At 69.4% G+C, this 115,343-nt stretch carries 85 protein-coding genes and 1 riboswitch (2 of these 86 running past the window's edge); of the genes, 45 read left to right on the top strand and 40 right to left on the bottom strand.

Annotated features, from left to right (window positions below; genetic code table 11):
* The 4 genes from Q7W82_RS19175 to Q7W82_RS19160 all read right to left on the bottom strand — a co-directional run.
* Positions 1-83, bottom strand: partial view of a hypothetical protein gene (locus Q7W82_RS19175; protein WP_242160944.1) — the 5' portion only. The gene continues 256 nt to the left of window position 1, outside the view; 83 of the gene's 339 nt are visible here — the first part of the coding sequence; its start codon is at positions 81-83; its stop codon lies beyond the left edge, outside the window.
* A 67-nt stretch (positions 84-150) separates the two neighbouring features.
* On the bottom strand, positions 151-822 hold the full coding sequence (locus Q7W82_RS19170) for a methyltransferase domain-containing protein (protein ID WP_242160963.1): 672 nt from the start codon (positions 820-822) through the stop codon (positions 151-153).
* Positions 823-879: 57 nt separating this feature from the next.
* Positions 880-1,521 (bottom strand): SGNH/GDSL hydrolase family protein, encoded by a 642-nt coding sequence (locus tag Q7W82_RS19165; protein ID WP_242160945.1) that lies wholly within the window; start codon positions 1,519-1,521, stop codon positions 880-882.
* Positions 1,522-1,616: 95 nt separating this feature from the next.
* Positions 1,617-2,894, bottom strand: coding sequence for a pyridoxal phosphate-dependent aminotransferase (locus Q7W82_RS19160; RefSeq protein ID WP_242160946.1), 1,278 nt, complete (start codon positions 2,892-2,894; stop codon positions 1,617-1,619).
* 226 nt (positions 2,895-3,120) lie between these two features.
* On the opposite strand from Q7W82_RS19160, the gene rsgA reads away from it, so the two are divergent.
* From rsgA to Q7W82_RS19120, 8 genes are all read left to right on the top strand, one after another.
* Entirely contained in the window at positions 3,121-4,233 is a 1,113-nt protein-coding gene (rsgA, locus tag Q7W82_RS19155; RefSeq protein WP_242160947.1) for a ribosome small subunit-dependent GTPase A, read from the top strand.
* Positions 4,234-4,241: 8 nt separating this feature from the next.
* Entirely contained in the window at positions 4,242-5,486 is a 1,245-nt protein-coding gene (locus tag Q7W82_RS19150) for a flavohemoglobin expression-modulating QEGLA motif protein (protein WP_242160948.1), read from the top strand.
* Positions 5,487-5,962: 476 nt separating this feature from the next.
* Positions 5,963-6,163 carry a hypothetical protein gene (locus Q7W82_RS19145; protein WP_242160949.1) on the top strand — a complete coding sequence of 67 codons (201 nt, stop codon included), beginning with the start codon at positions 5,963-5,965 and terminating at the stop codon, positions 6,161-6,163.
* 135 nt (positions 6,164-6,298) lie between these two features.
* Positions 6,299-8,980: a class III lanthionine synthetase LanKC gene (gene lanKC / locus Q7W82_RS19140; RefSeq protein ID WP_242160950.1), complete on the top strand. Its 2,682-nt coding sequence runs from the start codon at positions 6,299-6,301 to the stop codon at positions 8,978-8,980.
* 9 nt (positions 8,981-8,989) lie between these two features.
* Complete coding sequence (locus tag Q7W82_RS19135) at positions 8,990-9,772, top strand: hypothetical protein (RefSeq protein WP_242160951.1); 783 nt, start codon at positions 8,990-8,992, stop codon at positions 9,770-9,772.
* Positions 9,773-9,793: 21 nt separating this feature from the next.
* Positions 9,794-11,089: an HlyD family efflux transporter periplasmic adaptor subunit gene (locus tag Q7W82_RS19130; RefSeq protein WP_242160952.1), complete on the top strand. Its 1,296-nt coding sequence runs from the start codon at positions 9,794-9,796 to the stop codon at positions 11,087-11,089.
* A 16-nt stretch (positions 11,090-11,105) separates the two neighbouring features.
* Positions 11,106-13,238: a peptidase domain-containing ABC transporter gene (locus Q7W82_RS19125; protein ID WP_242160953.1), complete on the top strand. Its 2,133-nt coding sequence runs from the start codon at positions 11,106-11,108 to the stop codon at positions 13,236-13,238.
* A 141-nt stretch (positions 13,239-13,379) separates the two neighbouring features.
* Positions 13,380-14,063 carry a type 1 glutamine amidotransferase domain-containing protein gene (locus Q7W82_RS19120; RefSeq protein WP_242160954.1) on the top strand — a complete coding sequence of 228 codons (684 nt, stop codon included), beginning with the start codon at positions 13,380-13,382 and terminating at the stop codon, positions 14,061-14,063.
* Positions 14,064-14,406: 343 nt separating this feature from the next.
* On the opposite strand, the gene Q7W82_RS19115 is transcribed toward Q7W82_RS19120, so the two are convergent.
* Together Q7W82_RS19115 and Q7W82_RS19110 are read right to left on the bottom strand one after the other, a co-directional pair.
* A complete protein-coding gene (locus tag Q7W82_RS19115) occupies positions 14,407-16,326 on the bottom strand; it encodes an alpha-amylase family glycosyl hydrolase (protein ID WP_242160955.1) in 1,920 nt (639 codons plus the stop codon).
* A 47-nt stretch (positions 16,327-16,373) separates the two neighbouring features.
* Complete coding sequence (locus tag Q7W82_RS19110) at positions 16,374-18,833, bottom strand: TonB-dependent receptor (protein WP_242160956.1); 2,460 nt, start codon at positions 18,831-18,833, stop codon at positions 16,374-16,376.
* A 302-nt stretch (positions 18,834-19,135) separates the two neighbouring features.
* Between Q7W82_RS19110 and Q7W82_RS19105 the strand changes: the two genes are divergently transcribed.
* Entirely contained in the window at positions 19,136-20,482 is a 1,347-nt protein-coding gene (locus Q7W82_RS19105) for an MFS transporter (protein ID WP_242160964.1), read from the top strand.
* A gap of 159 nt (positions 20,483-20,641) precedes the next feature.
* Here the strand turns inward: Q7W82_RS19105 and Q7W82_RS19100 are convergent, their stop codons facing one another.
* From Q7W82_RS19100 to Q7W82_RS19085, 4 genes are all read right to left on the bottom strand, one after another.
* Positions 20,642-21,673 carry a LacI family DNA-binding transcriptional regulator gene (locus Q7W82_RS19100; protein WP_242160957.1) on the bottom strand — a complete coding sequence of 344 codons (1,032 nt, stop codon included), beginning with the start codon at positions 21,671-21,673 and terminating at the stop codon, positions 20,642-20,644.
* 272 nt (positions 21,674-21,945) lie between these two features.
* Positions 21,946-22,686: an acetoacetyl-CoA reductase gene (phbB, locus tag Q7W82_RS19095; RefSeq protein WP_010344527.1), complete on the bottom strand. Its 741-nt coding sequence runs from the start codon at positions 22,684-22,686 to the stop codon at positions 21,946-21,948.
* 107 nt (positions 22,687-22,793) lie between these two features.
* Positions 22,794-24,119 carry a CitMHS family transporter gene (locus tag Q7W82_RS19090; RefSeq protein WP_242160958.1) on the bottom strand — a complete coding sequence of 442 codons (1,326 nt, stop codon included), beginning with the start codon at positions 24,117-24,119 and terminating at the stop codon, positions 22,794-22,796.
* 134 nt (positions 24,120-24,253) lie between these two features.
* Positions 24,254-25,444, bottom strand: coding sequence for a porin (locus Q7W82_RS19085; protein ID WP_242160959.1), 1,191 nt, complete (start codon positions 25,442-25,444; stop codon positions 24,254-24,256).
* Between the two features lie 223 nt (positions 25,445-25,667).
* On the opposite strand from Q7W82_RS19085, the gene Q7W82_RS19080 reads away from it, so the two are divergent.
* From Q7W82_RS19080 to Q7W82_RS19070, 3 genes are read left to right on the top strand one after another with little or no spacing between them, the layout of a single operon-like run.
* Positions 25,668-26,372 carry a response regulator transcription factor gene (locus Q7W82_RS19080; RefSeq protein ID WP_242160960.1) on the top strand — a complete coding sequence of 235 codons (705 nt, stop codon included), beginning with the start codon at positions 25,668-25,670 and terminating at the stop codon, positions 26,370-26,372.
* Complete coding sequence (locus Q7W82_RS19075) at positions 26,365-27,753, top strand: sensor histidine kinase (protein WP_160945365.1); 1,389 nt, start codon at positions 26,365-26,367, stop codon at positions 27,751-27,753. Before Q7W82_RS19080 ends, Q7W82_RS19075 begins: the two co-directional genes overlap by 8 nt.
* Positions 27,754-27,761: 8 nt before the next feature.
* Entirely contained in the window at positions 27,762-28,832 is a 1,071-nt protein-coding gene (locus tag Q7W82_RS19070) for an ABC transporter substrate-binding protein (protein WP_242160965.1), read from the top strand.
* A gap of 16 nt (positions 28,833-28,848) precedes the next feature.
* Here the strand turns inward: Q7W82_RS19070 and Q7W82_RS19065 are convergent, their stop codons facing one another.
* Positions 28,849-31,983, bottom strand: coding sequence for a ligand-binding sensor domain-containing diguanylate cyclase (locus Q7W82_RS19065; RefSeq protein WP_242160961.1), 3,135 nt, complete (start codon positions 31,981-31,983; stop codon positions 28,849-28,851).
* A gap of 303 nt (positions 31,984-32,286) precedes the next feature.
* Here Q7W82_RS19065 and Q7W82_RS19060 point away from each other — a divergent pair, with 303 nt between their 5' ends.
* Both Q7W82_RS19060 and Q7W82_RS19055 read left to right on the top strand, forming a co-directional pair.
* Positions 32,287-32,925 (top strand): response regulator transcription factor, encoded by a 639-nt coding sequence (locus Q7W82_RS19060; protein ID WP_048490880.1) that lies wholly within the window; start codon positions 32,287-32,289, stop codon positions 32,923-32,925.
* A 94-nt stretch (positions 32,926-33,019) separates the two neighbouring features.
* Positions 33,020-33,370, top strand: coding sequence for a DUF5713 family protein (locus Q7W82_RS19055; RefSeq protein WP_019796691.1), 351 nt, complete (start codon positions 33,020-33,022; stop codon positions 33,368-33,370).
* Positions 33,371-34,329: 959 nt separating this feature from the next.
* On the opposite strand, the gene Q7W82_RS19050 is transcribed toward Q7W82_RS19055, so the two are convergent.
* Both Q7W82_RS19050 and Q7W82_RS19045 read right to left on the bottom strand, forming a co-directional pair.
* Positions 34,330-36,975 carry a PAS-domain containing protein gene (locus tag Q7W82_RS19050; RefSeq protein WP_242160505.1) on the bottom strand — a complete coding sequence of 882 codons (2,646 nt, stop codon included), beginning with the start codon at positions 36,973-36,975 and terminating at the stop codon, positions 34,330-34,332.
* 321 nt (positions 36,976-37,296) lie between these two features.
* Complete coding sequence (locus Q7W82_RS19045) at positions 37,297-38,469, bottom strand: porin (RefSeq protein WP_242160506.1); 1,173 nt, start codon at positions 38,467-38,469, stop codon at positions 37,297-37,299.
* 445 nt (positions 38,470-38,914) lie between these two features.
* Between Q7W82_RS19045 and Q7W82_RS19040 the strand changes: the two genes are divergently transcribed.
* Together Q7W82_RS19040 and Q7W82_RS19035 are read left to right on the top strand one after the other, a co-directional pair.
* Positions 38,915-40,255, top strand: a complete 1,341-nt coding sequence (locus tag Q7W82_RS19040; RefSeq protein WP_160945360.1) for a dicarboxylate/amino acid:cation symporter — start codon at positions 38,915-38,917, stop codon at positions 40,253-40,255.
* Between the two features lie 149 nt (positions 40,256-40,404).
* Positions 40,405-42,690: an NADP-dependent malic enzyme gene (locus tag Q7W82_RS19035; RefSeq protein WP_242160507.1), complete on the top strand. Its 2,286-nt coding sequence runs from the start codon at positions 40,405-40,407 to the stop codon at positions 42,688-42,690.
* A gap of 463 nt (positions 42,691-43,153) precedes the next feature.
* On the opposite strand, the gene Q7W82_RS19030 is transcribed toward Q7W82_RS19035, so the two are convergent.
* Positions 43,154-43,393: a helix-turn-helix transcriptional regulator gene (locus tag Q7W82_RS19030; RefSeq protein ID WP_040902394.1), complete on the bottom strand. Its 240-nt coding sequence runs from the start codon at positions 43,391-43,393 to the stop codon at positions 43,154-43,156.
* 202 nt (positions 43,394-43,595) lie between these two features.
* Here Q7W82_RS19030 and Q7W82_RS19025 point away from each other — a divergent pair, with 202 nt between their 5' ends.
* From Q7W82_RS19025 to Q7W82_RS19015, 3 genes are read left to right on the top strand one after another with little or no spacing between them, the layout of a single operon-like run.
* Positions 43,596-43,793 carry a zinc-finger domain-containing protein gene (locus Q7W82_RS19025; RefSeq protein ID WP_010344507.1) on the top strand — a complete coding sequence of 66 codons (198 nt, stop codon included), beginning with the start codon at positions 43,596-43,598 and terminating at the stop codon, positions 43,791-43,793.
* 10 nt (positions 43,794-43,803) lie between these two features.
* The gene (locus Q7W82_RS19020) at positions 43,804-44,916 is read left to right on the top strand and encodes a glycosyltransferase (protein WP_242160508.1); all 1,113 of its coding nucleotides are present in this window, start codon (positions 43,804-43,806) and stop codon (positions 44,914-44,916) included.
* A complete protein-coding gene (locus tag Q7W82_RS19015; RefSeq protein WP_242160509.1) occupies positions 44,897-46,252 on the top strand; it encodes an O-antigen ligase in 1,356 nt (451 codons plus the stop codon). The genes Q7W82_RS19020 and Q7W82_RS19015 overlap by 20 nt, the downstream gene beginning before the upstream one ends.
* Before the next feature lie 4 nt (positions 46,253-46,256).
* Here the strand turns inward: Q7W82_RS19015 and Q7W82_RS19010 are convergent, their stop codons facing one another.
* Positions 46,257-47,198 (bottom strand): LpxL/LpxP family Kdo(2)-lipid IV(A) lauroyl/palmitoleoyl acyltransferase, encoded by a 942-nt coding sequence (locus Q7W82_RS19010; RefSeq protein WP_242160510.1) that lies wholly within the window; start codon positions 47,196-47,198, stop codon positions 46,257-46,259.
* A gap of 91 nt (positions 47,199-47,289) precedes the next feature.
* On the opposite strand from Q7W82_RS19010, the gene waaA reads away from it, so the two are divergent.
* Positions 47,290-48,609 carry a lipid IV(A) 3-deoxy-D-manno-octulosonic acid transferase gene (gene waaA / locus Q7W82_RS19005; protein WP_242160511.1) on the top strand — a complete coding sequence of 440 codons (1,320 nt, stop codon included), beginning with the start codon at positions 47,290-47,292 and terminating at the stop codon, positions 48,607-48,609.
* Positions 48,610-49,015: 406 nt separating this feature from the next.
* Here waaA and Q7W82_RS19000 read toward each other — a convergent pair whose 3' ends face one another.
* The 3 genes from Q7W82_RS19000 to Q7W82_RS18990 all read right to left on the bottom strand — a co-directional run bounded on the left by Q7W82_RS19000 (position 49,016) and on the right by Q7W82_RS18990 (position 51,858).
* Positions 49,016-50,383, bottom strand: coding sequence for a TolC family outer membrane protein (locus tag Q7W82_RS19000; protein WP_242160512.1), 1,368 nt, complete (start codon positions 50,381-50,383; stop codon positions 49,016-49,018).
* An 18-nt stretch (positions 50,384-50,401) separates the two neighbouring features.
* Positions 50,402-51,061, bottom strand: a complete 660-nt coding sequence (locus Q7W82_RS18995; RefSeq protein ID WP_242160513.1) for a protein-L-isoaspartate O-methyltransferase — start codon at positions 51,059-51,061, stop codon at positions 50,402-50,404.
* Between the two features lie 134 nt (positions 51,062-51,195).
* The gene (locus tag Q7W82_RS18990; protein ID WP_242160514.1) at positions 51,196-51,858 is read right to left on the bottom strand and encodes a TetR/AcrR family transcriptional regulator; all 663 of its coding nucleotides are present in this window, start codon (positions 51,856-51,858) and stop codon (positions 51,196-51,198) included.
* 303 nt (positions 51,859-52,161) lie between these two features.
* On the opposite strand from Q7W82_RS18990, the gene Q7W82_RS18985 reads away from it, so the two are divergent.
* Entirely contained in the window at positions 52,162-55,101 is a 2,940-nt protein-coding gene (locus Q7W82_RS18985; RefSeq protein WP_242160515.1) for a ligand-binding sensor domain-containing diguanylate cyclase, read from the top strand.
* 171 nt (positions 55,102-55,272) lie between these two features.
* Here Q7W82_RS18985 and leuB read toward each other — a convergent pair whose 3' ends face one another.
* The 9 genes from leuB to ilvC all read right to left on the bottom strand — a co-directional run bounded on the left by leuB (position 55,273) and on the right by ilvC (position 64,434).
* The gene (gene leuB / locus Q7W82_RS18980) at positions 55,273-56,334 is read right to left on the bottom strand and encodes a 3-isopropylmalate dehydrogenase (RefSeq protein ID WP_242160516.1); all 1,062 of its coding nucleotides are present in this window, start codon (positions 56,332-56,334) and stop codon (positions 55,273-55,275) included.
* On the bottom strand, positions 56,324-56,902 hold the full coding sequence (leuD, locus tag Q7W82_RS18975) for a 3-isopropylmalate dehydratase small subunit (RefSeq protein WP_148828555.1): 579 nt from the start codon (positions 56,900-56,902) through the stop codon (positions 56,324-56,326). The genes leuB and leuD overlap by 11 nt, the downstream gene beginning before the upstream one ends.
* Positions 56,902-57,081 (bottom strand): hypothetical protein, encoded by a 180-nt coding sequence (locus tag Q7W82_RS18970; protein ID WP_242160517.1) that lies wholly within the window; start codon positions 57,079-57,081, stop codon positions 56,902-56,904. Before Q7W82_RS18970 ends, leuD begins: the two co-directional genes overlap by 1 nt.
* Positions 57,081-58,496 (bottom strand): 3-isopropylmalate dehydratase large subunit, encoded by a 1,416-nt coding sequence (gene leuC, locus Q7W82_RS18965; RefSeq protein ID WP_242160518.1) that lies wholly within the window; start codon positions 58,494-58,496, stop codon positions 57,081-57,083. The genes Q7W82_RS18970 and leuC overlap by 1 nt, the downstream gene beginning before the upstream one ends.
* A gap of 84 nt (positions 58,497-58,580) precedes the next feature.
* Positions 58,581-60,140: a 2-isopropylmalate synthase gene (locus Q7W82_RS18960; RefSeq protein ID WP_242160519.1), complete on the bottom strand. Its 1,560-nt coding sequence runs from the start codon at positions 60,138-60,140 to the stop codon at positions 58,581-58,583.
* Positions 60,137-61,240 carry a threonine dehydratase gene (locus Q7W82_RS18955; RefSeq protein WP_242160520.1) on the bottom strand — a complete coding sequence of 368 codons (1,104 nt, stop codon included), beginning with the start codon at positions 61,238-61,240 and terminating at the stop codon, positions 60,137-60,139. The genes Q7W82_RS18960 and Q7W82_RS18955 overlap by 4 nt, the downstream gene beginning before the upstream one ends.
* A gap of 189 nt (positions 61,241-61,429) precedes the next feature.
* Positions 61,430-61,678 carry an ACT domain-containing protein gene (locus tag Q7W82_RS18950; protein ID WP_010343388.1) on the bottom strand — a complete coding sequence of 83 codons (249 nt, stop codon included), beginning with the start codon at positions 61,676-61,678 and terminating at the stop codon, positions 61,430-61,432.
* Positions 61,662-63,383 carry an acetolactate synthase 2 catalytic subunit gene (gene ilvG, locus Q7W82_RS18945; protein ID WP_160945345.1) on the bottom strand — a complete coding sequence of 574 codons (1,722 nt, stop codon included), beginning with the start codon at positions 63,381-63,383 and terminating at the stop codon, positions 61,662-61,664. Before ilvG ends, Q7W82_RS18950 begins: the two co-directional genes overlap by 17 nt.
* 43 nt (positions 63,384-63,426) lie before the next feature.
* Positions 63,427-64,434, bottom strand: coding sequence for a ketol-acid reductoisomerase (gene ilvC, locus Q7W82_RS18940; RefSeq protein ID WP_242160521.1), 1,008 nt, complete (start codon positions 64,432-64,434; stop codon positions 63,427-63,429).
* 491 nt (positions 64,435-64,925) lie between these two features.
* Here ilvC and ggt point away from each other — a divergent pair, with 491 nt between their 5' ends.
* A complete protein-coding gene (gene ggt / locus Q7W82_RS18935) occupies positions 64,926-66,647 on the top strand; it encodes a gamma-glutamyltransferase (RefSeq protein WP_242160522.1) in 1,722 nt (573 codons plus the stop codon).
* 22 nt (positions 66,648-66,669) lie between these two features.
* Here ggt and Q7W82_RS18930 read toward each other — a convergent pair whose 3' ends face one another.
* Entirely contained in the window at positions 66,670-68,250 is a 1,581-nt protein-coding gene (locus Q7W82_RS18930) for a BCCT family transporter (RefSeq protein WP_242160523.1), read from the bottom strand.
* Between the two features lie 333 nt (positions 68,251-68,583).
* On the opposite strand from Q7W82_RS18930, the gene Q7W82_RS18925 reads away from it, so the two are divergent.
* The 6 genes from Q7W82_RS18925 to Q7W82_RS18900 all read left to right on the top strand — a co-directional run bounded on the left by Q7W82_RS18925 (position 68,584) and on the right by Q7W82_RS18900 (position 80,117).
* Entirely contained in the window at positions 68,584-70,440 is a 1,857-nt protein-coding gene (locus Q7W82_RS18925; RefSeq protein ID WP_242160524.1) for a methyl-accepting chemotaxis protein, read from the top strand.
* A gap of 220 nt (positions 70,441-70,660) precedes the next feature.
* Positions 70,661-70,761: riboswitch (TPP riboswitch) on the top strand.
* A gap of 111 nt (positions 70,762-70,872) precedes the next feature.
* The gene (gene thiC, locus Q7W82_RS18920; protein ID WP_242160525.1) at positions 70,873-72,750 is read left to right on the top strand and encodes a phosphomethylpyrimidine synthase ThiC; all 1,878 of its coding nucleotides are present in this window, start codon (positions 70,873-70,875) and stop codon (positions 72,748-72,750) included.
* Between the two features lie 197 nt (positions 72,751-72,947).
* Positions 72,948-73,613, top strand: a complete 666-nt coding sequence (locus Q7W82_RS18915; RefSeq protein WP_242160526.1) for an ion channel — start codon at positions 72,948-72,950, stop codon at positions 73,611-73,613.
* Between the two features lie 263 nt (positions 73,614-73,876).
* Entirely contained in the window at positions 73,877-76,195 is a 2,319-nt protein-coding gene (locus Q7W82_RS18910) for a winged helix-turn-helix domain-containing protein (protein WP_242160527.1), read from the top strand.
* A gap of 120 nt (positions 76,196-76,315) precedes the next feature.
* On the top strand, positions 76,316-77,212 hold the full coding sequence (locus Q7W82_RS18905; RefSeq protein ID WP_242160528.1) for a helix-turn-helix transcriptional regulator: 897 nt from the start codon (positions 76,316-76,318) through the stop codon (positions 77,210-77,212).
* Positions 77,213-77,261: 49 nt separating this feature from the next.
* The gene (locus Q7W82_RS18900) at positions 77,262-80,117 is read left to right on the top strand and encodes a TonB-dependent receptor (RefSeq protein ID WP_242160529.1); all 2,856 of its coding nucleotides are present in this window, start codon (positions 77,262-77,264) and stop codon (positions 80,115-80,117) included.
* A 245-nt stretch (positions 80,118-80,362) separates the two neighbouring features.
* Here Q7W82_RS18900 and Q7W82_RS18895 read toward each other — a convergent pair whose 3' ends face one another.
* The 3 genes from Q7W82_RS18895 to ppa form a co-directional block, all read right to left on the bottom strand.
* Positions 80,363-81,157: an isocitrate lyase/phosphoenolpyruvate mutase family protein gene (locus tag Q7W82_RS18895; RefSeq protein ID WP_242160530.1), complete on the bottom strand. Its 795-nt coding sequence runs from the start codon at positions 81,155-81,157 to the stop codon at positions 80,363-80,365.
* Between the two features lie 500 nt (positions 81,158-81,657).
* Complete coding sequence (locus Q7W82_RS18890) at positions 81,658-82,773, bottom strand: HDOD domain-containing protein (protein WP_242160531.1); 1,116 nt, start codon at positions 82,771-82,773, stop codon at positions 81,658-81,660.
* 156 nt (positions 82,774-82,929) lie between these two features.
* Entirely contained in the window at positions 82,930-83,463 is a 534-nt protein-coding gene (ppa, locus tag Q7W82_RS18885) for an inorganic diphosphatase (protein ID WP_017917485.1), read from the bottom strand.
* 198 nt (positions 83,464-83,661) lie between these two features.
* Between ppa and Q7W82_RS18880 the strand changes: the two genes are divergently transcribed.
* A complete protein-coding gene (locus Q7W82_RS18880) occupies positions 83,662-84,150 on the top strand; it encodes a hypothetical protein (protein WP_242160532.1) in 489 nt (162 codons plus the stop codon).
* A 56-nt stretch (positions 84,151-84,206) separates the two neighbouring features.
* On the opposite strand, the gene Q7W82_RS18875 is transcribed toward Q7W82_RS18880, so the two are convergent.
* The gene (locus Q7W82_RS18875) at positions 84,207-86,234 is read right to left on the bottom strand and encodes a sodium-translocating pyrophosphatase (protein WP_242160533.1); all 2,028 of its coding nucleotides are present in this window, start codon (positions 86,232-86,234) and stop codon (positions 84,207-84,209) included.
* 257 nt (positions 86,235-86,491) lie between these two features.
* Between Q7W82_RS18875 and Q7W82_RS18870 the strand changes: the two genes are divergently transcribed.
* Positions 86,492-87,031 carry a hypothetical protein gene (locus Q7W82_RS18870; protein WP_242160534.1) on the top strand — a complete coding sequence of 180 codons (540 nt, stop codon included), beginning with the start codon at positions 86,492-86,494 and terminating at the stop codon, positions 87,029-87,031.
* A 140-nt stretch (positions 87,032-87,171) separates the two neighbouring features.
* Here Q7W82_RS18870 and Q7W82_RS18865 read toward each other — a convergent pair whose 3' ends face one another.
* Together Q7W82_RS18865 and Q7W82_RS18860 are read right to left on the bottom strand one after the other, a co-directional pair.
* Positions 87,172-87,537: a DUF6434 domain-containing protein gene (locus tag Q7W82_RS18865; RefSeq protein WP_242160535.1), complete on the bottom strand. Its 366-nt coding sequence runs from the start codon at positions 87,535-87,537 to the stop codon at positions 87,172-87,174.
* A 167-nt stretch (positions 87,538-87,704) separates the two neighbouring features.
* Complete coding sequence (locus Q7W82_RS18860) at positions 87,705-88,961, bottom strand: 6-phosphofructokinase (protein ID WP_242160536.1); 1,257 nt, start codon at positions 88,959-88,961, stop codon at positions 87,705-87,707.
* A gap of 145 nt (positions 88,962-89,106) precedes the next feature.
* On the opposite strand from Q7W82_RS18860, the gene Q7W82_RS18855 reads away from it, so the two are divergent.
* The 4 genes from Q7W82_RS18855 to Q7W82_RS18840 all read left to right on the top strand — a co-directional run bounded on the left by Q7W82_RS18855 (position 89,107) and on the right by Q7W82_RS18840 (position 93,001).
* On the top strand, positions 89,107-89,670 hold the full coding sequence (locus Q7W82_RS18855) for an adenylate kinase (RefSeq protein WP_010343370.1): 564 nt from the start codon (positions 89,107-89,109) through the stop codon (positions 89,668-89,670).
* A 529-nt stretch (positions 89,671-90,199) separates the two neighbouring features.
* On the top strand, positions 90,200-91,639 hold the full coding sequence (mpl, locus tag Q7W82_RS18850) for a UDP-N-acetylmuramate:L-alanyl-gamma-D-glutamyl-meso-diaminopimelate ligase (RefSeq protein ID WP_242160537.1): 1,440 nt from the start codon (positions 90,200-90,202) through the stop codon (positions 91,637-91,639).
* A gap of 28 nt (positions 91,640-91,667) precedes the next feature.
* Positions 91,668-92,249 (top strand): LON peptidase substrate-binding domain-containing protein, encoded by a 582-nt coding sequence (locus tag Q7W82_RS18845; protein WP_010343368.1) that lies wholly within the window; start codon positions 91,668-91,670, stop codon positions 92,247-92,249.
* Positions 92,250-92,530: 281 nt separating this feature from the next.
* A complete protein-coding gene (locus Q7W82_RS18840; protein WP_242160538.1) occupies positions 92,531-93,001 on the top strand; it encodes a protease inhibitor I42 family protein in 471 nt (156 codons plus the stop codon).
* Positions 93,002-93,084: 83 nt separating this feature from the next.
* On the opposite strand, the gene Q7W82_RS18835 is transcribed toward Q7W82_RS18840, so the two are convergent.
* Both Q7W82_RS18835 and Q7W82_RS18830 read right to left on the bottom strand, forming a co-directional pair.
* Entirely contained in the window at positions 93,085-95,097 is a 2,013-nt protein-coding gene (locus tag Q7W82_RS18835) for a bifunctional DedA family/phosphatase PAP2 family protein (protein WP_242160539.1), read from the bottom strand.
* A 126-nt stretch (positions 95,098-95,223) separates the two neighbouring features.
* Entirely contained in the window at positions 95,224-96,603 is a 1,380-nt protein-coding gene (locus tag Q7W82_RS18830; protein ID WP_242160540.1) for a gluconate:H+ symporter, read from the bottom strand.
* 177 nt (positions 96,604-96,780) lie between these two features.
* On the opposite strand from Q7W82_RS18830, the gene Q7W82_RS18825 reads away from it, so the two are divergent.
* The 4 genes from Q7W82_RS18825 to Q7W82_RS18810 all read left to right on the top strand — a co-directional run bounded on the left by Q7W82_RS18825 (position 96,781) and on the right by Q7W82_RS18810 (position 100,284).
* Complete coding sequence (locus tag Q7W82_RS18825; protein WP_242160541.1) at positions 96,781-97,443, top strand: serine/threonine-protein kinase; 663 nt, start codon at positions 96,781-96,783, stop codon at positions 97,441-97,443.
* A 134-nt stretch (positions 97,444-97,577) separates the two neighbouring features.
* Entirely contained in the window at positions 97,578-98,393 is an 816-nt protein-coding gene (locus tag Q7W82_RS18820) for an NAD(P)-dependent oxidoreductase (RefSeq protein ID WP_242160542.1), read from the top strand.
* 190 nt (positions 98,394-98,583) lie between these two features.
* Positions 98,584-99,744: an ROK family transcriptional regulator gene (locus tag Q7W82_RS18815; protein WP_242160543.1), complete on the top strand. Its 1,161-nt coding sequence runs from the start codon at positions 98,584-98,586 to the stop codon at positions 99,742-99,744.
* A 117-nt stretch (positions 99,745-99,861) separates the two neighbouring features.
* Positions 99,862-100,284, top strand: a complete 423-nt coding sequence (locus Q7W82_RS18810; RefSeq protein ID WP_242160544.1) for a VOC family protein — start codon at positions 99,862-99,864, stop codon at positions 100,282-100,284.
* Between the two features lie 4 nt (positions 100,285-100,288).
* Here the strand turns inward: Q7W82_RS18810 and Q7W82_RS18805 are convergent, their stop codons facing one another.
* Positions 100,289-101,158: an ion transporter gene (locus Q7W82_RS18805; protein ID WP_242160545.1), complete on the bottom strand. Its 870-nt coding sequence runs from the start codon at positions 101,156-101,158 to the stop codon at positions 100,289-100,291.
* Between the two features lie 187 nt (positions 101,159-101,345).
* Between Q7W82_RS18805 and Q7W82_RS18800 the strand changes: the two genes are divergently transcribed.
* On the top strand, positions 101,346-102,578 hold the full coding sequence (locus Q7W82_RS18800) for an acetylornithine transaminase (RefSeq protein ID WP_242160546.1): 1,233 nt from the start codon (positions 101,346-101,348) through the stop codon (positions 102,576-102,578).
* A gap of 549 nt (positions 102,579-103,127) precedes the next feature.
* Here Q7W82_RS18800 and Q7W82_RS18795 read toward each other — a convergent pair.
* Positions 103,128-103,745 carry an HAD-IA family hydrolase gene (locus Q7W82_RS18795; protein WP_242160619.1) on the bottom strand — a complete coding sequence of 206 codons (618 nt, stop codon included), beginning with the start codon at positions 103,743-103,745 and terminating at the stop codon, positions 103,128-103,130.
* Positions 103,746-104,045: 300 nt separating this feature from the next.
* Between Q7W82_RS18795 and Q7W82_RS18790 the strand changes: the two genes are divergently transcribed.
* The 6 genes from Q7W82_RS18790 to azu all read left to right on the top strand — a co-directional run bounded on the left by Q7W82_RS18790 (position 104,046) and on the right by azu (position 111,306).
* Entirely contained in the window at positions 104,046-106,730 is a 2,685-nt protein-coding gene (locus Q7W82_RS18790) for a TonB-dependent receptor (protein ID WP_242160547.1), read from the top strand.
* Between the two features lie 210 nt (positions 106,731-106,940).
* Positions 106,941-108,512 carry an NAD(P)/FAD-dependent oxidoreductase gene (locus tag Q7W82_RS18785; RefSeq protein WP_242160548.1) on the top strand — a complete coding sequence of 524 codons (1,572 nt, stop codon included), beginning with the start codon at positions 106,941-106,943 and terminating at the stop codon, positions 108,510-108,512.
* Positions 108,509-108,937 carry a cytochrome c gene (locus Q7W82_RS18780; protein ID WP_242160549.1) on the top strand — a complete coding sequence of 143 codons (429 nt, stop codon included), beginning with the start codon at positions 108,509-108,511 and terminating at the stop codon, positions 108,935-108,937. Before Q7W82_RS18785 ends, Q7W82_RS18780 begins: the two co-directional genes overlap by 4 nt.
* Positions 108,938-108,982: 45 nt before the next feature.
* Positions 108,983-109,489 (top strand): RidA family protein, encoded by a 507-nt coding sequence (locus Q7W82_RS18775; RefSeq protein WP_242160550.1) that lies wholly within the window; start codon positions 108,983-108,985, stop codon positions 109,487-109,489.
* A 33-nt stretch (positions 109,490-109,522) separates the two neighbouring features.
* Positions 109,523-110,710: a pyridoxal phosphate-dependent aminotransferase gene (locus Q7W82_RS18770; protein WP_242160551.1), complete on the top strand. Its 1,188-nt coding sequence runs from the start codon at positions 109,523-109,525 to the stop codon at positions 110,708-110,710.
* A 155-nt stretch (positions 110,711-110,865) separates the two neighbouring features.
* Positions 110,866-111,306 carry an azurin gene (azu, locus tag Q7W82_RS18765; protein ID WP_260115030.1) on the top strand — a complete coding sequence of 147 codons (441 nt, stop codon included), beginning with the start codon at positions 110,866-110,868 and terminating at the stop codon, positions 111,304-111,306.
* A gap of 122 nt (positions 111,307-111,428) precedes the next feature.
* Here azu and Q7W82_RS18760 read toward each other — a convergent pair whose 3' ends face one another.
* Both Q7W82_RS18760 and hemL read right to left on the bottom strand, forming a co-directional pair.
* Positions 111,429-114,203: a LuxR C-terminal-related transcriptional regulator gene (locus Q7W82_RS18760; protein WP_242160552.1), complete on the bottom strand. Its 2,775-nt coding sequence runs from the start codon at positions 114,201-114,203 to the stop codon at positions 111,429-111,431.
* 223 nt (positions 114,204-114,426) lie between these two features.
* Positions 114,427-115,343 carry the 3' portion of a glutamate-1-semialdehyde 2,1-aminomutase gene (hemL, locus tag Q7W82_RS18755; protein WP_242160553.1) on the bottom strand. 376 nt of this gene lie beyond the right edge of the window, so 917 of the gene's 1,293 nt are visible here — the last part of the coding sequence; its start codon lies beyond the right edge, outside the window; it ends in the stop codon at positions 114,427-114,429.

The raw sequence follows: 115,343 nt of genomic DNA, 5'->3' as shown, positions 1-115,343 counted from the left end.
AGCAGCACCAACGCGCTGAGCAGGCTGGTCGCCAGGGACGCGATGCCCAGGCCGGAGCGTGGGCGTGGCATGGGTGCGGTCATGCGGGGCAATCCGGGTGTGAACCGGCGCAGCCGCTGCGGCCGCTGCCGGCGCGGTGCAGCGCCAGCCTCAACGCGGCTCCGCCACGATCAGCCAGTTGTTGAACGGCGTGTTGCCGTACAGCGGCGCGAAGCTGGCGTGCAGGCCGGCGGCGTCGAGCTGGGCCTGCAGGCTGTCGCGGGTGGGGTAGGCCTTGGGCAGCTCCTGCATCCAGCCGGCCAGGTGCGCCAGCACGTCGGTGATGCGGCTGGTGCGGCCGCGGCCGCTGGCATCGCCCAGGCCGCTGCGGATCACCAGCTTGGCACCGGGGGTGAGCATGCGCGCCACGCTGCGGATCAGGTTGGACTGCATGTCGCGGTCCAGGTACTGCAGTACGTCCAGGATCGCGACGCTGCCGTGGTGCTCGGGCCAGGACTGGCCCAGGTCGACCACCGCGAAATGCGTGTCCTGCAGCCCGTTGCGCGCAGCGATGGCGCCGGCGCGGCGGATCTTGGCCGCATCGATGTCCACGCCGTGGTAGCGCTGGCGCTGGCCGTCGGCGCGCAGCGCGTGCGCCAGCAGGCCTAGCCCGCAGCCCAGGTCCAGCACCGGCGCCTCGGTGCCGCGCAGCGCGGCGAGCACGCCGGGATACAGCGGATCGGTGCGCAGCTTGGTGCGCGTGTAGTAGTAGTCGTAGCGATTGCCCAGCGGATGCGTGGGCAGGAAGGCGCGGGCGATGGCCAGGGCCTGCGGGCGGGTCATCGGCTGGGTGGTGCTGGCGTCGCGCAATGTCGGTCCTTGGCAGCGGGCGTACGCCAGCTAGGCTAACGCATCGCGGGCCGCCGGCAACAGCAGCGCGGTCCAGCGCGCATACATCGCTGCCGACGGATGCAGCCCGTCGGCAGCCAGCATCGCCGCGTCGCCGCCGCCATCGCGGCTGCAGGCAGTGATATCGACGAAGCGCACCGCGCGCGCGGCGCAGCAGGCCTGCGCCGCGGCGTTGAAGGCGTCGATCTGCACGGCGATGCGCGCCGGATCGTGCGCGGGCGGCTGTGCGAAGGCGGTCACGCCCCAGTCCGGGATCGACACCGCCAGCACCCGCTGCGGCCGCGTGTCGGCGAAGCCGATCGCGCGCTGCAGCAGCGCGTCGAACTGCGCGCGGTAATTCTCCAGCGGATAGCCGCGGTACTGGTTGTTGACGCCGATCAGCAGCGTCACCAGGTCGAAGGGACCCTGTGGGGCTGCCGCATCGATGCCGGCGTCCAGTTCGTCGGTGGTCCAGCCGGTGGTGGCGACGATCTGCGGATCGTCCAGCGCGATGCCGTCGCGGCGCAGCGCTGCGGCCAGTTGCATCGGCCAGCGTCCGTCGGCGTCCACGCCTTCGCCGATCGTGTAGGAATCGCCCAGCGCCAGATAGCGCAGCGGTGTGTGCTCAGGCGTGGCGAAACGGCCTTTGCTCATCTACGCAGAACCCGCAGCAGCCATGTCACCGGGATACGCGATCCAGCAACGGCGCACGCTTAGCCATTCCCGATTCCCGATTCTCCAGTCCCCACTCACCGCCCCACAGCCGCCCGCGGCTTCAGCGGCACCACCTTGGTGGCGTCCTCGGCGCGGCGCGCCAGCACCCGGTCGATGCGCGCGAACACCTCGCGCATCGTCGCCGCTTCCGGCAGCAGGGTGACGCGGAAATGGTGCCGGTAGGGCACGTTGAAGCTGGAGCCGGGCACCACCAGCACGCCTTCCTGTTCCATCAGTTCCAGGGCGAAGGCGTGATCGTCGAAGCCGCGCGCGGCGGCGCCGACCACGGCCGGGAACGCGTACAGCGCGCCGGCCGGCTGCACCAGCGACAGGTGCTCGCTGGCCGCACAGGCCTCGATCACCGCGCGGCGGGTCTCGTACAGGCGCCCGCCCGGCGCGCACAGCGGCGAGATCGTGTCCGGGCCATTGACCGCGGCATCGATCGCGAACTGGCCGGGGACGTTGGCGCACAGGCGCAGCGCACCGAGCAGGTCCATGGCGTTGCGGAAATCGCCGACGCGCTCGGTGTCGCCGGACAGCAGCGCCCAGCCCACGCGCCAGCCGCAGGCGCGGTGCACCTTGCTCAGGCCGCCGAAGCTGATGCACGGATGCGCGCCGGCCAGCGGCGCCACCGAAACGAAGTCCGCGGCGTCGTACAGCACCTGGTCGTAGATCTCGTCGACCATCAGCAGCAGGTTGTGCTTGACCGCGATGGCGACGATCTTCTCCAGCAGTGCGCGCGAGTAGCTGGCGCCGCTGGGGTTGTTCGGGTTGATCAGCACGATCGCGCGGGTGCGCGAGGACACCAGCGTCTCGATCTCCACCGGGTCGGGCTGGAAGCCGTTCTCCGGCGCGCAGCGGTAGTACACCGGGCGGCCGTCGTTGAGGATGGTGGCGGCCGACCACAGCGGATAGTCCGGCGAGGGCACCAGCACTTCGTCGCCCGGGTTGAGCAGCGCGCGCAGCGACAGGTCGATCAGCTCGCTGACGCCGTTGCCGACGAAGATGCGGTCCGGGTGCGCGTCCGGATGCTGGCGCCGGGCGTAGGCCGCGGCGATCGCCTCGCGCGCCTCCGGCAGGCCCTGCTGATGGGTGTAGGGATCGGTTCGGCCCATGTCGTCGGCGATCGCGCGCTGCAGGTGCTCGGGCGCACGGAAGCCGAACGCGCCGGGATTGCCGATGTTGAGCTTGATCAGCTTGCGCCCCTGGGCCTCCAGCTCGCGGGCTCGCCGTGCCAGTTCGCCGCGGATCTCGTAGCGGACTTCGGACAGGCGTTCGCGGATCGCGAGCGGCTTGATCGGCAGGGTGGGCATCGCATTGGCCGGTGGGGCGTGGGACCTGCATGGTAGCGGAAATGTGACACCACGGCGGGGCAGGGGCGCCTCGGCAGCCGGTCGTCTACGGCGGCCGGCCGCTGCCGCGGGCGCCGCATCGGGCGAGGCGCCGGGATGGCCCGCGTGGCTGCCGCAGACGCATGCGTGGCCATGGCTGCGGCCTGGCGCTCACCGCGCGGCGTGGCACACCCTCTAGAATCCGCGCATGACCACCTCCCCGATCGACTTCGACGCGTTGCGCCCCATCGGCTGGCCCTGGCCCGGAATGCCCGAGGAGCCGGCCTGGCGCGCGCTGTTCGACACACATCCGCAGGCACGGCCGGCACGGGTGGTGGAGCAGCACCGCACCGGCTACGTGGTCGCCGATGCGGTGGACACCGGGTTCAAGGTCGAATCGCTGCCGGACTGGCAGCGGCCACGCTTTCCCAGCCACGAGCGCGCCGCGGTCGGCGACTGGGTGCTGCTGGAGGACACGCGCATCGTCGCGCTGCTGCCGCGGCGCACCGCGATCAAGCGCGGCGCCGCCGGCGAGCACTATCACCAGCAGGTGATCGCGGCCAACATCGACACGGTGTTCATCGTCTGCGGCCTCGATGCGGACTTCAATCCGCGGCGGATCGAGCGCTATCTGCTGCTGGTGGGCGGCGGCGGTGCGGCGCCGGTGGTGGTGCTGACCAAGGCCGATCTCACCGAGTACGCCGACGATGCGTTGGCGGTGCTGGAGGAACTGGCGGCGCAGGCCATCCCGCTGCTCACGGTCAACGCGCGCGAAGCCGACAGCGTCGCCGCGCTGCAGCCGTGGCTGGGGCCGGGGCAGACCGCGGTGCTGGTCGGCTCGTCCGGTGCCGGCAAGTCCACCCTCACCAACACCTTGCTGGGCGTGCAGAAGATGCGCACCGCGGCGGTGCGCGCCACCGACTCGCGCGGCCGCCACACCACCACCCATCGCGCGCTGCTGCCGCTGCCGTCCGGCGCCTGCCTGATCGACACCCCCGGCATGCGCGAACTCAAGCCCACCGGCGAGGAAGACCTGGCCGAAGGCGCCTTCGCCGACATCGAGGCGCTGGCCGCGCAGTGCCGCTTCAACGACTGCGCGCACCTGGCCGAGCCGGGCTGTGCGGTGCAGGCGGCGATCGAGCGCGGCGAGATCGATGCCGCGCGCCTGGCCAACTACCTGAAGTTGCGCGAAGAAGTGGCCGGCGCGGCCGGCAAGCTGGCGCAGCGCCAGGCGCAGAACGCGGCCGCCGGCCGCAGCGGCAAGCCCAGTGGCGGCAAGTCGGGCGGCAAGCGCCCGCCGCCGCGCAACCTGCGCCGCTGACGCCGGCCGTGGCCAAGCGCGCGCTGCCGGTCGAGATCCGCCACCACGCCGCGCTCGATGCGCGGCTGGTCAAGGCGGTGCGCGGCATCCGCCTGCTGGCGCTGGCCAGTTGGCCGGTGGCGCTGCAGGCACCGTTCCTGGAGAGCGTGGCGCGCGGGCAGCCGCAGCTGCCGCAGGTGCAATATCCCAGGCTGGATTTTGCCGATACCCGCCGCGAGCTGGCCGCGATCGCCCAGGCCGCCGATCCGGCGCACCCGCTCGGCGCCTACCTGCAGGCCTCGGTGAATAGTTGGGATCTGGCCGCGGCCCTGCTGGAAGCGCTGGGCACGCCGGCGGTGGCTCGCTATTCGGCGCAGTTGTTCGGGGTGCCGGACGACCCGATGCCCGGCCACGGCCCGACGACCCGCGAGGCGGCCGGCCATTTCATCCGCATCGCCCAGGAACTGGACCGCGAACTGTTCTCGGCCGAAGAACAGGTGCCGGTGTCGGCCACCGCCTTGCGCCTGCTGCTGCAGCGCGACCTGGACGAATTCTTCGGCACGCGGGTGATCACGGTGGAACTGGATCCGGACCTGCTGGCCAAGGCCGCCGCCGGCGCGCAGCGCATCCGCCTGCGCTCCGGCGCGCACTTCAGCGACTACGACCGCGCGCAACTGTTCCACCACGAGGCGCTGGTGCATTCGCTGACCGCGCTCAATGGCCGGCAACAGGCGCAGTTGCCGAGCCTGGCGCTGTCCTCGCCGCGCACCACCGCCACCCAGGAAGGCCTGGCGACCTTCGCCGAGCAGATCACCGGCAGCATCGACATCGCGCGGATGAAGCGGATCAGCCTGCGCATCGAGGCGATCGCGCTGGCCCGCGACGGCGCCGACTTCATCGAGGTGTTCCGCTACTTCGACGCGGCCGGGCAGGCGCCGGCGGAGAGTTTCTCCTCGGCGCAGCGCGTGTTCCGCGGCGTGCCGACCACCGGCGGCGCCGCGTTCACCAAGGACACCGTGTACCTGCGCGGCCTGGTGTCGGTGCACACCTTCTTCCGCCAGGCGCTGCAGCGCGACCGGCTGCCGCTGTGCCGCTGGTTGTTCGCCGGCAAGATGGCGCTGGAGGACGTGGCCGCGTTCGCGCCGCTGTTCGAGTCCGGCGTGCTGGCGCCGCCGCGCTGGTTGCCGACATGGGTGGCGCGCGCCAGCGGCCTGGCCGGGATGCTGGCGTTCTCGCTGTTCGCCAACCGCATCCGCATGGACCAGGTGGAGTGAGTCCGGGAAGATGCGTTCAAAGGCATAAAAGCGCATCTGGCTGTCAGTAGGCGCAGTTCGATCGTGGCGCAGGTGGTGTCGTGCTGTGCTGCTGACCGACGCTGCGTGCGTGCGGAAACCGTCGGACGCCGGTTCTGTATGAAGTGCCGCGTTGCGGTGCACGGCAACATGAACCCTTGGAGGCGTCACCGATCCTGGCCGGAATGCCCGACTCGCATTGACACGAAGATGGTCGGTGAAAGGGAGTCCCGTAGCCCGCTGAGACCTGGGGCTGGGTAGGGAGTGGAGCATTCTGTAGCCAAGTTCTGGTGAGTAGGAGAATCCAGTCATTTATCCTTTTCATCACCTTGACACGGCATGTCTGCCTCGGGATTCTTGAGGTCGAGTTGCAGCCGGTTTTCTGTAACTCAAGGACGCGGATTATCTGTGTCTGCGGATAATTCGCATATGGATAACTCAGCTAAAGGATGGTCAGGATGAATAGTGATTCCAAACTGCGCAACAAGTCCTCGGCGAAGATGAAGGTGCTGGCACTGCAGGAATTGGAGGGTGTTAGCGGAGGCTTGGCTGCGTGGAGCACCGACAGCATCAACTGTGGCGGCGTTACCAAGGACGAGTGGAGCACCGCGAGTCGGGGTTGTCCGAAGGAAACTGTCGATGCACAGATCGGCTCCTGATCATCAGGTGCCGCGTTTCGCATTGATGTAGCAAAGTAGGCCGTGCGATCCGCTGGGTCGCACGGTTCTACTGCGTCTCATTAGATTGTAGAAGCGGCTGCCGAAATTTTTTTCCTGCGATGCGCGAACACATCCGTGCGCGGCATCGTGATTGATTTTTGTGAGGTTCACTTGAATCATCAGAATGCTGGGGATCTTAACGCGCATCCCGAGTTCTTCGTTCCTTTCAATAAATACAAGCCGAAGTCAACGTACTGTGATTTCGTCGATCCTCTTTTGCCCGCGCTGTGGCGACTAAGGCGCGACTACTTCTGGACCCAGGCTGTGGCGCCGGTTTCGCCGCACCTCACCCAGGGCTGGAAGATCCATATCAGTTGTACTTTGAAAGAAGCCAGAGTCGTGCTTGAGCGGGTGACGCGCGTCTGTACCAATGACGGAACGGAGTTCAAGTTCGCGAGCGACGAGTTCATACACCGAAAGCTGCTTTCCAAGTCGGCGGCAAGGCAGTCGGGTGGGAAGTTCATGACGATCTATCCGGCCGGTATCGAAAAGTTCGAGAGTCTGATCGAGTTGCTGTACCAGGAGCTTCGGGATATTCAAGGTCCTTACATCCTGTCCGACAGGCAATACAAGGACTCTGGTGCGGTATTCTATCGATATGGCGGGTTCCGCGCCTTCACCGTTCGCGATCTGCGCGGGCGAGAAAAGAGCATGATCCTCGATGGTGGATTCCGTTTGGTGGAGGACCTGCGTACTCCTCACTTCCGTGTCCCCGAGTTCGCAGTCGACGCGCGCTGGGGACAAAGCGAGCCGCCTGCCGATGACGCGGGCGCCGACGAGCTATTTGGGGAGAAGTATGCCATTGAGTCCGTGCTCAAGTTTTCCAATGCCGGTGGCGTATACGCGGCGCGGCGAGTAACCGATGATCTTCCGGTAGTAATAAAAGAGGCGCGTCCGCATGTCGATGCGGAGGTGAACGGACTCGATCCGTTGAGTCGCCTCAAGAAAGAGCAGAGAATTCTGCATGTCCTGGAAGGTAGCGGAATCGCGCCGCGACCATTGGGCTGGTTTGTCGAATGGGAGCATACATTTCTCGTCCAGGAGAGGGTGGCGGGGAAAACACTCAGAGAGTACTGCCTGGACGCAACAAAGTCGTTATACCCAGGTTCTTCTCAGGCCGAGGTCAGAACGTGGCTGGAGCAGTCGGCAGCTATCGGCGCCGATCTGATAGAGAAGGTGCGGCTCTTGCACGCTAACGGGATCGTATTCGGTGATATTTCCACCAATAACATCATGATCGATCCGGAGTCGATGCAACTCCGCTTCATTGACTTCGAGGGAGCGCTGCAGGTCGGGGTTGACGAGAACATCAATATCTACACTCCTGGATTCTGCGCTCCCGATCGCCGGGGTCGAGACGTCGCTCAGATGTCTGATGATTGCTATGCGCTAGGTTGCGTGTTGCTCGCGCTGCTGGCGCCGAGCTCCGTATCGCTGGACATCATTGAAGAGTATCCCGAGCGGATACTCGCAGAACTGATGGTTGACGTCGGCCTGCCGCGTGAATTCAATGCCTGCATCAAGTCGCTGCTGCGAGACTCCGATCCTGACCTGCAGCAGTGTCGGCGACTGCTTGAGCTGATCGATCTGGATCGCGTGACGGCGTTCTCGGCCGAATCAGCGGACATGCGCCGTCCCGATGTCGCACAGGTGGTCGTGAAAGCCATGGACTACATGCGAAGCGTGATGCGGGTTGATCATCCATGGCGTCCGTTCCCGCTGGGCCCGCAGAGTGCAGACCTCATTGCAATCGATCATGGCGTGGCCGGTGTCGCGCTTGTCTGGCAACAGGTTGATAAAAGCGTTCCTGCGGATTTAAAGGGGTGGATGGCGCGCTCGGGGGGCAAGGGCAATCACCTGCCTGGGCTGCTCAATGGATTGTGCGGCCTGGCGTGGGTTCAGTCCGCGATCGGTTTGATCTCGGAATCGGAGCGCACGTTGACGCGAGCGGCCGAGCACCAATTGCTCCATGAAAGCATGTCGTTGGGTTATGGCTATGCCGGCTATGGCATGGCCTGCCTCAAAGTTTGGCTCGCCAGCAATGACGCTAGACACCTGGACGCGGCGGTAAAAGTCGGCAAGGCGCTGCGGGCGACAGGCGTTGCTCAGGACACGGGGATCGCCTGGAGTCTTGACGCCAACGGCTACACCGGACTTGGTCTTCACTCTGGAGGCTCCGGTATCGCGTTGTTTCTGCTGTACCTAGGCGTAGCAACCGGTGAAGACGTTTATATCGAACTCGCCATGCAAGGGCTGGACCACGATATCTCCCATGGGCGCACCGTCAACGGCGCCGTGGGATTTCCCAGTGACACCGTGCAGGAGAATCGAATCCTCTATCCTTATCTGGGAGCTGGCACTGCAGGCGTGGCGTCCGTGGCGGTGCGCATGTATGCGATTACCCGGTCGGAAAAGTACAAGGTGTTTGTCGATCAGGTCAAGGCGTCGGTTTCTCAGAAGTACACGGTGAGCGGCGATCTGTTCCTTGGACTTTCCGGGATCGGGCATTATCTGCTAGACGCTGCGCAGTTCCTGGAGGACGACAGCTATCGTGCTTTGGCATGGCGGGTCGCATGCGGTCTGGACCTTTTCAGGATAGATAAGGAATCTGGGGTATGCTTCCCGGGCGGAAACTCGCCGAAGATAAGTTGCTCACTGGCGGGTGGAGGCGCGGGCATTATTTCTTATCTGGATCGGCTGGCCGGCGATAAGCGGAATGAAGTGATCATGCTGGACGAGCTGCTGGCAGCAAACTAGGGGATTGGTATGCCGATGGTAGATATGAAGCGTGCTGGTGGCGATGCGGCGGATGTCGTTGCCCAGCTACGCACGCAGAATCGGATTCTGAAGGCGTTCTTGGCTGTGGCGCTGGCGCTGCCCTTCATGTTGATGATGATGGGCGCGCGTAGTCCGGTTCGCAGGGAGGTCTTCTCCGAAATCGACGTCAATCGTATCAATATCGTCAACGACGATGGGTCGAAATCCATGGTCTTGGCGGCGCGCGGCTTTCTGCCTGACCCCGTGACGGACGGAGAGGTCGGGAAAAGCGATCGCGGCAAGATGCCCGGGATGTTGTTCTACAATGGCGTAGGCGACGAGGTCGGCGGGCTGATCTATGACGGTTATATCGATAAGGATGGCAAGCCAAATGGCGGCGTGCACCTCTCCATGGATCGGTATGGCGGAGATCAGCAAATGGCCCTGCATCATTACGAGCAGGGTGGGTTCATGGAGACGGGTCTTTCCGTATTCGATCGCGGTCTCTACGGGCAATACAAGGGGTTGTATGAGAAATACTTGGCTGCCCCGAAAGGGGTGGAGAAGGATGCGCTGTTGAAGCAATGGAAGGAGGCGGGCGGTCAGCAGACCCAGAGGCTCTTTGTTGGGCGTACGCGCGGAAAGTCGTCTGCCGTCATCCTCGCGGACGACGCGGGACGGCCCAGGATCATCATGTCCGTCGCGCCTGGCGGCAAGGCGTCGTTGGACTTCATCGATGACAAGGGCGATGTCATCCAGAGTTTCCCGGGGAACTCTGCAGCGAGTAGATAGTCGTTAGGGAAGAGACAGATCATGGATCAAGATGCGCCTGGTGGAGCGGATAAGAGTTCCCGCGGGATGTTTCGCCATCAAGCGCTCGCCGCATCGGCTGAGCCAAAGTCCTACGGCACGGTGCTTCTGCTTGGAGATCGGCTCGTTGGAGGGATGGCGCTGGCAGGCGTGCTGATCGTCGCGCTGATCTTGCTGTTTCTTGCCACGTTCAGCACGTCACGGAAGGTGCAGTGGCAGGGCGTGGTGATCCCCGCAGGCGGAACCGTGTCGGTCATAGCACCTTCCGCAGGGAGCGTGTCCAGGGTCTTGGTGAGGGAAGGCGAGCAAGTGCACGCCGGGCAAGCCATGTTCGTGTTGTCGGAGTCGCTAGGCAATGCGCGCCTGGCAGGTGGCGATGGTGCGATTCCCGAACTCCTCGATGAGCGCCGTCAGAGTCTGAAAAGAGAGACAGCAGAGCGCCAACGAAAAGCTGAGCTGCTGAAGACCTCGATGTTGGAGCGGCTTGGCGATTACGACGAAGAGATTCGCGCGGCTTCCCAGCAGGAGCAGTTGCAGGTGCAGGTTATCGCGCTGGCGGAGCAGACTTCGAGGACCTATTCGGACCTGGAAAGTTCCAGGTATGTGTCAGGCATTGCCGTTCGCGAGAAGCGCCTGGATCTTCTGAGCAAAAAACAACAGTTGGTGGACATCCGTCGGCAAATCCAGCGATTGCGCAGGGAGCGCAGTTCCCTGGCGTCCGACATGCAAAACCAAACGGCACAGTTCAAGCTCGACGCGCTCGATCTGCAGCGAAAGACGTTTGAACTGGATCAGCAACTGACCGAAAGCACAGGCACGCGCACTGTCGTGGTTCGCGCGCTGGGGAATGGGGTTGTCGGAACGGTCAATGTTGCTGCGGGCCAGGGGGTGGGTGCGCTACTGCCATTGGCTGTGCTGATACCCGAAGACCGCCCGCTTGAGGTCGAGATGTATGCACCGTCGCAGGCGGTGGGGCTGATGCGCGAGGGGATGGATGTGTCGCTGCGGTATTCTGCGTTCCCATACCAAAAGTTCGGCCAGCAGACAGGTCGGGTCAAGGCGATTTCGCGATCCACGATGCGAGTCGAGGAGGTCAGGCTTCCGGCAAGCCTAATGAAGTCGGGTGCGGAGCCCCTCTATCGGGTTCGCATCGATATCGGGTCTCCCACCGTCAGGGTGTATGGCAGAGAGGTGCCTTTGAGGCCGGGAATGCTTGTCGAAGGAAGCGTCAACCTGGAGCAGCGAAAGTTATATGAGTGGATTCTCGATCCGCTGTTTACCGTGACTGGACGACTCTGAAGAGGCTGGAATCGAGATGATGGATCGCCTGAGGGTTGGTCTTTGGAAGGGCCGGGTGCTGCCGGTGACCCTGCAAGCGGAGGCCAGCGAGTGCGGGATCGCCTGCATGGCGATGATCGCGTGCTACTGGGGACATCAGTTGGACCTGCATAGCCTGCGCAAGAGGTTCCCTACGTCCATCCGAGGGGTCACCATGCTCGGTCTCGTCGATATGGCCGAATCTTGCTCGTTGAGAGCGCGCGCGTTAAGTCTGGATTTGGACGATCTTTCGGATCTGGAAACGCCTTGCATATTGCACTGGAACTTCAACCACTTTGTCGTATTGAAGCGCGTGCTGCGCGATGGAATCGTCATCCACGATCCCTCCACTGGGCGCCGCCATGTGCCGATGCGCGAGGTGAGCAAGGCGTTTACCGGCGTTGCGCTTGAGCTGACTCCCAGTAGCGATTTTGTGCCGGTCAAGGAGGTGCGGACCTATCGCATTCGCGACCTGATGGGGCGAGTTATCGGGCTCCGGCGGGGTTTGGCGAAAGTGGTGTGCCTTGGCTTGGCGATCCAGGCATGCATGCTCGTCTTGCCGTTCTACCTGCAATGGACCGTCGATGAGGCGCTGGTCAATGGCGACCTTGGCCTTATATCGGTTTTAGGCATCGGATTCATTCTTTTGGTGATGATGCAGGCGGTCTTCACCATGGCGCGGACCTGGGCGACAACGGCACTGTCCACCAGCTTCAATTTTCAGTGGCTGGGAAATGCTTTCTCGCACCTGATGAAGTTGCCGCTACCTTACTTTGAGAAGAGAAGTACGGCCGATATCGTATCCAGATTCAATTCGATTCTGGCGATGCAGCGAATCGTGACGACGCAGTTCGTTGAGGTGGTACTTGATGGATTGATGGCCATTGGCACTTTGGTGATGATGTTCATCTACAGCGGACGCCTTGCACTGGTGACGCTGGGTGCGGTGACGCTGTACCTGTTACTCCGCCTGGTGTTCTTCGGGCGTCTGCGAAACGCCACGTCGGAGCAGATCATTCATGCTGCCCGTCAGGAGCAGAATTTCATGGAGTCAGTCCGGGGTATTCAGAGTATTCGGATCTTCGGTCGCGGTGAAGTGAGGCGCAACATCTGGGCGAATGCGCTAGCTGATCAATTCAATGCGGATCTCAATATATCGCGCATCTCGATCCTGCATCAGTCGGCTAATAGTCTGGTTTTCAATGTGGAAAGGATTGTCGTTATTTGGTTGGGTGCGTTGGCTGTTATTGAAAAGAATTTCTCTGTCGGAATGTTGTTTGCGTACATCAGTTATAAGGATCAGTTCAGTCAGCGGATGGCGAGTCTTGTCGACAAGCTTTTTGAGGCCAGGATGCTTTCATTGCACGGCTCCCGGGTAGCGGACATCGTGATGACGCCAGCCGAGGAATCGAGAAGCCAGCTTGACCGGTCCGCGGCCTTGGGCAATGTCGAACTTGAGCTGCGCAACGTCAGCTTTCGCTACTCGCAGGGCGAGAGGGACGTATTGCGCGATTTGAATCTAAAGGTAACTTACGGGGAATCTGTCGCCATTACGGGCCCGTCTGGCTCGGGCAAGACCACTCTGGTCAAACTATTGCTCGGACTGTTAGAGCCGACCAGTGGTGAGATAATAATAAATGGCATCCCAATAAATCGCTTTGGTCTGTTGCGGTACCGTAAACTCTTGGGGACGGTGATGCAGAACGACACGCTGTTCGCCGGCTCCCTGGCGGACAATATCGCGTTCTTCCATCCTGAGCCAGATATGGAGCGCGTGTACGAGTGCGCGCGACTTGCTTCCATCAGCAAGGAGATTGAAGAAATGCCCATGCAGTACCACACTGTCGTGGGGGATATCGGTGCAGGTCTTTCCGGTGGGCAAATCCAGAGGATTCTTTTGGCTAGGGCGCTTTATGGGAGGCCATCTATCTTGGTACTCGACGAGGCTACGAGCCACCTGGATATTGTCAATGAATCCGCTGTCAATGACGCGATAAAACACCTGGAGTTGACCAGGATCATCATTGCACATCGCCCAGAGACCATCGCGAGTGCGGGTCGTGTAGTGAAACTCGTCAATGGAGCCCTGTGGTCGTCGCCAGCGCCAGCGACTGTAGCGGCAAGCGCCTGAGTTGTCCCGGCGGTTGGGGGACGCCGGGCGTCGGCACACAGCGCAAGCGTGTGGCGCTCACCCGCCGCGAATGTGCGGCTGCCGATACTGCGGCGCCCGGCCTGCCCCCGCATGGCCGCGTCCCCTCACGAGGAGAACCGCATGAAGATCCTGATGGTGCTGACGTCGCACGACCGTCTCGGCGACACCGGCCACAAGACCGGCTTCTGGCTGGAAGAATTCGCCGCGCCGTACTACACGTTCAAGGACGCCGGTGCCGAACTGGCCCTGGCCTCGCCCAAGGGCGGGCAGCCGCCGCTGGACCCGAAGAGCGATGCGCCGGACGCGCAGACCGAGGCCACGCGGCGCTTCAAGGACGACCCGGCCGCGCAGCAGCAACTGGCGAGCACGCAAACGCTGGCGTCGGTGCGCATGGACGACTACGACGCGCTGTTCTACCCGGGCGGCCACGGCCCGCTGTGGGATCTGGCCGAAGACCGCGACTCCATCGCCCTGATCGAGGCGTTCGCGCGCGCCGGCAAGCCGATCGGCTTCGTCTGCCATGCGCCGGGCGTGCTGCGCCGGGTCGCCGCGGCCGACGGCACGCCCTTGGTGAAGGGACGCCGCGTCACCGGCTTCACCAACGGCGAGGAAGCCGCGGTGGGCCTGACCGACGTGGTGCCGTTCCTGGTCGAGGACGAACTGCGGCGCCTGGGTGGCGACTACAGCAAGGGCGCCGACTGGGGCGTGCACGTGGTCGAGGACGGCCGCCTGGTCACCGGGCAGAACCCGGCCTCGTCCGAGGCGGCGGCCGAGGCGTTACTGGGACTGCTGCGCGGGAAGTGAGCGCTATCGATCGCGAGGTTGGCAAGGCGACCGCCATCTCGGTGTGAGAGGACATCGCTTCCTGGCGGGGTGCCGGCGCAGCGGTTGAAGCGCACCTCTGGCCGCCGCGGTTGCAGCGCCTCGCTGGATCCACCTACGCGCTGCCTTCCGTAGGAGCGGCTTCAGCCGCGACAGGCGTTCCCATTAAAGCCGGTCGCGGCTGAAGCCGCTCCTACGACGCACATGTGCCACCGCGTACCAGGCAGGGTGCACGCCTGTGGGAGGGACGTCAGTCCCGACTGCACGCACCCGCACGCGCAGATGTACAGCAGCGGCGCGTACAGGCGCCGCTGCTGTTTTCGGCTCAGCCGCGCCGCCACCAACGCAGGCCGTAGGCGGGCAGGACGCCGTCCCAGTTCGACAGTGCCGAGGGATCGCTGCCGCCATCGGCGATGGCCTGCCAGTCGCCTTCGCCCAGCGTGGTGGCGACATCCACTGCGATCGGTTGTGCGCTGAAGTTGTAGACCGCCACGAACGCCTCGCCGCGGGCCAGGCCAAGCAGCGCGGGATTGCCCAGTGGCACTGCGCGCAGTGGCTGGTCGGCGGCCAGTGCAACGGTTTCGGTACGCGCGGCGATCAACCCGCGCAGGCGGGTGTAAACCTGCCCGGGCAGGCTGGCGGTGTCGTGGCGTTGCGCCGCGCGCGTCCAGTCCATCGCTGGCCGATGTAGCCAGCGACCTTCGTGGCGGCGCAGCGGGTCGTCGCGGTAGGTCTCGTCGTTGCCCAGGGCCAGTTCGTCGCCCATGTACAGCAGCGGGATGCCCGGCATCGCCAGCGCCACCGCGTACAGCAGCAGCAGGCGGCGCACACCCAGTTCCAGCGCGTCGCTGTCGCCGGCGGCCAGCGCCGCGGCGATGCCAACCAGCGCAGCGCTCATGCCGTTGCTGCCGTGCACACCGTCGCCGCTGCTCTGGAACGCTTCGCCGCGCGCGTAGCTGTCGGCGGTGCGGCCGGCGTAGAACTGGGCGATGCGCGCCAGCGCGAACGGGGCCACGCCTTCGCCACCGGCGGCTTCGCGCTGCAACACGTTCCAGCCGATGTCGTCGTGGCAGCGCACGTAGCTGAGCCAGCCGCAGGCCGGCGGCAGCGCGGGCGTGTGCGCGATCGCCGCCTGCACGATGTCGCCGCGCTGCTCGGCCAGCGCCACCCAGCCGGCCGCCATCAGCGTGCTGTGGTAGGCCAGGTGGCATTCGTGGCCGCGCGCGGCGCCGGTGCCGAAGTAGGGCGGCAACTGCGCCATCGGCACGATCGCCTCGGCCTTCAGCAGCACCGCCGGCGCCAGGATGTCGGTGAGCGCGCGCAGCGCCTGCAGGATGGTATGCGCCTCCGGCTGGTTCATGCAGTCGGTGCTCAGGCGCTTCCACAGATAGGCGGTGGAATCCAGGCGGAACACCTCCACGCCCAAGTTGGCCAGGTGCAGCAGCGCCAGCGCCATCTCGCCGAACACCGCCGGATTGCTCCAGTCCAGATCCCACTGGTAGGGATAGAACGTGGTCCACACCCAGGCGTCGGCGCCCTCCACCCAGGTGAAGTTGCCCGGCGCGGTGTGCGGGAACACCTGGCCCAGGGTGCGCTCGTAGGCGTCTGGCACGCTGCGGTCGGGGAAGTGGTGGTAGTAGTCCAGATGCCGCGCATCGCCACGCTTGGCCGCCAGCGCCCAGGGGTGGTCGTCGGCGGTGTGGTTGAGCACGAAATCGGCGCACAGGCTGATGCCCGCAGCGCGCAGGCGCGCGGTCAGCGCCGCGAGGTCGTCGGTGTCGCCGAGCCGCGGCTCGACCTGGCCGTAGTCGCTGACCGCAAAGCCGCCGTCGTTGTCGCCGTCGCGCGCGCGCAGGAACGGCAGCAGGTGCAGATAGCGCACACCCAGTTCCTGCAGGTAGGGCACGCGTTCGTCAACGCCGTTCAAGGTGCCAGCGAAACGGTCCACATAGGCGCTGTAGCCAAGCATCGTCGGGGTGGCGAACCAGTCGGGCGCGCGTTCGGCGTCCAGCTGGCGCAGCGCCGGAGGCCGCGCAGTGGCGGCGGCCGCCAGTTGCGTCAGCCACTGCGGCAGCCACTGCGCGAAGGCCGGATGCGCGCCGTACAGCGCGTGCAATGGGGCGAGCAAACGTTCGCCGTGGCGCTGCAGGCGCGGTAACAGCGCGGCGGCGGCATCCGGAGGCAGATGCGCCTGCCACAGGGTGTGGGCGAGTGCGGACAATGCGGAAGGAGCGGGTGCGGTCATGGGGGGCTTGGCCGCGCCCCGGGCGGGGCGCGGATGTGCGGTCCTCGTCAGAAGTCGTAGCGCAGGCTGATGCTGGAGGTGCGGCCCGGGATCGAGCGCGCGCGGATCACGCCGGAAGACGCATCGGCGATCGACGCTTCCTCCGCTTCGGTCAGGCCGAAGGTGTTGAACAGGTTGTTGACGTTGAGCGAGACGGTCAGCGCATCGGTGATGCGGTAGTCGCCGAACAGGTTGACCTGGGTGTAGCCGGGCATCTTCAGCTGGTTGCTGTCCTGGGTGTAGGCCGAACTGGTGCCGATCGCGTTGATGCCGACCTGGTAGCGCTCGCCGCGGTAGCTCGGCGTCAGCTGCCAGACGAAGCGCGCCTGCCGACGCGGCGTGTTGCCGGCGTTGGCCGGCGTGATCTGGTCCTTGTCGATGGTGGCGTCGGTCCAGGTCAGGCCGCCGTTGAGGTTGAAGCCACCGGCGCGGTACGCCGCTTCCAGTTCCAGGCCATGCGCCTTGTAGGTGCGGTCGAAGAAGCGCTGGGTGGTCGCTTCGTAGTTCTGCTCCTGGGTGCGCGCGGCGAAGGCGGTGGCGAACAGGCTCAGCCCGCCGCTGCGCCACTTCAGCCCGCCCTCAAGCTGCTTGACCACGTTGACCGCCTCGTTGGAGGACACCGAGCCGTCGTCGCGGACCACGCCGAACAGCAGGCGGTCGGCATTGGCGCGCGCACCGCGGCTGTAGCGCGCGAACGCGGCCAGGTCGTCGTTGAGCATGTAATTGCCGCCGAACGAGTACGACAGGTAGTTCCAGTCGTAGCGCACCGGCTTGCGGTTGCCGTAGTCGATGGTCGCCACGCGTTGCTCCGGCGCCTCGATCACGCCGTCGCCGTTCACGTCGACGTTGCTGGCCAGCAGGCCGCCGGCGGTGTTGCCGCGCGCGCGGCCCATGTCGTAGCGCAGGCTGCCGTCCAGGCTCAGCGGACCCTGGTCCCAGCTCAGCGCCAGGTACGGTGCGTTGATGTCGTAGCGCACGTCGTAGTGACGGGTGACGTCCAGGCCCCAGTACGGCACACCGTAGGCGTACAGGCCGTCCTGCGAGCGCAGGCTGCCGTCGGCGGCGACCACGTCCAGCAGCCGCGGCCGGTGCGCCAGCGACTGCACGTAGGAATTCCAGGTCCAGTCCACGTCGATGGTCTGCCGCGAGGTATACCAGCCGGCCTTGAGGTTGAGGTTGCCGCCGTCGCCGCTGCCGAAGTCGCGCGCCAGGCTGAGGTCGTTGACCGCGTTGCCCAGGTCGTTGAGATGCACGTTGAACAGGTGCGTGCGCAGCGCCAGCCCGGTGTAGGCCTGGCCGGCGTTCGGGCCGTCGACGTAGCGCAGGCCGGCGCCGGCGCCGCCGATGCTGGCGGCCAGCGCGCTTGCATCGGCGACCTGCGCCGGGAACGGCGAGACGAAGCGCCCGGAGGTGTCGGCGATGCGGAACTTGTCGGTCAGGGTCCAGCCGCCGCCGACATCGAACTGCGCCTCGGCGCCGAACGCGCGCGACAGCGGATGCATGCCATCGCCCAGTTCAACGCGCGAGGGTTTGTTGCCGCCGTCGAGGGTGGCGCTGCTGCGGAAGTACGGGCTGTACAGCGTGTCGGTGCCGGGGTCGAAACCGTCGATGCTGCCGAAGTGCGGCGACCCGTCGCGGCCGCTGACCCGCGTGGGTACCGGCAGGTAACCGGCGGCGCGGTCGTTGAGGTACTTGGCGTAGACGCGTACGTAGCCGTTGTCGAACAGCCGGGTCAGGTTGGCCTTGAGCTGGCCGCCCTTGTCGGTGGTGTAGCCGGCGTCGCGCACGCCGTCGCCACGCCGGTAGAAGCCGCCGACGTTGAACTGCCAGTGTTCGGCGAACGGCGCGCCGTAGTCGAAGTCCAGGCGGGTGTTGTCGTAGCCGCCCAGCCCGCGGGTGAGGCCGACGCTGCCGCCGGCGGTGTCGCCGGTCTTGCTGATGAAGTTGATGATGCCGCCGGGCGAGTTGCTGGCGAAGGTGGAAGCCGAGCCGCCGCGGATGGCCTCGATGCGCTCCAGGCTGTAGTCGGCGCGCAGGAAGATGTCGGCGTTGCCGAAGGCGATGTCGCCGAACTCCAGCACCGGCAGCCCGTCTTCCTGCAACTGCAGGAACTTGGCGCCGCCGGAGGCGACCGGCAGGCCACGTACGGCGATGTTGGCGTTGCCTTCGCCGCCGCTGGATTCGGAACGGATGCCGGGGATATTGCGGAAGATCTCGGCGGTGCTGCGCGGTGCCGACTGTTCGATCGCCTCGGCGCCGACGGTGCTGACCGAGACGCTGGACTTGAGCTTGCTCTTGGGTGTGGCAGTGCCGGTAACGAACACCGAGTCCAGGCTGACCACGTCGCCCTGCGCCGCCGGGGCGTCGGCAGCGGCGGGCGTGGCCTGTTGCGCGAGCGCAGCCGGCGCGGACAGCGCCGCGGCGACGGCCAGGGCCAGGGTCTGCAGGCGGATCGAAGGGTGGTGCATCGCTGTCTCTCCCGAAGCGAAGTGGTGCAGTAGGTGGCGGCGCGCCACCGCCGGAAACGGGCAGGGCGCGGCACGGACGGTGGGTGCGGCGGGCTACAGATACGGCTGCTTGCAATCGTTTGCAATTTGCAGTGCAGCAAAGCCGGCAGCGGTGTCGATGGATCCCGATCAGGAAGAGACAGGGCATATCTTGCATGGTGCAGCGCAGCGTTACAAACGATTGCAGGCGCGGCGACACTCCGCTCCGCCGCTGCGGTACGCCTCCCGCGTGCCCGACCCGCCCCAGGCCGATGCCGATGCTGATGCGTACCGATCGTCCCCTGCTTCCGCTCTCGCGCGTGCTGGCGCTCAACGCCGGTTTCTTCGGCGTGCAGTACAGCTTCGGGCTGCAGCAGAGCAACATGAGCCCGATCTACAACTACCTGGGCGCCGACCACGCCAATCTGCCGTATCTGTGGCTGGCCGGCCCGATCACCGGGCTGGTGCTGCAACCGGTGGTCGGCGTGCTCAGCGACCGTACCGTGACCCGCTGGGGCCGGCGCATGCCGTACATGGTGGTGGGCGCGCTGGTCTGCAGCCTGTGCCTGCTGACCATGCCCTTCAGCGTGGCGCTGTGGATGGCGGTGGCGCTGCTGTGGATGCTGGATGCGGCCAACAACGTGGCGATGGAGCCGTACCGTGCGCTGGTGAGCGACGTGCTGGCGCCGCCGCAGCGGCCGCTCGGTTACCTGACCCAGAGCGCGTTCACCGGCCTCGGCCAGACCCTGGCCTACGTCACTCCGCCGTTGCTGGTGTGGCTGGGCATGAACCAGGACGCGGCCAACGCCCACCATATTCCCTACGTCACCATCGCCGCGTTCGCGATCGGTGCGGGGTTCTCCGCCGCGTCGATCCTGCTCACCGCGCGCAGCGTGCGCGAGCCGGTGTTGACGGCGGCGGAACTGCAGCGCTTGCGCCGCGCCGCGGTCGGGCCGCTGGCGACGCTGCGCGAGATCGTCGACGCGGTGCGGCAGATGCCGCCGACGATGCGGCAGATGGCGCCGGTGATGCTGTTCCAGTGGTATGCGATGTTCTGCTACTGGCAGTACATCGTGCTGTCGCTGTCCACCACCCTGTTCGGCACCACCGCGGCCGATTCGCACGGCTTCCGCGAGGCCGGCCTGGTCAATGGGCAGATCGGCGGCTTCTACAACTTCGTCGCGTTCCTGGCCGCGTTCGCGATGGTGCCGGTGGCGCGCCGGTTCGGTCCCAAGGCCACCCACGCCGCCTGCCTGGTCGCCGCCGGCCTCGGCATGTGCCTGCTGCCGTCGATCCACGACCGCTGGCTGTTGCTGCTGCCGATGATCGGCATCGGCCTGGCCTGGGCCAGCATGATGGGCAATCCCTACCTGATGCTGGCCAACAGCATCCCGCCCGAACGCACCGGCGTGTACATGGGCCTGTTCAACCTGTTCATCGTGCTGCCGATGCTGATCCAGATCGTGACCCTGCCGCTGTACTACGACAGCCTGCTGCAGGGCGACCCGCGCAACGTGATCCGCCTGGCCGGCGTGTTGATGCTGTTGGCGGCGGTGGCGATGTTGTTGGTGAAGCGTCGGGAATGGGGAACCGGGAATGGGGAATCGGGAAAGCGCGGCATCGTGCGCTGAAACTCCGCGTGGTAACCGATTTTCAACTTCGCTATCTGCGTGCAATCCATTGCCAGGAAGCGCGCAATTCGAATGTAGAGCCCTAGGCCAGCTGATGCAGCGTCAGCGCGCGACCAGCGCTTTTCCGATTCCCCATTCCCGATTCCCCATTCCCAGCCTTCAAGCCGACTCCCGCACCACCAGGCTCACCGGCAGCTCCACCGAGTCGACCGGTGTGCCGGCGATCAGGTGCAGCACGCCGTCCACCAGCAGGGTGGCGGCCTGCGCCAGGTCCTGGCGCACGGTGGTCAGCGGCGGCTGGCTGTAGGCGGCGAGCGGAATGTCGTCGAAGCCGACCAGGGCGATGTCCTGCGGCACGCGATGGCCGGCTTCGATCAGGGCGCGGATCGCGCCCAGGGCGATCACGTCGGAGGCGGCAAAGACCGCATCCGGTGGATCGGTCTTCTTCAGCATCGCGCGGGTCAGGCGGTAGGCGTCCTCGCTGAGGAAATGGCTGCGCGCGTGCAGCCGCGGGTCGAACACCAGGCCGTGCGCGTCGAGCATGCGCCGGTAGCCGGCGAAGCGCGGCGCCACTTCCGGTAGTTGCTCGTCGCCGAGGAAGGCGATGCGCTGGCGGCCGTGCTCGATCAGGTGCGCGGTGGCCAGTTCGCCGCCGCGCAGGTTGTCGCTGCCGACGCTGGCATAGGCCTGGCCATCGATGCGGCTGCCCCACACCAGCATCGGCAGGCCGCCGCGCGCGGCCGCGTCCAGCGAGGCGTGCTCGTGGCTCTGGCCCAGCATGATGACGCCGTCGGCCCGGCTGCTGCGCGCCAGGTCCTCGACCCAGTGGTCCTGGTGCTGGTCCAGCTTGGACAGCAGCATGCTGTAGCCGCGCGCGGTCAGTGCGTCGGCGAGCAGCGCCAGCATGGTCATCATGAACGGGTCCGACAACGGCTGCTCGTGCGCGTGCATCAACGGCACCGCGACGCAGACGATGTTGGAGCGGCGCGAACGCAGGCTGCGCGCCACCGGGTCGACCCGGTAGCCGGCGTCGCGGGCGAGCTGCTTGATGTAGGCGCGGGTGCGTTCGGCGACCACCGGATTGTCGGCCAGCGCGCGCGACACCGTGGATTCGGACACGCCGGCCATGCGCGCGATGTCGGCCATCTGCAGGCGCGCGGCGGGCGCGCCGGGTTCGGGTTTGTCGGACATGCGGAGCGGGGCGCGACGAACGAAGCGGAAGTTGCAGTGTATGCCAGGCAGGCGGCGCGCCGCTTTGCGCGTCGCGGCCGCATCGCCGCCGCAGTGGTGGGCGCGTCGTGCCCGTGGGCGGCGCCACGCCGCGCCGGCCAGGTTCAAGCAGGGGGCGTGTCTGTGCGGCCCGTTGCCGTGTCACTGAGCCTGGCGCACGGCCACGTCATGGCGCCTGCCTGCCACGCGCACGCACAACCGCGGCGCGCACAGCGCGGGAGGCGAAGCATGTCTCAGGCCATGTGCAGGCCGCCGTTGACCGCGTAGTCGGCGCCGGTGACGTAGGCGGCCTCGTCCGAGGCCAGCCAGGCGCACAGCGCGGCCACTTCCTCGGGCTTGCCGAGCCGACGCAGCGGCACCGAACTGGCCAGGCGATCGAGCACGTCCGGCGGGAAGCCGCTGATCGCCGCGCTGGCGATGTAGCCGGGCGAGACGGTGTTGACGGTGACCCCACGCGAGGCCACTTCCTGCGCCAGCGCGCGGCTGAAGCCCTGCATCGCCGCCTTGGCGGTGGCGTAGTTGATCTGGCCGATCTGGCCCTTCTGCGCGCTGACTGCGCCGATGTTGACGATGCGGCCCCAGCCGCGCGCGGTCATGCCGTCCACCACCTGCTTGGTGATGTTGAACAGCGCATGCAGATTGCTGGCGATCACCGCCTGCCAGTCCTCGCGGCCCATCTGCCGGAACAGCATGTCGCGGCTGCCGCCGGCGTTGTTGACCAGCACGTCGATCTCGCCGACCTCGGCCTTGACCTTGGCGAACGCGGCCACCGTGGAATCCCAGTCGGTGGCGTTGCCTTCGGAGGCGATGAAGTCGAAACCGAGCTCGCGCTGCTCGCGCAGCCACGCCGACTTGCGCGGCGAGTCCGGGCCGCAGCCGGCGACCACGGTGTGGCCGTTGCGCGCCAGCTTCTGGCAGATCGCGGTACCGATGCTGCCCATGCCGCTGGTGACGTAGGCGATGCGGAGGGTCATGGCTTAACTCCTTCGGAGTTGGGAATGGGGAGTGGGGAATCGGGAATGGTGGGAAGCGGGGCCGCTCTTGCGATTCCCGATTCTCGATTCCCCATTCCCGGCAGCGCTCAAGCGGCCAACGGATACAGTGCGAATAACAAGCTGCCACCCATCAACACCAGCGAGATCAGCACCGCCCATTTCAGAGTGAAGCGCTGGTGGTCGGCGAAGTCGACCTTGGCCAGGCCGACCAGCAGGTAGGTGGACGGCACCAGCGGGCTGAGCAGGTGCACCGGTTGCCCGGCCAGCGAGGCGCGGGCCATTTCCACCGGGGTGATGCCGTAGTGGCTGGCGGCGTCGGACAGGATCGGCAGCACGCCGAAGTAGAAGGCGTCGTTGGACATGAAGAAGGTGAAGGGCATGCTGGCCAGCGCGGTGATCACCGCCAGGTAAGGCCCCCAGGCGTCGGGGATCACCGCCAGGAAGCTGCGCGACATCGCCTCGACCATGCCGGTGTTGGAGAGGATGCCGGTGAAAACGCCGGCGGCGAAGATCAGCGACACCACCGACAGCACGTTGCCGGCATGGTTGACCAGGCGCCGGCGCTGTTCGGCCAGGTTCGGGTAGTTGATCAGCAGCGCCAGCGCGAAGCCGATCATGAACAGCACCGGCATCGGCAGCACGCCGATCACCAGCGCGGCCATCAACGCCAGGGTCAGCAGCAGGTTCACCCACAGCAGCCGCGGCCGCTTGATGTCCTCGGCGTCCTCCACCGTGGGCAGCGCCTCGCCGTCGTCGGCCACGCTGCTGTCCATCCATGCATCGCCGGGCAGCGTCACCACGCCGAGGCGGCGCCGCTCCTTCATGCCCAGGTACCAGGCCAGCGCCAGGATGCCGGCGATCGCCAGCGCCATCGCCGGCACCAGCGGCACGAACACGTCGGCCGGGTCCACGTGCAGCGCGGTGGCCGCGCGCGCGGTGGGGCCGCCCCACGGCGTCAGGTTCATCACGCCACCGGCCAGGATGGTCACGCAGGTCATGTTCAGCGCGTTCATGCCCAGCCGCCGGTACAGCGGCAACATCGCCGAAACCGTGATCATGTAGGTGGTGGACCCGTCGCCGTCGAGCGAGATCAGCAGCGCCAGCACCGCGGTGCCGACCACGATCTTCATCGGGTCGCCCTTGACCAGGCGCAGGATGCGCCGCACCAGCGGGTCGAACAGGCCGGCGTCGATCATCACGCCGAAGTACAGGATCGCGAACATCAGCATGACGCCGGTGGGTGCGATCTTCTTGATCCCTTCCAGCATCATCTCGTTGATGCCGGTGCCGAAGCCGCCGGCCAGCGCGAACACGATCGGGACGATGATCAACGCGACCAGCGGCGACAGCCGCTTGCTCATGATCAGGTACATGAAGGTAATGACCATTCCGAAACCGAGCGCGGTCAGCATGGAAGTTCCTCAAGGTGGTGCATGAAAGAAGGCGGATCCCGCAGCGGAGATCCGAAAATCGAAAGCCGACCAGATGTCACATCGCGAAATGCCGCCGTTGCGAATCCCAAATCCCCACTCCCGAATCCCGGCACTCAGAAGTCATACTGAAAGCGCCCGGTAATCGCCCGCGTATGGTCCAGCGTCACGCCGGCCAGGTGATCGCGGTTGCGGCTGTCGATCAGGTTGAGCATCAGCCGCAGGTTCGGCTTGATGTACCAGTTGCCGGCCAGCGTCCACGAGGCGGTGGAGGCGTCGAGCAGATCCGGCTGGCCGTCGCGGTGCTGCTCGCCCCACATACGGTCGTAGCGCAGCGCCAATTCGAAGGCGCCGTACTTGTGGTTGACCTGCTTGATGCGGGTGAAACGTCCGGTCTTGCCGTCGTAGCGGCGCGATTCGCCGGTGGCGAACCAGCTGACGAAGCCGTAGGCCGCCATCACGTCGGCACGCTGCGCACCATCGTCGAACACGCCGCCACTGAACTCGCCCTGCCACGACAGCGGGCCGCGCACCTGCGCGTATTCCAGCGACCACTTGTCCACGTCGGTGTCGCGGCCGTCGGCGAAGCGCGCCAGGGTGATGCGGCTGTCGTCGGACAGATGCCCGGCCGGGCGCGGGCGGATGCTCAGCGCCGGCGCGCCGCCGGCGCCGGGATGATCGTAGTGCTCGTGCGCCAGCGACAGGCCGAGGTGCAGCACGTCGCCGTCGCGCGCGCCCGGCGCCCAGGTGCCGCGGCCGCCGAACGCATGGCCGCGGACGTTGGAGACGTCGATGCTCTGCAGGCTGTAGACGCTGGCGGCCCAGGTGTAGTCGGTGCCTGCGGCCTGCCACGACACCGCCTTGCGGTACAGCGGCGCCAGCGTACTGGCCGCGCCGCTGCGCTCCAGGAACTGGCCGAAGTTGGAGCCGGTGCGGTCGTCGAGGGTGAAGTACTGCTTGAACTGGCCCACGGTCAGCGTGCCGGCGCCGAATTTGCGGGTGATGTAGACGTCCTTGGCCTCGATGCCCTTGCCGTTGAAATCGTCCTGCAGCCCGGCGAAATCGCCTTCGACCTTGTAGCCGAACCCGAACGCCTTGCCGGACACGTCCAGCCACAGGCGGCGGATCTCGGTGTCGTCGGGATTGGGCGTGCCGCGATGGTCGTTGTCGAAATGGGCGAAATCCCAGTGCAGGCGGCCACCGAGTTCGGCGGTCACCGGGCTGTCGTCGTCGGTGGCGGCGCGCGCCGAGCCGGCCAGGCACAGCAGCGCGCAGGCGCTGCCCCATGTCAGAGTCTTCAGTTCCACGTCCCCTCCCAGGTGCGTGTCGCAGCGATTGGATCGGTCCGCCTGCGCATGCCGCGGACCGGCATGGACGCAGCCTAGTCGGGCGTAGCTGTCATCGACCTGTCGGCGGTGGGGAATCGGGAATCGAGAATGGGGAATCGAAAAAGCACGCTCCCGGATGCGCTAGGCTTCTGCCGTTGCTGTTTTCCATTCCCTATTCCCGATTCACCATTCCTGGCCCCGAATGCGCCTGCTCCTGGTAGAAGACAACGCCGATCTCGCCGATGCGATCGTGCGGCGCATGCGCCGCAGCGGGCATGCGGTGGATTGGCAGCGCGATGGCTTGAGTGCGGCCGGGGTGCTGCGCTACCAGCGCTTCGATCTGGTGGTGCTGGACATCGGCCTGCCGGGGCTGGACGGGCTGCGCGTGCTGGCCGGGCTGCGCGAGCGCGGCGATACCACGCCGGTGCTGATGCTGACCGCGCGCGACGGCATCGAGGACCGGGTGCAGGCGCTGGACGTGGGTGCCGACGATTACCTGGGCAAGCCATTCGATTTCCGCGAGTTCGAGGCGCGCTGCCGGGTGTTGCTGCGGCGCAACCGCGGCCAGGCCAGCGAGGTGGTGCAGCTTGGCGGTTTCGCCTTCGACAACGCCGCGCACAGTGTCAGCCTGGACGGCACGCCGATCGACTTGCCCAACCGCGAGTACCGCCTGCTGGAGATCCTGATCGGCCGGCTCGGCCAGGTGGTGGGCAAGGACGAGATCGGCAACGGCCTGTTCGGCTTCGACGACGAGGCCGGGCCGAACGCGATCGAGCTCTACGTCGGGCGCCTGCGCAAGAAGCTGGCCGCCGCGCCGCTGCGCATCGTCACCGTGCGCGGCGTCGGCTACAAGCTGGAGGCGGACGCGGCGCCGCCGGATCCGGCGGCAGCGGACGCCGATGGCTGAGGCCGCGCCGCCGGCGCCTTCGATCCGGCGCACGCTGCTGCGCTACCTGGGCGCGTTGTCGCTGCTCGGCGCGGTGGCGCTGTTCTTCGTGGCGCGCGATTACGGCCAGCGCGCCGCCAACCGCTCCTACGACCACCTGCTGGTGTCCTCGGCGCTGTCCATCGTCGATTCGGTGGCGCTGGCCGGCGGCCAATGGCAGGTGGACCTGCCGTACGCGGCGCTGGACCTGCTGGCGATGGCGCCGGAGGACCGGGTGTTCTACCGCGTGTTCGATGCGCGCGGGCGCACCATCACCGGCTACGACGACCTGCCGGCGGCGCCGTCGCTGCCGCGCGCCAGCGCACCGCCGCGCTTGTTCGACGCGGTCTACAGCGGCGAGCCGGTGCGCTTTGCGGTGGTGTCGCGGCGGGTGTCCTCGGCGGCGGCGCAGGACCAGGTGTGGGTGCAGGTGGGGCAGACCCGCCGCGCACGCGAGGCGCTGGCGCAGGACGTGGTGCTGCACGCACTGGTGGCGATCGCATTGCTGTCGCTGCTGGCGTTGGCGCTGGTCTGGCTGGGCGTATCGCGTGCCTTGCGTCCGCTGCGCACGCTGGAGCGCGAGCTGTCGCGGCGCGAACCGTCCGAGCTCAAGCCGGTGGCCGCGACCGCGCCGCAGGAGATGCAGCAGATGGTGGCGGCGCTGAACCGCTTCATGGCGCGCCTGGCCGGCAGCAACGAAACCTTGCGTGCGTTCATGGCCGAAGCCGCGCACCAGATGCGCACGCCGCTGGCGGCGCTGCGCGCGCAGGCGCAACTGGCGCTGGACGAGGACGACCCGCACGAGATGCGCCGCAGCCTGGAGGCGATCGAGCGCAATGCCACGCACATGAGCCGCCTGCTCAACCAGTTGCTCAGCGATGCCAGCGTGATCCACCGTTCGAACCTGCAACGCTATGCCAGCGTCGACCTGGCCGAGGTGCTGCACCAGGCGCTGCACGAGGCCGTGCCGCAGGCCGCGCCGCGGCCGCGCGTGCAACTGGCCGTCGCCAGCGAACCGGCGCTGGTGCGCGGCGATGCGCTGCTGTTGCGCGAGGCGATCAAGAACCTGATCGACAACGCCTGCAAGTACGGCGGCGATGGCCCGCTGCAGGTCGCGCTGACCTGCAATGCGCGCGACTGCGTGGTGACCGTGGCCGACCACGGTCCCGGCATCGCCGCGGCCGAGGCCGAGCGCGTGTTCGAGCGCTTCGTGCGCGGCGAGGGTGCGGCCGCTGGCGGCGCCGGACTGGGCCTGGCGATCGTCAAGCGCGTGGTCGAGGCCCATGGCGGCCGCATCGACCTGTCCAATCGCGTGGGCGGCGGCCTGATCGCCAGCCTGCACCTGCCGAGGTTGCATCCATGAGCCTGCCCATGCTGCTGTGCCGACTGCCGCTGCTGTTGACCGTGCTGCTCGCAGGCGCCGCGCTGGCCGCGCCCGGCGACGTGCGCCGCTTCCCGGCACAGGGCGCGGCCAGCGCGCAGCTGTGCATCCAGGGCTCGACCGACATCGAGGTGTTCGCCGCGGTGATCGGCGATTACCAGCGTCTGCATCCACAGACCGAGGTGGTGTACCAGGACGCGATCGCCTGGGACATCTACCAGCGCTATCTACGGCCGGGCCCGGGCCCGCGCTGCGCCGATCTGCTGATCAGCGCCAGCATGGACCTGCAGACCAAGCTGGTGAACGACGGCCACGCGCTGGCGCACCGTTCGCCGCAGACCGAGGCGCTACCGGCGTGGGCGCAATGGCGGCACGAACTGTTCGGCATCAGCTACGAGCCGGTGGCGATCGTCTACAACACCGCGCGGCTACCGGCCGCGCAGGTGCCGCGCACCCGCCGTCGCCTGCTGGAACTGCTGCGCGCACCGGGCCAGCCGCTGCGCGGACGCATCGGCACCTACGACGTGGAGCGCAGCGGCGTGGGCTACCTGTTCGCGACCCAGGACAGCCAACTCGGCAGCATGGCCGGGGCGCTGCTGGCGGCGATGGGCGACAACCAGGTGGTGCTGGAGGAGCGCACCGGCGTGCTCCTGGACAAGGTCGCGCGCGGCGAGCTGCTGCTGGCCTACAACGTGCTGGGCTCGTATGCACAGGCGCGCATCGATGCCGGCGCGCCGCTGGCGATCGTGCAGCCGGAGGACTACACCCTGGTGGCGCTGCGTACCGCGGTGATCCCGCGCGACAGCCCGCATGCGGCCGAGGCGCGATGTTTCCTGGACTACCTGCTGTCGCCACGCGGACAGCAGGTGCTGTCGCGCGAGGCGCGGTTGCAGCCGATCCTGCCGCGGCCGGGCAGGGTGGCCCAGGGGGGACCGGCCGCCGCCGCGGCGTTCCGCCCGATCGCGCTGGGCCCGGGGTTGCTGGTGTACCTGGATGCGCTGAAGCGGCGCCAGTTCCTGGACGCCTGGCGCAGCAGCATGCAGCAGGCACCGCCGCGCTGAGCGGCGGTGGCGGCGTTCAGCGCGCGAAGCGCGGCTGGCGCCCGGGCGAACACAGCACGCGCACGCTGTCGCCCAGTGCTTCCGGCGCGCCGCCGGCCAGCAGCGCATGCAGGCGCGGCCGGTCCGGCGCCGCGCCCGGTGCCAGCCCCACCCAGGCGTCCTTGCCGGCGCCCTTGGCGGCGTAGAGGCAGCGGTCGGCCAGGCCCACGCTCTGTTCCCAGTCGCCCAGCGCCGGCCACGCGGCAACGAACGGCCACGGTGCGAAACCGATCGAGCAGGTCAGGGTCAGTTCGCGCTCGGCCAGGGCGAAGCCCTGCGTCGCCACCGCCGCGCGCAGGCGTTCGGCCAGGTCGCTGGCGGCGTCCTCGCGCGGCAGGCGCGTGACCAGCAGGAACTCCTCGCCGCCCCAGCGCACCAGCAGGTCGTGCTCGCCGCACAGTCCGCGCAGGCGATCGGCGCAGTGCACCAGCGCGGCGTCGCCGGCCTGGTGGCCGTAGTCGTCGTTGATGCGCTTGAAGTTGTCCACGTCGATCATGAAGAAGTACAGCGCATCGGCGCTGCTGCCGTCGTCCAGCGCCGCCAGCAGGGCCGGGCATTCGCGGGCCAGCCAGTCCTGCAGTTCGCGGCGGTTGGCGACCTGGGTCAGCGGATCCAGGCGCGTGGCCGCCTGCAGGCGCGCGTTGCTCTGCAGCAGTTGCTGGTTGGCGCGTTCGAGCTGGCGGGTACGCTCGGCCACGGTCAGGTTCAGCAGTTCCACCATGTCGCGCTCGCGGTTGACCGTGCGTCGCACGCGATGCAAGACCAGCCCGAGCAGCGCCAGCCCCAGCAGCACGTAGCCGGCGTAGGCCAGCGGATGCCGCCAGGGCGGTGGCAGCACCTCGATCTGCAGCCGCCGCGCGGCGCCGAACTGGCCGTCGCGTCCGGCCGCTTCCACCACCAGGGTGTAGCGGTCCGGCGGCAGATGGCTGACCGAGAAATCGCTGTGCGCGGTCTGCGGATACACCCAGCCCTTCTGCAACCCGTCGACGCGGTAGCGCAGGCGCGCGGTGCCCGGCGCGGCGAAGTCGATCGCGGTCATGCCGAGGGTGAACACGTTGTCGCGGTGGTCCAGGGCGATGCGCTGCGCGTAGACCACATCGCTCTCGGCCTGGTTCTGGCTGCCGTTGCGGTCCTCGCCGGCATTGAGGATGCGCAGGTCGGTGAGCACCGCGCGTGCCTGCGGGCTGCGCAGCGGCAGACGCGTGGGATCGATCACGTCCACGCCCTGGGTGCCGCCGAAGTACAGCAGGCCGTGTGCGTCGCGATAGCCGCGGCCGCTGTTGTATTCCTGGTTCTGCAGGCCGTCGCGGCGGCCCAGGCTCTGCACGATGCGGGTGCGCGGGTCGAGCACGCTCAGGCCGTTGTTGGTGCTCAGCCACAGCCGCCCCTGCGGGTCCGGCAGGATGGTGTAGATGACGTTGCTGCTGAGGCCCTCGCGGTCGCTGTAGCGCAGTGCCACGTCGCGCTTGAGGTCGATGCGGTACAGCCCGCCGGAGAAGGTGCCCACCCACAGCACGCCGTCGTGTTCGTACAGCGACCACACCGAGGGATACAGGGTGCTGCCGCGCGGGCGGTAGGGCTCGGCGGGACGGCCGCTGCGCATGCGCCACACGCCGCAGTCGTTGCAGCCGATCCACAGCGTGCCTTCGCTGTCGCGGTAGACCCGGGTCAGGGTGTGTCCGTTCAGCGGTGCCCAGCGCGGATCGTTGCGCACCTGGCCGCCGACCACGCGGCTCAGGCCGCGGCGGGTGGCCACCCACAGCGTGTCCCCTTCCAGCAGCAGGTCGTTGATGTGCTCGTCGGCCAGCCCGCCCAGGCGCCGCAGTGCGCCGCTGCGGTCCAGGCGCCACAGCCCCTGGCGCGTGCCCAGCCACCAGCCGTCGCGGTCGGCGGCGATGCTGCGGATCGCCTGGCTGGCCAGTCCCGGCACCACGCGCCAGGCGGCGCGGCTGCCGTCGCGCAGCAGCAGCCCCTGGTCGGTGCCGATCAGCATGCGCTCGCCGTCGCGCCAGATGCTGCGCACGCTGCTGCTGGGCCAGTCGTGGGTGTCGCTGACGCGCTCCTCGTCGTTGCGGATCACCGCCGACAACGGCCGCACCCGGTACAGCCCGGCGGTGTAGGTGCCGATCCACCAGGTGCCGTCGGGGGCCTGGTAGAAGCGGATGATGGCGCTGTTCGGCGCTACGTCGAAGCTGAGCCGCTGCGGCGCATGCCGCGCGCTGTCCAGTTGCGTCACCGTGGCATTGGTGGTGCCGACCAGCACACGGCCATCGTGCAGCCGGATCAGCGCGCTGAGGTCGCTGCCGCCGGTCAGCAATTGCGCCGGCGTCCAGTGCGCCAGCACCGCGCCACGCGGATCGAGCTGGAACAGCCCGCCGCGCGCCGAGGCCAGCCACAGCCCTTCCGGGCCGGACTGCAGGCCCACGCATTCGTCGATGCCGGGCGGCGCCGGCAGTGCCTCGCGCGCGTCGCGGCTCAGCCGCCACAGCCGGCATTGCCGGTCCAGCGCCACCGGTTGCTTGCCGTCCGGCATCCAGGTCAGGCCCACCACCGGCGCATCGCCGCCCAGCGGACGCGCCCGCTGCAGGTCGGTCTCGACCCGGTCCGCACCGCGTTCGGTGCCCAGCCACGCGCCGCCCTGCGGATCGATGAGGATCTGGGTGATGCGGTTGTGCGACAGGCCCTGCTTCGCGCCGAGGCGGTGGTGTTGCCAGGTGGCCAGCTCGATCACTTCCAGGCCGGCATCGTTGGTGCCCAGCCACAGGCGGGTGCCTTTCGGCTCAAAGCCGAGGCTGTCGATGCTGCTGCTCAGCAGGCTCTGCCGGCTGTCGCTGCCGAGTTCGCGTCGGTAGGCGCGGAACAGATGTCCGTCGAAGCGGTTCAGGCCCTCCTGCGTGCCCACCCACAGGAAGCCCTGGTCGTCGCTCTGCAAGGCGTTGATCGACAGCTGCGACAGGCCCTCGTCCAGGCCGAAATGCTCCAGGCTGCTGGGCAGGTCGTCGTCGTTGGCCGTCACCGCGGCGGCCGCGGTCGGCGCCAGCGCCAGGCACAGGGGAAGGCAGCGCGCGGCCAGCGGCAGGCGGCCCAGCAGGTTGGAGAGCGAGACGATCACGCCGTCTTATCGGCCATTGTGGTGCCGGTCTTGAATACGCGGCCGTCGGCGTCTTGCCGTTGGCGGTGGCGGGTGGGCGCTTGCGATGCGTGTGTCCAGTGCGCAACGCGCCGAGCTGCGCCGGGTGACGCGCCAGCGTTGACATCCCGCAGCTCGACCATGGCCGCCACCGGCTGCGTCGCTGACCGATAGGCTGCACGCACGCTCGGCATCCATCCGCGCCGCACGTACACTGCATGTCCTGCGCGCTGTCCGCGCCCACCCGACGCCGCGTTGCGGCGTCTTGCCAGCCGCCTCACGCCCATGGATGCCCCGACGATCCTGGTCGCCGACGACCACCCGCTGTTCCGCGCCGCCGTGCTGCACGCGCTGCGCCAGGCCTTGCCGCGCGCCCTGGTGGTGGAGGCGGCCAGCGCCGCCACCCTGGACGCCGCACTGGCCGCGCAGGCCGATGCCGACCTGATCCTGCTGGACCTGGCCATGCCCGGCGCGCGCGGCTTCTCGGCCCTGCTGCACGTGCGCGGCGAGCGTCCGGACGTGCCGGTGGTGGTGATTTCCTCCAACGACCACCCGCGGGTGATCCGCCGCGCGCAGCAGTTCGGCGCGGCCGGCTTCATCCCCAAGTCCTCGCCGGCCGAGACCATCGGCATCGCGGTGGCGGCGGTGCTCGACGGCGGCACCTGGTTCCCGCCGCTGACCGCGGCGCGCTCGGAGGCCGACGCGCAGCTGGCCGCGCGCCTGGCGCAGCTGACCCCGCAGCAGTTCCGGGTACTGCTGTGCCTGGCCGACGGCCTGCTCAACAAGCAGATCGCCTACGAGCTGGGCCTGGCCGAGAACACCGTCAAGGTCCACGTCACCGCGATCCTGAAGAAGCTCGAATGCCACAGCCGCACCCAGGCGGCGGTGCTGGTGAAGGCGCTGGAGCCGGAAGGCGAGGCCTGAACCGGGCGCCGGCGGGGGGCGTTTTCCGCGGCGCCCGGATACGCGATGCTATGCGCCGATGCCCGCGCCCCCTGCGGGCGGAGACCACTGGACCATGCCCACCACGACCATCCGCAACGAGCAGACCGCCCACTATCCGTTCCTGCAGGAGATGCTGGACGACGACTACTTCCCCCCGTCGCTGGTCGGCAAGGGGCAGAAGATCCTGCTGCGGTTGTGCGAGGCGATCGAGGCGCAGGAACCGGCGGACCTGGCGGCGCTGTACCGGCTGACCCATGCCGCCACCGAGGAGTTCAACAAGCTGGCGCTGGAGTTCGAGGCCCACGACAGCGAGATCGAGACTTCCGCGCGCGAGAACATCGGCGTGGATTTCCTGCACATCGCCAAGGCCTACGGTTTCGAGGACGCCGACGTCGAAGAGCTGATCGCCCCGCGCGAGTGGTAGACGCCTCGCTGCGTAGCCGACCCTCACCCCAACCCCTCTCCCGGCGGGAGAGGGGCTAAAGCGCGACGCTCCGGCTCTTCCTTCTCCCCTCGGGAGAAGGTGCCCCGCAGGGGCGGGTGAGGGTACGGCAGCCAGGGGCCCCTCCCTCAAGGGCAATGGTGAGGATGGCTCGCCAACTCGTGAGGTCTTGCGTGGCGCTGCGCGCCCCGACCCTCACCCCAACCCCTGTCCCGGCGGGAGAGGGGCTAAAGCGCGACGCTCCGGCTCTTCCTTCTCCCCTCGGGAGAAGGTGCCCCGCAGGGGCGGATGAGGGTGCGGCAGCCAGGGGCCCTCCCCTCAAGGGCAATGGCGGGGATGGCTCGCCAACTCGTGAGGTCTTGCGTGGCGCTGCGCGCCCCGGACCCTCACCCCAACCCCTCTCCCGGCGGGAGAGGGGCTAAAGCGCGACGCTCCGGCTTTTCCTTCTCCCCTCGGGAGAGGGTACCCTGCAGGGGCGGATGGGGGTGCGGCGGGCAGGGGCTGCTTCACCGCCAGGGCAGCGGCGAGGCTGAAGCGCCAACTGCGGTGAGGTCTAGCGTGGCGCTGCGCGCCCCGGACCCTCACCCCAACCCCTCTCCCGGCGGGAGAGGGGCTAAAGCGCGACGCTCCGGCTCTTCCTTCTCCCCTCGGGAGAAGGTGCCCCGCAGGGGCGGGTGAGGGTGCGGCGGCCAGGGGCTGCTTCACCGCCAGGTCAGCGGTGAGGCTGGCTCGCCAACTGCGATGAGGTCTTGCGTGGCGCTGCGCGCCCGGGCCCTCACCCCAACCCCTCTCCCGGCGGGAGAGGGGCTAAAGCGCGACGCTCCGGCTTTTCCTTCTCCCCTCGGGAGAAGGTGCCCCGCAGGGGCGGATGAGGGTACGGGCGCCAGGTTTCCCCAGCCGCCAAAGTACCGCGGCCAGACATCCAGCCTCCACAACACGCCTCACCCACGCCGCAGCAGCATCTGCGTCATCAGCGCGCGCAGGGCCGGGGCCCGGACCGGTTTGGCCAGGAAGCCCCAGCCGCGTTCCTGCGCCAGGGCGCGCAACGCCGGATCGGCTTCGGCGGTGATCAGGATCACCCGTGGCTCGGCCTGCCAGCGTGCGCACAGCTGCGCGAACAGGCTCGGGCCGTCGCGGTCGCCCATGCGCACGTCCAGCAGCACCAGTTCGGGCGCCTGCGCCGGCTGCGCCGTGGCCAGGGCCTGCTCCGGGCCGGCGGCCAGTTCCACCTGGCAGGCCCAGCGCGTCAGCAGGGTGCGGCTGGCCTCGCAGACCCGCGGGTCGTCGTCGATGCACCACACGCGGCAGCCGTGCAGGATCGGGTCGTCGCCGTTGTCGCTGGCCATCGCCGCCGGCGCCTGGCGTTGCGCCGCAGCGGCATCGCCCAGCGGCACGGTCACCGAGAACACGCTGCCGCGGCCCAAGTGCGAGCGCAAGCCGATGCGATGGCCGAGCAGGCGGCCGATGCGCTCCACGATCGCCAGGCCGAGGCCGGCGCCGCGGTCGTTGGCGACGCCGTCGCCGAGCCGGCGGAATTCCTCGAAGATCTCCTGCTGCAGGGCGTCGGGAATGCCCGGCCCCTGGTCGTGGACCTCGATGCGCAGTTGCGCGCCCTCGCGCCGGCAGCCCAGCAGCACGCGCCCGCGCGGGGTGTAGCGCACTGCGTTGGACAGGAAGTTCTGCAGGATGCGCCGCAGCAGGGTCGCATCGCTGCGCACCGTGGCGCGGGTCGGCACATAGTCCAGGCGCAGGCCGCGACCTTCGGCGACGATGCCGAACTCGCGCGCCAGGGTCTGCAGCAGCGGATCCAGCGCCAGGTCCTGCACCTGCGTCTTCAGCGTGCCGGCCTCCAGCCGCGAGATGTCCAGCAGGCTGTTGAGGATCGCATCCTGCGCGGCCAGCGCATTGTCGACATGGTCGGCGATCTGCCGCGCATCGGCGTCGTGCAGCTTGCCGCGCAGCGCCGAGACGAACATGCGCGCGGCGTTCAGCGGCTGCAGCAGGTCGTGCACCGCCGAGGCGACGAAGCGGGTCTTGTAGCGGTTGGCGTTCTCTGCCTCGCGCTTGGCCTCGGCCAGGTCGTGGGTGCGTTCGGCGACGCGGTGCTCCAGCGCGTCGGCCAGCGAGCGCAGTTCGCGCGCGGCGTTCTTGTAGCTGGTGATGTCGGCGTAGCTGGTGACGAAGCCGCCGTCGGGCAGCGGATTGCCGCGGATTTCCAGCACCGTGCCGTCGTCCTTCTCGCTCTCGCGCATGTGCGGGCGGCCGCTGCGCAGGTGGTCCAGGCGGCGCTGGATGGCCGCCTCCACCGGGCCGGGGCCGAGCAGGCCGCGGCGCGCGTTGTAGCGGAACACGTCCTCGATCGGCCGGCCGACGCGGATCAGTTCCGGCGGAAAGCGAAAGATCTCCAGATAGCGCGAATTCCACGCCACCAGGCGCAGTTGCGCGTCGATGATCACCACGCCCTGCGGCAGGTGCTCCAGGCTGCGGCTGAGGCCGGTGTCGGCCTGCTGCGCGGCCTGCACGATGCCGTCCTGGGCGGTACGCAACTCCTGCGCATGCTGTTGCAGCAGCGACTCCAGTTCGCGCCGGCTGCGCTGGCGCAGCCGCGCCAGGCGCTGGCGCTGCTGGAACAGCAGGCCCAGGAACGACAACGCCAGCCAGATCCCGGCCGCGGCCAGCGCGGCGGCGCGGCCGGCCGCGCGGCTGCCGCCGATGTCGTGCAGCAGGTGCAGGCGCCAGCCGCTCTCCGGCAGCGCCATGCTCTGCCACAGCAGCGGCGCCGGTTGCGCCGGCGTGTCGATGCGCATCACCTGGCCACCGTCGTCCAGCGTCTCCAGCACCCGCCGTTGCGCCGGCAGCAGGGTCTGCTGCGCGTACTGGCGGGTGGCCAGCAGTTCGTCGCGCTCGTGCGCGCTGAGCGGCTGCAGCTGGCGGTAGCGCCAGACGTCGCGGCTGGACAGGAACACCACGCCATGGCGGTCGCTGACCAGCACCACGTCGGGCACGCGCAGCCATTCGTGCTCCAGCGCGGCCAGCTCGATCTTGATCACGATCACCCCGAGCGGACGCCCGCGTGCATCGAGGATCGCCTGCGAGAGGAAGTAGCCGGGCACGCCGGTGGTCATGCCGATGCCGTAGAAGCGGCCCTTGCCCTGCGCCAAGGCCTGCTTCACGTACGGGCGGAAGCTGTAGTCGGCGCCGACGTTGCTGCTGGCGAGGCGCCAGTTGCTGGCGGCCAGGGCCACGCCGTTGGCGTCGATCAGGGTCAGGGTCGAGGAGCGGGTGACGTCGTTGGCACGTTCCAGTTTCAGGTTCAGTTGCCGCTGCGTGGCCGCGTCCAGCGGGTGGGTCAGGGCGTCGCGCAGTTCCGGATCCAGCGCCAGCACCTGCGGCAGGGTGCGGTAGCGATCGATGCGCTGCTGCAGGGTCTGCGCATACAGCTCCAGTTGCTGGCGCAACTGCACGCTCTCGGCGCGCAGGGCGCGCTGCTCGGCGACGTGCTGCGCCGACAGCATCGCCAAGGCCATACCGCCGACTATGACGACCAGCAGCAGGACGAGGCGGCGATGGCGCAGGAGCGAGGGCATGCGGAAGAATGCGGCGACCGGGGCCGCATCAGCTTAGAGGGTGCGATGCCGTTTGCGGCATGCGCTGGCGCTGGCCGGTGTCGCGGATCGCCTGACGAGAGGACCCGGCCCGGTCAGGCCTGGACGGCAATCGCGTCAGCGAGTGTTGCCGGTGGCGACCCGCGGATACGCCGCGGACACGCCGTGGACGGCGAGGCCGGCGTGCACGCGGGCCGTCGGCATCGCCGGCGACCCGCGCTGCGGTTCCTTGCACGGTCGCTGCGGCTGGCGCCGCAGTACGCACGCCGGCCGATCGCGTCGGATCGGCCAGCGTGCGACGGCTCAGAACTGGACCTGGGCGCGGACGTCCAGCGAGTTCGGCTTCAGGTGCACGCCGGCGCGTTCGGCATCGGCGCGCACGTAGTTGACCTGGAACTTGAAGTGGCTGGTCAGGTACCAGTTGGCGCCGAAGGTCCAGTCGTGCTGGCGGCCGCCGAGCACGGTGCCGTCGTCCAGGTCCAGGCGGCTGTAGCGCGCCAGCAGCTCGACCGCGCCGTAGGCGTTGGCCGGCTTGATGTTGCCGACGTTGCCGGCGCTGTACGGCCGCGATTCGCCGGTCAGCACGTAGCTGGCGAACACGTACTGGCCGTCGGCGGTGTAGTCGGGGCGGCCGTTGTCGCGGGTCACATCGGCGCGCAGCGCCTCGCCCTGCATCGAGAACGGACCCTTGATCCAGATCGCCTCCAGGCCGGTGCGGCGCACCTGGTCGACGTCGACCAGCGTGCCGGAGTCGATCAGGCGCACGTCGGTCAGGCCGGCTTCCGGACGCGCGCGGAAGCGCGCGCGCGGGCTGAAGCTCACGTCCAGGCCGTTGTGGTAGCCGCGCGGATTCTCCTGCGAATAGGCCAGGCCCAGGTGCAGCACGTCGCCCTCGGCCTTGAACGGGGTCCACACGCCGCGCACCGCCTGGGTGGTGCCGGGGTTGTCGCCCTGCAGGTCCTTGCCGCCGTAGGCGCCGGCCTGCAGCAAGTATTGCGGACGCTCGAAGGTCCACTCCACGCCGGTGCGGCGGCCCTGGTAGATCGCCTGCACCGGCAGCGCCACTTCCAGGAAGCTGTCCGCACGCGAGCTGGTCACGCCTTCCAGGCCCACCGGCACCTTGATGTAGCCCAGTCGCACCTTGCCGTAGTCGGCGCCGAACAGGGCCTTGGTCTCGAAGCGGAAGAACACGTCCAGCCACAGCTTGGACTGGAAGTCGAAGTACACCATCGCGTCGTACACGCCCTTCTTCTTCAGCGTGGCGCCGAATTCCTTGCGCCGGAACGCGTTGTCGTCCTCCAGGCGGCCATCGTCGTTGGAGAAGTTGTTCCAGTCGTAGGCGTAGTTGCCGGTCACGGCCAGTTCGGTGCCGTCGTTGAAGGCGACCTTGGTCGGCCAATTGTCGAAGTTGTTCGCGGCGACGGCGGGAGCGGCGGCGGTCAGGCCCAGCGCGGCGAAGAGAAGGGTGTGGCGCATGATGGAGTCGTCTCGGTAAGGAATGAAGGCGCGGCAGTCCCCGGCCGGGCTGGTGGTGCGATGGCGCGGGCAGTGCGGTGGCGGGTCGCACGCGAACGGCGAGGCCGCCGCGATGCGGACACGGTGCCGGACGTAATTGCCCCCTGCATGCAATAGCGGACGCGCCCGGCCGTTCTTTACGGCGATGTTGCAATTCCTGCGGCGCCGCCTCCCCTGAGGACGCGCTGCGATGGCGACGGCGCCGCCACATGCCGCGAGGGCGGCGTCCGTAGGCGGCGTTGCGTGACAGCCCTTCCGTGAGCGTACCGCGCCACTGTAACCGCGTCGACATGGCCAGGCGCCGGGCCTAGTACCAATAGGTTATCTGCTTAGACGCCGGCGACGGGTACAAAGGCAGCATTCCGCGACCCGCGTCGGGTGGGCGGACCGTCCCGGAGCGCAAGCCATGCATATTCCAACCTCGCCGGCGGGTCACGCGCCCCGGCATCTGCCGTTCTACCGGCAGCTGTACTTCCAGGTGGTGGTCGCCATCGTCCTCGGCGCCATCCTCGGCCACTTCGAGCCGGCGTTCGCCGAGAAGCTCAAGCCGCTGGGCGACGCCTTCATCAAGCTGGTGAAGATGATCATCGCGCCGGTTATCTTCCTGACCATCGTCACCGGCATCGCCGGCATGACCCACCTGAAGACGGTGGGCCGGGTGTTCGCCAAGGCGATGGTGTACTTCCTGTTCTTCTCCACCCTGGCGCTGATCGTCGGCATGATCGTCGCGCACGTGGTGCAGCCCGGCGCCGGCATGAACATCAATGCCGCCGACCTGGACCAGAGCGCGGTGCACAGCTACGTGGAGAAGTCGCACGAGCTGACCCTGGTCGGCTTCCTGATGGACATCATCCCGAAGACGCTGCTCAGCCCGTTCGTCGGCGACAACATCCTGCAGGTGCTGTTCGTGGCGGTGCTGTTCGGCGTGTCGCTGGCGATGGTGGGCGAGCGCGGCAAGCCGGTGCTGAACCTGCTGGAGGCGCTGGTGGCGCCGGTGTTCAAGCTGGTGCACATCCTGATGAAGGCCGCGCCGATCGGCGCGTTCGGCGCGATCGCCTTCACCATCGGCAAGTACGGCGTGGGATCGCTGGTCAATCTGGCCTGGCTGGTGGGTTCGTTTTACGTGACCTCGCTGCTGTTCGTGCTGGTGATCCTGGGCGCGGTGGCGCGCCTGTGCGGCTTCTCGGTCCTCAAGCTGATCCGTTACCTGAAGGCCGAGCTGCTGCTGGTGCTGGGCACGTCCTCGTCCGAATCGGCGCTGCCCTCGCTGATGGAGAAGATGGAAAAGGCCGGTTGCCAGAAGTCCGTGGTCGGCCTGGTCGTGCCCACCGGCTATTCGTTCAACCTCGACGGCACCAACATCTACATGACCCTGGCGGCGCTGTTCATCGCCCAGGCCACCAACACCGAACTGACCCTCGGCCACCAGATCGCGCTGCTGCTGGTGGCGATGCTCAGCTCCAAGGGCGCGGCCGGCGTGACCGGCGCCGGCTTCATCACCCTGGCGGCGACGCTGGCGGTGGTGCCGGAAGTGCCGGTGGCCGGCATGGCGTTGATCCTGGGCGTGGACCGCTTCATGAGCGAGTGCCGCTCGCTGACCAACTTCATCGGCAATGCGGTGGCCACCGTGGTGGTCTCGCGCTGGGAGAACGCGCTGGATCGCGACCGCCTGCGCATCGCCTTGAACGGCGGCGAAGAATCGCTGCCGGATGTGACGGTCGATCCTGTCGCCACCCCGACCCGCTGAGTTCGCTGCAACCTGGACGCGCCGGCACTGCCGGCGCGTCGCGTTTTTCCCGGTGCCCGCGGCCCTGGTGACAGCCGCCAGACAGGACCGCTCCTGCTGCTGGGGGTAGAATTCCGGGCCTCCGCGCCTTTCGACAAAAGAAGCCCTCGATGTCAAACGACGATTTCAAACAGGCCGCCCTCGACTATCACCGCCAGCAACCGCCGGGCAAGATCAAGGTCTCCGCGACCAAGCCGATGCTGACCCAGCGCGACCTCTCCCTGGCCTATTCGCCGGGCGTGGCCTTCGCCTGCGAGGCCATCGTCGCCGACCCGAAACAGGCCAGCGAACTGACCGCACGCGGCAACCTGGTGGCGGTGATCAGCAACGGCACCGCGGTGCTGGGCCTGGGCAACATCGGCCCGCTGGCGTCCAAGCCGGTGATGGAAGGCAAGGGCGTGCTGTTCCAGAAGTTCGCCGGCATCGACGTGTTCGACATCGAGATCAACGAGAACGATCCGGACAAGCTGGTCGACATCATCGCCAGCCTCGAGCCGACCTTCGGCGGCATCAACCTGGAAGACATCAAGGCGCCGGAGTGCTTCATCGTCGAGCGCAAGCTGCGCGAGCGCATGAACATCCCGGTGTTCCACGACGACCAGCACGGCACCGCGATCATCGTCGGCGCGGCCGTGCTCAACGCGCTGGTGGTCACCGGCAAGAAGATCGAAGAGGTCAAGCTGGCCACCACCGGCATGGGCGCGGCTGGCATCTCCTGCGTCAACATGCTGGTCTCGCTGGGCCTGAAGCCGGAGAACATCCTGGCGCTGGACCGCGACGGCGTGATCCACACCGGCCGCACCGACCTGGACCCGGACAAGGCGCGCTACGCCCGCGATACCGACAAGCGCACCCTGGCCGAGATCGTCGAGGGCGCGGACATCTTCCTGGGCCTGTCGGCCGCGGGCATCCTCAAGCCGGAGATGGTGGCGACGATGGCGCCGCAGCCGGTGATCTTCGCCCTGGCCAATCCCAATCCGGAAATCACCCCGGAAGCGGCCAAGGCGGTGCGCCCGGACGCGATCATCGGCACCGGCCGTTCGGACTACCCGAACCAGATCAACAACGTGCTGTGCTTCCCCTACCTGTTCCGCGGCGCCATCGACGTCGGCGCCACCGGCATCAACGAGGAGATGAAGATCGCCTGCGTCAAGGCGATCGCGGCGATGGCGCGGCGCGAGGCCTCGGACCTCGGCGCGGCCTACGGCGGCGAGACGCCGAGCTTCGGCCCGGACTACCTGATCCCGCGGCCGCTGGATCCGCGCCTGCTGGTCGAACTGTCCTCGGCGGTGGCGCAGGCGGCGATGGATTCGGGCGTGGCCACGCGGCCGATCACCGACATGGCCGCCTACCGCGACAAGCTCAGCCAGTTCGTCTACCGCACCAGCCTGATGATGAAGCCGGTGTACGACCGCGCCCGCGCCGACAAGCAGCGCGTGGTGTACGCCGAGGGCGAAGAGGAAGTGGTGCTGCGCGCGGTGCAGAGCGTGATCGACGAAGGCCTGGCGTTCCCGATCCTGATCGGCCGTCCCGACGTGATCGAGGCGCGCATCAAGCGCCTGGGCCTGCGCATCACCGCCGGCGTGGATTTCGAAGTCACCAACATCCACGACGACCCGCGCTTCAACGACTACTGGCAGTACTACCACGCGCTCACCGAGCGCCGCGGCGTCACCGTCACCGCGGCCAAGGAACTGATGCGCTCGCGGCCGACGCTGATCGCGGCGGTGATGGTCGCGCGCGGCGAAGCCGATGCGCTGCTCACCGGCGTGGTCGGCCGCTTCCACAAGAAGCTCGGCTACGCGCGCAGCGTGATCCCGCTGGAGCCGCGGGTCAGTTCGACCTCGGCGATGACCGGCGTGATCAACCAGCAGGGCGCGTTCTTCTTCGTCGACACCCACGTGCAGGAAGATCCGAGCGTGGAGCAGATCGTCGAGGCCACGCTGCAGGCCGCCTATCGCCTGAAGCTGTTCGGCATCGAGCCGAACATCGCGCTGCTGTCGCATTCCAACTTCGGCAGCCACGATTCGCGCGACGCGCTGAAGATGCGGCAGGTGCGCGAGGCGCTGCTCAAGCGCAAGCCGGAACTCAACATCGACGGCGAGATGCAGGGCGACACCGCGTGGGACGAGGCGCTGCGCAAGCAGATCATGCCCAACAGCACGCTGAAGGGCCGCGCCAACCTGTTCGTGCTGCCGAACCTGGAAGCGGCCAACATCGCCTACAACCTGGTGCGCGTGTTCACCGATGGCGTGGCGATCGGCCCGATCCTGATGGGCATCTCCAAGGCGGTGCACATCCTCACCACCAGCGCCACCTCGCGCCGGGTGATGAACATGACCGCGATCGCCGCGGTCGACGCGCAGATCCGCAAGCAGCTCGAAGCGGAGAAGTAAGCCGCCGCAGCGGCCTCCGCTGCACACCGGCCCGCGCGACAGCGGCGCCGGTGTGGTGCAGGCGCTCCGGCACTGCCGCGGGGCGCACACCTCGCCCGCTCGGCCGCCTGACTGCCTCCCGGCCGCTCCAATGAGGGGTACGTGCGTTGTGCGCGAACTCGACGCGCCAGGGGCGTGGTTGGGGGGGGCGTGCCTGGAAAAGGCGTGCGCGAGCTGGCTGGAAAAGAAGGGGGGGCGATCGCGCGCGTGGATCAGCGTCGGAGTAGCGCGGCAGCAGTCAGGGCGTCTTCGTTGTGAGCGACGCCGATTCGCAACGGGTCAAAAGGCGGGGCTGAAAACGCTTTCATACGCAGGCGACAAGCAGTGTCGCAGTGCCATTCGCGCCATCGTGCGCAGCCGGCACGCGGGCCGCGCGGGGTCAAGCCGGGGCACGGGGAGCGACGCCAGTGGCGCCGCGCCGCACTCAGGCCATGCGCTTGCCTACCGGCAACGGCAGGCTGTCGCCGTCGGTCTGGTTCAGCTTGGAAGGCTTGCCAGTCAGCAGCACATATGCGTCGACGCCAGTAAGTTCGGCGATCTTCAGCAAATGCCGGGCATTGGGGACCGAACGGTTGTTCTCCCAATGACCCAGCGTGCTATGCGCCACGCCCAACAAGGCGGCAAGCTCGCGCAGTGTGAAACCGGCATTTCGCCGCGCCTGCATCAAACGCACACCTATATCCACGAGACACCTCAAAGCGGCATGTCGGCGCCGCGTGACACCAGCATAGTGCTGCGTTCGTCCTGCATCAAGCGAATAGGAAAGGCGCGTGAAAGGACCTCGTCGCGGTGGCCCCGGGAGACCCGCGCCGGGCCCGGGGCGGGCTGCTAGAATCGCCTGTCCCCTTCGCCGTGTCCCCACCGCCATGAGCCATACCGCCACCGCGCCCGCCAACGCCCAGACGCGCTACGAGGTGCGCCGCGCCGACCTGCCGCTGAGCTGCCCGACGCCGGAGATGGCGCTGTGGAATTCGCACCCGCGGGTCTACCTGCCGATCGAGGACGAGCCCGGCCTCGAAGCCAAGTGTCCGTACTGCGGCGCGGTCTTCGTGCTGGTCGACTGACCCGGGTTCGATGCACCGCCTGACCGTGGTGCAGCTGCTGCCGGCGCTGGAGTCCGGCGGCGTCGAGCGCTCCACGCTGGAAATCGCCCAGGCCCTGGTCGATGCGGGGCACCGTGCCCTGGTGGTCTCGGCCGGCGGCCGGCTGCTGCCCGCGCTGGCCGCCACCGGCGCCGAGCACATTGCCCTGGACATCGGCCGCAAATCCTTGCTGACCCTGCGCCACGTGCCGGCGCTGCGGCGCCTGTTCGCGCGCGAGCGCGCCGACATCGTGCACGCGCGCTCGCGGCTGCCGGCCTGGCTGGGCTGGCGTGCGCTGCAGGGCATGCCGGCGGCGCAGCGCCCGCGCCTGGTCACCACCGTGCACGGGCTCAACTCGCCCAGCCGCTACAGCGCGGTGATGACCCGTGGCGAGCGGGTCATCTGCGTATCCGAGACCGTGCGCGCCTACGTGCTGCAGCACTATCCGCAGACCGATCCGGCGCGCCTGCGGGTGGTGCCGCGCGGCATCGATCCGGCGCAGTTCCCGCGCCGGGCCTGGCCCGATGCGCAGGCGCGGGCCTGGGCGGCCAGCCAGGCGCCGGCGCTGGCCGGGAACGGGCCGCTGCTGTTGCTGCCGGGGCGCGGCACCCGCCTGAAAGGCCACGCCGACGCGCTGCGCCTGCTGGCGGCGCTGCGCGGCGACGGCCGCGACGCGCGGCTGTGGCTGCCCGGCGCACGCGAGGCCGGGCGCGAGGCCTACGTGCGCGAACTGGAGGCCGAGGCGGCGACGCTCGGCGTGGCCGACGCGGTGGCGTTCACGCCGCCGACCGCGCGCATCGCCGAGGCCTATGCCGCCAGCGACCTGGTGCTGCAGCTCTCGCGCAAGCCCGAAGCGTTTGGCCGGACCGTGGTCGAGGCGCTGGCGGTCGGGCGGCCGGTGCTGGGCTGGGCGCATGGCGGGGTCGGCGAATTGCTCGCGCAGCTGCAGCCCGCCGGCGCGGTGGCGACCTTCGATGCCCAAGCCCTGCAGACCGCCGCGCGCGCGCTGCTGGCGCAACCTCCGGCGCCGCCGGCGGCGCTCCCCTACACGCTGCAGGCCATGCAGCGCAGTACCTTGGCGATCTATGACGAACTCCGGCCCTGACGGTTCCCTGTCCGCTTCTGCCTTGCCCGAGGTCCGCGAGCGCTGGGCGGCGGTCTGGGTGCTGCTCTTCGTCGCGCTGTGGCCGGCGCCGGGCCTGGCGGCCGGGGTGCTGGCGCTGGGCGCCCTGGTCACCCTGGCGCGCCTGCTGCACAGCCGCTTCCGCGGGGGCGGGCGCCTGCTCAGCGGCCCGGCCTGGGCGCTGACCACGCTGCTGTTCTTCGCCTACTGGCTGCCGCAGCCGTTGTCGGCACTGGGCGCGGTGGACGTGCCGCTGGCCCTGCGCGAATCGGCGGTGGACCTGCGCTTCCTGCCGTTCCTGTGGCTGGTGGCGATGGCGGTGGCGACGCCGCGCGGACGCCGCATCACCTTCAACGGCCTGGCGGCGATCGCCGCGCTCTGGACCGTGGACGCACTGGCGCAGGCGCTGTGCGGCACCAGCCCGCTGTTCTGGTCGATGGACCAGTTGAAGTGGGCAATCAGCCACCACGGCCTGTGCACGCCGCAGGAGATCGCCCTGGCCGATCGTCTCAGCGGCGTGTTCGGCCCGTGCAACCTGAAGTTCGGCCAGGTGCTGGCCAGCGTGTCGCCGTTCCTGTTGTGGGTGGCGGCGCGTCGCGGCGGTGCCTGGGGCTGGCTGCTCGCCGCGGCCGCGGTGGGGGTGGTGCTGGTGCTGGCGGGATCGCGCGCCTCGTGGATCACCTACGCGGTACTGCTGGTGCTGTCGGGCTGGCGCCTGCTCGGCGCGCGCAAGCTGCTGGCGCTGGGCGTGGCCGCGTTGCTGGTGGCCGGGGTGCTGGGCGTGGTGTCGCCGCAGGTGCACGACCGCTTCGAGCGCACCGCGCGCGCGCTCAGCGGGCATCCGGCCGACCTCAATGCGGCGCTGACCGGGCGTGCGCAGATCTGGACCGCGGCCTGGTGCATGATCCGCCAGCACCCGATCAACGGCGTCGGCGTGCGCGGCTTCCGCGAGGCCTACGTCGGGTGCGACCCGGATCCGACCCATGCCGGGGAATGGGGACGCGAGCCGGCGTTCCATGCCCACCAGATCGTGCTCGAAGTGCTCGCCGAGACCGGCGTGATCGGACTGCTGCTGTGGCTGGCCGGTGCCGCGCAGGCATGGCGCGCCTGGCGCTACGCGTCGGCGCAGGCGCGCGAACGTGCGCGGCCGGCGATGCAGGCGTTGCTGATCACGGTGTTCCCGTTCAACACCCACCTGGCGTTCTACTCGTCGTTCTGGGGCGGGCTGACCATGCTGTTGATCGGCCTGTACGCCGGCGCGCTGCTGGCGAACGACCCCGAACCGGGCGAGCGCGCCGACGCCGCGGCGCCGCGCTGAGCGCTCAGCCGCGCTCGTAGAAGTCGCTGCGGCCGCCGGGCTGGCGCTTGAAGCGGCGGTGGATCCACAGGTACTGCGCCGGCGCCTCGCGCACCATCGCCTCGATCGCGGCGTTGACCCGCGCGGTGTCGGCGACCATGTCTTCCGACGGAAAGTCCTCCAGCGGCGGCGCGATGCGCAGGATGTAGTCGGCGCCTTCGCGGCGGTGGAAGTACGGCACCACCGCGCAGCCGGTCAGCCGCGCCAGCTGGTGGGTGGCGGTGATGGTGGCCGCGGGCATGCCGAAGAACGGCACGAACACCGTGTCCTTGCCGCGCATGTCCTGGTCCGGGGCGTACCACAGGAAGCCGCCGCGCTTGAGATGGCGCACACTGCCGCGCAGGTCCTCGTTGGCGAACATGGCGGTGGCGTAGCGCAGGCGCCCGCGCTTGACCGCCCATTCGAACACCGGATTGCGGTGGCGCCGGTACATCCCGGCCAGCGGCACGTACTGGCACAGCAGCCGGCCGCAGATCTCCAGGGTCATGAAGTGGCCCGATACCAGCAGCACGCCGCGGCCCTGCGCCTGCAGCGCCTGCAAGTGTTCCAGGCCTTCGATGCGGGTGCGCCGGCGAATCGCGCCGATGCCGCCCCACCAGGCGCGGGCGAACTCGAACACGCCCACGCCCAGCGCGTCGAAGCTGTCGCGCAGCAGGCGTTCGCGCCAGGCCGCGCTCTGCTCCGGGAAGCACAGTTTCAGATTGACCTCGGCGGCATGCCGGCGGGTCCTGGCCAGGCGCAGCGCCAGCCAGCCGATGCCGCGGCCCAGGGCGCGCTGCAGCAGCCAGGGCAGGCGTGCGGCGATCACCGCCAGGCCGAGCAGCAGCCAGGTGGGCCAGTGGCGGGGCGAGCGCGGCGGCGGTGCGGCGTGGGTCGCGGAGGCGGGCGGAGTGGGAGCGGCAGACATGCGCCAAGTTTAGCCGGGCACGCGCACGGCCGCGTCGGCACGCGCGGCGATCGTCTGCCGCCGCCCGCGCGCAACCGGCTATGCTGTCCGGATGCGCAACGATTTCATCGAGCGGCTGCTGCGCGGCCTGTACTCGGCCGTGCTCTATCTGCTGCTGCCGGTCACCGTCTATCACCTGGTCTGGCGCGGCTTCCGCGTGCGCCAGTACTTCCAGCGCTGGGACGAGCGCTACGCCTCGTATTCGCAGGCGCGCGGGCGCCCGCGGGTCTGGCTGCACGCGGTCTCGGTGGGCGAGGTCAACGTCGCCGCGCCGGTGGTCAATGCGCTGCGCGCGCAGCGCCCGGACATCCGCTGGGTGATCACCACCATCACCCCGACCGGCTCGGAGCGCGTGCGCGCGCTGTGGGGCGATGCCCTGGACCATGTGTATCTGCCCTACGACGTGCCCGGCAGCGTCGGCCGCTTCCTGCAGCATTTCCGCCCCAGCCTGGCGCTGATCCTGGAGACCGAACTGTGGCCGAACATGTTGTTCGGCTGCCGCGACCGCGGCATCCCGGTGTACGTGCTCAATGCGCGGCTGTCGGCGCGTTCGCTGCGCGGCTACCGGGTGCTGCGGCCGTTGATCGGGCGTGCGCTGCGCACCGTCACCTGCGTGGCGGCGCAATCGCAGGAGGACGCCGAGCGCTTCGTCGCCCTGGGCGCGCGCCCCGAGCAGGTGCGTGCGCTGGGTAATCTGAAATTCGACATCGCCGCGCCTGCGCACCTGCCCGACGTCGTCGCCGCGTTCCGTACGCGCGTGCCGGCGACGCGTCCGGTGTGGATCGCCGCCAGTACCCACGATGGCGAGGAGGCGGCGGTGATCGAGATGCATCGGCAGCTGCGCCGGCAGTGGCCGGACGTGCTGCTGCTGTGGGCGCCGCGGCATCCGGAACGTTTCGCCAAGGTCGAGGCGCTGGCGCGCGACCAGGGCTGGCGAGTGGCCACGCGTCGCCAGCAGCAGTGGCCCGGCGCCGACGATGCGGTGTTCGTGATCGATACGCTGGGCGAACTGATGGGCTTCTACGCCTGCGCCCAGGTGGCCTTCGTCGGCGGCAGCCTGCAACCGATCGGTGGGCACAACCTGCTGGAGCCCGCCGCCGTCGGCACGCCGTCGGTCACCGGGCCGCACCTGCACAACTTCTCCGAGATCTCGCGGCGCATGCGCGAGGCCGGCGCGGTGGCCATCTGCGAGGATGCCGGCGCCGTGTGCGCCGCCCTGCAGACCCTGCTGGCCGATGCCGAGGCGCGCAAGCGCATGGCCGAGGCCGGCTGCGCGCTGGTCGAAAACGGCCGCGGCGCGCTGCAGCGGACCCTGCAACTGATCGCGCCGCATCTGCCGCCGCTGGCGGGCGCGGCGAGCGTGGAGGACTGACCTGCGTCGCTCGGGATGCGCGCGGCCGTAGGAGCGGTTTTTGCCGCGACGGCATCCTTTTCGGGTTCCAGGCAGCCGGTTGTGGGGGCGACTTCAGCCGCGGCGCATGACACTCTCCGTTCGCCCATCGCATCCCCTCCCATGGCACGCGTCGGGACTGAAGTCCCTCCCACAGTGCAGCGGGCTGCCGGCGTGTTGCGTCATCGGCCAGGGCGGCGTTCGCTCCGCCAGAGGGAACACCACAGGGGCCACGCTGCATGGCGCGTGTCGCATCGCGACGCGCGCCCCGTAGGAGCGGCTTCAGCCGCGACCCGCGCGCAGGCAGCGGCGCGCCTCCCGCTGCTCCCAAAACAAAAACGGCGGACCCGAAGGCCCGCCGTTTCGGTGTTCGCGCCAGCGAACGCGTTTACTGCGTGCTGTTGGCCGAGTTGAGCTTGGACTCGGCGCTCTGGGTCAGCAGCGCGTTGATCGACTGCACCTCGGCCACGTCCAGCGAGCCGAGCGCCTGGCTCAGCAGCAGGCGGTTCTGCAGGAAGTTGTAGCGCGCCTGTGCGTAGGCCAACTGTGCCTGGTACAGGGTGCGCTGGTTCTGCACCACGTCCAGCACGGTGCGGGTGCCCACTTCCAGGCCGACCTGCGAGGCATCGAACGCCGCCTGTGCCGAGACCACCGCCAGCCGCCGCGCCTCGATCTCGCTGATTCCGGCCACCACCGTCTGGTAGGCGTTGCGGGTGTTGCGGTCGAGCGCGCGCTTCTGCAGCTCGTAGGTGTCCTGGGCGATGTCGCGCTGCGCCAGGGCCTGGCGTACGGCCGACTGGGTGGCGCCGCCGGCGAAGATCGGGATGTTCAGGGTCAGGCCGATGGTGTTGCTGTCGGCACGCGGGGTGCTGCCGCTGCCGGAGACGCTGTCGCCCCAGTTCGCGTCGCGGCCGGCGCTGGCCGACAGGTTCAGCGTCGGCAGGTGCCCGGCGCGTGCCGCCGAGACGCTGGCCTCGGCCGCCTGCACCTGGTACTGGTAGGAACGCAGCGACGGGTTCTTGTCCAGCGCCGAGGCGATCAGGCTGTCGATGTCGCCGCCGGTGGCCGGCAGCTGCGGACGGAAGTCCTCCGGCAGGCCGCGCAGGTCGCGTACCGGCTGGCCGGTGATCTCGGTCAGCGCCTGGTACAGATCCTGCAGCGAGTTGCGTGCGGTGATCGTGTCGGCGCGGGCCTGGTCGTACTCGGCGCGCGCTTCGTGCACGTCGGTGATCGGCGCCAGGCCCACTTCCAGGCGCTTGTCGGCGTAGTCGAACTGCTTCTTGGCGGCGGCTTCGTTGGTCTCGGCGGCGACCAGCGACTCGATCGCCACCAGCACGTTGAAGTAGGCCGCCGAGGTGCGCACGATCAGGTCGTCGTTGGCCGAATCCAGGGTGTAGTCGGCGGCCAGGCTGCGCGCCTTCTGCGCGCGCAGGTTGGAGAACTGCGCGAAGTTGACCAGGGTCTGCTGGCCCTGCACCGCATAGCTGCGGCTCTTGCCGGTGCCGGACAGTTCGCCGCCGCCGCGCTCGACCTCGCTATGGTTGCGCTGCAGCGACGCGCTGCCGTTGATCTGCGGCAGCAACGCGGCGCGCGCCTGCACCTCGCCTTCCTTGTCGTACAGCCGGGTCGATTCCGCGGAGGCCAACTGCGGGTCGCTGTTGCGGGCCATTTCGTAGACTTGCAGCAGGTCCGTGGCGTTGGCGGCCAGCGGAAACAGCGCGGCGGCCAGCGCCAGGACGAGGGATCGGCGGATCATTGCGGCTTCCTTGATGGATCAGAATGTGAACTGGGGGACTGGCGCTGCGCCTCGCAGGTAATACGCCAGGTCGGTTTCGAACAGCGATTCCGTGCGCGGGGCGCCGGCGTCGGCATGCACCAGCACCGCTTCCATGACCGGCGCGCGGCCGCGGATCGCGAACAGGCGTCCGCCGGGGCGCAGCCAGGCCAGGAACTGGGCCGGGATCTCGGTGACCGCGGCGGTGACGCAGACCACGTCGAAACGGCGCTCGCTGTTCCAGGCGAAGGCGTCGGCGGTCTCGATGCGGACGTTGCTGCCCAGGCCGGCGGCGTCCAGGTTGGCGCGCGCGGCGGCGGCCAGGGCCGGCTCGATCTCCAGGCTGACCACCTCGCGGCCGAGTTCGCCCAGGCAGGCGCTGACGAAGCCGCTGCCGGTGCCGATCTCCAGCACGTCCTCGCCCGGCTGCACGTCCAGGGCCTGCAGCATGCGGCCCTCGATGACCGGCTTCATCATGTACTGGCCGTGGCCCAGCGGAATCTCCAGGTCGGCGTAGGCCACGGCGCAGTGCGCCGGCGGCACGAAGGTCTCGCGCGGCAGCCGCGACAGCACGTCGAGCACGCGCAGGTCGAGCACGTCCCAGGGACGGACCTGCTGTTCCACCATCTTTTCGCGGGCTTGGGAGTAGTCGATCGTCATTTCGGGCATCCAACGCGGAGGGCCGGGCATTTTAGCCGGCACGGAGGCCGGGCGTATGCCGCAGCATCGCCGCCGGACGGCCCGGCGCGCAGTGCCGGAAGTCATCGGCGCCGGGGAATGGCCTGGCGGCCGGGCTAGCGCGCCGCATAGGCACGCAGGAAGAAGTCGATGCTGGCCTCGACATGGGCGCGGATCCGGTCCTGGCCGGCGTCGCGGCACAGGCCGCACATCATCAGCGAGTACAACTCGCCCTTGACCAGGCAGAAGAACTGCGAGGCGGCCAGGTTCAGGTCGGCGATGTCCAGTTCGCCGGCGGCGACATGGGCCTGCAGCAGCCTCGCCAGGTCCTGCTGGGTGCGCTTGGGGCCGGCGTTCCAGAACATCTCGCGGACGTGGTCGTCGCCGGTGCCGGGGGTCAGCATCATGCGGTGGGTGGCCATCGCCGCCTCGCTGCTGATCATGGCGAAGAAGGCCAGGCCGATGTCCAGCAACTGGGTGCGCAGGGGCCCCTTCAGCGCGTGCCCGAACAGGTCGTCCGGCAGCAGCGCCTGGCATTGCGCGCGCACCGCCTCGGCGAACAGGGTTTCCTTGTCGCCGTAGTGGCTGTAGACGGTGAGCTTGGAGACGCCGGCGCGGGCGGCGATGCCGTCCATGCTGACCCCGCCGAAGCCCAGTTCGGTGAACATCTCCCGCGCGGCCTCCAGGATCGCGGCACGTTTGCCCATGTCCTTTGGGCGACCGGGCCCGGCGGGACGCGAGGAGGATTTGGCGGAGGCGGCGGGCGATTTGCTGACCATGGTGGCAATACTAGACCAGTCGGTTCGATATTTATACTAGACCCGTGGGTTCATTATTGTGACGCTGCGTTCGGCCGTGTTGCGCGTGAGGCCGGCGGAGGTGTGCCTCGGCCGTCCCTGGGTGGCTCCGGACGTCAGGAAGTCCCTGACATCGGCGGCGAACAGGCGGTGATAGATTAGCCATCTGCCCACAGGGGGTTGCCGCGCGCCGTTGTCGGTGTGATTCGGGAAGGGATGGAACACGGGGATCGGCGTCACGGTAGTCGCGACGGCGCGCATGCGCTGTGTCACTGCGTGGGTGTGATGTTGTGCCTGTTGCTGGCGCTGTGGTGCGCCAGCGTCGTCGCGCGCGCCGCCGAACCGGCCGCGCCGCTGACCGAGCGCGCCGTGCTCGACCGCCCGGTGGTCGCGCGCTGGACCATGGAAGAGGGGCTGCCGCACAACCTGGTGCACGCGTTGGCGCAGGATCGCGACGGCATGATCTGGGTCGGCACCTGGGAAGGCGTGGCGCGTTTCGACGGCCGCGCCTTCACCGTCTTCGATCGGCAGAACACCCCGGGCATGGAGCTGTCGGGGGTGTTCGCGCTGCTCGCCGACGCCGACGGCGGCATGCTGGTCGGCACCGCCTACGACGGCGTGTTCCGCTACGCCGCCGGGCGCTGGGAGCATCTGGGCGATGCGCGCGCGCAGCGGCTGCGGGTCACGGCGATGCTGCGCGACGCCGACGGCGGATTGTGGGTCGGCAGCGAGGACGGCCTGTTCCGGATCGAGGCCGACGGCCGCCTGGTCGACGTTGGTGCCGCCGCGGGGCTGGGCAAGATCCGCATCGCTGCCCTGCTGCGCTACCGCGACGCGGTGCTGGTGGGCACGCCGCAGGGCCTGTTCCGGATGACCGCGCACGGCACGCGGGCGCAGCGCTGGGGCGCGGCAGCGATGCGCACGGCGTCGATCCGGCGCCTGGCGCCCGACCGCCAGGGCGGCCTGCTGGTCGCCAGCGACGAAGGCGTGTTCTGGCTCGGCGCCAACGGCGGCCTGCAATGGCTGCGGCGCGGTCAGCGCGTCGATGCCGCGCTGCAGGACCACGATGGCCAGCTGTGGATGAGCCTGTCCAGCGGGCAACTGCTGCGGCGCGCCTCCAACGGCGCCAGCGAGGAAGTGCTGTCGATCTCCGGCGTGGTCAGCCCGGCGCTGATCGAGGACCACGAGGGCCTGGTGTGGGCCGGCAGTACCGACGGCCTGTTCCGCGTCGCCAAGGGCGATGCCGGCGGCCTGACCCGCCAGGACGGGCTCGGCAGCGACTACGTGCGGGTGGTGCAGCAGAACGCCGATGGCGCGATCTGGATCGGCCATGCCGCCGGCCTCGACCGCTGGCAGGGCGGCCGCATCCGTGCGCTGCGCTTGAGCGAGCGCCCGGGCCGCGATCCCTCCGTGCTGGCGCTGGCCGCCGCCCGCGACGGCGGCATGTGGGTCGGCACCTACGACCAGGGCATCCTGCTGCTGTCGGCCGACGGCAGCATCCGGCAACGCCTGGGCGTGGCCGCGGGCGTGCCGCGGACCATGGTGCGTGCGCTGCTGGCCGATGCCGACGGCGGCCTGTGGATCGGCGGCAACGAGGGACTGCTGTATCGCAAGGGCGAGCGCACGCGGGCCTACGGCACCGCCGAAGGCCTGCCCGGGCGGCAGGTGCAGGCGCTGTACCGCGACCATGCCGGGGTGCTGTGGATCGGCACCAACCAGGGCATCGCCACGCTCGCCGCGGACGGTACGCTGCAGGCGCGGCCGAGCGGCCACGGCTTCCCGGCGCAGAACGCCTTCGATTTCCTGGAAGATGCCGACGGCACCCTGTGGGTCGCCAGCGACCGCGGCCTGCTGCGCCTGCGCGGCGGGCAGTGGCGCATCTACGACCACAGTGTCGGGCTGCCGCGCGACAAGCTGTTCCGGCTGCTCGACGACGGCAACGGCACCCTGTGGGCGAACAGCAATCGCGGCGTGCTGCGCATCGCGCGTGCGCGGCTGGCGGAACTGGACGCCGGCCAGCGCAGCACCCTGGCGGTGGACGTGGTCGACCGCAGCGACGGTATGCCTGGCGGGCAGGGCAACGGTAGCAGTGCGCCGGCGGGCTGGCGCAGCCGCGACGGCATACTGCTGATCCCGACCTCGGCCGGGCTGGCGCTGATCGATCCGGCGCTGCCGAGCCGGCGCAACGTGCGTGCGCCGCCGCTGGTGATCTCCCATGTGCAGGTGGACGGCGTGGCGCAACCACTGCGCGGCGACTACCGCCTGCACGGCGGCGTCGCCCGCCTCGCGATCGGCTATGCCGGGCTGAGCTTCCGCTCGCCGGACAAGGTGCGCTATCGCTATCGCCTGCAGGGATTCGATCGGCAGTGGGTCGACGCCGGCAGCAGCGAGGAAGCGGTCTACACCAACCTGCCGTCGGGCAGCTACCGCCTGGACGTGCAGGCGATGACCAGCCCGCTGGACTGGTCGCGCAGCGAGCGCATCGGCAGTGCCTCGCTGCGCCTGCAACTGGTGCCGCCGTTCTGGGAACGCTGGCCGTTCGTGGTGCTGGTGGCGCTGGGCGCGACCGGCCTGCTCCTGTGGTGGTACCGCGGCCGCAGCCGCCGTTACCGGCGCCGCCAGCGCCGGCTCAACACCATCATCGCCGAGCGCACCCACGAACTGAAGGCGAAGAACCTGGCGTTGAAGCTGGCCAACCTCGAGCGCGAGGACCTGGTGCGCAAGCTCGCCTACCAGGCCGGACACGATGCGCTGACCGGCCTGCCCAATCGGCGCACCGGCGATCCCTACCTCAACGCGGCGCTGGAGCGGGCGCTGAACACGCGCACGCCCCTGTGCGTGGCGCTGCTGGACATCGACCATTTCAAGAAGATCAACGACGCCTACGGCCACGAGATCGGCGACGAGGTGCTGCGCCGGGTCGGCGAGGCGCTGCGCGCCAGCCTCGGCGAGCAGGCCTTCGCCGCGCGCCATGGCGGCGAGGAGTTCCTGCTGGTGCTGCCGGGCCTGGACCAGGAGCCGGCGCACGCGCGCCTGGACGCGTTGCGCCTGCACATCGCCGATCTGGTGCTGCACGACGACCACGGACGCGCGGTGCGCTTCACCGCCAGCATCGGCTTCGCCTGCCTGTCGCCGGCCCTGCGCACCCGCCGCGACCTGCTGGTGCAGGCCGACAAGCGCCTGTACCAGGCCAAGCGCGAAGGCCGCGACCGGGTGATCGGCTAGGGCGGTGAGGCGGCGCAGGCGCGGCGCGTGGTCAGCGCGGTGGCGTGGGATTGCGCAGGGGTGATGACGCAGGCGCCACGCAGGCGCACTGAAGAGAAATGGCGGCGCTCCACACCCGCCGCATCGTCGCGGCGGGCGGGAGGCGGCCGGCGCCAGTGGCGCCGGCGCGGATCAGCCCTGCAGGCGCTGCAGCACCGCCTCGGCCGCGGCCTCGGTGGAGATGCCCTGGCCCGGTGCGGCAAGGTCGGCGGTGAACGCCTGTGCGTCGAGCGCGGCATTGACGGCCTGCTCGATCGCCACGGCTTCGGCTTCCAGACCCAGCGAGTGGCGCAGCAGCAGCGCCGCGCTGAGGATGGTCGCGTAGGGATTGGCGATGCCCTTGCCGGCGATGTCCGGCGCCGAGCCGTGGATCGGCTCGTACAGGCCGATGCGGCCTTCGCCCAGCGAGGCCGACGGCAGCAGCCCCAGCGAGCCGGCCAGCATCGAGGCTTCGTCGGTGAGGATGTCGCCGAACATGTTCTCGGTGACGATCACGTCGTACTCGCGCGGCTTGGCCAGCAGGTGCATGGCCATCGAATCGACCAGTTGGTGTTCCAGGCGCACGTCGGGGAATTCCTCGCGGCCGATCCGCGCGGCGACGTCGCGCCACAGCCGCGAGGTTTCCAGCACGTTGGCCTTGTCCACCGAGACCACGTGGTTGCGGCGCTGCCGGGCCAGGCGGAACGCGCTGCGCAGCACCCGCTCGATCTCCGCGACGGTGTAGCGGCACAGGTCGCTGGCGTCGCTGGGGCTGCGGGTCTTGTCGCCGAAGTAGATGCCGCCGGTCAGTTCGCGCACCACCACGATGTCCACGCCCTGCAGCAGGTGCGGCTTGATCGGCGAGGCGTCCAGCGCCGCCGGGTGCGGCTTGACCGGGCGCAGGTTGGCGAACAGGCCCAGGCCGCGGCGGATCGCCAGCAGGCCCTGCTCGGGGCGTACCTTGGCGTTCGGGTCGGACCACTTGGGTCCGCCGACCGCGCCCAGCAGCACCGCGTCGGCGCGCTGGCAGGCGGTCAGCGTCGCCGCCGGCAACGGCTCGCCGTGGCGGTCGATGGCGATGCCGCCGATGTCGTGCTCCTGGAACTGGAAGTCGTGGCCATGGCGCGCGGCCACGGCGCGCAGCACCGCGACCGCGGCGGCGGCGACTTCCGGACCGATGCCGTCGCCGGGCAGGACGACGATGTCAGCGTGCATGGGTGGCCTCGTAGCGTTCGATGTCGGGTTGGCGCAGCAACAGGTAGCCCATCTCGTCCACGCCCTCGAGCAGACAGGTCTGCGAGAACGCGTCGAGCGGGAAGGCGTAGACGCGGCCGTCGGGCGTGCGCAATTCGCGCGCGGCCACGTCCACGGTCAGCGCGTCGTCCGGGCGCTGCATCAGCGTCTGCACGTCGTCCTCGGCCAGCACGATCGGCAGCAGGCCGTTCTTGAGGCTGTTGTTGCGGAAGATGTCGGCGATCTCGCTGCTGACGATGGCGCGCAGGCCCAGGTCGGTCAGCGCCCACGGCGCATGCTCGCGCGAGGAGCCGCAGCCGAAGTTGCGCCCGGCCAGCAGGATCTGGCGGCCGGCGTTGTGCGCCTGGTTGAAGGCGAACTCCGGGTTCGGCGTGCCGTCGGCCTGCCAGCGCCAGTCGTTGAAGGCGTGACGGCCGAGGCCGGCGCGTTCGGTGGTGGACAGGAACCGTGCCGGGATGATCTGGTCGGTGTCGATGTTGGTCTGGCGCAGCACCACGCTGCGCGAGGTGAGGGTGGCGAAGCCGGCCATCACGGGGTCTCCTGGGAAGCGACGGCGTCGGGGGCGGGCGCCGCGGCGTCGGCCGCCAGCGGCAGTGCCGCGGGCGGCACATGCGGCGGCAGCAGCGGCTGATGGCGGTGCGCGAAAGCGCGGGTGGTGGTGGCGACGAAGGTCAGCGTGGCCGCGAACGCGGCAATGTGCGATGCCATCACGCGACCTCCGCGAACAGCGCGCGCGGATCGCTGACCCGGCCGTTCACCGCGGCCCAGGCCGCGGTCAGCGGCGAGGCCAGCAGGGTGCGCGAGCCCGGGCCCTGGCGGCCTTCGAAATTGCGGTTGCTGGTGCTCACCGCCAGCTGTCCCGGCGCCACCAGGTCGCCGTTCATGGCGATGCACATGGAGCAGCCCGACTCGCGCCATTCCGCACCGGCCGCGCGCACCACCTCGTGGATGCCCTCGGCCTCGGCCTGGCGCTTGACGATCTCCGAGCCCGGCACCACCAGCATGCGCACGTGCGGCGCCACCTTGCGGCCGCGCAGCACCTGCGCCACGTCGCGCATGTCGCTGAGCCGGCCGTTGGTGCAGGAGCCGACGAACACCACGTCCACCGGCGTGCCGATCAGCGCATGTCCGGCTTCCAGGTGCATGTAGTGCAGGCCCTTTTGCGCCGCCGGATCCTGCGCGGCCGGGATCGGCACGTCCACCGCGATCGCGGTGCCGGGGTGGGTGCCCCAGGTCAGGGTCGGGCGGATGTCGCGCGCGTCGATGCGCACCTCGGCGTCGAAGCGCGCGCCGGGATCGCTTTGCAACTGCGACCAGCGCTGCACGGCGGCCTCGAAGTCGGCCCCCTTGGGGCCGCGCGGGGTCTTGGCGACCCAGTCGAAGGTGACCTGGTCCGGCGCGACCATGCCGGCGCGTGCGCCGGCCTCGATCGACATGTTGCACAGGGTCATGCGCTGTTCCATGTCCATCGCGGCGATGGTGGAACCGCGGTACTCCAGCACGTGGCCGGTGCCGCCGTTGACCCCGATCACGCCGATGATGTGCAGGATCACGTCCTTGGCGCCGACGCCCGGCGCCAGCGGTCCGTCGACGGTGATCGCCATGGTCTTGGCCTTGCGCTGCAGCAGGCACTGCGTGGCCAGCACGTGGCCGACCTCGCTGGTGCCGATGCCGAACGCCAGCGCGCCGAACGCGCCATGCGTGGAGGTGTGGCTGTCGCCGCAGACGATGGTCATGCCGGGCTGGGTGAAGCCCTGCTCCGGCGCGATCACGTGGACGATGCCGCGGTTGTCCGAGCCCATGTCGAACAGTTCGATGCCGTAGTCGGCGCAGTTGCGCGCGAGCATGTCCACCTGCGCCTCGGAGGCCGGGGTGTAGTACGGCAGCTTGCCGTCGGCGCCGCGCGGCAGGGTCGGCGTGGAGTGGTCCATGGTCGCCTTGGTGCGGTCCGGCCGGCGCGGCGTCAGGCCGCGCGCCTTGAGCTCGGTGAACGCCTGCGGCGAGGTCACTTCGTGGATCAGGTGCAGATCGATGTACAGCACTGCCGGGGCGGCGGAGCTTTCGGGGACGACGACGTGCGCGTCCCACAGTTTGTCGTACAGGGTGCGGGGAGTGGCGGACATTGCGGAACTACCTGGCAGGAAAGCTGGGCGGGAAGGACGGGCGAAGGCGAGCGTGCACCACGACGATGACCGTGCGGTGGCGGCTCAGGCCAGCGCGTCGGCGATGCCGGCCGGCGCGCCCTGGCGCTGCCGCAGCACGCGGTTGGCCACGTCCAGCCAGGCCAGCGCGCTGGCCTCGATGATGTCGCGGCTGGTGCCGGTGCCGTCGTACTCGACCTCGCCATGGCGCACGCTGAGGTTGGCCTCGCCGCGCGCGTCGGCGCCGATGCCGACGCTGTGCACCTGGTAGCTGTCCAGCACCAGCTGCACGCCGGTGGCCGCCGACAGGGCGGCGAACAGCGCGTCCACCGGGCCGTCGCCCTCGGCGCGCTCGCTGACCCGCTGGCCATCCGGATCGGACAGCTCGACCTGCGCGCTGGCGCGCTGGCCGCGGTCGCTGACGGTCATCGACGACAGGCGGTAGCCCTGGCTTTCCGGCGCGTCCTGCATCATCGCCTGCAGGTCGGCGTCGTTGACCACGCGCTGCTGTTCGCACAGCGCCTTGAACGCGTCGAAGGCGATGTTCAGTTCGGCTTCGTCCAGCACGTAGCCCAGCGCGCGCAGACGCTGCTCGACCGCGGCGCGGCCGCTGTGGCGGCCCAGCACCATCTGCGAGGACTCCCAGCCCACGTCTTCGGGGCGCATGATCTCGTAGGTGCCGCGGTGGCGCAGCATGCCGTGCTGGTGGATGCCCGACTCGTGGGCGAAGGCGTTGCCGCCGACGATCGCCTTGTTGCGCTGCACCGGCATGCCGACCAGGCGCTGCAGCAACTGCGAGGTGGCGACGATGCGCGGGGTGTGGATCGCGGTGTCCAGTTCGTAGAACGCGTTGCGCACCTTCAGCGCCATCGCGATCTCTTCCAGCGCGCAGTTGCCGGCACGCTCGCCGATGCCGTTGATGGTGCATTCCACCTGCCGCGCGCCGCCTTCCACCGCGGCCAGCGAGTTGGCCACGGCCAGGCCCAGGTCGTTGTGGCAGTGGGTGCTGAAGACCACGCGGTCGGCACCGGGGACGCTGGCGATGATCCGCGAGAACATGCCGCGGATCTCTTCCGGGGTGGTGAAGCCGACCGTGTCGGGCAGGTTGATGGTGGTGGCGCCGGCGGCGATCGCGACGCTGGCGACCTCGGCCAGGAAATCCTCCTCGGTGCGGGTGGCGTCCTCGGCCGAGAACTCCACGTCGTCCACGTACTGGCGCGCCAGCGCCACGTGCTTGCGCACCGATTCCAGCACCTGCTCGCGGCTCATCCGCAGCTTGTGCTCGCGGTGCAGCGGGCTGGTCGACAGGAACACGTGCAGGCGCGGATTGGCCGCCGCTTCCAGTGCCCGCGCCGAGGTCTCGATGTCGGCGGCCAGGCAGCGCGACAGCACCGCCAGGGTCGGCGTGCGCAGCTCGCGGCCGATCAACGCCATCGCCTCGCGGTCGGACTGCGAACTGGCCGGGAAGCCGGTCTCGATGATGTCCACGCCCAGCTCGGCCAGGGCGCGCGCCATCACCAGCTTCTGCGGCGGGGTCATGCTGCAGCCGGGGGATTGCTCGCCGTCGCGCAGGGTGGTGTCGAAAATGCGGATGCGGGGGGTCTGGGAAGAAATGGAAGTGTTCACCAGATGGGTTCCTCTACGGCGGCGGTGGCTTGCGGATGGGGATGCGGGGACGACGCGATGCGGGCAGGAGCGGGCGGGGCGGGACGTTGGCTGCGAAGTCGCTCGGCGCTGCGGCGGCGCGGCTTGCGCGGCGGGCGCGGGCGCACCTCCGACAGCAGCGTCGCCAGCACGCCGGCGTCGATGTTGCCGCCGGACACCACCGCGCACTTGCGCTTGCCGGCGACGCGGCGCCCGGCCGCCAGGGCCAGCGCGCCGGCGCCCTCGGCGATGACGTGCTCCTCCAGCGCCAGGCGGACCAGCGTTTCGCGCAGTTCCGCCTCGCGCACGATCACCACGTCGTCGAGCAGGCTGGCGCACAGCCGGCGGGTGATGAACCCGGGGATTTTAACCTTGACGCCGTCGGCCAGGGTGGGGACGGGATCCACGGCGCGGATGTCGCCGCGGATCGCCCGCGCCATCGAATCCACGCCCTCGACCTGCGCGCCGACCACGCGCACGCCCTGCGAGCGCAGCGCCAGGGCCACGCCGGAGGCCAGGCCGCCGCCGCCGATCGGCACGATCACCACGTCCGGGGCGTGCGCGGCCAGCTCGATGCCGACGGTGCCCTGGCCGGCGATCACGTCCGGGTCGTCGAAGGCGGACAGGAACCGGTAGCCGTTCTGCTCGGCCAGGTCGCGGGCGAAGGCGAAGGCCTCGTCGTAGCTGTTGCCGTGCTGGCGCACGGTGGCGCCCCAGTGCGCGACGCCGGCGATCTTGGTCTGCGGCGCGCCGTGCGGCATCACCGTGATGGCCTGCACGCCCAGGCGGTGCGCGGCCCAGGCCACGCCCTGCGCGTGGTTGCCGGCGGAGGCGCAGATCACCGCGCGCTCGTCGCCGCGTTCCAGCCCGGCCAGCAACGCATTGAGCGCGCCGCGGACCTTGTAGGAACCGGTGCGCTGCAGGTTTTCCAGCTTCAGCCAGACGCCGAAGCGCTCGGCGTAATGCACCGGCGTCGGCGGCAGGTAGCGGCGCAACCGCGCCTGCGCGGCCAGCACGTCGGCGACGCTGACGGCGACGTGGCCTACATCCGGCTCCTGCGCAGGGCGACCGGCATCAGACATGGTAGGGCCGGGAGTGGGGAGTGGGGAGTGGGGATTCGCAGCGGGAATCCTGGGCGCGAGCGCGAAGAAGTGACCTCCATGGAAGAAGGCGCCTCCGCATGGTCGGGTGGCGTTGACGCGTCATGACAGCGACGACCGTGCGGCCGCCTGCTGCGAATCCCGATTCCCCCCTCCCCGATCCCGGCCCCATCACGCCACCCCATCCAGCGCGGTCACGCGCACCGATTCGCAGTCATAGACCTTCTCCATCTGCAGGCGCAGGGTCTCGCCAGGGCGGTTGCCGTCCACCACCAGTTGCAGGTGCCAGCGGCCGGCGTCCTCGGCCACCGGCGCGCCGCTGATCGAGATCGGCGCGAAGCCGCGGCGTTCGGCCATGCCGATCGCGCGCAGCAAGGCGCCGTCGATCGGTTTCAGCACCAGGTCAAGCTGGTAACGCATGTGTCGTCTCCTGGCGCTGGGCGGCGGGATTGCTTTCCAGCATGGTGCTGTTGGCGGTGTTCGGCGGCACCAGCGGCCACACGTTGGCGCGTGCGTCGATGGCCACGTGCAGCAGCGCCGGGCCCGGCTGCGCCAACAGCTCGGCCAGCGCGTCCTCGACCTGACCACGCGCGGTGATGCGCTTGGCCGGGATGCCGAACACCTGTGCCAGCGCGGCGAAATCCGGGTTGTCGGACAGGTCGATCTCGCTGTAGCGCTCGGCGAAGAACAGTTCCTGCCACTGCCGCACCATGCCCAGCGAACTGTTGTCCAGCAGCACGATCTTCACCGGCAGCTTGCAGCGGGCGATGGTGACCAGCTCCTGCACGTTCATCATGAAGCTGCCGTCGCCGCTGACCAGCACCACGGTGCGGTCCGGGCAGGCGAACTGCGCGCCCATCGCCGCCGGCAGGCCGAAGCCCATGGTGCCCAGCGCGCCGCTGGTCAGGTGATTGCGCGGGTGGTTGAAGCGGCAATGCTGGGCGACCCACATCTGGTGCTGGCCGACATCGCAGGCGATCACGGTGTCGGCCGGGGCCAGTTCGCTCAGCCGCTTCAGCAGGCCGGGCGCGTAGATGTCCTGCCCGGGCGCGTCGTAGCGCGCGCCGAACTTCTCGCGGTGGCCGACGCAACGGGCGTGCCAGGCCTCGCAGGTGCTGGTCGCCGCGGCCAGCGCGCGCAGCGATTGCGCCACGTCGCCGGGCACGGCGATGTCGGCCTGGCGCAGCTTGGAGATCTCGCAGGCGTCGGCGTCCAGGTGGATGACCCGCGCGAACGGCGCGAATTCGGCCAGCTTGCCGGTGGCGCGGTCGTCGAAGCGGGCGCCGACCACGATCAGCAGGTCCGACTCCTGCACCGCCATGTTGGCGGCGCGGGTGCCGTGCATGCCCAGCATGCCCAGGTAATGCGGGTGCGCGTGCGGCAGCGCACCCAGGCCGCGCAGGGTCAGCACGGTGGGGATGCGGGTGGCCTCGACGAACTGGCGGAACGCTTCCACCGCATCGCCCAGGGCGATGCCGCCGCCGCCGTAGATCACCGGCTTCTCGGCACCGGCGATCGCCGCCAGCGCCTCGGCCAGCACCGCGTCCTGCGGCGCCGGCGGGGTCGGCACTTCCGCCGGCACGTGCGCGGGCAGATGCGTGGCATCGGCCAGTTGCACGTCCTTAGGCAGGTCGATCAGCACCGGGCCCGGCCGCCCTTCGCGGGCGATGCGGAACGCGTCGCGCAGCACCTGCGGCAGGTCGTCCACGTGCCGCACCAGGAAGCTGTGCTTGACGATCGGCAGGGTCAGCCCGAACACGTCCAGTTCCTGGAACGCGTCGGTACCCAGCAGCGGCGTGGCGACCTGCCCGGTCAGGCAGATCATCGGCACCGAGTCGAGCATCGCATCGGCGATGCCGGTGACCAGGTTGGACGCGCCCGGACCGGACGTGGCGACGCACACGCCGACCCGCCCGCTGGCGCGGGCGTAGCCGTTGGCGGCCAGCGCCGCGCCCTGCTCGTGGCGGACCAGGATGTGCTTGAGCTGGCTGTCTACCAGCGCGTCGTAGAACGGCATGATGGTGCCGCCCGGATAGCCGAACAGCGTGTCCACGCCTTCGGCTTCCAGGGCCTGCGTCAGCCAGCGCGCGCCGTTGCGGGGCGTGCCGTGAGCGGAGGAGTTCATACGGTGGCGACCTTTCGGTGGAAGCGGGTGGGGGAGCCGCGGGTTACGCGGCCTTGGTGCCGCCGGCGGCCGGGGCGGCAGCGGCGTCGCCGTTGAGCCACACCATCTTGGCGCGCAGCTGCTTGCCGACCGTTTCGATGGGGTGGTCCAGGTCGGCCTGCTTGAACTTCGTGTAGTTCGGCAGGCCAGCGTCGTACTCGGCCACCCAGTTCTTGGTGAAGGTGCCGTTCTGGATGTCGGTCAGCACGTCGCGCATGCGCTCCTTGGTCGCCGCGTCGATCACCCGCGGGCCGCTGACGTAGTCGCCGTACTGCGCGGTCTCGGAGACGAACTCGAGCATGCGGGTGATGCCGCCTTCGTAGAACAGGTCGACGATCAGCTTCAGTTCGTGCAGCACTTCGTAGTAGGCGATTTCCGGCTGGTAGCCGGCTTCCACCAGCACTTCGAAGCCGGCCTGCACCAGCGACGAGGCGCCGCCGCACAGCACGGCCTGCTCGCCGAACAGGTCGGTCTCGGTCTCTTCCTTGAAGGTGGTCTTGATCAGGTTGGCGCGCGCGCCGCCCAGGCCGGCGGCGTACTCCAGCGCGAACTGCTCGGCCTTGCCGCTCTTGTCCTGGTACACCGCCCAGATGCACGGCACGCCGCGGCCGATCTCGTACTCGCGGCGCACCAGCGCGCCCGGACCCTTCGGCGCGACCAGCACCACGTCCAGGTCGGCGCGCGGCTTGATCATGTCGAAGTGCACGTTCAGGCCATGCGCGAACAGCAGGCAGGCGCCCTGCTTCATGTTCGGCGCCAGCACCTCCTCGTACAGCTTCTTCTGCACCATGTCCGGGGTCAGCACCGCGACCAGGTCGGCGTCCTTCACCGCCTCGGCGGGGCTTTTCACCACGAAGCCGTCGGCCTGCGCCTTGGCTTCGGTCGGGCCGCCGGCACGCAGGCCGATGGTGACGTCGAAGCCGGACTCGCGCAGGTTCAGCGCGTGCGCGCGGCCCTGGCTGCCGTAACCGACGATGGCGATCTTGGTGGTGGGCTGGGCGGAACTGGTCATGGGGCGGATGTCCTTGAACGGTGTTGGAGTGAAGGGGGGTCTTGCATTCGCGGTCACTGAAACGAAAAACCCCGCGCCGTTGCCGGTGCGGGGTCTGATCGAATCCTGGCTGCTTGTCGCTTACACGCCGGTTCGTCCCGCACTTGTGGGCGAGGTAATAAGCACGAGTACGAGGAGCGACGCCGCAGCGTCCGCGCGCAGGGCGGCGGGCTGGAGGGTCGACTTCGGGCGGGTGTGGCGCTGCAACATGCAGCGAGATAACCATGGGCTTTGCGCGACTGTCAACTGTGTTGCGGGCCTGCGTGGGCGAATGTGCCGAAAGCCGCGCCAGTGCTGCTTGGTTACGCATGAAACGGAGGGGGCGCAGGCGGCGAACAGCGCCAATTGCGCGGAAATCCGGCCGTCGCGACGGCGCGATGTGCCCGCCTGCGCGGCGGCGCCGGCCGCACTCGGGTACGGTGGGCGTTCCCTGTTCTTCCGGAGAGCCGCGCATGTCCGTTTCGCTTCCTTCCCTGGCGCGCCTGGCGCTCGCGCTGGCGCTGGCGACGTCGGTGCCGGCGCAGGCCGCCGACCGCATCACCGGCCAGCCGTTCGCGACCCGCTCGGAAGTGATCGCCCCGCACGCCATGGCCGCCACCTCGCAGCCGCTGGCCACGCAGATCGCGCTGCAGACCCTGCACGACGGCGGCTCGGCGGTGGATGCGGCGATCGCCTCCAACGCCGCGCTGGGGCTGATGGAGCCGACCGGCAACGGCGTCGGCGGCGACCTGTTCGCCATCGTCTGGGATCCGAAGACGCAGAAGCTGTACGGCTACAACGGCTCCGGGCGCTCGCCGAAGGCGCTGACCCTGGCCGAGTTCCAGCGCCGCGGGCTGACGGAGATCCCGGCCACCGGCCCGCTGCCGGTCTCGGTGCCCGGCGCGGTCGACGGCTGGTTCGCGCTGCACGAGCGTTTCGGGCGCAGGACGATGGCGCAGGACCTGGCCCCGGCGATCCGCTACGCCCGCGACGGCCATCCCGTCGCCGAGACCATCGCCTACTACTGGGACCGCTCGGTGCCGCGGCTGTCGCAGTACCCCGGCTTCAAGGAGCAGTTCACCATCGACGGCCGCGCCCCGCGCAAGGGCGAGCTGTGGAAGAACCCGAATCTGGCCAACACCTTGCAGCAGATCGCCGACGGCGGCCGCGACGCGTTCTACAAGGGACCGATCGCGCGCACCATCGATGCCTACTTCAAGGCCAATGGCGGCTTCCTGCGCTACGAGGACCTGGCCAGCCACCACGGCGAATGGGTGGAACCGGTGTCCACCAACTACCGCGGCTACGACGTGTGGGAACTGCCTCCCAACAGCCAGGGCATCGCCGCGCTGCAGATGCTCAACATCCTGGAAGGCTACGACTTCTCCAAGATCCCGTTCGGCTCGGCCGAGCACGTGCACCTGTTCACCGAGGCGAAGAAGCTGGCCTTCGCCGACCGCGCGCGCTTCTACGCCGACCCGGCGTTCCAGCCGGCGCCGTTGGCGCGGCTGATCTCCAAGGACTACGCCGCGCAGCGGCGTGCGCTGATCTCGATGGACCGCGCGCTCAAGGAAGTGCAGCCGGGCACGCCGAAGCAACTGGAGGAGGGCGACACCATCTACCTGACCGTCGCCGATGCCGACGGCATGATGGTGTCGCTGATCCAGTCCAACTACCGGGGCATGGGCAGCGGCATGGCGCCGCCGGGGCTGGGCTTCATCCTGCAGGACCGCGGCGAGATGTTCGTGCTGCAGAAGGACCATCCCAACGGCTACGCGCCGGGCAAGCGTCCGTTCCAGACCATCATCCCCGCGTTCGTGACCAAGGACGGCAAGCCGTGGCTGAGCTTCGGCGTGATGGGCGGGGCGATGCAGCCGCAGGGACACGTGCAGATCCTGATGAACCTCATCGATTTCCACATGAACCTGCAGGAGGCCGGCGACGCGCCGCGGATCCAGCACGACGGCTCCACCGAGCCGACCGGGCAGGCCACGGCGATGCGCGACGGCGGCGAGCTGAACCTTGAGACCGGCTTTGCCTACGACACCATCCGCGAGTTGATGCGCAAGGGCCACCGGGTGATCTTCGCCGACGGCCCGTACGGCGGTTACCAGGCGATCGCGCGCGACCCGGACAGCGGCGTGTACTATGGCGCCTCGGAAAGCCGCAAGGACGGGCAGGCCGCCGGCTACTGAGGCCGGCCGCGCGCGGCGGGGTTCATGCCTGTTCGCGGGGCGGCGCCGGGTCGGTGCCGTCGCGCTGCGCCTGCGCGGCCTGTTCGCGCGCGATCCATGCCTCGATCATGTGCCGCGCGCGCTGCGCCTTGCGGCGTTCGCGGTTGGACTCGGCATCGAGCACGCGGTACAGCGACACGATCACCAACACCATCAGCAGGGCGAACGGCAATGCCGCGATGGTGATCATGCCCTGCAGCGCATCCAGGCCGCCGGCCAGCAACAGCACCGCGGCGATCAGCGCCACCGCCACGCCCCACACCAGCTTGCGCGCCAGCGGCGGGTCGCCGGCTTCGTCGGTGGACATGCTGGCCAGCACCAGCACCGCCGAGTCGGCGGAGCTGACGAAGAAGATCATCAGCAGCAACAGCGCCGCGCTCGACAGCAGCAGCGAGCCGGGCAGGCTGTCGAACAGCGTGAACAACACCGTCTCGTAGCCGTTGTGCAGCGCCTGCAGCATGTCGACGTGACCGAACAACTGCGACCACAGCGCGGTGCCGCCGAACACCGAGAACCACAGGAAGCCGAGCAGGGTCGGTGCCAGCACCACGCCGATGACGAATTCGCGCGCGCTGCGGCCGCGCGAGACGCGGGCGATGAAGGCGCCGACGAACGGCGCCCAGGCGATCCACCATGCCCAGTAGAAGATGGTCCAGTCCGCCACCCAGCGGCTGCCGGAAAACGGCGACATGCGCAGGCTCATCGTCACCAGCTGGTTGAGGTAGGCGCCCAGCGTGGTGGTGAAGGTGTCGAAGATGAAGCCGGTGGGGCCGAGCACCAGCACCGCGGCCAGCAGCAGCGCCGCCAGGGCCAGATTGAAGTTGGACAGCCACTTGATGCCGCGCTCCACGCCGCTGCTGGTCGAGGCCATGTACAGCACGAAGGCCACCGCGATCACCGCCATCTGCACCGGGATGCCGGCGTGTACGCCGAACACGCGTTGCAGGCCGGCGGCGATCTGGATGGTGCCGAAGCCCAGCGTGGTGGCCACGCCGACCGCGGTGGCGACCACGGCGGCGATGTTCACGCTCTGTCCGATCCAGCCGCGGTGGTGGCGGCCGATCACCGGCTGCAGCATGTCGCTGACCAGGCCGCGGCCGTTGCGGTTGTACTGGAACCAGGCCATCGCCAGGCCGATCAGGCCGTAGATCGCCCAGGGATGCAGGCCCCAGTGGAAGAACGCATAGCGCATCGACGCGCGCGCCGCCTCCATGCTCTGCGGCGCCAGGCCCTCCGGCGGTTCGAGGAAATGCGAGATCGGTTCGGCCGCGCCCCAGAACACCAGGCCGATGCCCATGCCCGCGGCGAACAGCATCGACAGCCAGCTGCCGCGCGAGAAATCCGGTTCGGCGTCTTCGCCGCCGATGCGCAGGGTGCCGAAGCGGCCGAAGGCCAGGTACAGCAGGAAGCTCAAGGTCAGGAACACGATCAGCAGGTACATCCAGCCGGCGCCGCGGACCACCTCCACCAGTGCCGCCTGCACCAGCGTATTGAACGGCCCCGGCGCAATGCCGGCGATCAGGACCAGCAGCGCCACCAGGGCGATGGAAATGCGGAACACCATTGGGGGAGCGTCTCCAGTCGTGGATCGTGCAAGCGCGCGCCGGCGTTCGCGCACGCGGACAGGGATGCCGGCGCGGGTGCGCAGCCGCGTGTGGGCCAATGCGGCGAAGCGCGGTGCCGGCGCGTTGATGCAGCGCACCAATCCAGCCCTCGGTCTCCGAGATCGCACCGGGCTGGGCGTGGCCCGATCCTCGCGAAGGCGGTGTCATGGCCGCGTCGTCAACCTGTCTGCGGCCACGCCGCAGCGCTTGATAAGGATTCCGGTTGCGACGGCTGCCACTGCGAGCGCAGGGTGGGAGCCGATACCATGGGCGCAGCACCGAGGGAGACGACGATGGCCTTGTTCTCACGCAGCCCGGAAGTCGATGCTGCACCCGCGGCCGGCTTGCCGGACGCCCCGATCGCCCTGCTGCGGCTGGAACCGGACGGCCGCATCAGTGCCGCCAACCGCGCGGCCCTGGACCTGCTGGGAGTGACGGCGCAGACCTTGCTCGGCGCCACCAGCGAGGCGATCTGGGGCCTGCCGCTGGCCGCCCTGGTCGACGCCGAAGGCAGCTGGCTGGCGCCGGGGGCCGATCCCACGCGCCGCGTGCGTTACCAGCGCGATCGCGATCGCGGCGGCCAGGGCTGGCTGCTGTCGCTGCCGCATCCGGAAACCGCCGCGCTGCTGCGCGATGTCGCCCTGCTCGGCGCCGGCCAGGCACAGGGCGCGATCAGCCCGGCGCTGCAGGCGCTGGCGCAACGGGTCCACGAGGGCGCGGCCGCGCAGGCGCTGCTGGATCGGGTCGGCGAGCGGCTGACCGGCTGCGATCTGGACCTGGGGCTGCAGACGCCGCTGTCGGCGCAGGAGACCGAGGCGATGCCGGGGCGGCGCCTGTCGGCCGGCTTCGGCAATCTGGCCGAGGCGATCCGCCAGGCGGTGGCGCTGTCGCTGCAGATCGCCGCCGACGTGCCGCACGTGGTGGCCGAGAACGACGAGCTGGCGCGGCAATCGCAGACCCAACTGGATGCCTTGCAGACGGTGCTGGCCACCACCCGGCAACTGCTGCAGGGGTTGCACGAGATGGATCGCGACCTGCGCGCGGTGATCGCGGTGGCGGCCAGCGCCGACGACAGCGCACGCCAGGGCGTGGAGGCGGCGCGGACCCTGGGCCAGGCGATGCAGGAGGTGGCGCGGCGTTCGGCGCGCGCCAACCAGGTCATCGAGGTGATCGATTCGGTCGCGTTCCAGACCAACATCCTCTCGATCAACGCCAGCATCGAGGCGGTGCACGCCGGCCCGGCCGGGCGCGGCTTCGCGGTGGTCGCCACCGAGATCCGGCAACTGGCCGAACGCGCCGCCACCGCGGCGCGCGACGTGCGCAGCATCATCGGCGAGACCGGTGTGGCCCTGCAGGACAGCGCGGCCTCGGCGCAGCGCACCGAACAGGTGCTGGGCGGCATCGGCGAACTGCTCGGCCGCGCCAGCGCGGCGATGGACGCGGTGGCCGGTCGCATCGCCACCCAGAGCGGGGAGATCGGCGGCATCGACCGGGCCGTCGAACACGTGGTCGGACTCAGCCGCAGCAACCTGGAGCATGCCGCGCGGGTGGTGCAGCGCAGCGCCGACCTGGCGGCCGGCAGCGAGACCCTGCACGACTGCGTGAACCTGTTCCGCTTGCCGGCCGATCCGATGCAGCAGCCTCGGCATGCGCGGGTGCGCGATCTGGCCAGGGCTGCCGCCGTCGGTATCGGCCAGGCATTCGAGGCCGCGTTGGCGCGGGGGCGCATCGCCGAGGATGCGCTGTTCGCCACCGACTATGTCCCGATCCCGGGCATCGACCCGCCCAAGTACCGCACCGCCTTCGATGCACTGTGCGACGAACTGCTGCCGCCGCTGCAGGAGCCGTTGCTGGCCGCGCATCCGTGGATCGTGTTCGCGATCTGCGCGAACGTCGACGGCTACGTGCCGACCCACAATCTGCGCTTCAGCCAGCCGCTCAGCGGCGACCGCGCGCGCGATCTGGTCGGCAACCGCACCAAGCGCATCTTCAGCGACCGGGTCGGCCGCAACGTCGGCCGCCACACCGAACCCTATCTGCTGCAGGTCTATCGGCGCGACACCGGGCAGATCCTGTTCGACCTGTCGGTCCCGGTGCAGGTGCGCGGGCGCCACTGGGGCGGGCTGCGCGTGGCCTACGTGCTCGAGTGAGCCCGCGCGGCACGCGGCACGCGGGCAAAAAAATGCCGCCGGCAGGGCCGGCGGCGATGAGAGAGAGCCCTGATTCTTGTGCGTGCAGGCTAGGCCGGCCAGGTGGCCGCGGTTTGTCGCCGGCGGCGTGGAGTGTGGCGGTGCTGACACATGCGCAGGGCGGCTGTGCCGGCGTTCAGGCGCGCCGGTTGGCGGCCAGCGGCGGAAACGGGTCTAATACCCGCAGAAGCGGGGGTACCGCCGGCGCAGGCCGCGGTTGAGACAGTCCCTTCGAACCTGATCCGGTTGATACCGGCGTAGGGAAGCTTCGCAAGTCCGCCGCGGGCGCCTCTGCGCACGTGGCGGGCCCGCGCCGCCGCTTCGTCCGAGATGCGAGTCCGCTCGCACCCGTCCCGCCTCCGCCGCGGGTCACTTGAACCAGGACGAACGCCGATGAACGCCGTACCCAATCCGCTGCAGCAGCAGACCGATACCTTGTCCGCGGCGGTGACCCGCCCGATTCCCGGCTCGCGCAAGATCTTCGTGCAGGGCTCCCGCGCCGACCTGCAGGTGCCGATGCGCGAGATCGCGCTGACCCGCACGCCCACCGTGTTCGGCGGCGAGGAGAACGCCCCGCTCACCGTCTACGACACCTCCGGGCCCTACACCGATCCGCAGGCACGGATTGATCTCGGCGCCGGCCTGGTGCCGTTGCGCGCCGCCTGGATCGCCGAGCGCGGCGACAGCGTCGCGCTGGCCGGGCTGAGTTCGCAGTTCGGCCGCGCGCGCGAGGACGATGCACGCCTGCAGGCGGTGCGCTTCCCGGCCCGGCGCCTGCCGCGGCGCGCCCGCGATGGCGCCAACGTCACCCAGATGCACTACGCGCGGCGCGGCATCGTCACCCCGGAAATGGAGTTCGTGGCGATTCGCGAGAACCAGCGCCTGCAGGACCTGCGCGATGCGCAACTGCGCGTGCAGCATCCCGGCGAGGCGTTCGGCGCCGACATCCCGCAGCAGATCACGCCCGAGTTCGTGCGCGCGGAGATCGCCCGCGGCCGCGCCATCCTGCCGTGCAACATCAACCACCCGGAAAGCGAGCCGATGATCATCGGCCGCAACTTCCTGACCAAGATCAACGCCAACATCGGCAACAGCGCGGTCAGTTCCGGCATCGCCGAGGAAGTGGAGAAGCTGGTGTGGGCGATCCGCTGGGGCGGGGACACGGTGATGGACCTGTCCACCGGCAAGCACATCCACGAGACCCGCGAGTGGATCGTGCGCAACGCGCCGGTGCCGATCGGCACCGTGCCGATCTACCAGGCGCTGGAGAAAGTGGACGGCCGCGCCGAGGAACTGACCTGGGAGATCTTCCGCGACACCCTGATCGAGCAGGCCGAACAAGGCGTGGACTACTTCACCATCCATGCCGGGGTGCTGCTGCGCTACGTGCCGCTGACCGCAAAACGCGTCACCGGCATCGTCTCGCGCGGCGGCTCGATCCTGGCCAAGTGGTGCCTGGCGCACCATCGCGAGAACTTCCTCTACACCCACTTCGAGGACATCTGCGAGATCATGAAGGCCTACGACGTGGCCTTCTCGCTGGGCGATGGCCTGCGCCCCGGCTGCATCGCCGACGCCAACGACGCTGCGCAGTTCGGCGAACTGGAGACGCTGGGCGAATTGACCAGGATCGCCTGGAAGCACGACGTGCAGACCATGATCGAAGGCCCCGGCCACGTGCCGATGCAGTTGATCAAGGAGAACATGGACAAGCAGCTGCGCGAATGCGGCGAGGCGCCGTTCTACACGCTGGGACCGCTGACCACCGACATCGCGCCGGGCTACGACCACATCACCTCGGCGATCGGCGCGGCGACGATCGGCTGGTTCGGCACCGCGATGCTGTGCTACGTCACGCCGAAGGAGCATCTGGGCCTGCCCAACCGCGCCGACGTGCGCGACGGCATCATGGCCTACAAGATCGCCGCGCACGCCGCGGACCTGGCCAAGGGCCATCCCGGTGCGCAGGTGCGCGACAACGCCCTGTCCAAGGCGCGCTTCGAGTTCCGCTGGGACGACCAGTTCCATCTCGGCCTGGATCCGGAGAAGGCGCGCGAGTTCCACGACGAGACACTGCCCAAAGACGCGCACAAGCTGGCGCACTTCTGTTCCATGTGCGGGCCGCATTTCTGTTCGATGAAGATCACCCAGGACGTGCGCGACTACGCCGCCGAACACGGTGTCGACGCCGAGGCGGCCCTGCATGCCGGCATGGTGGAGAAGTCGGCGCAGTTCCTGGCGGCCGGGGCGCAGGTGTACCGCGCCGAGTGAGGTGCAGCGGTCTGCGTGTGGTCTGCCGACCGCTGATCACTGACCACTGACTTGGCGCTTGCGGTGGCCGCATGCGCTTGTGCACCGCCACGCCCGGGGTGCACAAGCGCGGCAGGTGCGGCGTGCGTCCAAGGTCATGACCACGGCGCCTTGCGCGCGCATTTATGATGCGCGCTGGTCGCCACAGGGAATGTCTCATGCTGCGCTATGCGTTCGCGCTGCGTCGCCATCCGTCCGCACTGTTGCTCGCGGTGCAACTGCTGGGCGTGCTGCTGTATCCGTGGATGGAGGACACCGCGGCCGGACGCGCGCTGTTCGGCGCGTTCGGCATCGTGGTGCTGGCGCTGGCGTTATGGGTGGTCAACCGGGGGCCGTCGGCGCTGTGGATCGCCTGCTGCCTGGCGCTGCCGTCGGTGGCGCTGTCGATCGCCGCGGCCTTGCTCGGCAACCCGGCGATGACCGCCTGGGCGCAGTTGCTGGAAAGCCTGCTGTACTTCTATACGGCCGGCAGCCTGATCGCCTACATGCTGCAGGACCACGTGGTGACCCGCGACGAGCTTTATGCCGCCGGCGCCACCTTCACCCTGCTGGCCTGGGCGTTCGCGTTCGTCTTCGCGGTGTGCCAGCAATGGTGGCCGGGCAGCTTCACCGCAGCGGTGGACGCAGTCTCGCCGCGGACCTGGATGGAATTGCTGTATCTGAGCTTCAGCGTGCTGTCGGGCGTGGGCCTGAGCGACGTGGTGCCGGTGCAGCCGTTCGCGCGGGCGCTGGTGATGATCGAACAGTTTGTCGGTGTGATGTACATCGCGCTGGTGGTGTCGCGCCTGATTGGGCTCAGCGTCACACGTCAGATGAAGGTGTGAACGTGGCGTAAAAAAAAGCGCGCCCAGGGGCGCGCAGTCATGGAGCGATTATGTGAATTTCGTCGGCGGAGAGAGAGCCTGAATGCGTCGTCGCGGTTGGCGACGGCGACGACTAGAGTAGAATTCGCCGACATGCCGCGCTTGGCGGCATCCGCTGCCTCGTTTTGCCGAGTTTGCTCGTTGGCCTCTGTTGCGAGGCCACGCGTGGCCGCGCCGCCGCCGCATCCGCGGCACTTTCCTCACGGCGTTCTTCGTTGTCCAACATGGTTTTCTCATCGTTCGCCACACCGCCGCTTCCGCAACGGATGCAGGTCGGCGATTGCCTGGTGCTGCTGTCCTTGCGGGAAGTGCATGCGCCACGCGCGCGCCGACCGCAACGGCTCACGCCCAAGGCGATGGGCGTGCTGCGGGTGTTGCTGGCGCAACCGGGCCAGGTGGTGGAGCGCGAGGCGTTGTTGGCGCAGGTCTGGCCGGACACGCAGCCGACCAACGATGTGGTGACCCAGGCCATCACCCAGTTGCGCAAGGCCTTCGCCGCAGGCGAGCGCGGCGAGGCGCCCGTGTACATCGAGACCCTGGCCAAGAGCGGCTACCGCCTGGTGGCACCGGTGCAGGCCTTGCCCGACGTCGAGGCCGAGGCCGAGGCGGGCATGGCGGTGGCATCCGCTGGGGACGCGGACGACGTCGCGGCGCCTGACGCCGCCAGCGTGCCGGCGGCGCCGGCCGCGGTGCGACGGCGCCCGCCGCCGTGGCTGGCCGCCGCCGCCGGTGCGGCCGTCATGCTGGTTCTGGCGCTGGCCTGCTGGTGGTGGTTCGCCCGCGAACCCGTGCCTGCCGACAGCGCCGAACAGGAGCGGGTGCTGGGCAGCCCCAAGCGGCCGTATCGGCTGATCACCGCCACCTCCGGGTTCAAGCTGGAGCCGGCGCTGTCTCCGGATGGCGCGCAGGTGGCCTATGCCGCGCGCGCCATCGGCAGCGACGGCACGCAGTTGCTGGTGCAGCCGACCAGCGGCGGCGCCGGCAGTACCACGCCGCGCTCGCTGGGCGTCCCGGCCCGCGGCGAATCCGACCGGCTGCCGGCCTGGTCGCCCGATGGCACGCGCATCGCCTTCGCCCGACTCGGAGCGGAGCGGCAGTGCCGGGTCATGCTGGTGCAGGCCGACGGGCGCACGCCCGCGCGCGAGGTCGCGCGCTGTGACGACAGCGAATTGCTCAGCTTCGACTGGACCCCGGACGGCCATGGCCTGGTGTTCGGCAGCATGAACGGGCGCCCGGCCGCGCGCGGCATCCGCGTGCTGGATCTGGACAGCGGGCGGTGGAGGGCAGTGGATTATCCGGTCGCCGCCGGCGATTTCGATTACGCACCGCGTTACTCGCCGGACGGCAAATGGATCGCCTTCGTGCGCAATCCGCAGATGGGCGGGCTGTGGCGGATGCCGGCCGCAGGCGGCACCGCCGAGCCGCTGACCCATGAATTCGCCGAGATCCGCGGCTGGGACTGGGCGCGCGATGGGCGCGGCATCGTGTTCGGGCGCCGCGTCGATGGCGAGACCCGGCTGTACCGGCTGGACACCCAGACCCGGCGCCTGCGCGACCTGGGCCTGAGCGATGCGCAGGCGCCGCGCCTGGCCCGCGACGGTGGCAGCCTGGCATTCGTGCACCGGCGCCCGCAGTTCGCCGTGTACCGCATCCCGGCCGGCGCGGCGGACGTGCCCCGCGAGCGCCAACGGCTGTTCGCCTCCACCGGCCGCGACGGGCAGCCGAGCATCGCGCCGGACGGGCGCCAGCTCGCCTTCACCTCCGACCGCGACGGCAGCTATTCACTGTGGTGGGGCGACGTGACCCAGCCGGCGTCGCTGCGGCTGATCGAGGGCGTGCGCCCGGAAACCCGGCAGCCCCTGTCCTGGTCGGCCGACAGCCAGGCGCTCCTGGTCAGCGGCCGCGATGCGCAGGGCGCGTCGGCGATCTACGAGGTCCGGCCGCAGTCCGGCAGCGTGGCGGCCCTGCCGGTGCCTGCCGGCGAGCCGCTGCAGGCGCTGTACACCGCCGATCCCGGGCAATTGCTGGTGCTGCTGGGCGAGAGCGGGCGCACCCGCCTGCAGCTGTACGACCGGCGCGCCGTGCCGTGGCGACCCTTGGCGAGCCTGCCGGACGTGTCCCAGGTTCGCAGCGATCCCGCCACCGGGCAGATCCTGTTCACCCGGCTCGCGCGCAGCGGCCTGTGGCGCGCCGACGCCGGCCTGGACCTGGCCAGCGTGCGTGCCGTGGACGACACCCTGCCATCGCTGTGGCGCTACCGCAGCTGGGCGCTGGGCCCCGATGGCGCGGTGCATTACCTGTTCCAGACCGGCGAATGCGCCAGCCGCCTGGCGCGGATCGGCGGCGGCCTCGGTGCCAGCGTGTGCCTGGACCGCGACCATTTCAGCGCGGTCAACGGGTTCAGCATCGACCCGCGCAGTGGCGACGCCTATGTGTCGCTCGCGATCGAGGACGGCAGCGAGATCGGCTTCATCCGGATGCACGAGCAACCGGAATGGTTCTCGACCATTTCGCACAACTGGTTGATTCGCAAGGATATATAGGTTTCGTAAGTTGTTCGTAAGGGCGTCGTGGCGATTTCGGACAAATATCGCCGGGCCTTCCTGACCTGTCGCCACATTCGGCAAAGACTGCGCACCGGTTTACGTCAAACAGGTGCTCGGATGCGGCAATCTTTCCTGGTCGATCATGGACAACAGCTGGTACTGGACGCGGACGACGCGCCCGCCGGTCCCGCCTGCTTGGGCGCAGCCCGACTGGCCAGCGTGCAGGCGTCGGCGAACGCCTTCACGGTCTGGCTGCAGTTGCGCGGCAGCGCCTGGATCGAGGCCAAGGAGGGGCGTTTCGCCTTGCGCCGCGGCCAGTGGCTGGCCTTCGAACGCGATTCGCGTCCCCTGCTGCAGACCGACCGCGACGGCCTGTGCATCGGCCTGAGCCTGGACGGTGAGGCGCTGAAGGCCTTGGGGCGCATGGCCGACGAGACCCTGTATGCCGGGCGCGGCGAGCTGTCGTTGCGCGAGACGCGCACCGCGCTGCGCTTGTGGCGGCAGGCGGCGGCGCGGCCGGGCGACGCCTTGGCGATGCGGCCGGTGCTGCTGCATCTGGCGTCCATGCAGGGCGAGTTGTCGCGCCGCGTGCAGCGCTGTCCCGGGCGCTCGCGGATGCGCAAGCGCCAGGTGTTCGGGCGCATGCAGCGCGCGCGGCTGTATCTGGACGGCCATCGCGACCGCGTGGTGCGGATCAGCGAACTGGCCGAACTGACCAACTTCTCCGGTTGGTACCTGTCCAAGACGTTCCAGAGCCTGTACGAGGAAAGCCCGCAGGCGCTGTCGGCGCGCCTGCGCCTGGAGCGTGCGGCGGATCTGCTGCGCGAGACCACGATGATGATCGGCGAGGTGGCCGCGGCCAGCGGGTTCGACAACTGCTGCAGCTTCGCGCGGGCGTTCCGTGCGCGTTTCGGGGTGTCCGCCTCGCAATATCGGCATGGCACTACCGTGCCGCCAGAATCGGCAAAGTCTGCGAGCGGCAGCGGCAAAGCAGCCGCGCTCACCGGAACGTAACGTGCCGAGGGCGTCTTAACACGCCCCTAACGTTACCCTGGAGAGATTGATGAACCTTCGCACTCCCGCAGTGCGGCTGGGCTTGCTGCCCGCCAGCATCGCGATCGCGTTGACGCCGGCAATTGCCGGCGCGCAAGAAGCCGCCGCCTCGTCCACCACCACGCTGGACCGGATCGAAATCACCGGTTCGCGCATCCGTAGCGCCGACGTCGAAACCCAGCAGCCGATCCTGACCCTGGACCGCCAGGCGCTGGAGCGCCAGGGCTACACCTCGGTCGCCGACGTGCTGCAGAACCTGACCTCGGCCGGTTCCCCGGCGATCTCGCGCGCCGACGCGCTGGCCTCCGGCGAAAACGTCGGCGGCTACTACGTCGACCTGCGCAACCTCGGCGCCGAGCGCACCCTGGTGCTGCTGAACGGCAAGCGCCTGGGCGCCACCACCTCTGGCCTGCAGGACCTGAGCCAAGTGCCGATGGCGGCGATCGAGCGCATCGAAGTGCTGAAGGACGGCGCCTCGTCGATCTACGGCTCCGACGCCATCGCCGGCGTGGTCAACATCATCACCCGCAAGCGCTTCGACGGCGCCGAGGCCTCGGCCGAGTTCGGCCAGTTCGGCGAAGGCGACGGCAAGACCTCGCAGTACTCCTTCACCATCGGGACCCAGGGCGAGCGCGGTGGCGTGGCGCTGACCGCCGAGTACTCCAAGCAGGATCCGGTGTTCGCCAAGAACCGTTGGTTCAGCCGCGACGGCAGCCGTGGCCCGAACTCCACGCCGAGCAGCTGGAGCCCGATCAGCCAGAACGGCAGCTGGTGCAACCCGCTGACCGTCGATTGCTCGGATCCGGACGTGGCGGTGTGGCAGACCCTGAACCAGGGCGGCAACCCGAACAACCCGGCCGACTACCACCCGCTGACGGCGGCCGAGCGCGCCAACTCCAACCAGCAGATGATGGTGCAGACCGGCGTCGAGCGTAAGTCGGTGTTCGCCAACGCGAACTACGACCTGACCGACTCCATCGTCTTCAACGCCGACGTGCTCTACAACGAGCGCACCACCGATCAGCAGATCGCCGGCTACCCGTACCAGTCCGCCGCGTTCGGCACCCCGCTGGCCGGCGACAGCGCGTTCAACCCGATCGGCCAGGACATCGACTTCCGCCGCCGCCTGTGGGAAGTGCCGCGCACCACCGAGAGCAAGCTGAAGACCACGCGCTTCGCGCCGACCATCAGCGGCTCCTTCGAGTTCGCCGACAAGAGCTGGGACTGGGACGTCGGTGCGCTGTGGAACCGCAACGAGAGCACCAAGACCGGTCACGGCGACATGAGCCTGATCGCGGCGCGCCAGGCGCTGGGTTCGTCCTTCATCAACGCCAACGGCGTCGCCCAGTGCGGCACCGCCGCCGCGCCGGTGTCGCTGAGCGCCTGCCGTCCGTGGAACCCGCTGCTGCCGTACGGCGTGGCCGGCCCGGGCTCGCTGGCCGATGCGGACACGCAGGCCTTCCTGTTCCCGTACTTCACCGACACCGGCCTGACCAAGACCACCAGCTACACCGCCAACCTGAGCGGCACGCTGGCGACCCTGCCGGCGGGCGACCTCGGCATCGCGGTCGGCTACGAGCACCGCAAGGAAGAAGGCCGCTTCTCGCCGGACGCCTTCGCGCAGTCGGGTGAGAGCACCGGCCTGGGCGCCAAGACCACCGCCGGCAACTACGACCTGGACGAGTTCTACCTCGAGTTGAACGTGCCGATCCTGGCCGACATGGCGTTCGCCAAGCAGCTGACCCTGAACCTGGCCAGCCGCTACTCCGACTACAGCAACTTCGGCGACACGGTGAACTCCAAGTTCGGCTTCACCTGGAAGCCGATCGACGAGCTGCTGGTCCGCGGCACCTACGCCGAGGGCTTCCGCGCCCCGACGATCAGCGATCTGTACGGCGGCCTGAGCAGCAGCTTCGAGTCCTACGTCGATCCGTGCGGCGTGGGCGCGCCGAACAGCGTCAACGGCAATGCGGCGTGTTCCGCGGCCGGCGTGCCGGTCGGCTACACCCAGCTGGGCCAGGGCTACGTGCCGTGCACCACCTATCCGTGCCAGACCCCGGACGAGTTCATCAGCGGCTCCAACCCGAACCTGAAGCCGGAAACCTCCACCAGCAAGACCGCCGGTCTGGTGTGGAGCCCGCGCTGGGTGCAGGGCCTGGACATCTCGCTGGATTGGTACCGCTACGAGATCAAGGACATGATCATCGCCGATAGCGTGGACCGCATCCTGCGCGACTGCTACGTGCTGGGCAATGCCGAGCGCTGCGCCGGCGTGACCCGCGCCGCCGACGGCCACATCTCGGCGATGACCTACGGCGTGGCCAACCTCGGCCAGATGGAGACCGAAGGCTACGATCTGGGCATCCGCTACCGTCTGCCGGAAATGGCGTTCGGCAAGATCATGATCGACTGGCAGACCAGCTACGTCAGCAAGTACGACGAAGCCGGCCAGAACGCCGCGGGCGACAACATCACGATCGGCCGCGTCGGCGAGCCGGGCATCTTCCGCGTGCGTTCCAACCTGGGCGTGAACTGGACGATGGGCGACTTCGGTGTGAACTACACCCTGCGCTACTACTCCGGCATGAAGGAAAGCTGCATCTCGCTGGCCACGGACTACTGCGATGCGCCGGACCACTTCGCCAACGGCGAATCCGATCCGCTGCGTCACACCGGCTCCAACACCTTCCACGACCTGCAGGTCAACTGGAAGGCGCCGTGGGACGCGACGATCGCCATCGGTGCGAACAACGTGTTCGACCACCGCGGTCCGCTGATGTACTCGGCCCCGGACAGCAGCTTCGCCTACTACGGCGGCTTCGACATCGGTCGCTACGTGTACATGAAGTACACCCAGCGCTTCTGATCGAGCTGTTGGCGTGACACGAAGACGGGCCGCAAGGCCCGTCTTTTTTTTCACCCAACTGAGGGGAGGCAGGCACACGGCTGACCCGATAAGGTTGGGGCTGTCGAGGCTGCCGCGATGGCGCCTACGTCTTCCTCAAGATCCGCGCCGCTTTGCCCGGTGTCGGGGGAAACATCCTTGATGTCTGGTATGAGCGCAGCGGCCCGCCTGGGCAATGCGTCGCCGTGTCCATGGCGGCTACCGTTCTACGAAAGGAGTTGGTTGAGGCTGGCGTACTCGAGGCCAGCGCGGGGCACGCTGGAAAAGTTGCCGGCCAGGAAGCTCTCGACACTGCCCACGCCGGTGCCGAAAGAGTGCTGGAACAGCGCCGGGCCGGCGCTGATCCGACGCACACCGGCCTCGCGCAATGCTTGCAGCGGCGGTAGCCCGGGAACGGTCATTACGTTGAGCGGCATCGGGACTCTTGCCGCGATTTCGGCAATGTCCTTGATAGCGGTGATGCCTGGCACGAAGCCGCCGTCTGCACCTGCGCGCCGGTAGCAAGACAAGCGGTGGATCGCCATGTCCACCCCATCACGCCCGGAAGCGAGGACGCCCAAGTAAACGTCGGTGCGTGCATTGATGAACAGAGGCGTGTCGCCGAGAGCCTGACGGGCCATGCGGATCTTCTCCATCAATAGCTCGGGCGTACCCGCACCATCTTCCAGATTGATCCCGACCGCACCGATGGCCGCGATTTCCTTCGCCAGCTCCGCCACGGCGTGCGGGTCGTCGCTATAGCCGTCCTCCAGATCGATACTGACCGGAACTGACGAGACACGGGCAATGGCGCGTACCTGATGCAATAGTGCATCGAGTGGTAGTGCACCGCCATCGGCATAGCCGCAAGCCCAAGCCAGAGCCGCGCTGCTGGTACCGATGGCTGGAGCGCCTGCCCGTTGCCAGAGTGCTGCGCTGACGGCATCCCAAGCGTTGGCGATTAACAGGGGGGTGTTGGTGCGATGAAGGTCTAAAAACCTGAAAAAAGCGGGTGCGCTCATGACGTGTTGCCTTAGGCGGACGAGTGGCCGAAATGTGGCATCGGCCGCGCTAAGTGTCTTGCCATTTTCGGACATCGACCTCGACAAACCGAAGCCTCACCTAGCGCTTGACTCGGTCGACTTGGCCGCGGCAGCGGACAGGCTCGGCCTGAATGAATCATCAGGCCGCTGCACTTGTAGCTGCCGCACCTATGCGATTGGCGAGGCGTGCCACCACCGGGCATGCCGCGGATACGTGTTGGCGCGAGTGCACCAGCGTTCGGTGCTGCCGCTGCAAGGCCTGCAGCATCCGCTCTCGGTGTACGAGGCCTTGCTGGACATGGCGCGATGGACCTGCAGCACGAGCGTCTCGCCGAGGTGTACGAGCAACGCAAGCTTCACCAGGCTGGGCAGTGACTGGCCGGCTCTGGTGCAGCAAGCGGTGCGCGAGGGCGCCCGCGTCGCCGACTTCCTGGAGCGTGCGCTCGCGAGCGGGCGGCGCGCGCGCACCACGGTCGGTCTTACGCCGAGGTCAGCCCCATCAGGTTCTCGGCCTGCTCGCGCCAGGTCGGCAACTTGCCGAGCATGCCGGTCTTGGCCAGGTATTCCTCGTCGACTTCCGAGCCGCTGGCCAGCGCCATCGCCACGTGCACAGCACCGGTGACCCAGAAGCTGCGGGTGCTGGAGCGCTGCGGCTGGCGATGGAAGGCCACCGCCTCGATGATCGGCATCGGCAGGCCCCACAGGCCGAGCAGGTAGGCGCCGGCCTCGGCATGGCCCGGCCGGGTGTCGTCGTCGCCGGTGGGCGGCTCGCGCTCGTCGCGCACGCCCGGCAACAGCAGGCCGATGTCGGCCAGCAGCGCCGCGGTCGACCCCAGCTCGACGCTGGAGGTCGGCAGCATCTTCGTGGCCAGCTTGGACGCCAGCAGCGAGCGCTGCTGCAGCGCGTTGCGCTCGGCGTTGGACAGCGCCTGCACCGAGAACACTTCGCTGGCCAGGACCAGGTCGCGCAGGGTGGCGGTGCCCAGGCGGGTCACGGCGGTGCGCAGGTCGGAAATGGTGCGGCCGTTGGAGAAGAACGCCGAATTGCACAGCTGCAGCACCTTGGCCGCGATCGCCGGGTCGGCCGAGACCAGCTTGGCCAGGTCGGCGGCATTGCTGCCTTCGTCCTGCTCCAGCGCGTGCATCAGGCTCAGGTACAGATGCGGCGGCGAGGGCAGCTTCTCGATGCGGCCGATGCTGGAACGCAGGCGCGGGTTGCCCAGCAGTTCCTGCAGTTCCTCCAGGCTGGTCACCGCCTCCAGCAGCATCTCCGGCGACAGCGGCAACGGCAGGAACCGGTGCGCCACGCCGATGATCCGCGCCGGCGGCGCGCGGTTGCTCTGTTCGGCTTCGATCAGCGCGATGCGGATGGTCTCCGGGCTCAGCGTGCGGATCTGGCCGAGCAGGGTGGCCGTGGTCAGGTCCGGCAGGGTCGGCGCGGCGATCACCGCATCCAGGCGCACGGTGGCTGCCGCGGCGATGGCGGCATTGCCGTCGGCGACGCTCTGGACCTGCCAGTCCTCGCCAAGATCGCGAATGTATTCAGTGACTTCGGACGGAAGGCTGGCTTCGTCGCCGACGAACAGGATGCGCAAGAGACTGTCCCCCAAGAAGAGCCAGGTCGCGGACGGACCGGGCTCGGTGATGCCATGGCGCAATGTACCGCAAACCCCGAAGGGCGGCGCCCCGGCAACGGCAAAACGTGAAACGGGTCAGCCACGGCGGGGCAGGGCCCCGCCACGGCGAGCGGCTCAGGCGCCGGCTTCGAAACGGGTCACGGACTCGCGCAGGATGCGCTTGGCCTCTTCGGCGTTGCCCCAGCCGTCGAGCTTGACCCACTTGCCCTTCTCCAGGTCCTTGTAGTGCTCGAAGAAGTGGCCGATGCGCTCCATCCAGTGGCCGGACACCTGGGTGATGTCCTCGATGTGCGCGTAGCCCTGGAACACCTTGGCCACCGGCACCGCCAGGATCTTCTCGTCGCTGCCGGCCTCGTCGCTCATCTTCAGCACGCCGACCGGGCGGCAGCGCACCACGCAGCCGGGCACCAGCGGCAGCGGCAGCACCACCAGCACGTCGGCCGGGTCGCCGTCGCCGCACAGGGTGTTGGGCACGTAGCCGTAGTTGCAGGGATAGCGCATCGGGGTGGAGAGGATGCGGTCGACGAAGATGGCGCCGCTGGCCTTGTCCACTTCGTACTTGACCGGTTCGGAATCCTTGGGGATTTCGATGACGACGTTGATTTCTTCCGGCAGGTTCTTGCCGGAGGTGACCAGTTCCAGACCCATGCGCTAGCTCCAGTGGAGTGGCTTCTAAAGAGGCAGGCATTCTAGTCGGTTGGCTGTTGCAATGCAGCGCACGCCCGTTCGGAGGATTCCTACAGCGGTTTCGGACTCCATACCGGCCCGCATGGGGTGCAGTCCGATGGTGCCGGCAACGGGCGGCGGCGACCCTGTGGCCACTGTCCCCCATCAAGGAGCAAGACGATGAACGGAATCCGGCGATCGATGTGGCCGCTGCTGGCGGTGCTGGTCCTGGCCTGCGGCGCTGCGCAGGCGCAGCAGGCGCAGCCGACCTATGTGGGTGCGATGGACTACCCGGCACCCGGCGAGGGCTGGGAGGCGTTCGCCGACCTGGAGCAACGGCTGGCGCACGACTTCGACCAGCTGTGCGGCGACACCTTCTGCGAAGGCGACTACAGCGACTACCGGCCGCTGCGCTATCGCTGCTCGGTGCGCCAGCGCGACGGGGTGATCGGCGAGTGCATCTGGAGCTTCGGTGCCAGCGAGGCCAGCATCGATCCGGACAGCGGCCAGGTGGTGGTCGATGCGCGGCTGTGGCATTGCCGCACGCCACTGCAACCGCAGACCCGGCTGCACGCGCTGTACACGGCGCTGTCGGGCGAGCGGCCGCTGTTCGCACCGCTGCCGCGCAGCGAGCGCAGCATCAACGACGGCCTGATCGACTGCCTGTAGCCAAGCGCGTCCTGCGCAGCGGGCGTCGGCGTGCGCCGGCGCCCGCTGTCCCCCGGCTACAGCAGCGGCACCAGCAGCAGCGCCACGATGTTGATGATCTTGATCAGCGGATTGATCGCCGGCCCGGCCGTGTCCTTGTACGGGTCGCCGACGGTGTCGCCGGTCACTGCGGCCTTGTGCGCCTCGCTGCCTTTGCCGCCGAAATGGCCGTCCTCGATGTACTTCTTGGCGTTATCCCAGGCGCCGCCGCCGGTGGTCATGGAGATCGCCACGAACAGGCCGGTGACGATGGTGCCGATCAGCAGGCCGCCGAGCGCGCGCGGGCCCAGCAACAGGCCGACCACGATCGGCACCGCCACCGGCAGCAGCGATGGCACGATCATTTCGCGGATCGCCGAGCGGGTCAGCATGTCCACCGCACGGTCGTACTGCGGTTTGCCAGTGCCCTGCATGATCCCGGGGATCTCGCGGAACTGCCGCCGGACTTCCTCCACCACTGCGCCGGCGGCACGGCCCACCGCTTCCATCGCCATCGCGCCGAACAGGTAGGGGATCAGGCCGCCGATCAGCAGGCCGATGATCACCGTGTGGTCGGACAGGTCGAAGGCGAAGGTCTCGGTGGGATGCGCGGCGCGCAGGTTGTGGGTGTAGTCGGCGAACAGTACCAGCGCCGCCAGCGCTGCCGAGCCGATCGCATAGCCCTTGGTCACGGCCTTGGTGGTATTGCCGACCGCGTCCAGCGGATCGGTGACCGCGCGCACCTCTGGCGGCAGTTCCGCCATTTCGGCGATGCCGCCTGCGTTGTCGGTGATCGGGCCGTACGCATCCAGCGCCACGATCATGCCGGCCATCGACAGCATCGCGGTGGCGGCGATGGCGATGCCGTACAGGCCCGACAACGCGAACGCGCCCCAGATCGCCGCGCACACCGCGATCACCGGCAGCGCGGTGGACTTCATCGAGATGCCGAGCCCGGCGATGATGTTGGTGCCATGCCCGGTGGTGGAGGCGTGGGCCACATGCTGCACCGGCTTGTACTGGGTGCCGGTGTAGTACTCGGTGATCCACACGATCAGCCCGGTCAGCACCAGGCCGATCAGCGCGCAGCCGTAGAGCTTGCCGGCACCGGCGGCGGTGTCGCCCATCAGCTGCTGGGTCACCGGCCAGAACGCCAGCGCCGCCAGCACCGCCGAGACCACCACGCCCTTGTACAGCGCGCCCATGATCGAACCGCCCGGGCGCACGCGCACGAAGAAGGTGCCGACGATCGAGGCGACGATCGAGACCCCGCCCAGCACCAGCGGATACAGCACCGCGTTGCGCCCGGCCTCGGCGGCCATCAGCCCGCCCAGCAGCATCGTCGCGATTACCGTGACCGCATAGGTTTCGAACAGGTCGGCGGCCATGCCGGCGCAGTCGCCGACGTTGTCGCCGACGTTGTCGGCGATCACCGCCGGGTTGCGCGGGTCGTCCTCGGGAATGCCGGCCTCGACCTTGCCGACCAGGTCCGCGCCGACGTCCGCGCCCTTGGTGAAGATGCCGCCGCCCAGGCGCGCGAAGATCGAGATCAGCGAACTGCCGAAGGCCAGGCCGACCAGCGCATGCAGGCTGTCGCCGACACTGTGGCCCAGCCACTGCAGCAGGCCGTAGTAGCCGGCCACCCCGATCAGGCCCAGGCCCACCACCAGCATGCCGGTGATCGCGCCGCCGCGGAACGCCACCGCCATGGCCGGCGCCAGCCCGCGCCGCGCCGCCTCGGCGGTGCGCACGTTGGCGCGCACCGACAGGTTCATGCCGATGTAGCCGGCGACCCCGGACAGCACCGCGCCGATCGCAAAGCCCCCGGCGGTGTACCAGCTCAGGAACACGCCGACCAGCACCAGCAACACCACGCCGGCGATGGCGATGGTCAGGTACTGGCGGTTGAGGTAGGCGCGAGCGCCTTCCTGGATCGCATCGGCGATCTGCCGCATGCGTTCGTTGCCGGCAGGCTGCGCCAGGATCCAGCGCGTGGAGACGATGCCGTAGAGCACCGCCAGAGCCGCGCACGCCAGTGCCACGGTGACCGCATATCGTTCCAACATGACCCCTCCCAAGGATGTGGATGGCGCCCAAGCGCTGGACATACCGAGGGATCACACCGTAGGAGCTGAAGCATGCAACGACTCCGCGGCCACAACGCGCGCCGCTGGTGCGTATCGCAATGTCATCTGGCCTGAACGTGGGCGAGTATGCGCCTGGCTCCGTGATGCCGCCAGCGACCAGGCAGGGCGTCGCACTTTTGGCGTCCGGTTCAGTCTGCGCATGGCAGCGTGGCGCATCGCTTCCCAGGAGCCTTCCGATGCAATCGACGATTTCCCCGCGGCTGCGCGCACGCGCCTCGATCCTGGCCATCGCCCTGTGCGCGCTGGCGCCGCTGGCCGCGGCGGCCGCCGACCCGACCCCCGAGTTGCAGCGCCCGGCCAGCGCGCCGCAGGCGGTAGGCGTGGTCCACACCATTCGCCAGATCCCCGAGGCCTGCGTGCGCTTCGAGGGCGAGTACACCGGCGATGCGGCGCAGCCCTACCGTTTCTCCGCCGTGCGCAGCAGCCCCACCTGCCAGCCGCGCGCCAAGCTGGTCGAGTTCGACCAGGCCAAGCCCAGCGCGGCCACCGGCTGGAAGTTCAACGATCTGATCCGCGTGCCCAGCGCGGCCTGTCCGTCGCAGCAGGCGGTGGTGCGGGTGTGGCGCAAGCCGGTCGTACTGAACACCGAACGCGATGGCCAGGGCCAGTCGCGGATCTATCTGGAAGAGGCCAAGCAGCAGGCGGCCGCCGGCAAGGTCGCGCAGGTGCCGCAGTTCACCGCGCAGATGACCGTGGAAGGCAAGGCCTGCCGCTGAGCGGGCGGGTTGGCTGGGCCCGGCGTCTCGCCTGCACGGCGGGGCGGCACGGTCGCGACTGCGGCAGCGTGTGTACGCGACGAGGACGGAGCTGCGGTGACACGGCCCGCGCCGGCGGACGTGAGGTATCGACGCGTGCGTCAATCGGCGCTCAGGCCAGGCTCCCCGGCGTGGCGCGTCGCGCTGTTTGGTTGCCGATCCGGCGTATGCGGTGTGTGACCGCCCGTCTCATCGGCTGACGTCGTGCCGATGTGCCGCCGCTGCCATGCGTCGGCGACGTCGCCCATGGTCTTGGCGACGCCATTCCTGATCCAGGCCATGAACGCGCGATCGAAGGCGAAGCCGTCGCCACATGCCGCAACGAGAAAACGACGCACGTTCTGCGTGTTGCGGTAGCGTCCATCCACCGGCGTCGCGCGCGTGATGGTGTCGCTGTGCCAATCGAAGTCCATCGTGGGACTCTCGCTGGTGCGGTCTTCGCGCTTGCCGCCGTGCATGCCGGCCATCTCGGACTTTGTGGGGGCGCTGGCACGCGTGCCGTCGTGCCAGCGCGTGGTGAGCGAGTGGGGTCTGCCATGCCTCCGTCGCCGCGCTTCAGGCGTTGGCGCCTGTCCCGCAGCGTGCCGCGCACCGGCGCGCGCCGGTCGCGGCACAGGGGCGTGCGCTGGCGTTGTCAGCCCTCCCAGGCCGGCAGCTTCTTCTTCACCGCCACGTTCTTCAGCGCCACGTACTTGGGCAGGCCATCCGTGCCGTAGGGCAGCGGCGCTTCGCCGCGGATCAGCGGCTGCAGGTAGCGGCGTGCCTTCTCGGTGATGCCGAAACCGTCCTTGCGCAGGAAGCCGGCCGGCATCTTCTTCTCGTGGTTGGCGACCTTGGCCAGCGGCGCGGCCTCGATCTTCCAGCGGTACGGCGCGTCGCTGCTGCGCACGATCGCCGGCATCACCGCGTTCATGCCCTTCAGCGCGAACTGCACCGCAGCCTTGCCGACCGCCTGCGCCTGCTCCCAGTCGGTGCGCGAGGCGATGTGGCGCGCCGAACGCTGCAGGTAGTCGGGCAGGGTCCAATGCACCTTGTAGCCCAGTTCGGCCTTGACCTTGCCGGCCAGGTAGGACGCCACGCCGCCGAGCTGGCTGTGCCCGAACGCGTCGGTGCCGCCGCCGGCATCGGCGACGAAGCGCCCGTCGGCGGTCTGGATGCCCTCGCTGGCCACCACCACGCACCAGCCGACCTTGTCCACCACCTTGCGCACCTGCGCCAGGAACGCGGCCTCGTCGTAGGCGCGTTCGGGGAACAGGATGATCTGCGGCGCGTCGTCCGGCGATTGCGCGGCCAGGCCGGCGGCGGCCGCCAGCCAGCCGGCATGGCGGCCCATGGCTTCGTAGACAAATACCTTGGTCGAGGTCTCGGCCATCGCCGCCACGTCCAGCGCCGCCTCGCGCACCGACACCGCGGTGTACTTGGCGGCCGAGCCGAAGCCCGGGCAGGTGTCGGTGACCGCCAGGTCGTTGTCGATGGTCTTGGGCACGCCGATGCAGTGCAGCGGGTAGCCGAACGCCTGCGCCAGCTGCGACACCTTCCACGCGGTGTCGGCCGAATCGTTGCCGCCGTTGTAGAGGAAGTAGCGCACGTCGTGCGCCTGCAGCACCTGCAGCAGGCGCTCGTACTTGGGGCGGTCGGCCTCCAGCGACTTGAGCTTGTAGCGGCACGAGCCGAACGCGCCACCGGGGGTGTGGGCCAGCGCGGCGATCGCCGCCGCCGACTCCTTGGACGTGTCGATCAGGTCCTCGCGCAGCGCGCCGAGGATGCCGTTGCGCGCGGCCAGCACCTTGACCTTGCGCGCCCGCGCTTCGCCGATGACGGCGGCGGCGCTGGCGTTGATGACGGCGGTGACGCCGCCGGACTGGGCGTACAGCAGGGTGCCTTGGGCCATGGTCGGGGTTCGCTCCTGGGGTGGGGACATTGCCGGGACATTGCCTGGATGCGGTAAGCTGGGGATCTTGCGGTGCAGCGCAGGCGTGGCCCCCGAGTCTAACGCCGCCGGCCGCGCACGGTACTTTCCTCGAGGAGTCAGGTTGATGCGATTGGTTCTGTTGGGACCGCCCGGATCGGGCAAGGGCACGCAGGCGGCCCGCCTGAAGGACAAGCTGCAGATCCCGCACATCTCCACCGGCGATCTGCTGCGCGCCGAAGTCGCCGCCGGCACCCCGCTGGGCGTGCAGGCCAAGGAAGTGATGGCGCGCGGCGATCTGGTTTCCGACGACATCCTGCTGGGCATGCTCGAATCGCGCCTGGGCCGCGACGACGTGCGCAACGGCTTCATCCTCGACGGCTACCCGCGCAACCTGGCCCAGGCCGGCGCGTTGGACGAACTGCTGGCCAAGCTCGGCCAGCCGCTGGACGCGGTGGTGCAGTTGGACGTGGCCAACGAGCTGCTGGTCGAGCGCATCGCTGGCCGCGCCAAGGCCGAAGGCCGCGAGGACGACAACCCCGAGTCGGTGCGCAAGCGCCTGCAGGTCTATACCGATTCGACCGCGCCGGTGATCGGCTTCTACGACAAGCGCGGCACGCTGGCGCGGGTGGATGGCGTCGGCTCGCTGGACGAGGTGCTCGCCCGCATCCTGGCGGCGATCGGCCGCTGAGGCGGCACACACGCCGGCGCCCGCGACGGGCGCCGGACGTGCAGATGGTGCGGGATCCGACGATTGCGCGTCCCCGTTCACGACGCGCAACGCCCGTAGGAGCGGCTTCAGCCGCGACGGGCATTCCCGGGAAAGCCCATCGCGGCTGAAGCCGCTCCCACGAAGATAAGCTTGTCTCCCGCTGCCGCACAGCGAGTGATCGGCCGTGGGCGCGCAGGCCGCTTGCCATGGGGCCAGGGTCGATAAAAAAGTGCCAGCGAGCGGGCTTGCTCAGGGCCCCACGACATGAGCTCCCTTGGGGATGGTCTCTTGGGGAGTAGAACCACAGGGTGTCGAGGCTGGCCCGTTCATTCTCGGCGTCGGCTCCCGACTTGCCTATCGGGAACTTTACCCAGCCGATGTGGGGGATTCCCTACTTGACGGCGCAGCGGCGCGCTTGCCCCGAAGCGATCCCGTGCGGGGCCTGTCGCGGCCAACGGCCGGCACAGTGCTGGTTTGCGTGCGTCGGGGGATCGGCGACAATCGGGCCATGAGCAAGATCCATATTCTCGGCATCGCCGGTACGTTCATGGGCGGTGTCGCCGCGCTGGCGCGCGAACTCGGCCATGCGGTCGAGGGCAGCGACCAGGCGATCTATCCGCCGATGTCCACGCAACTGGAGCGCCTGGGCATCGCGCTGAAGCAGGGCTACCTGCCCGAGCACATCGCCGCCGACTGCGACCAGGTGATCGTCGGCAACGCGCTGTCGCGCGGCAACGCCGCGGTCGAGGCGGTGCTCGACGCCGGGCGCGCCTACACCTCCGGGGCGCAATGGCTGAGCGAGCAGGTGCTGCCGGGGCGCGACACCCTGGCGGTGGCCGGCACCCACGGCAAGACCACCACCACCAGCATCCTGACCTGGCTGCTGCAGGCCGCCGGGCGCGAACCGGGTTTCCTGATCGGCGGCGTGGCCGAGGACTTCGGCGTGTCCGCGCGACTGGGGCGTGCAGCTGTCGGACCCGCATCCGGCGCTGCGCACCATGTTCTCCCGGCGGGAGAAGGGAATCGAGTACCGGAGCTGGCGGAGCGGCCGCTCTTCGTTGTGGAGGCCGACGAGTACGACACCGCGTTCTTCGACAAGCGCAGCAAGTTCGTGCACTACCGGCCGCTGGTGGCGATCCTCAACAACCTCGAGTACGACCACGCCGACATCTTTCCCGACGTCGCCGCGATCCAGCGCCAGTTCCACCACCTGGTGCGGACGGTGCCGCACCGCGGCCGGCTGATCGTCAACGGCGAGGACGCGCACCTGCGCGAGGTGCTGGCGATGGGCTGCTGGACCCCGGTGGAACGCTTCGGCTTCGATCCGGCCTTCGAGTGGAGCGCACGCCTGCTCGCCGCCGACGGCAGCCGTTTCGCGGTGCTGCACCAGGGCCGCGAACTGGGCGAGGTGGACTGGCCGCTGCTCGGTCGCCACAACGTGATGAACGCGCTGGCCGCGCTGGCCGCCGCCCATGCGGTGGGCGTGGCGCCGGCGCAGGTGATGCCGGCGCTGGCGCGCTTCCGCAGCGTCAAGCGGCGCCTGGAGGTGCTCGGCCAGGCGCAGGGCATCACCGTGTACGACGACTTCGCCCACCATCCCACCGCCATTCGCACCACGCTGGAAGGCCTGCGCGCCAAGGTCGGCGCGGCGCGCATCGTGGTGGCGATGGAGCCGCGCAGCAATTCGATGCGGCTCGGCGCGCATGCCGAAGCGCTGGCGCCGTCGCTGGAGGCCGCCGACGCGGTGGTGTTCCTGCAGCGGCCGGAGCTGGCCTGGGACGCCGGCAAGGTGATCGCCGCGGTGCGCGGGGATGCCTGCGCGGCGCCCGACGTGGACGCCTTGCTGGCCGCGCTGCAGGCGCAGGCGCGCGCTGGCGACCACGTGGTGTTCATGTCCAACGGCGGTTTCGACGGAGCGCCGCGGCGCTTCCTGGCGGCGCTGCAATGAGTCTCGCCGGGCACGGCGGAGCCGGCGCGTGAGCCCGCAGCGGACCACGCTGCCGCTGTTCCCGCTGCACGCGGTGCTGCTGCCCGGCGCCTCGATCAAGCTGCGGGTGTTCGAGCGCCGCTATCTGGACCTGGTCCGCGAGTGCGGGCGCACCGACAGCGGCTTCGGCGTCTGCCTGATCCTGGACGGCAGCGAGACCGGCGCCCCGGCGGTGCCGGCGGCGTTCGGCACCGAGGCGCGCATCGTCGATTTCGATGTCGGCGCCGACGGCGTGCTGGTGCTGAGCCTGCGCGGCGCGCGGCGCTTCCACGTGCTGCGCAGCCGGGTCCGCGACAACGGCCTGGTGGTCGGCGACGTGGAATGGCGCGAGGCCGATGGCGACGATGAACTGCGTCCGCAGCACGCGCTGTTGGCGACCGTGCTCGACAGCATCCTCGACCAGGCCGCCGCGGTGTATCCGCTGGCCGGTCCGCGGCAACTCGACCAGGCCGCCTGGGTCGGCTGGCGCATGGCCGAACTGCTGCCGCTGGACGAACGCCAGCGCCTGTCGCTGCTGCAGGAAGACGACCCGCACGCGCGGCTGGATCAGTTGCTGGCCTGGATTCCCTGAGCGGGCGGGCGAGGGCGGTAGCGTCGTCCCGGTTCGAATGACGCATCGCAGGGCGGGGCGGCCGGACCTCTGCGCGGCCTGGCGCCAGGATCAGCCCCCATCCGACACGATCGCCGCGCGCTGCGCTCGCTGGGGCAGCGAAGGTGCCCACGCACGGCATTCAGCGCGGCGCTAGCAGGCGCAGGCGACGCTTGGCAGCGATCGGCAGCCGCCCGGCTGCCGGCAACGGCATCCCGCCCTGGCGGCCTGACGTCCTATCCACGCACGATCGAGGACTTCGTATGAGGCGTTCCTTCCTGCTGTTGTTGCTGTCCGCTGCCGGCGCCGTGAGCCTGCCGGCCATCGCCGCCGAGCCGCCCGGTACCACCGCCGCCGGTCAGGCCGACTGCCCGCGCGGCGCCATCGCCCTGGTCACCGGCAATGCCGATCAGGTGTCGCCCAGGACCTGCCTGACGCCGTCGATGAAGCCGTTCGCCCTGCAGCGCGGCCAACTGTTCGCCGTCACCCTGTCCGAGAACGGCTCGACCGGCAGCGCCTGGGCCTTGCGCAGTCTGCCCGCGTCGCTGTCGCTGCTCGACATCGAACATGCACCGGGCACGGCCTGCGCCGCCGGCCGGATGGGCTGCCCCAGCACTGTCACCTATACCTTCAAGGCCACCGAGCACGGCAGCGGCACGATCGATCTCCTCTACGCCCGGCACTGGGAAGATCGCGCCACCGACTCGCGTTCGATCCGGGTCGAGGTGAAGTAGCCGCCGCCACTGCCTGCAGTCGCAGGCAGGACGGCGCTGCGTCGGCGCGGTGCTGATCGCAAACCCAGGCGCGCCGCCATCGCTCAGGGCGACGGCGGCGCCTCGCCGTCGCTGCGCACCAGCAGCACCGGGATCTCGCTGCGGCGGTGCATGTCCTTGCGCGTGGGCAGGGCGTGCAGCGCTTCGGTCACCGCGTTGAGCGCCGGATCCGCGCCGCGCAGCGGGCGCCACAGCCCGATCAGGTTGAAATGGCGTTCGTAGCGCAGGCTCTGCGCGCTGCCCAGCCACAGCGGCACGTTGCCCGGCTGCAGGCGGGCCGGCGCCGGCCACAGGCGCAGCGCGTACAGCTCGTCCGGATTCGGGCCGGGGCGCAGCATCAGCAGCGATTCCACCCGCGTGTCCAGCGTCGCCGGCAGCACCGGCACCTGCGCCGGCGTGGCCTTGTAGTCGAGCAACTGCAGCGCCTGCTGCCAGCCGGCCTGCGGCTGCACGCGCCAGCCGGCCGCTTCGAGCTGGCGCTGCAGCGGCGCCAGCGGTCCGGCCACCTGGATGTCCAGCGGCCAGCGCTGGTCGTCGTCGAACTCGTTGCGCCGCGACGGCAATTGCCGCCAGTCGTGCTGCCACCAGGCGGCGTCGGCCAACTGCGTCAGCTGCGGCGGCGGCGGTTCGAACTTGGCCAGCTTGCGTTCCAGCTGGCGCGGCGCGTACCACAGCGCGGCGATCGCGAAGCCGCCGTAGAACAGCCAGGCCAGCGGCTTCATCCAGAACCCGCGGTTGAAGCGGCGGCGGTAGGCGATGCCCAGCACCAGCAGCCAGAAGATGCCGAACAGCATGCCGCCGATCACGTCGCTGAGCCAGTGCGCGCCCAGGTACAGGCGGGCGAAGCCGATCAGGGTCACCACCGCGCCGGACAGCAGGTACGGCCACACGCGCGAGCGCCCCGGCAGTTCGCGCGCGATCAGCACCGCGAAGAAACCGAAGCTGATCGTGGCCATGGTCACCGCCACCGAGGGGAAGCCGAAACCGCTGCTGGCCGACGGCGGGCGCACCACGTGCACGGTGGCGCCGAGCAGCTTGGTCAGGGCCAGGCCGAAGGCCAGCGCCGCCAGCCAGTGCGCCGCGGCCATCCAGCGCCGGCGCCAGGCCAGGTAGAGCAGGCCCAGCGCGGTGGGCGGCACCAGCACCTGCCAGTTGCCCAGCGAGGCCAGCGCGGTCATCGGGTAGTCGGCCAGCGGGTTGCGCAAGGCCAGCATCAGGTCGTGCACGGCCAGGTCCAGGCGCAGCGGCTCGCCGTGCGCCACCACCACCATCAGCAGCGCGAACCAGCCCCAGCCCAGCGCCAGCAGCATCACCGCCAGCATCGCCAGCGGCACCGACTCGCGCCGCTGCGGATCGAACACCGCGATCGAGTAACGGCCCAGCACCGGATGCCGGCGCGACCAATCCAGGCCGCGCGCCAGCAGCGCGTCCATGTGTCCGGCCGACCAGCGATAGCCGTACAGCACGATCGCCCAGACCAGGCCCAGCGCCAGCGCCAGCAGGCCCACGACCAGGAACAGGCGGCCGGCGACCGCGGCGACTGCGTCGTAGGCCTGGCCCAACAGCCAGCCCGGCCCCAGGAACAGCAGCGCCCAGGTCACCGCGGCCACGCTGCTGGGCAGCAGATAGCGCCGCAGCGGCATCTTCATCATGCCCGCCACCGCCGGCACGAACGGACGGATGGCGCCGACGTAGCGCGCCACCAGGATGCTCTTGAAGGCGTTGCGGCGGAACATCGCCTCGCCGCGGTCGAGCAACTGCGGGTAGCGCTTGAACGGCCAATAGCTGCGCAGCTGATGGCCCCAGCGGTAGCCGACCCAGTAGCTGACCGCATCGCCGATCAGCGCGCCGAGCGCGGCGCTGATCACCGCATACGGGCCGGAGATCTGGCCCAGGCCGATCAGCACGCCGATCGCGAACAGCAACGGCAGCGCCGGCACCAGCGTGCCGAGGATGATGACCGCATCGCAGAACGCGATGGCGAAGATGACCGCGCCGGCCAGGACGGGGTGTGCTGCGATCCACTCCAGCGTGGCATCGGTCCATGAGGCATTCATCGGGCGATTATAGAGGGAGCACGATGACCGTCCGTGCAAGCGACCGCGCTGCCGAGCGTGACCGCTTCCTGGGCCTGCCTGCGCTGGCGTCGGGCGAAGGCGAGGCGGCGAGGCCGCCGCCGCGGGTCACGCCAAGGGCGGCAGCAGGTTCAGCAGCAGCACCATGCCCAGGCCGACCAGCGCCACGATGGATTGCACCACCGAGATCGTCTTGGTGGCCTCGCCCATGCTCATGCCGAAGGATTCCTTCACCAGCCAGAAGCCGGCATGGTTGGCGTAGTTGAAGAACAGCGAACCGCAGCCGATGGACAGCGCCAGCAACGGCAGGTTGAGCGTGGGCTCGGCGCTGCCGAGCGGCGCCAGCAGCCCGGCGGCGCCGACCACGCCGACGGTGGCCGAGCCGGTGGACACCGACAGCAGCATCGAGATCAGCCAACCCAGCAGCAGCGGCGACAGCGCCAACTGCTGGCTCATGTGCACGATCGCATCGCCTACGTGCGCATCTGTGAGCACCTGCTGGAAGGCGCCGCCGCCGGCGATGATCAGCAGCACCCCGGCGACCGGCTTGACGCTGTCGCCCAGGGTCTTGCGCAGCGCGGCCGGCGCGCCCGGCCGCAACGCGACCTGCGCGAACAGCACCCCGAGCAGCATCGCGACGATGGGATGGCCGACGAAGGCGGTGGCATGCAGCACGGCCGAGTCCTTGCGCAACACCATCTCGGCCACGGCGTGGCACAGCATCAGCAGGGCCGGCGCCAGCGCCGCCAGCACGCCCAGGCCGAAGGCGGGCGGCGTGCGGTGCGTGGACGCGCCGTCGTCGGACGCGTACTGCGCCAGCAGCGCCGCATCCGGTTCGGCCTGGATGTGCCGCGCGATGTAGCGGCCGTACAGCGGGCCGGCCAGGACGATGGCCGGAATGGCCGCGATGAAGCCGTAGAGCATGGTGGCGCCCACGCTGGTCCCCAGCGTGGCGATGGCCGTGAGCGGGCCGGGATGCGGCGGCACCATGCCGTGCATCGCGGCGAGGGCGGCGATGACAGGGACGCCCACGTAGGCATAGGCCGAGCCGTTGACCCGACGATCCGCTTGCAGCTTGCGGGCCACGCCGAAGATCAGCGGCAGCAGGATCACCAGGCCGACTTCGAAGAACATCGGGATACCGACGATGCAGGCGACGCCTGCCATGGCCCAGGGCAGCGCGCGCGGCGAAGCGCGGCGCAGGATCGCGTTGGCCAGCGTGTCGGTCACGCCTGCCTGGGCCAGGAGTTTGCCGAGCATCGCCCCCAGCGCCACCACCAGGCCGACCGCCCCCAGGGTCTTGCCCGCGCCCGTGGCGACGGCATGCAGCAGCGCCTCCATCGGCATGCCGACGACCAGGCCGGTGACCAGCGACACCAGCAGCAGGGCCAGCAACGGATGCAGCTTGGGGCGTGCCACGATCAGCAGGACCAGGGCAATGACGCTGAAGAGCGCGGTGAACAGCAGGAACAGGTCGTTTGAACGCATAGGGGGCGCTGTCGCGTGGATCGGCCGCAAGCTTAGCCTGCGCCACCGCCTGAGCGCCGGACGCTTCCGCCGAGATCGTGTGATGCCGCGCGGCGGACGGCGCGCCGCCGGCAGGGACGAGGCTGCGACGGGCCTGAGTCGCCTCGCAAGCGGCAGGGGCACGTTTACACTGGCCGGATGCCTGCTCCCGCGTCCCGCACCGTGCACATCCTCAAGGCCGACAGCTTCGGCCGCATCCTGCTGCTGGGCGAGGGCGAGGCGCGTTTCGTCCGCCGCGACCTCACCGCCTCGCCCTGGTGGCTGCGGCTGCCGGCGTGGTGGCTGGCGCGGCGCGAGGCGCTCGCCCTGCGTCACCTGGACGGCATGGCGGCGACGCCGCAACTGCGCGGCTGGGACGGCACCTTCCTGGACCGCAGCTACCTGGACGGGGCGGCGATGTACCAGCGGCCGCCACGTGGCGACCTGGCGTATTTCCGCGCAGCGCGGCGCTTGCTGCAGCAGGTGCACCGGCGCGGCGTGGCGCACAACGATCTGGCCAAGGAGGCGAACTGGCTGGTGCTGGAAGACGGCAGCCCGGCGTTGATCGACTTCCAGCTCGCCGTGCGCGGCGCACCGCGCGCGCGCTGGATGCGCCTGCTGGCGCGCGAGGACCTGCGCCACCTGCTCAAGCACAAGCGCATGTACTGCGCCCACGCCCTGACCCCGGTCGAGCGGCGCCTGCTCAAGCGCCATTCCTGGGTGCGCGACCTGTGGTTCGCCAGCGGCAAGCCGGTGTACCGCTTCGTCACCCGGCGCCTGCTCAAGTGGGAAGACAACGAGGGGCAGGGGCCGAAGCCCTGAAGGGCCGGGAGTGGGGAATGGAGAATGGGGAATGGAAAAAGCGGAATCCGCGTGCGTCTGGTCTGACGGGGCACGCGACGAGAAGGCGCTAAGCTTTTCCCATTCCCGATTCCCCATTCTCCATTCCCACTCCAATGACCCTCAAAGGTAAAACGCTCCTCATCACCGGCGCCTCGCGCGGCATCGGGCTGGCGATCGCGCTGCGGGCCGCGCGCGACGGCGCCAACGTGGCGATCGCGGCGAAGTCGTCGGTGCCCAATCCCAAGCTGCCCGGCACCATCCACAGCGCCGCGGCGGCGGTGGAGGCGGCCGGTGGCCGCGCGCTGGCGCTGAAGTGCGATATTCGCGAAGAGGAGCAGGTGCGTGCGGCGGTGGCGGCGACGGTCGCGGCCTTCGGCGGCATCGACATCCTGGTCAACAACGCCAGCGCGATCTGGCTGCGCGGGGCGCTGGAGACGCCGATGAAGCGCTTCGACCTGATGCAGCAGGTCAACGCGCGCGGCAGTTTCCTGTGCGCGCAGGCCTGCCTGCCGCATCTGCTGCGCAGTGCCAACCCGCATATCCTGACCCTGGCGCCGCCGCCGTCGCTGGATCCGAAGTGGTGGGCGCCGCATACCGGCTACACCCTGGCCAAGATGGGCATGAGCTTCGTCACCCTGGGCCTGGCCGGCGAGTTCGGCCCGCAGGGCGTGGCGGTCAATGCGCTGTGGCCGCGCACGCTGATCGCCACCGAGGCGTTGAACATGATCCCTGGCGTCGAGGCCGGCAACGGCCGCCGCCCGGAGATCATGGCCGACGCCGCGCATGCCGTGCTGACCCGGCCGGTGGCCGGTTTCTACGGCCAGTTCCTGATCGACGACGCGGTGCTGGCCGAGGCCGGCGTGCACGATCTGTCCGGCTATGCGCTAGACCCCTCGCAACCGCTGCTGCCGGATCTGTTCCTGGACTGAGACCCGGCGGCGGGTGAGGCGGATGCGACGCGGCGCGCGTTCCGGACGCTGGGAGGCCGCGATCGCAACGCGCTGCGTGCGGGGTGGCGGCGCGCTGTAAAGACGCTCTGTTCCATCCAGTTGCGGTCGGTGCCGCAATGACCAAGCGTGGCGCGGCTATGCTGCCGGGGTCTTCCTGCCACCGCCGCCCATGCCCGCTCCAGTCGCCGTCGCCCTGCCGCGCCTTCCCGAGTCCCGCCACGCCATCCATGCCGATCTCAGCGACAACGAGCGGCACATGCTCGATCGCCTGCGCCTGGCCGGCACCGCCACCCGCGCCGATCTCAGCCGCAGCACCGGGCTGACCGTGCAGTCGGCGGTACGCCTGGTCGATGCGCTGGCCGAGCGCGGCCTGGTCGCGATCGGCGCCTCGCTGGCGCACGCGGGCCGCGGCAAGCCGGGTGCGGGCATCGCGCTCAATCCCGGCTACGGCCATACCGTCGGCTATGCGATCGCCACCGATGCGCTGTCGCTGGCGCTGCTGGATTTCAGCGGGCAGATCCGCGCCACCGCCGAGCACGCGCTGCGTTCGACCGAGCCGGATGCGCTGCTGGCGCAACTGCGCGAGGCCGACGCCGCGCTGACGGCGGCGGCCGGCGCCGGGCTCGGTCCGCGCCTGGGCGCGGGCGTGGCGATGACCGGCTTCTTCGTCGAGGATGGCGTGCACATGAACCCGCCCGAGCCGCTGCGTGCGCTGGGCGCGCTGTCGATCGGCGACTGGCTGGCCGAGGCGCTGGGCTTGCCGGTGTGGGTGGACAACGACGGCACGGTGGCGGCGGCGGGCGAGAGCCTGCTCGGCATCGGCCGCCAGTACCGCGACTTCGCCTACCTGCATTTCAACTACGGCCTGGGCGGCGGCGTGGTGATCGATGGCGCCTGCCTGCGCGGGGCGCACGGCAACGCCGGCGAGTTCGCCGGCATGCTGCCGCAGCAGGGGCTGGAGCGCGGCACGCTGGAGCTGTTGCGGCAATTGCTGGCCGAGGACGGCATCGCACTGCCCGACATCCGCGCGCTGCTGGCGGCCTACGATCCGGCGTGGCCGGCGATCGAGCGCTGGATCGCACGGGTGGCGCCGGGCCTGTCGCTGATCGTGTCGGCGATCGTGGCGATCTTCGATCCGCAGGCGGTGGTGTTCGGCGGGCGCATGCCGCGCGAGCTGGCGACGCGGCTGATTCCGCACGTGCGCATCGACAACCAGCCGCGCCGCGGCCAGGCGCGGCCGTTGCCGGTGCTGCTGCCGGCCGCCGCCACCGCCGATGCCAGTGCGGTGGGCGCGGCGGCGCTGCCGCTGAAGGCCTGCTATTTCCGCTGAACCGGTGCTGCCGCGGCGTCGCCATGCCTGCACAGCGCCGGCGCTACCCTATGCGTCCTCCCCGCGCGCCGCCGCAGTACTGCGCGCGCCCCATTCCCCACCATCGGAGTTGTCACGATGAAATACCTGCACGCCATGATCCGCGTCCACGACCTGGAGAAGACCAGCAAATTCTTCACCGAAGGCCTGGGCCTGCACGAGACCCGCCGCATCGAGAACGAAGCCGGCAAGTTCACCCTGGTGTACTTCGGCGCGCCGGAGAACCCGGAAGCCGAAGTCGAGCTGACCTACAACTGGGGCTCGGACGAGGACTACGGTAGCGCCCGCAATTTCGGCCACCTGGCCTTCGAAGTCGACGACATCTACGCCCTCTGCGCGCACCTGCAGTCGCTCGGCGTGACCATCAACCGGCCGCCGCGCGACGGGCGCATGGCCTTCGTGCGCAGCCCCGACCTGATCTCGATCGAGTTGCTGCAGAAGGGCGAGGCGCTGGCCCCGGCCGAGCCGTGGGCGTCGATGCCCAACACCGGCGTGTGGTAAGGACTCAGGGCGCGGTCTCGGGCAACGCCTGGCCGCAGCCCCGGCAATAGCCGGCGTTGCGGTCGTGGCCTTGCAGGCCGCAGCGCGCGCAGGTGCGTTGATCCGGCGCGCGGCGGCGGTCGGCGTCGCGCAGGCTGTTGGCCAGTTCGGCGGTGTAGATGCCGGTGGGCACGGCGATGATGCTGTAGCCGATCAGGATCAGCACTGAGGTAATGGCGCGGCCCAGCGGCGTGAGCGGGGCGATGTCGCCGAAGCCGACCGTGGCCATCGTCACCACCGCCCAGTACATCGCGGTGGGAATGCTGGTGAAGCCGTTGGCCGGGCCTTCGACCACGTACATCAGCGCGCCGAAGATCACCACCAGGGTGATCACCGTGAACAGGAACACGAACACCTTGCGCCGGCTGCGCCATAACGCATCGACCAGCATGCTGCTTTCTTCGACGTAGCGGGTGAGCTTGAGGATGCGGAACAGCCGCAGCACCCGCAGCACGCGCACCACCAGCAGCGTCTGCGCACCGGGCAACAGAAACGAGATGTAGGTGGGCAGGATCGACAACAGGTCGATCACGCCCCAGAAGCTCAGCGCATAGCGCAGCGGCCGCTTTACCGTGGCCAGGCGCAAGGCGTACTCGACGGTGAACAGCGCGGTGAAACCCCACTCGAGCACGTACAGGGTGCCAGCGTGACGGCTGTGCAGCGCCGGGACGCTGTCGACCAGGATCACCGCGACGCTGGCCACGATCGCCGCGACCAGCAACAGGTCGAAGTTGCGCGAAGGCTTGGTGTCGTGCCGATAGATGATGTCGAACCAGCGGCGCCGCCAGCCGTGCTCGGTCGCCGGGGCGAGCTGGGAATCGAGGAAAAATCGCATGCGCCCATGCTACCCGAGCCGCATTGTAGTGGCGGGCGCGCGCAGCGCGACAGTCGGCGGCGTGCGGGCCGGCGTGTGCTGCCGCGTTGGGCGGCGCCACCCCGGTCGTTGCAGGCGGCCGCCGGAGGTCCGGGCAAGCACTGCCGGCGGTCTCTATAATCGGCGCTTTCCCCGCAGGACTGCCTCGATGACCGCTTCTTCCGCCGCGGAGCTGATCGCCCTCGGTCAACGCTACAGCCTGCCGATCTACCGTCCGCGCCAACTGGTGCTGGAGCGCGGCCAGGGCGCCCGGGTCTGGGACAGCGAGGGACGCGACTACATCGACCTGTCCGCCGGCATCGCCGTGTGCGGGCTCGGCCACAACGATCCAGACCTGCAGGCGGCGCTGCTCGAACAGGCCGGCAAGCTGTGGCACACCAGCAACGTGTTCTACAGCGAGCCGCCGCTGCGCCTGGTCGAGGAACTGGTGGTGGCCTCGCGCTTTGCGCACAAGGCGTTCCTGTGCAATTCCGGCGCCGAGGCCAACGAGGCGGCGATCAAGCTGGTGCGCAAATGGGCCACCGCCCAGGGCCGCCCGCCGCAGCGGCGGGTGATCGTCACCTTCCGCGGCAGCTTCCACGGCCGCACCCTTGCGGCGGTGACCGCCACCGCGCAGCCCAAGTACCAGGAAGGCTACGAGCCGCTGCCCGGCGGTTTCCGCTACGTCGACTTCAACGACATCGTGCAGCTGGAAACGGCGATGGCCGCCGGCGACGTGGCCGCGGTGATGCTGGAGCCCGTGCAGGGCGAGGGCGGGGTGATGCCGGCGGCGCCGGGCTTCCTGGCGCAGGTGCGGGCGCTGTGCGACCACCACGGCGCGCTGCTGGTGCTGGACGAGATCCAGTGCGGCATGGGCCGCACCGGCACCCTGTTCGCGCACTGGCAGGACCAGGTGACGCCGGACATCGTGACCCTGGCCAAGGCGCTGGGCGGCGGCTTCCCGATCGGCGCGCTGCTGGCCGGGCCGAAGGTCGCCGAGACCATGCAGTTCGGCGCGCACGGCACCACCTTCGGCGGCAACCCGCTGGCCGCGGCGGTGGCGCGGGTGGCGCTGCGCAAGCTGGCCTCGACGGCGATCGCCGCCAACGTCTCGCGGCAGTCGGCGGCGCTGCGCAAGGGCCTGGCGGCGCTCGACGAGGAGTTCAGGCTGTTCTCGCAGGTGCGCGGACGCGGCCTGATGCTCGGTGCGGTGTTGAATCCGGCGCATGCCGGGCAGGCCGCGACGATCCTCGACCACGCCGCCGCGCACGGCGTGCTGACCTTGCAGGCCGGGCCGGACGTGCTGCGCTTCGTGCCGGCGCTGAACCTCACCGACCAGGAACTGGCCGAAGGGTTGCAGCGGTTGCGTGCGGCGCTGCGGGACTACGTCGGCACGCGCTGACCGTCACTCCGACAAGTAGGCATCGCGCCAGCGAACGCGTCACGTGCAGGCAAGCGCCTGTGGGAGGGACTTCAGTCCCGACGCGATGCCCGGTGGCTCCCGCAATGCGGGGAGCGATGGCCTCTGGGGTTCGCGAGGCTATCGCATCGCGCGTCGCGGCTGAAGCCGCTCCCACAGGTGGGCATCGCGCCAGCGGTCACGTGACGTGCAGGCAAGCGCCTGTGGAAGGGACTTCAGTCCCGCCGCGATGACCGGTGGCTGCCGCAATACGGGTGGCGATGGCCTATGGGGTCCGCGAGGCCATCGCATCGCGCGTCGCGGCTGAAGCCGCTCCCACGGTGTGCATCGCGCCAGCGGTCACGTCACGTGCAGGCAAGCGCCTGTGGGAGGGACTTCAGTCCCGACGCGATGACCGGTGGCTGCCGCAATGCGGGGGTGATGGCCTTTGGGGTTCGCGAGACCATCGCATCGCGCGTCGCGGCTGAAGCCGCTTTAATTCACCTTTGTGGCTGCGGCAGGGCGCGTCTGCCGCGCGGGTGGGTGCGATACCTAGGCCAGGCCATGCCGCGCCAGGGCGCGGCGCACGGCGCGGGCGCCGCTGGCGGTCTCGGCGCGCATGCCGATGGCGCGGGCGCCGCGCACGTTGACGAACAGGTCGTCGATGAACAGCGCGTGCCGCGGGGCGACGCCGAACCGCTCGAGCGCCCGCCGATAGACCTCGGCCTGCGGCTTGCGTCCGCCGAGTGCGCCACTGCACAGCACCCGGCCCTGCAGCAACGGAAACAGCGCCGGCACGATCTGCTCGACCGCCTCGGCCATCAGCGCGCCGTTGTTGGTCAGCACGCCGATGTCGACGCTGCCGGCCAGTGCCAGGACGCGCTCGACCACGCCGGGATCGCCGCGGCTGGCGACGACGCGCGCGGCGATCCAGTCGGCCTCGCGCACCTGCCTGTCCAGGCCCTGCCCGAGCCGTTGCAGGTAGTCGGCGGTGGCGATCTCGCCGCCGTCGTAGGCGGTTTCCAGTCCGGACGCGAACAGCGCCTGCCGCACCTGTGCCGGTTCGCAGCCGCACTGCTCGGCCAGGCAGGCGATACGCGCCGCGCGGGTATACCCGGCCAGCACGCCGTCGAAATCGAGCAGCAGCAGGCGCGGGCGCGGCAGGGTCAACGCGGCCATGGCGCGGGCGGCGGTACGCAAGGGCGGTACTGGGGCATGCGACGGGTCGTGGGTGGGGGCACCCGAGATTAACCCAGTCCCCGCCGCGGCGAACGCGGCTACCCGCGCGCTGCCGCCGGTCGCGCGCGGCCCACCCGCATGCGGCCCACCTACCCCTCGACTGCGGCCGCTCGCCGCACCTCCCTGGCTATGGTTCCTCCGCGCCGCGTTCACGGCGTCGCCGGTCGGGGGACAGGTGCGTTTCCACGCGATATCCACGTCATCCAGGGGGTCTTGGGCATGAGCAAGCGATTGAAAACGCATCGTCTGGCGGAGTCGGTGCGCAGGGGACTGGGGAACGCCGGGCATCGCCACGGAACGGCCACGCTGGCGGTGGTGCTGGCCGCCGCACAGGCGCTGCCGGCGCTGGCGGAAGACGCGGACGGCCAGGCCAAGACGCTGGATGCGATCACGGTGATCTCCACCGGCACGCGCAAGGCCAACATGGCGGTGACCGACAGTCCGGCGCCGATCCAGCTGGTGAGCGCGGAGATGCTCAAGCAGTCGGCCGCGCCGGACCTCATCAACGCCATCGCCAACCAGGTGCCGTCCTACAACGCCAACCAGACCGGCAACGACATGGCGAGCCAGACGCTCACCGCCAGCCTGCGCAACCTCTCGCCCAACCACACGCTGGTGCTGGTCAACGGCAAGCGCCGCCACATCACCTCCAACGTCAACACCACCACCGGCGCGGCGTCGGCGGACCTGTCGTTCATCCCGGCTGCGGCGATCGACCACGTCGAAGTGCTCACCGACGGTGCCGCGGCGCTGTACGGCTCGGACGCGATCGCCGGCGTCATCAACATCATCCTGAAGAAGAACCACGACGGTGGCGAAGTGGATGCCGGCTATGCCGGCTACAAGGACGGGGGCGGGGGGACCGATTCGTGGGGCGCCAACATCGGCTTCGGCAGCGATGCGGCGTACTTCAGCCTCAGCGCCGAGGTCGAGAACCGCAAGACCGTGTACCGGCTCGGCTCCTACAGCTACGCCGACTGCGTGGCCAACTACGCCGACTGCTCGGCGGTCAATCCGAGTATGGCCGCCTTCCTCGCCGACGACGTGCGCGGCATGACCCTCAACCCGCGCTTTCCCAACGTCAACGCCTGGCTCAATCCGCCGGAAGTGCACCGCAAGGTGCTGTTCTTCAACTCCGGCGCGGTGCTCAGCGACACGCTCGAGTTCTACGCGTTCGGCAGCTTCGGCAAGAAGACCGCGCAGTCGGAGGAGAACTACCGGCGTCCCAGCCAGGATGGCGGCTATGTCGATCCGGCCACCGGCACGGTCAGCCACAAGTACCCGTTGGGCTTCAATCCGTCCGAGGCCTCCGACGAGGTCGACTACGAGCTCACTGCCGGGCTGAAGGGCGTGCTGGCCGACTGGTCCTGGGATTTCTCCAGCAGCTACGGCAAGAACAAGATGGACGTGTACACGCTGAACTCGATGAACTTCAGCCTGTGGCAGGAGGACGGCTACTCGCCCGAGGATTTCTACGACGGCAGCTTCTGGGCCAGCCAGTGGACCACCAACCTCAACGCCACCCACGATTTCGAGGTCGGCCTGTCGCAGCCGCTGACCTTCAACGCCGGCATCGAGTACCGCCGCGACGGCTATGGCATCGATGCGGGCGACCCGACCTCGTACTACGGCGCCGGCGCCTCCTCCTTCCCCGGCTACAACCCGCTGTTCAACACCGGGTCCTACAGCCGCCACAGCTACGCCGCCTATGCCGACGTGGTGTTCAATCCGACCGAGAAGTGGCTGCTGGACGTGGCCGGGCGCTACGAGAACTACAGCGACTTCGGCAGCAAGGTGGTCGGCAAGCTGACCACCCGCTTCGACCTCAGCGACACGTTCGCGGTGCGCGCCACCGCCAGCACCGGCTTCCGCGCGCCGACCCTGCAGGAAGGCTACTACTCGGCGGTGCAGGTCGGCCCGACCAGCGCCACCCCGACGCTGCAGCCCAACAGCGCGGCCGCCGCGGCGCTGGGCTTCGGCAGCCTGAAGCCGGAGACCAGCACCAACTACAGCCTGGGCTTCGTGTTCCGGCCGATGCCCAACCTCGACAGCACGCTCGACGTCTACCGCATCACCATCTCCGACCGCATCGGCGTCGGGACCTTCGAGTATTCCCGGGCCGGGGAGCCGGGCGACACCAACGGCGACGGCGTTCCCGACGCGAGCTACAACACCGCGCTGGGCCAGGCCCTGGTCGACTTCGGCTACCTGGGCGGCGTCGACCCGTCCGCGCCGGGCGGCTCGCTCGACGCCACCGCGCGCCAGAACATCTCCGTGGCGATCTTCAACAATTCGCTCAAGACCCGCAGCAGCGGCGTGGACTGGGTGACCAACTACATCAGCGAGTTCGACTGGGGCTCGATCGACTGGATCCTGGCGGCCAACTACAACAAGACCGAGGTGCTCGACGCCAAGCCGGCGCCACAGGTGCTCGGCGGCGCCACCATGTACAGCGCGGCGACCCTGATCAACCTGGAGAACAACGCGCCCAAGTACCGGGTCAACCTGGGCGCCACCTTCAACATCGGCAAGTTCAGCCTGCGCGTGACCGAGGCGATCTACGGGCCGCAATACCAGCTGGTCACGCCGTACGACGACTGGAACGGCGATGTGTTCCCCGACAGCGTGCTCCGCAAGCTCGACGTGGTCGACGTCAACGGCGCGCCGTACTACAAGCAGGAGATCGGCACGCTGGCGCTGACCAACGTCGAGTTGACCTACCGCCCCACCGAGCGGCTCACGGTCAGCATCGGCGGCGACAACGTGTTCAACACGTATCCGGACAAGATCCCGGCGGCGGCCTACGACTACCTCGAGAAGAACTACCTGAGTTACTACAACTCGCCGTACCTGACCGGCAGCCCGATCGGCTACTTCGGCGCGCGCTACTACGCCAAGCTCACCTACCGCTTCTGAGCCGCGCCCGCTTGAGCCCTCTCCCCCCGGGAGAGGGGGTGGGGTGAGGGTGCGGCGGCCGCAATCCCCGCCAAGCACCCACCCCCACCCACCTACCCACTCCATCGCGGCCTACCCGCCGCAGCCGACCTGCGCCGCCGTCGCGGCGGCTATGGTCGATCCGCTATCCGCGAGGCGATGTCCACGATGCACGCAGCCCCCAAGGGAGCCATGACCCGCCGCCAGTTGCTCGCCAGGATCGGCCTGGCCGGCGGCGGCGCGATGATGTACCAGGCGATGCACAGCCTGGGCCTGGCCACCGAATCGCGCTTCGCCGGCGTGCCGCGGCTGGACGGCGACGCCCGCGGCGCCTCGGTGCTGGTGCTCGGCGCCGGCCTGGCCGGCCTGACCGCGGCCTACGAACTGCGCAAGGCCGGCTACCGCGTCCAGGTGCTCGAGTACAACGCGCGTCCCGGCGGCCGCAATTGGACGCTGCGCGGCGGCGACCGCTATACCGAGCTGGGCGGCTTCACCCAGCAGTGCGGATTCGACGAGGGCTTGTACCTCAACCCCGGGCCGTGGCGCATCCCGCACCACCACAAGGCGGTGCTGTCCTATTGCAAGCAGTTCGGGGTGGCGCTGGAGCCGTTCGTGCAGGTCAACTTCAACGCGCTGCTGCACAGCCAGGCCGGCTTCGGCGGCAGGCCGCAGCGCTTCCGCGACATCGACGCCGACTACAAGGGGCACGTGGCCGAACTGCTGGCCAAGAGCACCAAGCAGGGCGCGCTGGACGCGCAACTGCAGCGCGAGGACCAGGAGATCCTGCTCGAGTCGCTGCGCAACTGGGGCGCGCTGGACAAGGACTTCGGCTACGTCAAGGGCCGCGAGAGCAGTGAGCGCCGCGGCTTCGCCAAGTATCCCGGCGGCGGCCTGTCCGGCAAGCCGGAATTCTCCGAACCGTTCACTACCGAGGACATCCTGCGCTCGCGGCTGTGGACCACGCTGGCGGCAGGCAACAACTACGAGATGCAGACCGCGATGTTCCAGCCGGTCGGCGGCATGGACCAGATCGGCAAGGCCTTCGCGCGCCAGCTCGGCGATGCGATCCGCTACGACGCGCGGGTCACCCGCATCGACCAGGACGCGCACGGGGTCAGCGTCGCCTATGAGGCGGACGGCGGCGAACGGCTGGCCAAGGCCGACTGGTGCGTGTGCACGATCCCGCTGTCGATCCTCAGCCGCATCCCGATCGCGGTGGGCGAGAAGATGGCCGCGGCGATCGGCCAGGTGCCGTATGCGGCCTCGGTCAAGGTCGGCCTGCAGTTCAAGCGCCGCTTCTGGGAAGAGGACGAGGCGATCTACGGCGGCATCAGCTACACCGACCTGCCGATCACCCTGATCAGCTATCCGAGCACCGGCTTCCAGCGCGCCGGCAAGGGCGTGCTGCTCGGCGCTTACGTGTGGGGGCTGGAGGCGTTCGAGTTCACCTCGATGCCGCCGCCGCAGCGCGTGGCCAAGGCGGTGGAGTACGGCACCCACCTGCATCCGCAGTACCCGCGCGAATTCGACAACGGCATCGCCGTGGGCTGGCACCGGGTGCCGTTCACGCACGGCTGCTTCGGCGTGTGGAGCGATGCCGCACGCGCCGAGCACTACGAAAACCTGTGCCAGATCGACGGCCGCATCGCCCTCGCCGGCGAACACGCCTCGTACATCCCGGCCTGGCAGGAAGGCGCCATCACCTCGGCGCTGGACGCGATCGAGCGCCTGCACCGGCGCGTGGTCAACGGAGCTAGCGCATGAAGCTGGATCGTTCCTGGATGCTCGCCGCGGCGATCGTCGCCGCCCTCGTCGCGCTGATGCTGCCGCCGGGGATCGGTCCGGCCACGGCGCAGAGTTCCGACGCCACCCCGCTGTATCCGCAGGCCGAGTTCACCACCACCTCCGGCGCCACCGTGTACGCGGCGATCTGCCAAGGCTGCCACATGCCGGGCGGGCAGGGCGCGCGCGGCGCCGGCGAGTATCCGGCGCTGGCCGGCAATCCCAAGGTGGCCGCGGCGCCCTACGTGGCGATGATGGTGCTCGATGGCCACGGCGGCATGCCCGGCTTCGCCGACACGCTCAACGACCGCCAGGTCGCCGAGGTGGTGCACTACGTGCGCAGCCAGTTCGGCAACGACTATCCCGGCCGGCTCAGTGCCGAGGACGTGCACGCGCTGCGGCACTGAGCCGGCCTGGCTTTCCTTTCCCGTTCCGATCGCAAGGAGTTCCGCATGCGCCATCGCGTCGTTTCCCGTTCGCTCCGTGTCGGCCTGTGCGCCGCGTTGTGGCTGCCCGCGCTGGCCGGCGCCGCCGAGATCGTGCGCCACAAGATTCCCAACAGCGATTTCCCGATCTCCGCGGCGGTGGAGATCCCGGCCGGCAAGACCACGGTCTATCTCAGCGGTGCGGTGCCGCGGCCGCTCGATCCGGCCGCGAAGGATGCGCCGGCCAGCTACGGCGACACCAAGGCGCAGACGGTCAGCGTGCTGTCGCAGATCAAGGCGCAGCTGGAAGGCATGGGCCTGGGCATGCGCGACGTGGTCAAGATGCAGGCGTTCCTGGTCGGGGATCCGGCGCTGGGCGGGAAGATGGATTTCGCCGGCTTCATGGAGGGCTACCGGCAGTTCTTCGGCACGCCCGAGCAGCCCAACCTGCCGGCGCGTTCGGCGTTCCAGATCGCCGCGCTTGGCAATCCGCTGTATCGCATCGAGATCGAAGTGGTCGCGGTGCGTCCGTAGTTCCCTTCGCCACGTTCTTGCCAGGAGTCCGTCATGCAGCAGTCGTCGCCTTCGCGCCGCCGGTTCCTTCAGCAGTCGGCGCTGGCCGCCGCGGCCGGCCTCGGGACACCGTGGCTGGCGCAGGCCGCGTCCACGGCGGCGCCGGCCGCCGGCGCCGCACTGGCGCCGGTGCTGATCAACGCCAACGAGTATCCCGGTGGCCCCTCGCCGGCAGCGCAGCGCGCGATCGCCGCGATCGCCTCCAGCGGCGGGCGCTACCTGGGCGAACTGCAGCTCGAATTGCTGCAGACCCTCGCCACCCAGCTCGGTGTGGGCCTGGATCATCTGATGGCCTACGCCGGCTCCACCGAGCCGCTGGACTACGCCATGCTGGCGTTCACTTCGCCCGCTGCGTCCCTGGTCACCGCCGATCCCACCTACGAATCCGGTTGGCGCGCGGCCGCGCGAAATGGCGCCAAGGTGATCAAAGTGCCGCTCCGCAAGGACGACGCGCACGACGTGCAGGCCATGTGCGCCGCCGACGCCCATGCCGGAGTGATCTACATCTGCAATCCGAACAACCCCACCGGCTCGGTCACCCCGCGCAAGGACCTGGAATACGCGCTGGCGCACAAGCCCAAGGGCAGCGTGCTGGTGGTCGACGAGGCGTACCTGCATTTCTCCGACAGCGCCAGCAGCATGGTCGACCGCGTCGCCGCCGGCGACGACGTGATCGTGCTGCGCACCTTCTCCAAGCTCTATGGCATGGCCGGCATCCGCCTGGGCTACGCGGTGGCGCGCCCCGAGCTGCTGGCCAAGCTCCAGTTCTACAGCATCAACAGCCTGCCGGTGACTGCGGTCGCCGCAGGCCTGGCCAGCCTGCGCGATCCGGCGCTGGTGCCGCAGCGGCGCGCGCTCAACAGCGCCATCCGCAGCGACGTGGTGCGCTGGCTCGGCGCGCAGGGATACGCGTGCACTGCCTCGGAGAGCAATTGCTTCATGGTCGACGTGAAGCGCCCGGCGAAGGAGTTCATGGATGCGATGGCGACCTATGGCGTGTTCGTCGGCCGCAGTTGGACGCTGTGGCCGGAGCGCTCGCGCATCACCGTCGGCACCGCGGCGGAGATGGCGCGGTTCAAGCAGGCGTTCGCGCAGGTGGCGGCGGGCAAGCGTGGGCCGCTGCCGGTGCCGGCGCCGCTTGCGTCGCACGATCCGCTGCATGGATTCTTCCGCAACGCCTAGCGACTGCGCATGCCGCGATGCGCGCAAAGTTCGACGTTGACAAGCATTTGCGCGAAAGCGGACAGTCGTGGCGCTGCGCAGGCAGCGCGTGGTGCCGCACATGACGTCGCTGCGCCGTTTCCATTGCCAAGGAGTTTTTCTTGAAAGCATCCTCGCTGTCCCCTTTGCTGGTCCTCGCTGCGCTCGCGTTCGCGCCGGCGGCCTGGGCCAAGACCTGTGCGGTGACCATCACCGGCACCGACCAGATGTCCTTCGACCAGACCCAGATCAAGGTCGCCGCCGACTGTACCGAGGTGGCGCTGACGCTCAAGCACAGCGGCAAGCTCGCCGCCGCGGTGATGGGCCACAACTGGGTGCTGACCAAGACCGCCGATTTCCCCGCCGTGGCCAATGCCGGCGTCAGTAGCAGCCTGGCCGACAGCTACCTGCCCAAGAACGATGCGCGGGTCATCGCGCACACCAAGGTGATCGGCGCCGGGCAGTCGGACACCGTCACGTTCTCCACCGCCAAGCTCGTCAAGGGCGGCGACTACACCTTCTTCTGCTCGTTCCCGGGGCACTGGGCGGTGATGAAGGGCAAGTTCGTGTTCGGCTGAGGCACATCGCGCGCAGCGCGCGGTACGGCGGCGAAGTGTTGCGCGTGCCGGCGCCGCGGATGAACACGGCGGCGCTCGCGCCTGCAGAACCCTGATGGCACGCAACGCGCGTGTCGCCGCGTTCAGTCCGCTGCGCGCTCCGGCGTCGCCGCGCGCTGCAGCAGCCCGCGTTGCAGCGCGTTGGCCAGGGCGGCCTCACGATTGCCGGCCTGCAGCTTGCGGTACAGGTTCTTCAGGTGGAACTTGACCGTGTTCTCCGACAGCGCCAGGCGCCGCGCGATCTGCTTGTTCGTGTCGCCTTGCGCCAGCAGCGCCAGCACTTCCAGTTCGCGTTCGCTGAACAGTTCGGCGCCGTTGTCCTGGTCGTGACGCAGCTTGTCGAGCAAGGTCTGGATGGTCATTGCCAGCGTGGTGTTGGGCGCCGCCTGCGGGTCCTGCTGGCGCGCCATGCGCAGCAGTGCCTTGCCCGGCACGCCCAGTTCCAGCAGGCATTGCCAGGCCTGGGTGGCGGCCACGTGCTGCAGCGCGTGACGCAAGTAGGGCAGGGCGGCGGCGGATTCGCCGCGGTCGTGCAGCACCAGGGCGATGCGCGCGCGTGCGCGGGCCAGGTGCACCTGGTTGTCGGTGGCCACGCAGCGCGCTTCGACACCTTGCAACACCGCCAGCGCGGCGCGGGTGCGTCCGCCCAGGCGATGCCAACGGGCCAGGGCGAAACCCAGCGCGGTCAGAAAGCGCCAATCCTGCGGCTGCGCCAGGGCGTGCGTGAAGCGCGCCTCGCCGCTGGCACGCGCGATCAGCAGGTCGATCGCCGGCGACGGCGGCTGGTCGAGCAGCACGTGCAGCCGCCAGGCCAGCGCCAGGTCGGCGAGCCGGCTCAGGTGTCGGGCATGCGCGATCCGGTCGATGCGGTCGAGCAGGTCCAGTGCGGCGCGGCCGCTGCGGTCGTGCTGCCGCGCCAGCACCAGGGCGGTCTCGTAGCCGGCGGCGTACACGTCCAGCCAGCCGTCGTGCTGTTCCAGGAACGCCAGCGCCGGCTGCAGGCAGTCGGCCGCCGCGTCGTAGCGGCCGTGTTCGCATTGCACTTGCGCGAGCAGGCATTGCCCCACCGCCTGCAGGGTCGGGTCGAGCTGCTGCTGGCGCTGGCCGATGGCCAGCGCCTGGCGGCAGGTGGCCTCCGCCCGATCCAGTTGGCCACGGTAGAACTGGCTCTGCGCCAGGTGGGTCAGCGCATAGCTGACGCCGACCTCGCTGCCGCTGGCCTGCATCGCGGTGCCGGCCAGTTGCGCATAGCGTTCTGCGTCGGCGAAATCGGCGCGGCCCAGCGCGGTGGTGGCGCAGATGCACCACAGGGTGCCGCGGCCCAGGCTGTCGTCCGCGTCCAGCGCGGCGGCCTGTGCGGCGATCTGCGCCAGCCCGCGCCGGTTGGCGCAGACCTGGTCGAGCAGGTCGCGCAGCAACGCCACCACCACCGTGTAGTCGCGTTCGAACGGCGTGCGCATCGGTTCGGGCAAATCACGGAATCGCTCCAGCAGGGTCTGCGCGTGCGCGAACTCGCCCAGCTTCATGTGCAGGTAGGCCTGGGTCAGGGCCAGCGCCGGCTGCTCGCCGATGCAACGCCGCGGAAAGCGGCGCAGCAGCGCCCGAACCGGCGCGGTGCCGTGGCGCAGCAGCAACTGCCAGGTGCCGGCGCGGGCGATGCAGTCGGCGGCGCTGTCGATCGCGCCGCCGCGCACCGCGTGCCGCACCGCCTCGGGCAGCTGTCCGTGCGCGTCGAACCACTGCGCGGCACGTCGCTGCAACTGCGGTGCCAGCCCGGGCGTCGCGCGTTCCAGTTGCTGGGACAGGTAATCGGCGAACAGCGGATGGAACCGGAACCATTCGTGCTCGCCGTCCAGCGTCACCAGCAGGCCCTGGAAGTGCGCCAGCCGTTCCAGCAGGCGGCCGCTGTCATCGCGCTGGCGCACTGCGTCGGCGAGCGCGGCGTTGAATCGTTCCAGCGGCGAGAGCTGCAGCAGCAGCGTGCGCAGTTCCGGATCCAGGTCGTTGAGCACCTGTTCGGCCAGGTACGCCGCCAGCTCGGCGGTGCGGCCGGAGAAGCGGCCCAGGTCGTCGCGACGGCGTTCGTCGCCGCCCAGCCACAGCCCGGCCAGTTGCAGCGCCACCGCCCAGCCCTCGGTCTGGCGACGCAGCTGGCGGGCCATCGCCAGCGGTACCTGCGCGCCCAGCAGCGCTGCCGTCTCCGCCTCGTCCAGGGCCAGCTCCCGCGCGCCGATGCGCTCCACCTGGCCCTGCAGCGCCCAGCGCGCCAGCGGCAGCGCCGGCGCGCGCCGCGTCGCCAACAGCAGGTGTAGCTGGCCGCCGGCATGTTCGACCAGCCGCGTCAGTACCTCATCGAGCGCGCTGGTCTGGCCGCGGTCGTAATCGTCGAGGATGACCAGCAGGCGCCGCGGCGCGGCGCGGATCGCACGGACCAGGCTGGGCACGGTGACGGCCGCATCGAGATCCTGCCCTTGCTGCTGCAACGCGGCCTGCAGCGGCGCGCCGAGTTCGATTCCGGCATCGCGCACGGCCAGCGCCAGGTAGGCGAGGAAACGCCCGGGGTCGGCATCGTCCTCGTCCAGCGACAGCCATGCCACCGCGGCCTCGCCGCGCTCGCGCAGGCGTTGGTGCCATTGCCCGAGCAAGGTGGTCTTGCCGAACCCCGGCGGTGCCAGCAGCAGGGTCAGCGGCAGGTCGGCGGCGCGGTCCAGGTGCTGCAGCAAGGCCTCGCGCGCCACCGTGGCCACGCGCACGCGTGGCGGTGCGAGCTTGTCGACCAATACCCAATCGGGCACGGCGGCGCTGTCGTGCGTGGACGCAGGAAAACGCGGGTTCAACAGCGTGACAGGCTTGGGCATGTCGCCAGCAATGTCTTCTGCAGCGGTCGCCCTTGCGCCCTCCGGCGGTTCGGTTGACGGGACGGAACCGGACGCGCGCCGCCGTGCCGCACGGAGTGCGGAACGGTCTTGGCCGCGTAGGTTCCACGGGTCCCCACCCTGGTGCCGTCCGCTGGCCTTGCCTGTCGAACTTATGCCAGCGTCGCCACAAAAGCAAAGCCGCCCACGCCTGCCCGCGGTTCGTTCAGCCGGCGGCGACCGCCGCAAACGCCTCGCGCGCCGCGGCCAGCGTGGCCTCCAGCACCGCGTCGTCGTGGGCGCTGGACAGAAAGCCTGCCTCGTAGGCCGACGGCGCCAGGAACACGCCGCGCTCGAGCATCGCGTGGAAGAACCGGTTGAACGCGGCGGTGTCGCAGGCGGTGGCCTGCGCATAGGTCTCCACCTTCTCGGTGGTGAAGAACAGCCCGAACATCGCCCCGACCTGGTTGGTGGTGACTGCCACGCCGGCCGCCGCCGCAGCGGCCTCCAGCCCGGCGCACAGCTGTGCGGTGGCCGCGTCCAGGCGCTGGTGGAAGCCCGGTGCCTGGATCAGTTCCAGCATCGCCAGTCCTGCGGCCATCGCCACCGGATTGCCGCTGAGCGTGCCGGCCTGGTAGATCGGCCCGGACGGCGCCACCTGCCGCATCAGCTCGGCGCGCCCGCCATAGGCGCCCACCGGCATGCCGCCGCCGATGATCTTGCCGAAGGTGGTCAGGTCCGGCGTCACCCGGTAGTGCGCCTGCGCGCCGCCCAGCGCGACGCGGAAACCGGTCATCACCTCGTCGAAGATCAGCAGCGCGCCATGTTGCGTGCACAGGTCGCGCAGGTGCTGCAGATAGCCCGGGCGCGGCGGAATGCAGTTGGCGTTGCCGACCACGGGCTCGATGATCACCGCAGCGATCTCGTGGCCGATCCGTTCGAACAGTTCGGTGGCGCCCTCGGCATCGTTGTAGGCCAGGGTGGCGGTGAGTTCGCTCAGGCCCGCCGGCACGCCCGGCGAGGTCGGCACGCCCAGGGTCAGCATGCCGCTGCCGGCCTTGACCAGGAACGAGTCGCCGTGGCCGTGGTAGCAGCCCTCGAACTTGACGATGCGGTTGCGCCCGGTGGCGCCACGCGCCAGGC

This window comes from Xanthomonas indica, from assembly GCF_040529045.1.
GTDB lineage: Bacteria > Pseudomonadota > Gammaproteobacteria > Xanthomonadales > Xanthomonadaceae > Xanthomonas_A > Xanthomonas_A indica.
The sequence above is the reverse complement of the archived record's forward strand: the minus strand, read 5'-3'. Positions and strand labels throughout refer to the sequence as shown.

What these genes read in the sequence shown, in the direction of transcription:
- Q7W82_RS19170 (WP_242160963.1), bottom strand. Translation starts at nt 822, where the DNA reads ATGACCCGCCCGCAGGCCCTGGCCATCGCCCGCGCCTTCCTGCCCACG.
- Q7W82_RS19165 (WP_242160945.1), bottom strand. Translation starts at nt 1,521, where the DNA reads ATGAGCAAAGGCCGTTTCGCCACGCCTGAGCACACACCGCTGCGCTAT.
- Q7W82_RS19160 (WP_242160946.1), bottom strand. Translation starts at nt 2,894, where the DNA reads ATGCCCACCCTGCCGATCAAGCCGCTCGCGATCCGCGAACGCCTGTCC.
- rsgA (WP_242160947.1), top strand. Translation starts at nt 3,121, where the DNA reads ATGACCACCTCCCCGATCGACTTCGACGCGTTGCGCCCCATCGGCTGG.
- Q7W82_RS19145 (WP_242160949.1), top strand. Translation starts at nt 5,963, where the DNA reads ATGAATAGTGATTCCAAACTGCGCAACAAGTCCTCGGCGAAGATGAAG.
- Q7W82_RS19135 (WP_242160951.1), top strand. Translation starts at nt 8,990, where the DNA reads ATGCCGATGGTAGATATGAAGCGTGCTGGTGGCGATGCGGCGGATGTC.
- Q7W82_RS19130 (WP_242160952.1), top strand. Translation starts at nt 9,794, where the DNA reads ATGGATCAAGATGCGCCTGGTGGAGCGGATAAGAGTTCCCGCGGGATG.
- Q7W82_RS19125 (WP_242160953.1), top strand. Translation starts at nt 11,106, where the DNA reads ATGATGGATCGCCTGAGGGTTGGTCTTTGGAAGGGCCGGGTGCTGCCG.
- Q7W82_RS19120 (WP_242160954.1), top strand. Translation starts at nt 13,380, where the DNA reads ATGAAGATCCTGATGGTGCTGACGTCGCACGACCGTCTCGGCGACACC.
- Q7W82_RS19115 (WP_242160955.1), bottom strand. Translation starts at nt 16,326, where the DNA reads ATGACCGCACCCGCTCCTTCCGCATTGTCCGCACTCGCCCACACCCTG.
- Q7W82_RS19110 (WP_242160956.1), bottom strand. Translation starts at nt 18,833, where the DNA reads ATGCACCACCCTTCGATCCGCCTGCAGACCCTGGCCCTGGCCGTCGCC.
- Q7W82_RS19105 (WP_242160964.1), top strand. Translation starts at nt 19,136, where the DNA reads ATGCGTACCGATCGTCCCCTGCTTCCGCTCTCGCGCGTGCTGGCGCTC.
- Q7W82_RS19100 (WP_242160957.1), bottom strand. Translation starts at nt 21,673, where the DNA reads ATGTCCGACAAACCCGAACCCGGCGCGCCCGCCGCGCGCCTGCAGATG.
- phbB (WP_010344527.1), bottom strand. Translation starts at nt 22,686, where the DNA reads ATGACCCTCCGCATCGCCTACGTCACCAGCGGCATGGGCAGCATCGGT.
- Q7W82_RS19090 (WP_242160958.1), bottom strand. Translation starts at nt 24,119, where the DNA reads ATGCTGACCGCGCTCGGTTTCGGAATGGTCATTACCTTCATGTACCTG.
- Q7W82_RS19080 (WP_242160960.1), top strand. Translation starts at nt 25,668, where the DNA reads ATGCGCCTGCTCCTGGTAGAAGACAACGCCGATCTCGCCGATGCGATC.
- Q7W82_RS19075 (WP_160945365.1), top strand. Translation starts at nt 26,365, where the DNA reads ATGGCTGAGGCCGCGCCGCCGGCGCCTTCGATCCGGCGCACGCTGCTG.
- Q7W82_RS19070 (WP_242160965.1), top strand. Translation starts at nt 27,762, where the DNA reads ATGCTGCTGTGCCGACTGCCGCTGCTGTTGACCGTGCTGCTCGCAGGC.
- Q7W82_RS19060 (WP_048490880.1), top strand. Translation starts at nt 32,287, where the DNA reads ATGGATGCCCCGACGATCCTGGTCGCCGACGACCACCCGCTGTTCCGC.
- Q7W82_RS19055 (WP_019796691.1), top strand. Translation starts at nt 33,020, where the DNA reads ATGCCCACCACGACCATCCGCAACGAGCAGACCGCCCACTATCCGTTC.
- Q7W82_RS19050 (WP_242160505.1), bottom strand. Translation starts at nt 36,975, where the DNA reads ATGCCCTCGCTCCTGCGCCATCGCCGCCTCGTCCTGCTGCTGGTCGTC.
- Q7W82_RS19045 (WP_242160506.1), bottom strand. Translation starts at nt 38,469, where the DNA reads ATGCGCCACACCCTTCTCTTCGCCGCGCTGGGCCTGACCGCCGCCGCT.
- Q7W82_RS19040 (WP_160945360.1), top strand. Translation starts at nt 38,915, where the DNA reads ATGCATATTCCAACCTCGCCGGCGGGTCACGCGCCCCGGCATCTGCCG.
- Q7W82_RS19035 (WP_242160507.1), top strand. Translation starts at nt 40,405, where the DNA reads ATGTCAAACGACGATTTCAAACAGGCCGCCCTCGACTATCACCGCCAG.
- Q7W82_RS19030 (WP_040902394.1), bottom strand. Translation starts at nt 43,393, where the DNA reads ATGCAGGCGCGGCGAAATGCCGGTTTCACACTGCGCGAGCTTGCCGCC.
- Q7W82_RS19025 (WP_010344507.1), top strand. Translation starts at nt 43,596, where the DNA reads ATGAGCCATACCGCCACCGCGCCCGCCAACGCCCAGACGCGCTACGAG.
- Q7W82_RS19020 (WP_242160508.1), top strand. Translation starts at nt 43,804, where the DNA reads ATGCACCGCCTGACCGTGGTGCAGCTGCTGCCGGCGCTGGAGTCCGGC.
- Q7W82_RS19015 (WP_242160509.1), top strand. Translation starts at nt 44,897, where the DNA reads ATGACGAACTCCGGCCCTGACGGTTCCCTGTCCGCTTCTGCCTTGCCC.
- Q7W82_RS19010 (WP_242160510.1), bottom strand. Translation starts at nt 47,198, where the DNA reads ATGTCTGCCGCTCCCACTCCGCCCGCCTCCGCGACCCACGCCGCACCG.
- waaA (WP_242160511.1), top strand. Translation starts at nt 47,290, where the DNA reads ATGCGCAACGATTTCATCGAGCGGCTGCTGCGCGGCCTGTACTCGGCC.
- Q7W82_RS19000 (WP_242160512.1), bottom strand. Translation starts at nt 50,383, where the DNA reads ATGATCCGCCGATCCCTCGTCCTGGCGCTGGCCGCCGCGCTGTTTCCG.
- Q7W82_RS18995 (WP_242160513.1), bottom strand. Translation starts at nt 51,061, where the DNA reads ATGACGATCGACTACTCCCAAGCCCGCGAAAAGATGGTGGAACAGCAG.
- Q7W82_RS18990 (WP_242160514.1), bottom strand. Translation starts at nt 51,858, where the DNA reads ATGGTCAGCAAATCGCCCGCCGCCTCCGCCAAATCCTCCTCGCGTCCC.
- Q7W82_RS18985 (WP_242160515.1), top strand. Translation starts at nt 52,162, where the DNA reads ATGTTGTGCCTGTTGCTGGCGCTGTGGTGCGCCAGCGTCGTCGCGCGC.
- leuB (WP_242160516.1), bottom strand. Translation starts at nt 56,334, where the DNA reads ATGCACGCTGACATCGTCGTCCTGCCCGGCGACGGCATCGGTCCGGAA.
- leuD (WP_148828555.1), bottom strand. Translation starts at nt 56,902, where the DNA reads ATGGCCGGCTTCGCCACCCTCACCTCGCGCAGCGTGGTGCTGCGCCAG.
- Q7W82_RS18970 (WP_242160517.1), bottom strand. Translation starts at nt 57,081, where the DNA reads ATGGCATCGCACATTGCCGCGTTCGCGGCCACGCTGACCTTCGTCGCC.
- leuC (WP_242160518.1), bottom strand. Translation starts at nt 58,496, where the DNA reads ATGTCCGCCACTCCCCGCACCCTGTACGACAAACTGTGGGACGCGCAC.
- Q7W82_RS18955 (WP_242160520.1), bottom strand. Translation starts at nt 61,240, where the DNA reads ATGTCTGATGCCGGTCGCCCTGCGCAGGAGCCGGATGTAGGCCACGTC.
- Q7W82_RS18950 (WP_010343388.1), bottom strand. Translation starts at nt 61,678, where the DNA reads ATGCGTTACCAGCTTGACCTGGTGCTGAAACCGATCGACGGCGCCTTG.
- ilvG (WP_160945345.1), bottom strand. Translation starts at nt 63,383, where the DNA reads ATGAACTCCTCCGCTCACGGCACGCCCCGCAACGGCGCGCGCTGGCTG.
- ilvC (WP_242160521.1), bottom strand. Translation starts at nt 64,434, where the DNA reads ATGACCAGTTCCGCCCAGCCCACCACCAAGATCGCCATCGTCGGTTAC.
- ggt (WP_242160522.1), top strand. Translation starts at nt 64,926, where the DNA reads ATGTCCGTTTCGCTTCCTTCCCTGGCGCGCCTGGCGCTCGCGCTGGCG.
- Q7W82_RS18930 (WP_242160523.1), bottom strand. Translation starts at nt 68,250, where the DNA reads ATGGTGTTCCGCATTTCCATCGCCCTGGTGGCGCTGCTGGTCCTGATC.
- Q7W82_RS18925 (WP_242160524.1), top strand. Translation starts at nt 68,584, where the DNA reads ATGGCCTTGTTCTCACGCAGCCCGGAAGTCGATGCTGCACCCGCGGCC.
- thiC (WP_242160525.1), top strand. Translation starts at nt 70,873, where the DNA reads ATGAACGCCGTACCCAATCCGCTGCAGCAGCAGACCGATACCTTGTCC.
- Q7W82_RS18915 (WP_242160526.1), top strand. Translation starts at nt 72,948, where the DNA reads ATGCTGCGCTATGCGTTCGCGCTGCGTCGCCATCCGTCCGCACTGTTG.
- Q7W82_RS18910 (WP_242160527.1), top strand. Translation starts at nt 73,877, where the DNA reads ATGGTTTTCTCATCGTTCGCCACACCGCCGCTTCCGCAACGGATGCAG.
- Q7W82_RS18905 (WP_242160528.1), top strand. Translation starts at nt 76,316, where the DNA reads ATGCGGCAATCTTTCCTGGTCGATCATGGACAACAGCTGGTACTGGAC.
- Q7W82_RS18900 (WP_242160529.1), top strand. Translation starts at nt 77,262, where the DNA reads ATGAACCTTCGCACTCCCGCAGTGCGGCTGGGCTTGCTGCCCGCCAGC.
- Q7W82_RS18895 (WP_242160530.1), bottom strand. Translation starts at nt 81,157, where the DNA reads ATGAGCGCACCCGCTTTTTTCAGGTTTTTAGACCTTCATCGCACCAAC.
- ppa (WP_017917485.1), bottom strand. Translation starts at nt 83,463, where the DNA reads ATGGGTCTGGAACTGGTCACCTCCGGCAAGAACCTGCCGGAAGAAATC.
- Q7W82_RS18880 (WP_242160532.1), top strand. Translation starts at nt 83,662, where the DNA reads ATGAACGGAATCCGGCGATCGATGTGGCCGCTGCTGGCGGTGCTGGTC.
- Q7W82_RS18875 (WP_242160533.1), bottom strand. Translation starts at nt 86,234, where the DNA reads ATGTTGGAACGATATGCGGTCACCGTGGCACTGGCGTGCGCGGCTCTG.
- Q7W82_RS18870 (WP_242160534.1), top strand. Translation starts at nt 86,492, where the DNA reads ATGCAATCGACGATTTCCCCGCGGCTGCGCGCACGCGCCTCGATCCTG.
- Q7W82_RS18865 (WP_242160535.1), bottom strand. Translation starts at nt 87,537, where the DNA reads ATGGCCGGCATGCACGGCGGCAAGCGCGAAGACCGCACCAGCGAGAGT.
- Q7W82_RS18860 (WP_242160536.1), bottom strand. Translation starts at nt 88,961, where the DNA reads ATGGCCCAAGGCACCCTGCTGTACGCCCAGTCCGGCGGCGTCACCGCC.
- Q7W82_RS18855 (WP_010343370.1), top strand. Translation starts at nt 89,107, where the DNA reads ATGCGATTGGTTCTGTTGGGACCGCCCGGATCGGGCAAGGGCACGCAG.
- mpl (WP_242160537.1), top strand. Translation starts at nt 90,200, where the DNA reads ATGAGCAAGATCCATATTCTCGGCATCGCCGGTACGTTCATGGGCGGT.
- Q7W82_RS18840 (WP_242160538.1), top strand. Translation starts at nt 92,531, where the DNA reads ATGAGGCGTTCCTTCCTGCTGTTGTTGCTGTCCGCTGCCGGCGCCGTG.
- Q7W82_RS18835 (WP_242160539.1), bottom strand. Translation starts at nt 95,097, where the DNA reads ATGAATGCCTCATGGACCGATGCCACGCTGGAGTGGATCGCAGCACAC.
- Q7W82_RS18830 (WP_242160540.1), bottom strand. Translation starts at nt 96,603, where the DNA reads ATGCGTTCAAACGACCTGTTCCTGCTGTTCACCGCGCTCTTCAGCGTC.
- Q7W82_RS18825 (WP_242160541.1), top strand. Translation starts at nt 96,781, where the DNA reads ATGCCTGCTCCCGCGTCCCGCACCGTGCACATCCTCAAGGCCGACAGC.
- Q7W82_RS18820 (WP_242160542.1), top strand. Translation starts at nt 97,578, where the DNA reads ATGACCCTCAAAGGTAAAACGCTCCTCATCACCGGCGCCTCGCGCGGC.
- Q7W82_RS18815 (WP_242160543.1), top strand. Translation starts at nt 98,584, where the DNA reads ATGCCCGCTCCAGTCGCCGTCGCCCTGCCGCGCCTTCCCGAGTCCCGC.
- Q7W82_RS18810 (WP_242160544.1), top strand. Translation starts at nt 99,862, where the DNA reads ATGAAATACCTGCACGCCATGATCCGCGTCCACGACCTGGAGAAGACC.
- Q7W82_RS18805 (WP_242160545.1), bottom strand. Translation starts at nt 101,158, where the DNA reads ATGCGATTTTTCCTCGATTCCCAGCTCGCCCCGGCGACCGAGCACGGC.
- Q7W82_RS18800 (WP_242160546.1), top strand. Translation starts at nt 101,346, where the DNA reads ATGACCGCTTCTTCCGCCGCGGAGCTGATCGCCCTCGGTCAACGCTAC.
- Q7W82_RS18785 (WP_242160548.1), top strand. Translation starts at nt 106,941, where the DNA reads ATGACCCGCCGCCAGTTGCTCGCCAGGATCGGCCTGGCCGGCGGCGGC.
- Q7W82_RS18780 (WP_242160549.1), top strand. Translation starts at nt 108,509, where the DNA reads ATGAAGCTGGATCGTTCCTGGATGCTCGCCGCGGCGATCGTCGCCGCC.
- Q7W82_RS18775 (WP_242160550.1), top strand. Translation starts at nt 108,983, where the DNA reads ATGCGCCATCGCGTCGTTTCCCGTTCGCTCCGTGTCGGCCTGTGCGCC.
- Q7W82_RS18770 (WP_242160551.1), top strand. Translation starts at nt 109,523, where the DNA reads ATGCAGCAGTCGTCGCCTTCGCGCCGCCGGTTCCTTCAGCAGTCGGCG.
- Q7W82_RS18760 (WP_242160552.1), bottom strand. Translation starts at nt 114,203, where the DNA reads ATGCCCAAGCCTGTCACGCTGTTGAACCCGCGTTTTCCTGCGTCCACG.